We start from the raw sequence: 113,282 nt of genomic DNA, 5'->3' as shown, positions 1-113,282 counted from the left end.
GCTTGTCCGCGCCCTTATGCCGGCCAGACCGTCAATCCGGCAGGCTCAGCCCCAGCTCGGCCAGCACTTCCCGCGCGCTGCGGAAAGCCTCCACCGCCGCCGGCGCGCCGGCGTACACCGCGCTGTGCAACAGCACTTCGCGTATCTCCACCAGCGTCGCGCCGTTGTTCACCGCGCCGCGAATATGGCCTTTCAGCTCGGTGCTGCGCCCCAGCGCGGCCAGCATGGCGCAGGTGACCAGGCTGCGGGTTTTCAGATCGATGCCCTCGCGCTGCCAGGTACTGCCCCATGCGTGCTCGTTGAGCCAGTCCTGCAACGGCGCGGAAAAGCCGTCCAGATTGCCCATGGCCTTGTCCACAAAGGCCTGCCCCATCACTTGCGCGCGCCGGGCCATGCCGGCGGACTTGTCCTGCTCGCTCATGCTTTCTCCTTGCCTAATCGGCGGCGCGGGCCGCCCGTGTTGATACGACTGCTCAGGCGCGCAACAGCCCGGCCAGGGCGGTCAGCAGGCTGCCGCATTCTTCATCGGTGCCGATGCTGATGCGCAGGTACTGCTCGATGCGCGGCTGACGGAAGTGGCGCACGATGATGCCCTCGCTGCGCAATCCCGCCGCCAGCCCTGCCGCATCGCGCGCCGGATGGCGGGCGAAAACGAAGTTGGCCGCGGACGGCAGCACTTCGAAACCCAGATCCTGCAAGCCCTCGCGCAGGGTTTCGCGGCTGCGGATCACCGCCGCGCAGGTCTGGCGGAAATACTCGTCATCCTCAAAGGATGCCGTCGCGCCGGCCAGCGCCAGCCGGTCCAGCGGATAGGCGTTGAAGCTGTTCTTCACCCGCTCCAGTCCTTCCACCAGCCCGGTCTGGCCAATGGCGTAGCCCACGCGCAATCCCGCCAGCGAGCGGGACTTGGACAGTGTGTGCACCACCAGCAGGTTGGGATATTCGTTGACCAGCGTTACCGCGCTCTCACCGCCAAAATCGATATAGGCCTCATCTATCACCACCGGCTGATCAGGATGATCTTCCAGCAGGGTGCGGATGGCGCTCAGCGACAGCAGGTGGCCGGTGGGCGCGTTGGGATTTGCCAGAATCACCGCGCCGCAAGGCTGGCGGTAGTCCTCCACCCGGATGGCCAGCTCCTCGTCCAGCGGCACCTTGCGGTGCTCGATGCCAAACAGGCCACAGTACACCGGGTAAAAGCCATAGCTGATGTCCGGCATCAGCAAGGGTTGCGGCTGCTTGAGCAGGGCCTGGAACACGATGCCCAGGACCTCGTCCGAACTGTTGCCGACAAACACCTGGGCCGGGTTCATCTGATGATGGCGGGCAATGGCCTCGCGCAGGCTGGTGCAACCCGGGTCCGGATACAGGCGCAGATCGTCGCTGGCGGCGGCGCGGATGGCTTCCAGCACGCGCGGCGAAGGGCCGTAGGGGTTTTCATTGGTATTCAGCTTGATCAGGCGGTTGACCTTGGGTTGCTCGCCCGGCACATACGGGGTGAGCTGGTGGACCACCGGACTCCAGAATCGACTCATGGGTTCTCCTCAACGTCCGCCGCTGCGGGTCGACAACGCCACCCCTGCCAGGATGGCGGCGATGCCCGCCAGGTGAAAGCCCTGTACGGCCTCTCCCAGAAACAGCATGGACAGAATGGCGCCGAAGGCGGGCATCAGGTGGATGAAACTGCCGGCTCGCGCCGCCCCCACCCGGGCCACGCCCAGATTGTAAAAATAATAAGCCACCAACGAAGGCAGGCTGCCCATATACGCGAAGGTGGCCGCGCTGGCGGCGGTGAACGGCACCGTGCGGCCGGCGGCGCGCTCCAGCAGGAATAGCGGGAGGATGCCCAGCAGGCCAATGGCAATCTGCAAGGTGAGCAGTCCCAGGCGATCAAGCTCCGCCGGCAGGGCGCGCAGCAACAAGGTGTACACCGCCCACGCCACCATGGCGCAGAACACGATGGCGTCGCCGCGATTGATATCCAGCGCCAGCAGGCGGGCGGGATCGCCGTGCGACACAATGGTCAGCACGCCGCAAAAAGAAATCATCACCGCCAGCAGTTGCACCGGCTTGAGCGGCATGCGGAACAGCAAGGCGCCCAGCGCCGCGATAAGTATGGGAATAAAGGAATTCAGCAGCACGGCATTGGTGGCGCCGGTGCTTTGCAAGCCGATGTACACCAGCGAATTGAAAGCCGTGACACCCAAAAGCGCCAGCACGATGAGGCGCTTCCAGTAGGGACGCCATAGTGCGCGCTGCGCCAACAAAGACGGCAAGCCGAAAGGCAGCAGCAGGATCAGCGCAATCAACCAGCGACCAAAAGACAGCGCCATTGGCGGAATGCTGGCATGCATGGCGCGGGCCAGCACAAAGTTGCCGGACCAGAACAGCGCGGTAAGCGTTAGCAGTAAATAAGCGGAAGTGTGGGAAGAACGGGTGTCTGTCATGCATCTCACCATGCCATGAGGGCAGGCGCGCTGGCAACCGCGATTGCGGCATCGCAACAAACTTGATCAAAAAAAGAGCCGGGGATATACCCCGGCCAACGACATCCCCCACGAGATGTATTCCCATCGACCAGGCTTGCCGGTCATGCCGCCACAGTAGGACTGGCCGACCTGGTCAGGTCGGCGCAGGACCGCCAACCCGAAGGCCAGCATAAGGTTGGCTCCGGCATTTGTCGATAATTTTCTTAAACAGCGCGATGAATAAATTCACCACACGTTCAAACCGTTGCGCACTCGCTTGCGCCGCACTGCAGACAAATCCAAAGTTTGATCAAATATAGCAAGGCTTTGCGCGTTTTTGTTCGCCCTGCTTGCTGCACTGCAAGGGCGAACGACACATGTTGTCATATTTGTCTGACAAAAGCCACAGTCAGCTTGCCAAGGCGGTGATGCGCGCCAGACCCGCGACCGCATGGAAGCGTCCTTTGTCATCCCGCGCCACCCGCGCCAATGCCAGTTCTGGGTCGTGCGTGAAGAAAAGCCTGCCATGCCGCGCCGCCAGATCGCCCAACAAAGCGGCCTTCTCTTCGGTGAGCAATTCCGGATAGCGGTCGTAGCCCATGGTGATGGGCACATGCACCCAGGGCGCGCCGGGGATGAGATCCGCCACATACACCACCGGGCCTTCGGCCAACGGTAGTTCCGTCATCAGCAGGCCGGGGGTATGGCCGTCCGACAAATGAAAACGGTAATCCGCCGGCAGGCAGTCCGGCGTGTCGCCATCGGTCAGCGTCAGTCGGCCGCTGGCTTCCAGCAGGTCGAGCAGTTCCGGAATATACGAGGCGCGGTCGCGCGGATGCGGTTTGCGCGCCCGTTCCCACTGTTTGCGCCCCACCACAAAGCGGGCATTGGGAAACAGCAGGCGCATCGGGCCGCCGTCCCAAGCGGCCAGCAAACCACCGGCGTGGTCAAAATGCAGGTGCGAGAGAATCACCACATCGATATCGGCGTCGCTGCAGCCTGCGGCGGCCAACGACTCCAGCAACACGTGCCCTGCCTCCACCACGCCATAGCGCGACTTCATTTCCGGCGCGAAGAAAGCGCCGATGCCGGCTTCCAGCAGGATGCGCCGACCGTCGGACTCGCGCACCAGCAGGCAACGACAGGCCAGCGGCACCCGGTGTTGATCGTCCGGCGGCAACCAGCGGCTCCACAAGGCGCGCGGCGCGTTGCCGAACATGGCGCCGCCATCCAGTTTCTGCGTATTGCCGGCCAGAGAAGTGAGGGTGCGCATGCCGCCTCCCAAGAAATAAAAAACCAGTATCTAGCAAGTGCTTGGTTTTTGTCACTACCCGTAACGCATTTCTCGCAGCCTGCTGACGGCAGGCTGTCAGCAGGCCCCGCGCATACTGCCGTCTCCATCAACGCCATCACGGAGATCCCTCATGGCACTGCTGCCTAATCTGCAATTGCTGTATGTACGCGATGTCGCCCGCTCGCAGGCCTTTTATGAAGCGCTGTTTGATACGAAGGCCAGTTTTTCCAGCCCGCGCTATGTCGCGTTTCTCTCAGACAACGGCGCGGCTTTCGCGCTATGGAGCGGCGGGGAAGCGCCGGAGCCGGTCGCGCCTCCTCGCGGCGAACTGGGGCTGATGCTGGAAGGCGGCGACGCCGTAGACCAGCTATGGCCCCGCTGGCGGGATTTGCTGGACGTGGAAGTTGTCGAGCCGTTGCACACGGCGGTTTTCGGCCGCACCTTTCTGTTGCGCGATCCGGACGGCCATCTGATCCGTGTCTGCCAGCGGGATTAGACCCACGGACAGGGGGACAACCCCTGCCCTGAGCTGTCCGACCAGGCCCGCAAGGCGGGGCTTAGATCGACTAACAAACCCCTGACGCTACGTTGCGCCTCCTTGCCTTACTCAAGTACTGCCTGCGTCCACACGCCTTGCCTCTGCCGTGATACTGATTTTTCTTAGCCGTTCTTATGACTGATGAACAGCCAAGCGTGCGGTCGCGATCAGGATTTTCCTATCAATGGAAAGGCGGAAATCAGCGCGCGATCAGCCCAGCCCTGCCGCCCAAACTCGCATGCCATCGGGATTTATCCTATCCTCTGGCCCATCCCACTCCCGCACGACTCTTGCTCTGGACTCAACCCACAATGGCAGAACCCCTGATCCTTTTTGCTGAGGCGCCGCTCTCTGCGCGCGGCTTCAAACAATGGCTGGCATCGCCGCTGACGCAAACCGACTGCCCCGGCATCGAAGTGGCCGACTTTCTGGCGGATCTGCTGGGCAATGCCTGCGGGACGTCTGCCGGTAACTTCTTGCTCTGCCGGCATGATGCTTCCACGCGCCAGCTTCAGTTAGCCGTTTGTCTGTACGACGGCACTACCGAGTGGGCGCAAACACTGGCCGCCCAGCTGCATACCTTGTGCCGGCAAGCGGATGACTTTCGCGCCAAGCGTGAAAAACGCCCCAGCGTGGTCGGCCAGTGGGACGACATGACTGAAAACGCCCCCGCCAGCCCGCCCTGGCTGGAAACATGGCTGGCCGGGCTGGATGAACTCCCCATGCCGGAAGAACAAACCCAATGGCTGGATAGCAAGATCCTGAGCAAACTGGCCTGTCGCAACGCGATTCTCTCGGCTTCGCCGGAGCAGCCGGTTTACATAGGCTGGCTGTACACGGACGGTAAGGCGGTTTACGCCGATGTCGCCGGCAAGACCATTTACAACGATGCGCCGGACATTCCGGAAGGGCAGCGCTTCAGCTTCACCGAGCGGGTCTGCTATGTGCTTGAAGGCCTCAAGCCGGAAAGTGTGCGCCAACTGTCAGAGTGCTTTTATACCGACGGCGAGACGCTGTGGTACTGCAATGTATTCTCCGGCAATCCGCCGCAAGCCCTGGGCTGGTGCGATGGCCGGACACCGCAAATCCACCATCTGACGGATACGGTGCCGGATACGCTGGTGGTGCTGGGCGACAATGCCTGGAGCGAGGCCTTTGACGACAGCAAGGTGCCGCATGAGCGTCTGTATGTGAAACAACTGGCCGTAGAGGGTGAAACGTTCAGGCGCGAAGGAAAAAGCCCGCGCTTTCAAGACCGCCTGCGCCAATACCGCTTTTACGAACGGCTCGGCCTGTGCCCGCAGCAAGGCAATAGCGACTGAGCCGGCTTGCCCTCGGCAAGGCGCGGACGGGGGATGGGGAGTAAAAGAGAAGGCTGTGGCATCAACAAGTTAGCCGAAGGGCCCGGCTTGGCCGGGCCCCGCGCACGCTCACCCCATTACTTTGTCAGCAAGCTGCAGCGGGACAGCGTCCCGCTTTTTTCATGCCTGCTCCGCCGGGCCGCTACGTCGCCGGGTTTGCAGGATGGGTGGCGCCCAGGGCTCGCCCGGGCGCTTTTTACGCGTGGCCAGCGTGAGTTCCGACGGCGCGAAGATGTTGATGTTGTGGGTGTTGGGCGTGGTGATCAGATACTGCGCCTCGGTGGCCTTGAGGAAGCCCGCCACCCGGTCGATGTTGAAGATGTCCAGATGGGCGAAAGGCTCGTCGATGAACACAAAGCCGGAGGGGTTGGCCTCGTCCATCATCAGGCCAATCAGCAGGATCAGCGACTTCATCACCTGTTGGCCGCCGGAAGCTTCGCCGTCGTTCATGCCCATCAGGCCCTTCTGGTCGAAGTTGAAACGCAACACCAGCCCGGCTTGCGCCAACACCGCGTCGTCGTTTTCCAGCGCTGGCAGATCCACTTCCACGCCGATGCCGGCCAATTCGCCCAAACGCTTCACATTGCGACCATAGGTGCGCACGGTGGCGCGCAGTTTGCCCATGTAGGCGTCGCGCGCGTCGTCGGTCAGCGCGCGGGCGCGGTCCACTTCCACTTGCCGGCGCTGACGCTCGCGGTCTATCTGCGCCAGGTCTTCGGCCAACTTGTCGCGCAGCGCCAGCACGGACTCGTCGGTCTCCCACTCGCCGCTTTGCAATCGCTCCTGCAGGTAATTCAGCTGATGGCGCGCATCGGCGGCACTTTCGTATTCGTCCTCCAGCGCGGCCACATGCTCGGCTTGCAGGGCATCCGCCGGCAGGCGTTCCGCCCATTCGCGCAGTTCGCTGATCAGCCGGCGTAGCTGACGGCGGGCCGCGTCGGTTTCCTGCCGCTTGGCCTCAAAGCGGGACAGGCTGTCCTGCTCGCGCTGGCAAACGCGGTCGTGCTCCAGTCGCGCATCGCTGTAACGCTGATCGGCGGCATCGCGGGTGGACGAGGCTTCGGCCAACTGCGCGCCCAGCCATTGTTGCTGCTCCTGCAGGCTGACCAGCCTCGCCTCCAGCGCGGCAAACTCTTCGGCGCGGCTGTCCAGCTGGCGAATAGCGTCCATGCCGCCCAGGTACTCGGCCAGCCCGGCTGCCTCGCGGGTGGCGGCCATCAGGCTTTCCTCCTCCTTCAGGATGCGCACATTGAGCAAGCGCAGCTCTTCGCGCAAGGCTTGCAACCGCGACTGGCGCGCGCCTTCGCCAAAAGCGTATTCATGCGCCGCCACGCCGATGTGACGCGCGCCGCGCCGCTCGCGGAAATAGCCTTCGCGCGTGATCCAGTCGCCCTCCACGCCGCTGCCGGCGCGCGCGTCTTCTACGCGGCTGACGCTATTGAGCTGGCGGTACAGCCATTCCGGCCCGGCAGCGGAAAAGCGCACCACTTCCAGCAGGCTGCCCTTGCGCGCCGACGGCGCTGCGGCGCGGTCCGGCACCACAAAATGGCGGTAACGGCACTTTTCGCCGATCTGCCAGGCGGCGGCTTTCTGCTGCGGGTTTTCCAGCAGCACCACGTGGCGATACGGCCGCAGCAAGGCCTCCACCGCGCCTTGCCAGCCGGCGTCCAGCACCTCCACAATGTCGGACAACATCACATGACCGATGCCGGCTTCATCCAGCGCGGCACGAAACTGACGCACGTCTTCCGGCGAGCGGCCGCGGCCGATTTCCAGCGCTTCCACGTGCTGGCTCAGCTCGGTGCGCTGGCGCTTGAAATCGCGCAGCTGATCTTTGAGGTTGTCCGTCTCGGTACGCAAGCCGGCCAGCTTGTCGGCCAGTTGCGCGGCATCGGCGCCGTACTCCTTGCCGGCCAGCGCCTGCAGCCGGTCGCGCTCCTTGAGTTGGCCGCTGACGCCGGCGTACTCCGCCTTCACCGCCATGAACTGCTCTTGCACCGCATCGCGCGCCTGCCCGGCGGCCTGGCGTGCGCCGTCGGCGGCGATCTCCGCCTGCTTGAGGCGGGCCACCAGTTCCAGCGTGTCCTTGTGCTCGCGCTGCTGGCGATGCAACTGGCCCAAGCCGCTGCGATATTGCTGCCAGCTCTGGCCAAAACCGGCCTTGCCGTCAAGATAGGCCAGCACCGGCAGCGCTTCGTCTCGCAGGCGGCGGATGGTGTCTTGCAACTGACGCCATTCCAGATAACGGCCGGCGCGGGTCTTCATGGTTTCCACCCGCGCTTCCAGGGCTTCTTCCTGCCGGGTGAGCGCTTCCAGCTCCATCTCGGTGGCGCGCTGCTCGTCGCGGGCGCGCTGATAGTTGTCCAGCACGTCCTTATCGCCAAACACCTGAAACACCAGATCCAGCAATTGGCGCGGGCTGTATTCGGTCAGCTTGTCGGTATCGCCCTGTTCCAGCGCCAGCACCTCGGCCACCGCCGGGGTAAGGCCGGCCATTTCCAGCCGGCGACGGTATTCCTGCACACCCAGCCACTGCGCCTGGCCTTCGGCCGACTCCAGCGGTATGTCGCCATCAAGAATGGCGTAGTGGCGCACCCAGTCGCCACCTTGTTTTTTGATGCGGCACAGCAGGGTTACCGCCTCGGCGACGATGGGGAAAAACGGCGTGGGATACAGCCCGCCGGACGGACGACGCGGGTTGTCCACCACCCCGCGCAGATAGGCGAAAGGCTCGCGGTTATTGCGCACATAACGCTTGTAGTCGCGCTTGCCGGAGCATTTGATGGCCAGCAGGGTGCGCATGGCGTCCAGCAATGTGGTCTTGCCCGACCCGTTGGGGCCGATGATGGTGACAATCTGCGCGTCCAGCGGCACAGCCAGGCGCTGCCAGAAATCCCAGTGCACCATTTCCAGCGATTTGATCTGGAACATCAGCCCTTCTCCCCTTCTGCTTGTTCCGCGCCAAACAGGCCGGCGTCGGTGTCCAACACGGCCTCCGCGACGCTGTCGGTGGCGTCGGCAGGCGCGGCCTCCGCGCTCTTGTCCGCTAGTTGACCGGCCAGCAACTCACGCCGACGGCCCAGCACGTCGGTCAGCGCGCCTTCGATGATGCGCGGGGCCATCTGGCTGTAATCAATCATCAAATCCAGCATCGGGCCTTCGTCCAACCACTTGTTGCGTCGAACCACAAAGCCCAGGTTCACCAGCCTGCCCAAATTGGCGTTGAAGCGGGTGCGGCCGCCCAGCGCTTTGCCGAAATCCGCGTACAGCGCGTCTTCGGACACGCCGGTGGAGACGGCCTCGCCGGTTTCCAACGGCTTTTGCGCGCCGAACATGTCGCTCTGGTTTTCCCGGCCAGCCTCGACGCGGGCGATCTGGCGCTCGCGCTTGGGCAGAATGATCAGCGCCCACAGGATGACCAGCAGCGCGACACCGTCGCGCGGCAAGCCCAGATTATTGTTGAGCCAGGCGTCGCCGCTGCCGAACACCGGCTCGGTCATCTCCGGCGTCAGCGCCACGGCGATGTACTCGGCGTAGGGATTCTCTACCAGACGCAGGCCCACTTCGGCCAACCTCTTGTCCAGCTCCTGGCGAAACAGGTCGTCCAGCAGCGCCTTGCGCGCCAGCGGGTCGGCGCGCGGCACCACGCGATGCGCCAGCAGACGGGCGGTGAGGGTTTTCAGTTGCAGTTCCATGCTCAGTCCTGCGGATGAGGAAGCAGCCGGGCATCAGACAGGCTGGCTACTTCCGGGTGATCGGGTTCGAGTACGCCTTCGCCGCCGGCCAGCACGAAGGGCAGCTTGGCCAAAGCGGCGACAATGCCTGCGTCGTCGCGGGTTTCCGGGTCGCCGATAAGGGAGAGCAGCGACAGGCGATAGGCGGTTTCGTTGTAGGTGTCGGTCAGCACGGCGCGGGCGATGGGCAAGTCGCCGCCGCCGGTCTCGCCCAGTTGCAAGCCCAGCGTCAGCAGCTCGTCGTACAGGGCCTCGGCGGCAAACAGACGCTCCATCTCCGGCGCTTCCGCCATCGGCGCTGCCTGACCGCCCGGCAGAACGGCGTTGCCTGCCTTGGCGCGTTCGCGGGCCAGCAGCTCGAACTCCGCCATGTCCGCCAGCTCCGGCGTGGCGAGGAAGGCCGGCTCGGGGCCGATGGACAGGCTGTCGCCCAGATGGCCGGCCAATTGGCCGGCGGCCTGGCGGCGCAGCCAGTCTGCGATGTCGGTGGAGGTGAGGCCGGAGCTGCCCAGATGCACGCGCTGGGCGGCCAGTTGGGCCAGACGACGTTCGAAAGTACCGGCCAACGCCAGCATGCGGCTTTGCGCCAGCGCCACCGCTTGCGCCTGATTGAGCGAGGACAGCGTGAGGCTGTCGTCGCCGGTCAGGCCGCGAATCACCTCGGTGGATTTTTCCACCCAGCGCCATACGGCCTCCAGTCGGTGCTGGGCGGCGCGGATGCGGAACTCCGACTGCGATTCCAGCGCTTCTTCAAATTCGGCGTACAGCTCGTTGAGGCGCGCCAGCAAATGCTTGAGCGCGTCGTCGGACAGCTGCCCTACCGCCTGACCGGCGGCCACCTGGCTGGTGAGATAACCCAGTTCGATGTCGTCGCCGCTGAAATCCATCAGCGTGGCCAGTGCGGATAAAGCCACCCGCGCACCTTCGGACAACTGGTAAAAACCGCTGTCGCTCTCGTACACCAGCAAGCCGCCCTCGCGCAGGCGCAGCAGGATGGTGTTGAGCTTGGTTTCATTGAGATAGGCGAAACGCTGGGCGATTTCTTGCGGCGTCCATTGCGGCGCTTCGGCGCGGCCGCCCAGTTCATGCAGCACCAAAAGACGCATCAGCACTTCTTCGTCCCCGCCGCGAAACAGCGTGACGAATACGGCAAGATAAGGCCAGGCCTGCCGCAGGCGGCCTACCGTGGCCAGCGAATCCGGAGCGATGCCGGGCTGGAAGAATTCGTCGAGGGATTCCAATGACATTCCGGCGAAAATGGGCAAACCGGGATTGTCCAAGGCCGGGGCGGCTTCGTCAACGCAGCGCCCGCGCCAGGCATGAAAAACGGCCCGCCGGACAAGGCCGGCGGGCCGTCGATCTGAGACAGTGCAGGCGCATGGGCCTGCTTGCCAAACCTCGTAGACGCCCTGCCCGTTGTTTGCCTGGCGGGCTTACTTGAGGCTGCCGGAGAGGAAGGCCTTGAGGCGTTCGCTCTTGGTGTTGCCGAACACTTCGTCCGGATGGCCTTCTTCTTCCACCAGTCCCTTGTGCAGGAACATCACGTGGTTGGACACGTTACGGGCAAAACCCATTTCGTGGGTCACCACAATCATGGTGCGGCCCTCTTCGGCCAAGGTTTGCATCACCTTCAGCACTTCGCCCACCAGCTCAGGGTCCAGCGCGGAAGTGGGCTCGTCAAACAGCATCACTTCCGGCTCCATCGCCAGCGCGCGGGCAATGGCCACGCGCTGCTGCTGGCCGCCGGACATGTGCGCCGGGTACTTTCCCTGGGCATGCGCATCCAGACCCACCTTGCGCAGGTATTTCTCGGCGCGGGCCACCGCCTCGTCGCGGGACAGGCCCAGCACGTGAATGGGCGCTTCGATGACGTTTTCCAGCACCGTCATGTGGCCCCACAGATTGAAGTGCTGGAACACCATGGACAGGCGGGCGCGCATACGCTGCAGCTGCTTCTGGTCGGACGGCACCAGCTCGCCCTGCTTGTTCTTCTGCAAGGCGATGGCTTCGCCATTGAGACTGATCACTCCGGCGTTGGGCTTCTCGAGGAAGTTGATGCAACGCAGGAAGGTACTCTTGCCGGAGCCGGAAGAGCCGATGATGCTGATCACGTCGCCGGCCTTGGCCTTGAGGGAGATGCCCTTGAGCACTTCGTGATTGCCGTAGCTCTTGTGCAGGTCCTGAACGATTAACTTATCCATTTTCGAAATCCTTGACTGACCGGGCTTACGCCTTCATCGGGCGCAGATGCGCGAGCCACTTGCTTTCGGCCTTGCGGAACAGGCCGACCAGAATGAACGTGATGCACAGATAGATGATGGCCGCGAGACCAAAGGCATTGAACGAGTCGTACGTGGCGGCGTTGGCGTCGCGGGCTACCTTCAGGATGTCCGGCACCGTGGCGGTAAAAGCCACCGTGGTGGAGTGCAGCATTAGGATCACTTCGTTGCTGTAAGCCGGCAGGGCGCGGCGCAGCGCGGAAGGGATGATCACCCTGCGATACAGCGTGAACTTGTTCATGCCGTAAGCGCGGCCGGCCTCGATCTCGCCATAAGGCGTGGCCTTGATGGCGCCGGAGAAGATCTCGATGGTGTAGGCGCAGGTGTTCAGGCCAAAAGCCAGGATGGTGCAATAATAGCCTTCACGGAAGAAGTGGTTGAGGATTTCCGTTTCCTTCACCACGTTCAGGCTGTACACGCCGGCATAGAAGAACAGCAGTTGGATGTACAGCGGCGTGCCGCGAAACACATAGGAGTACAGCCACACCGGGAAGGACAGCCAGCGCGACTTCGACACCCGGGCGATGGACAGCGGGATGGCGGCGCAAAAACCGAAAACAATGGAAAGGGACAGCAGCCACATGGTGACGGCCAGGCCCGACAGGTGGTAGCCGTCCGACCAGAGGAAGGCTTTCCAGTATTGCTGGATGATATCGATCACAGTTCAGCCTCCCGCACGCCGGTGGAGTAGCGACGCTCCAGCCACATCAGCACCAGGCTGGACACCGTGGTCAGCAGCAGATAGATGGCGCCGGCCACAATGGTGAAGAAAAACACCTTGTAGGTGCTCTTGCCGGCGTCGATCGACGCCTTCACCACATCGGACAAACCAATGATGGACACCAGCGCGGTGGCCTTCAGCATCACCTGCCAGTTATTGGAAATGCCGGGCAAGGCAAAACGCATCACTTGCGGAAACTGGATGCGCACAAAGGTTTGCCAGTTGCTCATGCCGTAGGCGATGCCGGCCTCGATCTGCCCCTTGGGCACGGAGAGGAAAGCGCCACGGAAGGTTTCCGTGAAGTACGCGCCATAGATGAAACCGAGCGTGAACACGCCGGACACGAAGGGATCAAGATTGATCTGCTCCATGCCGAGCGACTCGGTAATGTGGTTCATGCCGATCTGCAGACTGTAGAAAATCAGCAGCATCAGCACCAGATCCGGCACACCGCGAATGAGCGTGGTGTAAACCGTGGCGATACCCTTGAAAAGCGGATTGCTGGATAACTTGGCCCCAGCGCCCCCCAGACCGATGACGAAAGACACCAGCAGCGACAAAGCCGCCAGTTCCAGCGTCACAACAGTGCCTTCAAGAATGATTGGCCCGAATCCATCCAGAAACATGGCCGTTCCCCCTGTATGTTCTTGTGACGACAGACAAAGGCTCTCCCCGGACACGACCGCAGCACGCCGCCCTTTGGCGGCATTCAGGCCGCCCTTTGGCGGCATTCAGGCCGTGCGCCTGTGGATGAACCGGATGTGAGTATCTGTCGACAGTGGGCCGGGACACGACGATGGGTAGTCGTGCATCTCCTCCCCGCCCATGATGAAAACGCGCCCCGGCCAACCGCGCCGGGGCGCTACTGCTGACTGATTACGACTTACTTGCCGTAAACGTCAAAGGAGAAGTATTTCTTCTCGATTTTCTTATAGGTGCCGTCCTTCAGCATGCCAGCGATAGCCTTGTCGATGGCTGCCTTCAGATCGGTATCTTCCTTGCGCAGGCCGATGCCGGCGCCGGTGCCCAGGATCTTCTCGTCAACCAGATCGCCGCCGGCGAAGGCAAACGCCTTGCCTTCCGGCTTCTTCAGGAAGCCTTCGTCAGCCTGTACGGCATCTTGCAGGGAAGCGTCCAGACGACCGGAAGCCAAGTCGGCCAGCACCAGGCTCTGGTTCTGGTACGGAACCACTTCCACGCCGCCCGGAGCCCAGTGCGCCTTGGCGTAGGATTCCTGGATGGTGCCTTGCTCAACACCAACGCGCTTGCCCTTCAGGGACGCGGCGGTCGGCATCAGGCCGGAGCCCTTCTTGGCGACCATGCGGGTCGGGGTGTTGAACAGTTTGGCGGAGAAGGCGATTTCCTTCATGCGGGCTTCCGTGATGGACATGGAAGACAGCACACCGTCGAATTTCTTGGCTTTCAGGGCCGGGATCATGCCGTCGAAATCGTTTTCCACCCAAACGCACTTGGCGTTCAGGCGCTTACAGATTTCGGTACCCAGGTCGATGTCGAAACCCACCAGCTTGCCATCCGGAGCCTTGGCTTCGAACGGGGCGTAGCTGGCGTCAACGCCAAAGCGCACTTCTTTCCAGTCTTTGGCGTAAGCGCCGAAGGAAGTGGCCATCAGTGCCAGGGATACGGCGGTAATCAGTTTCCTCATCAGACTTCTCCTAACTGCTTGTATTTATTAGTCCATATCGCGCAAAACGCTGGTCGCGCCCCGCACGCCGATACTCCACAAGCAACCGCGCCGTTTTGGGGCGCCGTTGACTGCATTCATGGTTATATGAATATCGCTACTTGTCCAGATGAACAGCCAAAGCCATGCAAGCCGGATACACGATAAATAACGCACAGACCCTGATGCAGGAGGACAGAGGGCAAGTTAAACGCCAGAAAACAGAAAATCAAGTCGCATTCGATTGTATTTTTGAGTACAAAAAACAACATCGATAGCGCGGCCCGGCTCTGGCCCCATGCGTCATGCTGGAAAGCAAGAAAAAAGCCAGCTCGCAAAGCGGGCTGGCTTTTATCCAGACTGAATGACGCTGCCGGTTTACTCGGCTACCGGCTCCTCGCCGGCACTTTCCACCGGTTTGAGCACAGCGGCGCGACGTGCGGCGCGGGCTTCTTCCTCGGCGCGGGCGGCAGCCTCCGCCTCGGCCTTGGCCTGGGCGCGCACCACGCTCAGATAACTGTTGATGGCGAACACCAACTCGCGCGTGCCTTCATGGTTCAGCGCGGAAATGGCGAACACGCGCGGCGCGGCGATATCAAAACCAAACTCGTCGTTGGGTTTGGCATCCGGCCAGCCGTAAGCCTGCAAAAAGGCGGACACGGTCAGCTCGCGCTCGCCTTCGGGCAACATGTCCACCTTGTTCAGCACCAACCAGCGCGGCTTGCCATACAGCTCTTCATCGTACTTTTGCAGCTCGGCCACAATGGCGCGGGCCTCGCGCACAGGGTCCACATCCGGATCGAACGGGGCAACGTCCACAAGATGCAGCAACAAGCCGGTGCGCTGCAGATGCTTGAGGAAGCGATGACCCAAGCCGGCGCCTTCCGCCGCGCCTTCAATCAGGCCCGGGATGTCGGCAATGACGAAGCTGCTGGTATCGTCCATGCGCACCACGCCCAGATTGGGGTGCAGGGTGGTAAACGGATAATCGGCCACTTTGGGACGGGCAGCGGACACCGCGCGGATGAAGGTGGACTTGCCGGCGTTGGGCATGCCCAGCAAGCCGACATCAGCCAGCACTTTCAGCTCCAGCTTGAGCGTGCGCTGCTCGCCCTCCTCGCCCGGCGTGCACTGACGCGGTGCGCGATTGGTGGACGACTTGAAATGGATATTGCCCAAGCCGCCCTTGCCGCCGCGCGCAATCATCACGCGCTGGCCATGGTGGGTGAGATCGGCCACCAGCTCGCCGGTATCGTGGTCGGTAATCACCGTGCCCACCGGCATGTGCAGCTCGATATCATCGCCGCCCTTGCCGTAGCAATCCGCGCCGCGACCGCGCTCGCCGTGCTGGGCGAGATACTTCTTCACGAAGCGGTATTCCACCAGCGTGTTGACGTTCTCGTCGGCCACCGCGTAAACGCTGCCGCCCTTGCCGCCATCGCCGCCGTCCGGGCCGCCGAAGGGAACAAATTTTTCGCGACGGAAACTGGCCGCGCCGTTGCCGCCCTTGCCCGCCATCACTTCAATACGGGCTTCATCAATGAACTTCATCAGCTCCTCCTTGAGGAATCAGGCGTCAACGTTGGCCGAAGCCAGCCCTCACGCCTCATCCCTCTTCAAACTGCCTGCCGGCAAGACGCCGGATAAAAAAAAGCCCTATCTCGCAGGATAGGGCTTTCTTGTCTGCAGAAAGCGATTATTCGCCGTCTACACCGGTGTACGGAACCACGGTAACGATCTTGCGCTGCAGAGCACCCTTAACGGTGAACTCAACGTAGCCGTCAACCTTGGCGAACAGGGTGTGATCCTTGCCCTGACCGACGTTTTCACCAGCGTGGAACTTGGTGCCGCGCTGACGAACGATAATGGAACCTGCCGGAATCAGTTCGCCGCCGTATACCTTGACGCCCAAGCGTTTGGCTTCGGAGTCACGACCGTTGCGGGAGCTACCGCCTGCTTTTTTGTGTGCCATGGCTGTATATCCTTACTTCGAAATCGCGTCGATGCGGATTTCGGTGAAGTTCTGACGATGACCCTGACGCTTCTGGTAGTGCTTGCGACGGCGCATCTTGAAGATGCGAACCTTTTCGCCGCGACCGTGAGCAACAACAGTGGCCTTGACGGAGGCGCCAGCCACCAGGGGCGCGCCAACAACAACCTGTTCACCGTCAGCAACCATCAGCACTTCTTCGAGTACGATTTGGCTGTCGATGTCTGCAGGTATCTGTTCTACTTTGAGTTTTTCACCAACGGCTACCTTGTACTGCTTGCCGCCGGTTTTTATGACCGCATACATTCGCTTAGCTCCTAGAATGGAAATCCCCGCCCATAACGAGCGAAGAACGCGAAACTATACGCGCCGCCCGCAAACATGTCAATAATTTCATCGGTTTAGCCGCAGGCCAGGTCTGGCATGGCTGGCGTCATGGCTTTTCTGGTAACATTTCGCCCTTCTGGCATCGCTATCACAATTTTTAGAAAAACTGGTCAATACCGTGTCCACCCCGCTCTTCCGAACCCTGATTGCCGACGATATGCAAGCCGTAGACCGCGTTATCCGGTCCCGGCTTCACTCAGATGTGGTACTGATCCGCCAGGTGGCGGAGTACATCATTTCCGCGGGCGGGAAGCGACTGCGCCCGGCGCTGACCCTGTTGGCCGGCCGCGCCCTGGGTTATAGCGGCGAGCATTTGTACGAACTGGCCGCCATGATCGAGTTCATCCACACGGCCACTTTGCTGCACGACGACGTGGTGGACGAATCCGACATGCGCCGCGGCCGAGAAACCGCCAACGCCCTGTTTGGCAACGCCGCCAGCGTGCTGGTGGGCGACTTCCTCTACACCCGCGCCTTCCAGATGATGGTGACCACGCGCAACATGGACATCCTTGAAGTGATGGCCGGCGCCACCAACATCATCGCCGAAGGCGAAGTGCTGCAGCTGCTCAACATCGGCAACACCGATGTCACCGAAGAGCAATACCTGCAAGTGATCCAGTACAAAACCGCCAAACTGTTTGAAGCCGCCGCCCGCGTGGGCGCGCTGATCGCAGACGGCAGCCCAGCGCAAGTGCAGGCGCTGGCCGACTACGGCATGTACTTGGGCACCGCCTTCCAGATCATCGACGACGTGCTGGACTACAGCGGCGACGCCGACACCATCGGCAAGAGCCTGGGCGACGACCTGGCCGAAGGCAAACCCACCCTGCCGCTGATTTACACCATGCGCCAGGGCGACGCCGCCGCCTCCACCGCCGTGCGCGAAGCGCTGGAACACGCCAGCCGCGATCGTTTTCACGATGTACTCGCTGCGGTACAATCCTGCGGCGCGCTGGACTACGCCCGCAACGAAGCGGTAAAAGCTGCCGAAAAAGCCGTGGCCGCCATCGCCCACCTGCCTGAAACCGAGGTCAAGCAAGCGCTGATCGAACTGGCGCGCATCTCGGTAGACCGCAACGCGTAAACCCGCCGCGCAAGCTTTGTCTGGATCGTCTCCGTAGTTAAATGGATATAACGGCCCCCTCCTAAGGGGCAGTTACAGGTTCGATTCCTGTCGGGGGCGCCACTTCCCGTTCCGACGAAGTCCTACAAAGTCCACAAAACCCGCACCAGCTAAGGCGCTGCGGGTTTTTTTACGTCCATAGCAGTCCAAAGAAATCCCGCTTAAGCCGGGGGAATCTGGGGGCATAAACGGGGTCACATGCCCCAAACGAAAAAACTGATGCCCTCAGGAAATTACAAAGGAATGCCCCCATGCCCCTGACAAAGGCGGGGCTGCCACTCATGCCATTACCGAATTGAGTCATGTTACTCATCGGAGCCGTGCCGGCCATGCTGCCCCCGATGCTAGCACTCCCAACACGGCCTTGCCGCTGGTGCTTGTTGCCAGCAGGGCCGGCGCTCCTCACTCTCGCCTGCGGCCTGTGGATAAGAGCGGCTAGCACAGCACCTGATGCTGCGTTGTACCCCCTTGCCGTACTCATGTACCGCCTGTGCCGGCGCGCCTTGCCTCGGCCGTAAAACGGTTTTTTGTTAGCCGCGATAAGTCAGGCCGTAGCGCCCCTGCGGCAATCTGTCGCATTCCGCCTCTTTTAATAGCTTTCTACAATGGCGCGTCTGCTGATCCTGCCTCCGGCAGCCCTTCGGCAACGCCGCCTCTGCCTGTGTGAATGCGCGGCGGCACAACAACAAGGCCGGTTCAAGACAGTTAACAAACCCCTGATGCGGCGTTGCGGCTCCTTGCCCTACTCCAGTGTGGCCTGTGCAGGCACGCCCTGCCGCAGCCGTGAAACCGGTTTTGTTAGCCGCTCTTGTGAGCCGCCCCTCCATTCCGTGTCCACTTGGGAAACACCATGCTATTCAGTCCGAAAACCGCCGCCTTTGCCGTGGCTTGCGCGCTTGCGCAGCACGTTTGGGCCGACACCAGCGCCAACGATGTGCAGATCATGCCGGAAGTCACCGTGAAGGCGGACAAGCCTGCCGGCGAAGCGGCCGGCGCGCAGCGAACCGGCCCGGCCCTTGCGCCGCAGAAGGCGCGCAGCAGCGATAGCGCCAGCCTGCTGGACGATATTCCCGGCCTGAGCCGCAAGGCGGCCGGCGGGGTGTCCAGCCTGCCGGTGTTGCGCGGTTTTGCGGACGACCGCCTGCAAGCGCAGGTGGACGGCATGGCCTTGCTGTCTTCCTGCCCCAATCACATGAATTCGCCGCTGTCGTATGTGGATGCCAGCAAGGTGGAAAGCGTGAAGGTGTACAACGGCGCAGCGCCGGTGAGCGCCGGCGGCGACAATATCGGCGGCGCCATTGTCGCCAAGAGCGCGCCGCCCAAGTTTGCCGAAGCCGGCCAGACGCTGACCACCGGCGAAGCGGGCGCGTTTTACCGCAGCAACGGCGAGGCCAGCGGGGCCAATCTGTCCGCCACCACCGCCAACGATCATCTGAGCTTGCGCTATAGCGGCTCCACCTCGCGTTCGGACAACTACGAAGCGGCGCAGGCTTTCAAGAAAGGCGGCAAGGCCGCCAGCGACAAAGCTTGGCTAGATGGCGATGTGGTGGGTTCTTCCGCCTACAAGACAGAAAACCATGAGCTGGCGCTGGCCTGGCGCGACGGGATTCATCTGCTGGAAGGCAGCGTTGGCATCCAGCGCGTGCCTTACGAGGGCTTTGCCAATCAGCGCATGGACATGACGGACAACCACAGCAACCAGTTCAACCTGCACTATCTGGGGCAGTACGGCTGGGGCGATCTGGATGCCCGCGTCTACAACCAGTACGTGCGCCACAGCATGCAGTTTGGAGACGACAAGCAATACGCTTACGGCAGCTATGGCGGCATGCCGATGGAAAGCCAAAGCCGCACCATTGGCGGCAATGTGGCGGCTGACATCGACCTGGCTCCGCGCCATCGCCTGAAGCTGGGCGCGGAATTCCAGCAATACCGCCTGAACGACTGGTGGCCACCAGCAGGCGCGGGCATGGGCATGATGAGCCCGAATACCTTCTGGAACATCAACGATGGCAAGCGCGATCGCGTGGATGTGTTTGCCGAATGGCAGGCGGACTGGACGCCGCAATGGCGCAGCATTCTGGGCGCGCGCGCCAGCCAGGTGACAAGCAACGCCGGCAACGTGGCGGGCTACAACAGCATGGCTTCCTACGCCAACGACGCCGCCGCCTTCAATGCGCTGGATCACAAAAAAACCGACCACAATATCGACCTGAGCGCGCTAGCGCGCTACTCCCCTTCGGCCAACCAGCAGTACGAACTGGCCTATGCGCAAAAAACGCGCTCGCCCAATCTGTATGAGCGCTACACCTGGTCCAGCATGGGCATGGCGGCGGTGATGAACAACTTTGTCGGCGACGGCAATGGCTATTTCGGCGATGTGAACCTGAAGCCGGAAACCGCCCACACCGTCAGCGCCACCGCCGGCTGGCACAGCGCCGATCAGGACAGCTGGAATCTGACGCTGTCGCCCTACTACAGCTATGTGGAAAACTATATCGACGCCAAGCGCTGCGGCACCAGTTTGTGCGGCGGCGCAGCCAACCTCACCGCCACCAACAAGTTCGTCAACCTGCAATATGTGAACCAGCGCGCCCAGTTGTACGGCGTGGAGATCAGCGGCAAGGCCAGGCTGGCCGCCAGCAACTGGGGCCGGTTGGACCTGTCCGGCCAGATCAGCTACAGCCGCGGCGAGAATCTGGACACCGGCGACAACCTCTATAACATCATGCCGCTGAACGCCAAGCTGGCGCTGACGCATACGCTGGGCGCGTGGAGCAATACCGCCGAATGGATTGCCGTGAGCGCCAAAACCGATGTGTCGCAAACGCGCAATGAAATCCAGACGCCCGGCTACAGCCTGCTGAACCTGCGCACGCGCTACGGCTGGAAGCAGCTGACGGTGGATTTCGGCATCGACAACCTGTTCAACCACTACTATGTGCAACCGCTGGGCGGCGCTTACATCGGCCAGGGCATAACCATGAGCAAGAACGGCGTGGCCTGGGGCGTGGGCGTGCCGGGGCCGGCGCGTTCGCTCTACACCGCGCTGAACTACAAGTTCTGAGCCTGAGTTAATAATTGCCCCCTCTCGCGCTTTGATCAGAATGCGAGAGGGGGCCTTCTTTAAATTGACAGGGCAAGCGCGGAGAGATTGGCCATAAGAGCAGCTAACAAAAATCCGTATCACGGCGGAGGCAAGGCGCACCAACGCCGGCAGTACTTGAGTACGGCAAGGAGACGCAACGCAGCATGAGGCTTTGCCTTAGCCGCGCCAAACCGGAAGGCTGCGCCATCTCACCCAATCACTTTGTCAGTAACCTTAGCGCCAGCGCTTGCTGGCGCTTTTTTGCGCATGTGCGCTACTGGCGCGGGCTTGGTAGTCTTCCCGATGTCTTTGGCTGTCTGTATGCGTACACTGTTTTTTTGCCCACCGGAGCGCCGCCCCATGACCACCCTCAGCCATCCGCAACAAGCCGTCGGCCCGGCATTTTCGCTGGCCAGCATGCAATACGCCCGCGACAAAACCATGGAGGCGGTACAGCGCATCGCCGCGCTGATGCGGCCGGGCATGACCAAGCTGCAGGCCAAGGAGGCGGCGCGCCAAGAGTTGGAAGCCATGGGCATGGAGCGCATCTGGCACGGCAGCATCATCCGCTTTGGCGCCTCCACCCTGAAAACCTTCAGCGAGAAGATAGACCCCGAGCACACGCTGCAAGCCGACGATATTTTCTTTGTGGATTTGGGTGTGGTGTGGAACGGCCATGAAGGCGACGCCGGTGACAGCTTTGTGCTGGGCGACGACCCGGCCAAGCAGGCCTGCGCCGCCGCCGCGCGTCAGCTGTGGCAGGAGGTGGCGGCCGCCTGGCGCAGCAAAGGCCTGAGCGGCGAGGCGCTGTACCGGTTTGCCGAACAGCGCGCCGGCGAGCTGGGCTGGCGTTTGAATCTGGACATCAAGGGGCATCGCGTGTCGGATTTTCCGCACGCCATTTACAAGGCCGGCAGCCTGGGCGACTTCGCCGCCTGCCCGGACACTGGGCTCTGGATTCTGGAAATCCAGATTGTGGAGCCGCAAGGGCGCTACGGCGCTTTTTATGAAGACCTGCTGATTCGAGAGGACGCCGCACAATGAGCGCCGACAGCCAACACCACTATCTGTTTTCTTACGGCACGCTTCAGCTGGAGCAGGTGCAACTGGCGTTGTTTGGCCGCAAACTGGAAACCCTGCCCGACCAGTTGCCGGGCTTCCGGCTGGACATGCTGGCCATTACCAACCCGGAGGTGATACGCACCAGTGGCCAGACCCATCACCCCATCATCACCCCCACCGGGCAGGACAGCGATGTGGTGAGCGGCAGCGCCCTGCGGGTGAGCGAGGCGGATTTGGCCGCCGCCGACCGCTACGAAGTGGCGGACTACCAGCGCCGGCTGGCGCGGCTGGCTTCCGGCCGCGACGCCTGGGTGTACGTGGACAGCAAGGCGCCAGCCTGAGGCGGGAAAACTTTCTGCCGTGATGCGCGGCTCAGGCCAGCTCCACCGGGCTGAGCGACTGGCGCACGGTCTGCTCGTCCAGCGCCGCCGAGCACAGCTCAATGAAATGGTAGGCGTAGCTGCGCAGATAGTGGCCGCGACGAATGGCGATGCGGGTGGTCTGGTGGCCGAACAGCGGCTCGCCTTCCACCACTTTCACGCGCCGGTCGCGCTCGGGGTTGTAAGCCATCGAGGCGATGATGCCCACGCCCAGCTCCAGCTCGACATAAGTTTTGATCACGTCGGCGTCCAGCGCGGACATCACGATGTCCGGCGAGAGGCCGGCTTCGGCAAACGTGCGGTCGATACGGGTGCGGCCGGTAAAGCCCTGGTGATAGGTCACCAGCGGGTAGTCGGCCAGCGCCTCCAGCGTCAGCGGCTGCTGGTGCAGGGGGTGCTCCGGCGGGGCGATGATGCTGTGATGCCAGCTGTAATAGGGGAAGGACACCAGCTCGGTTTCGTCGGCCACCGCCTCGGTGGCGATGCCGATGTCCGCCTCGCCTTCCAGCAGCAGCCGCACCAGCTCTTCCGGGCTGGCCTGATGCAGCACCAGATGCACTTTGGGAAAGGCTTTCTTGAAGGCGGTCACCACTTGCGGCAGCGCGTAGCGAGCCTGGGTGTGGGTAGTGGCGATGGTGAGCTGGCCTTCATCCTTCAGGCTGAACTGCTCGGCCAGCCGCTTGATGTTGCCGGCGTCCAGCAGCATGCGCTCAACGATGGTGAGCAGCTCCTTGCCGGGGTCGGTCAAGCCGAGAAAGCGCTTGCCCTTGCGCACAAACAGCTCCACGCCCAGCTCGTCTTCCAGGTCCTTGATGTGCTTGCTGACGCCGGATTGCGAAGTAAACAGCGCATTGGCCACTTCGGTGAGGTTGAAGTTTTGCCGCACCGTTTCCCGGATGATTCTCAGTTGCTGAAAGTTCATGCCGCACCCGCTTTCTCGTTTTGGGCAAACAGGCGCACGCTGCGCGGTTGCAGGCGCACCGGCTGGCCGGTTTGCAGTTGCGCCGCCAGCGGGTGGCTGGCAGGCAATTCCACATCAAAATGCTGGCCGCCCAGGCCGTCGCGGCCTTCCAGTTCCACCCGGGTCAGCGCGCCCAGCGTCAGCACGCGGCTAATGCGGGCGGGCAGGCCTTCGCCTTCGGCCAAGGGGATGATGTCCAGCTCGTGCGGGCGGACAAACGCCACCACCTCGCCCTGCGGGCCGCCGCTGGCTGGCAGCGTGGCCGCGCCGATGGCGATGCCGCCCGCGCCGTTGCTGCCTTCGAAGCGGTTGGCCGAACCCAGGAAACCATACACAAACGGCGTGGCCGGGTGGCGGTACACCTCGTCCGGGCTGCCTACTTGTTCGATGCGGCCGTGATTCATCAATACTACGCGGTCCGCCACTTCCAGCGCTTCTTCCTGATCATGCGTCACAAAGATGGAGGTGATGTGCAGCTCGTCGTGCAGGCGGCGCAACCAGCGGCGCAATTCCTTGCGCACCTTGGCGTCCAGCGCGCCGAAGGGCTCGTCCAGCAGCAACACGCGCGGCTCCACCGCCAGCGCGCGGGCCAGGGCGATGCGCTGGCGCTGGCCGCCGGACAGCTGCGCCGGATAGCGGTCCGCCAGCCAGTCCAGTTGCACCAGTTGCAGCAGTTCGTGCACGCGGCGGCGAATTTCTTCGGCCGACGGGCGCAGCTTGCGCGGCTTCATGCGCAGGCCGAAGGCCACGTTGTCGAACACCGTCATGTGGCGGAACAGCGCATAGTGCTGAAACACGAAGCCCACCTGACGCTCGCGCACATGGGTATCGGAGGCGTCTTCGCCTTCCAGCAGCACCTGGCCGCTGTCGGCCTGCTCCAGCCCGGCGATAACGCGCAGCAGCGTGGTTTTGCCGCAGCCGGACGGCCCCAGCAGAGCCACCAGTTCGCCGGAGGGGAAATCCTGCGTCAGATTGTCCAGCGCCACAAAATCGCCGAAACGCTTGTTGATGTCGCGTACCTGAATGCTCATGTCAGTGCTCCTCGCCGGCCTGACGGCCTTGGCGCCATTCCACCCAGCTCTTGACCACCAGCGTCACCAGGGCCAGCAAGGCCAACAGGGACGCCACGGCAAAGGCGGCGGTGAAGTTGTATTCGTTGTAAAGAATCTCTATATGCAGCGGCAGCGTGTTGGTTTCGCCGCGAATGTGGCCGGACACCACCGACACCGCGCCGAATTCGCCCATGGCGCGGGCGTTGCTGAGAATCACGCCGTACAGCAGCGCCCAGCGCACATTGGGCAGCGTCACATGCCAGAACACCTGCCAGCCGCGCGCGCCCAGCACCACCGCCGCCTCCTCCTCTTCACGGCCTTGCGCCTGCAACAGCGGAATCAGTTCGCGGGCGACAAAGGGCACGGTGACGAATACTGTGGCCAAGACAATGCCCGGCACGGCGAAGATGATTTTCACGCCGTGCGCTATCAACCAGGGGCCCACCCAGCCGTGGCTGCTGAATACCAGCACGTAGATCAGGCCGGCCACCACCGGCGATACGGAAAACGGCAGATCAATCAGCGTGATCAGCAGCTGCTTGCCGCGAAAATCAAAGCGCGTCACCGCCCAGGCGGCGCACACGCCAAACACCAGATTCAGCGGCACGCTGATGAGGGCGGCCAGCAAGGTAAGCTTCACCGCGGACAAGGCGTCCGGCTCCAGCAGCGCGTCGGCATACACCCGCCAGCCCTTGGCCAGCGCCTCACTAAACACCACAAACAGCGGCAGCAGCAGGAAGACAAAGAAAAAACCCAGCGCCACGGTAAGGATCAAGGCCTTCACCCACGCAGGCTCGCGCGTGGCTTGCTTGCTTTCCAGCAAGGCGGCGCGATCGTGGCTCAAGGCCAGCGCGGAAACATGACCCGCCATTACGCCCTCCTTTCATTGCGACGACCCTGACGGGCTTGCAGCAGGTTGATCGCCAGCAGCAGCAGGAATGACATCACCAGCATCACACTGGCGATGGCGGTGGCGCCGGCGTAGTCGAATTGTTCCAGTTTGCTGATGATCATCAGTGGCGTGATTTCCGACACCATGGGAATGTTGCCGGCAATGAAGATCACCGAACCGTATTCGCCCACCGCGCGGGCGAAAGCCAGCGCAAAACCAGTCATCAATGCCGGTTGCAGCACCGGACGAATCACGTGGTTGAAGGTTTGCCAGCGGTGCGCGCCCAGACTGGTGGCGGCTTCTTCCAGTTCGATTTCCAGATCTTCCAGCACCGGTTGCACCGTGCGCACCACAAAAGGCAGGCCGATGAACACCAGCGCCACCAGCACGCCCAACGGGCCGAACGCCACCTTGATACCCAGCGGTTCCAGATAGCGGCCCAGCCAGCCATTACCGGCGTAAAGCGCGGTAAGCGCAATGCCCGCTACCGCGGTAGGCAGGGCGAAAGGCAGGTCTACCAGCGCGTCCACAATCTTCTTGCCTGGAAAGCGGTAGCGCACCAACGTCCAGGCCAGCAGCAAGCCGAAGAAGGTATTGATGGCAGCGGCCAGCAGGGCCATGCCAAAGCTCAACTTGTAAGAGGCCAGCACGCGCGGCGCGGTAACGGCGCGAATGAAGTCGTCCAGCGACAGGCTGAACGAGCGGAAAAACACGGCCGAGAGCGGGATCAGCACCACCAGCGACAAATAACTGAGGGTAACGCCCAGCGTCAGGCCAAAGCCGGGCAGTACCCGGCTGCGGGAGGCGGTCTGGCTCATCGCGCGGCTCCCTGTAGGTGGGAAGGCAGCATGGCGGATTCCTGTTTGTATATAACTGCCAACAGCATATTTGCCGCAGCCTTATGCGAAAAATAATATTTATTCCGTTGCTTATTCTTTTTTAGGGAATAGAAATCCGGCTTTTTGCTTAGCACTGAATGGCATAAAACCGGCTGCTGATAGTTTCTGCATTCACAAGACGGCCGAGCGGCGCGCTTGAAGGGCGGACAGGCAACAGGCAGGCGTAACACCCCGCCAGAACCGATATGATTTACCCGCCACGCAACTTGTAACGATCCCTTGGCTGTCGCTTATTCCCGGCGCGCGACGAAGGGATAGGGGCGAGTCGGCATTGTCAGGGTACGCCGGAAATCGCCTTTCTTCGGCAAGCCGTTGCCAGACGGATGTAGTCATTCCGATGAGTTACCTTACTCTTCGGCCAACCTCGCCAAGCAGCCGCCCAGCCAAACAAAAAAGGCAGGCCCCAAGGCCTGCCCCCTTTCTGCGTCAACCCGGCAACACTCAGTGCGGCTGAATCTGGTCGAACACGCCGCCATCGGCAAAGTGAGTCTTCTGGGCGCGGGTCCAGCCGCCAAACACCTGATCCACGGTAAACAACTTCACCTTGCTGAAGCGGTCGGCATTCTTGGCCGCCACCTTGGCGTCGCGCGGACGGTAGTAATACTTGGCGGCCAGCGCTTGCGCTTCCGGGGTGTACAGGTATTTCAGATAAGCCTCGGCCTGTTTGCGAGTGCCCTTCTTGTCCACCACCTTGTCCACCACGCTTACCGGCGGCTCGGCCAGGATGGACACGGACGGGGTGACGATCTCAAACTTGTCGGCGCCAAATTCCTGCAGCGACAGATAAGCCTCGTTTTCCCAGGCCAGCAAGACATCGCCGATGCCGCGCTGGGTGAAGGTGACAGTGGAGCCACGCGCACCGGAATCCAGCACCTTGACGTGCTGATACACGGTCTTCACGAATTCACGGGCCTTGGCTTCATTGCCGCCCGGTTGCTTCAGGGCATAACCCCAGGCCGCCAGATAGTTCCAGCGCGCGCCGCCCGAGGTTTTCGGGTTGGGGGTCACCACCTCCACGCCCGGCTTGATCAGGTCTTTCCAGTCCTTGATGGCCTTGGGGTTTCCCTTGCGCACCAGGAACACAATGGTGGAGGTGTAGGGCGAGGCGTTGTTGGGCAGGCGGGTTTGCCAATTAGGCGGAATCAACTTGGCCTCGGTATTGAGCGCGTCCACGTCATACCCCAGCGCCAGGGTCACTACGTCGGCGTCCAGACCATCGATCACGGCGCGAGCCTGCTTGCCGCTGCCGCCATGCGATTGCTTGATGGTGACGGTTTCGCCGGTTTTGGCTTTCCAGTATTTGGCGAACAGCCCGTTGTACTCCTGGTAGAACTCGCGGGTGGGGTCGTAGGAGACATTGAGCAGCGCAACGTCGGCCAGGGCGTGGCCGGCGGTGGCCAACAGCAGCGCGGCGGTCACGGAGACGCGGGTGAGCAGTTTCATGGAAGGCTTTCCTCGGTGGGTGTTGTCATCACGGATGAGAGCAATCTACCGAGGCCCGCCAGACTGGCGAACCAAGAAAAAATGCGCTGCTTATCAAGGTTTTTGATATGCAGCGCAAGTGGTTTTGCACGATGCGACGGCGACCGGGGCTTACAACTCTCCCGCCATGCCGGCTTCTGCCTGCGCCAGCAGGCCGCCCCAGGCGTCGGCCAGCACTTGCCCGGCGGTGCCGTTTTCCGGCAGCAACACCAGCCGGCTGCCCAGCGCGGCGGCCAGCGCCGCCGTGTCAGCCACGCGCGGGCCGCCCCAGGCATGGGCGTGGGCCAGCACCAGACTGGGATAAGGCAAGAGGCGCGCTTGCGCGGCCTCGCCTTCGGGCAACCACAGCAAGGCACCGAGGCAGGCGTGCTCGTCGGCGCGCAAACGCCGCAGGGCTTGTGGGCCGATGCCGCCGGCCGCCAGCAGAAGGCAATCGCTGCGCGGGGCCGCCAGCCACTCGCCAAAATCGGCCGCCGAAGCCAGCACGGTGGCGCCTTCGGCCAACATGGGGTGATCCAGCGCGGCAAGCAGCGGTTCGGCGGCGCCAAAGCGCAGTATCACGCGGCGGATGCGGGAGGCGGCGCGAGACGGCATGGCGCGAACCCTGCCGGCCGCCTTAGCGCGGCCGGTCGCCCAGAATGGTGGCGCGGTGCATCACTCGGTGCGCCGGACGGTAGTCGTCCACGGCGTAATGCTGGGTGATGCGATTGTCCCAAAAGGCCACATCGCCCAGCTTCCAGCGCCAACGCACGCTGAATTCCGGCTTGGCAAAGTGGGCAAAGAGGAATTTCAACAGGGCATCGCTCTCGGCTTCGGGCAGCTCATTGATATGGCTGGTGAAGCCGTCGTTGACGAACAAGGTCTTTTCGCCGGTCACCGGATGGGTGCGCACCACCGGATGCGATACCGGCGGGGACGCGCGGCGCACCTTTTCATAATGCTCTTCGGCCTCCTCCGTTTTGGCATAGCGCGAGCGCGGGAAGGAGCGCGTGAAATCGTGGGTAGCGGTCAATCCCTCCAGCAACTGTTGCAGCTGCGGCGACAAGGCGCGCCAGGCGGCGCTGCCGCTGGCCCACAGCGTGTCGCCGCCATAGGGCGGCAGCTCGCGCGCGGCCAGCACCGAGCCCAGCGGCGGCGTTTCGATGAAAGTGACGTCGGTGTGCCAAATGGCGTTGTCGCGCAAGTCGTTCTTGTCGGTATCCAGTACCAGCACCTGCGGCACTTCCGGGATGTTGGGGAAAATGGGATGGATGTGCAAATCGCCAAACCAGGCGGCAAAATCGCGATGCTGGCGCGGCGTAAGGTGCTGCTCGCGGAAGAACAGCACTTGATGATCCAGCAGGGCCTGCGTCAGCTCGCGGTGGCCTTGCTCGGTCAGCGGCTGCGACAGGTCGATGCCCTCCACGACCGCGCCCAGCGCCGGCGACAATCTTTCCAGTTTCAGACTCATGTTCTTACCTCAATATCAATGGGCTTTGCCGTGCCAGGGCGTCAGACGGCGTTGCAGGGCGCGCAGGGCCAGTTCCATGGCGAAAGCCACCAGCGCAATGACGATGATGCCGGCCAATACCACATCGGTAGCCAGGAACTGGGCAGCGGACTGGATCATGAAACCCAAGCCCCGCGTGGCGGCCACCAGTTCGGCCGCCACCAGCGTGGACCAGCCGGCCCCAAGACCGATGCGGATGCCGGTCAGGATGTCCGGCAAGGCCCCAGGTAGAATCACATGCCACAGCAATTGCCGGCGGCTGGCACCCAGCGTCAGTGCCACCTGCTGTCGCAAGGGGCTGACGCTGGCCACGCCGTGCACGGTGGCCAACAGTACCGGGGCCAGAATGGCCAGCAGGATCAACAGCACCTTGCTGCCCTCGCCAATGCCGCACCAGATGACGATCAACGGCAGGTAGGCCAAGGGCGGCAAGGGGCGGTAAAACTCGATCAGCGGGTCCAGCAGGTGACGGGCCAGCGGGTACACGCCGATGATCACGCCCAGCGGCACGCCGATAACCACCGCAGCCGCCAGCGCGAGCGCCATGCGTTGCAGGCTGGCCAGCAAGTGCTGCTGCAGCGTGGCATCCATATAACCGCTGGTGGTGAGGGTAAGCAGCTTGCGCGCCACGTCTTGCGGCGGCGGCAGAAACAAGGCCGGCACCCAGCCGGCCGCGCCCACCAGCCACCACAAGGCCACCACGCTGGCGACGCTGATCAGCGCCCAGTGCGCCGGCTTGAGCGTCACGCTTGGCAGGCTGCGGCGGCGCGGTTTGTCTGCCGGCAGCTCGTCGCCGTCCCAGGTTTGCTCTTGCACGCTCATGCGACAGCCTCCTCTTGCCGGGCCCGCACCAGCTGCGCCAGCAGGGTTTCGCGCAGCTCGATGAACTCAGGGTCGGATTTGATGGCCCGTACCGGCTCGCCGGCCAGATGACGTTGGCCGAAGACGGGACGGATGCGCTCGATGATGCGGCCCGGCCCCGGCGACAGCACGATCAATTCCGTCGCGAGAAACAGCGCCTCTTCGATGTCGTGCGTGATCAGAAACACGCCGCGCTCGGACTGCCGCCACACTTGCAGCAGCAACTGCTGCATCTGCTCGCGGGTAAAGGCGTCCAGCGCACCGAAAGGTTCGTCCATCAGCAGCACTTGCGAACGGCTGGCCAGCGCGCGGGCAATGCCCACCCGCTGGCGCATGCCGCCGGACAGCTCCCACACCTGGCGCTGCCCGGCGTCGGCCAGCCCTACCAGTTGCAGGTTTTCCGCCACCAGCCGCTCGCGCGCCGCGCGCGGCACACCCTGCAACTTGAGGCCGAAGGCCACGTTGTCGGCCACATTGAGCCAGGGCAGCAGACCATCGTTCTGGAACACTACCGCCCGCTCCACGCCCGGCGCTTTCACCGGCTGGCCGCCAAACAGCACGTCGCCGGCGGTAGGCTTGATGAAACCAGCCAGCACGCCCAGAAGGGTGCTCTTGCCGCAACCGGACGGCCCCAGCGCCACCAGCAGGTCCTGCTTGCCCAGCGTCAGCGACACCTGATGCAGGGCAGGCATGGCCTGCCCCGGATAGCGCACGCTAAGACGGTCTACTTGCAACAGGCTCATGCTCCGCTCCTCAGTTGATGGCCGCGTTGACGAAGCGGTTGGTCACATAGGGGGTGTAATCCGCCTGCAGCGACTCCACTTTGCCTTGCGACTTCAGGAACACCGCGGTATCGGTCACGGCCTTGACGAAGGGCTTTTGCAGGATGCGGCTTTGCTCGGCCAGGGTCGGATAGGTTTCACCGCTGATGAGGTCTTTCACCTCTTCCGGCTTGGCGCCGGTCAGGCGGGCGATTTTTTCCACATTGGCGGCGTTGGCGATAAAGGCTTTCGGGTCCTTGTTGTACTGGGCGTACACATCGCCGGTCACCTTGACGAACTTCTTCAGGAAATCAGGATGGGATTCGGCGAAATCCTTGCGCACAATCCACAGGTCGTAGGTGGGCGCGCCCCACTTGCCCACTTCGGCCGAGGTGGTCAGCACCTTGCCATTGGCCTTGATCTTGCCCAGCGCCGGCTCCCAGACGTAGGCGGCGTCAATGTCGCCGCGCTGCCAGGCCGCCGCGATCTCGCTGGGGCGCAGATTGATCACGTTCACCTTGTTGGCGTCCACCTTCCAGTGCTTGAGCGCGGCCAACAGGCTGTAGTGCGTAGTGGACACATAAGGCACGGCCACTTTCTTGCCTACCAGATCGGCCGGCTTGCTGATGCCCGCGCCGTTGCGCACCACCAGCGCCTCGGCCTCGCCGATGACGCCGGTCACCAGGAAGGTCTGGATGGGCAACCCGCGACTGGCGGCGGCGGCCAGCGGGCTGGAGCCAATATTACCGATGGGCACATCGCCCGACGCCACGGCGGCGATCACTTCCGCGCCGCTTTCAAACTTGCGCCAGTTGATGGCGGCGCCGGTGGTTTTTTCGTACACGCCGTCGGCTTGCGCCACTTTGGACGGGTCCACGCCGGTCTGATAGGCGATGGTGACGGTTTCAGCAGCTTGCACCGACCAGGCGGCAAGGGAAAGGGCGACGGCGGCGGCGAACTTCACGGTTTTCTGCATGGCGAGCTCCAATTGGCTTGTGGTTTGATGCCAATCTAGAGCCCGCCCTCTGGCTTGAAAAACAAGAAAAACAGCTTTGCTTATCAAGCGGCGGCAGGATTGCTTATCACGCCCGGCAAGTGCGCAACCCGCCTCCCCGACTCGTTGGAATCGGAGACGCAACCGGCCTGCACGCATATTCCCAACGCTGATTTGCTATGCAAAATAAATTGGATTGGCGCGTTGCGGCCAGGCGATATAGTGGCTCGCATCCACTTTCCGGATGTCCGGCATGAAACGATTCAAACCCTCGCGCCACTGTCCACCCGGCTTTCCGGCAGACCTGCTGATAGAAGGCAGGCAAATGCTGGCAAGCCTGCCTTTTCCGGTGGAGCTGTCCTGGAACGACAATGAAGTATTCGGCCACTTTGACGGCTGGTGGCTCACCACGGAGTTTCATCCCGTGGCCGACGCCGGCGCGCCGGACACCCCGCCTCGCGTGGCCGCGCGCCTGAAAGTGCACGGCCAGTTCGGCCAGACCTTGTCCGCCAACTGGCTGTTCGCCATGAATTTCAACGAGCACAAGGCCATCTCGCTGCTCAAGTTGATCCGCGTACTGCATCTGATCAATCATCTGGGCCGCAATGGCCCCGACGGCGGGCTGCGCATCGATGTGGACCCGCGTCTGTGCCGCTCGCTCAGCACCCATCTGATCGACTTCACCGCCGAACTGCTAGGCAGGCTGGACCTTGCACCGCCACTGGTGCAGTTCCTGCTGTACAGCGACGACGAAACCCGCGATGTGGAACCAGAACTGGTGGCGCGCTATCGCGCCGGCGGCCATCAAGTGGGGCTGGGGCAGTTTGGCAACCACCCCGACGACCTGCTGCGCGTGTGGCGGCTGGAGCCGGACTTCATCACGCTCTCCCCCCGCCACCTGCACCGCGCCACCACTTATCCACACTGGCGCAAGCCTTTGCTGCAACTGCTGCCGGCGCTGGTGGAGCAGGGCTATGCCCTGGGCGTAGAGGAAATCAGCTGCGGCAAGGTGCTGGAGTTGGCGCAAAGCATGCAGGCGCGCTATCTGTCCGGGCCCTGGATCACCCGGCTGTTGCAGGAAACGCCGCCCGCCCCCACCGCCAGCGCGCGGCAGCCGGCCATCCTGACACAGGCGCAAGCCTGAATAGCCTGCAATGCTATGCAGTTTTTCTTGTTTCACAGCCCACGAGGGGCCGGCCTAAGATGGCTTCGTTGTCAGGCCTCCCGGCCTGGCAGCGGGGCAAGATGGTCTTGGCTGACTGTCTGAATATCCTGCTTCTGTCTCTGTAGTGTTTCTCCCAAATGATTCGGGCCGGACAATGTCCGGCCCTTTTTTTGCTGCCACTTCATCCACCTCGGTCAACGCCAACGCGCGCAATTAGCCTCCTGCATCGCATTTTTTGCCGCGTTGTAACAGGCAAAGTAGGCTTGCTCGCGATTGGCGCGCATCTGGGCCATCGCCTGCATCTGCTTCTCCTGAAAATTCTGCATGGCCTGATTCCGCTCGCGGAATGCTTCGGCTACCGAATCCCGCTGGCTCTGCTGCTCGAACTGGGACTGTAATTGCGCCAACCGCTGGCCATCGAGATGCCCCTGTGTCGGGTTGCTTTGTGCCACCTGTGTTGATGGCGCCTCAGCGGGCGCGGCTGCCGGCGCAGAGGCCGGCTTGCTGTCCGCAACGACAGCATTCCGGGCTGTATTGCCGGCGCGCTCCGCATACAGATAAACGCCACAGCCGGCCAGCACGGCCAACAGCATCCCCATCCGCCACAGACGGCCGCTGCCTTCTCCCGGCGCGTCGACATACTGGATCACCGCCGATGCGCCCTCTGTGGCTGAGGGCGCTTGCGCATGACGCGCATCATAGCCGGCGCGCTCCCGCTCGTTGCCCAGCACCTCGTAGGCCCACTGGACCAGTTTCATTTCATTGATCGATTCAGCATCAGTCAGCGGCTCGAGCTTGGCGCACCGGATGCGGTAAGCCGCCGTGATCATGTCCCCGTCCGCATCACGGCTGACGTGGAGAATCTGATAAAGGTCCCGCTTGCGTTCCATGCGGCCTCAGATATGACAATATCAAATCAAATGCTATTGAAGTTGACCGATGAAATCAAACAAGCGTGGCGAGCATGACTTGCGCTCCTTGTCTTGCCAGTAAAAAGCCCCGCCGAGCGGGGCTTTTTACTGGAGCTCGAGGTGCTCAAGCCTGCTGGTCGGCGCTGTCGCCGGCGTCCGCAGTGGGCTCGTCCTTCTTTTCCAGCATCTCTTCCAGCGCGCCCGCGCCCTTGAAGCCGGCAATGGCCGCCGCGCCCTTGGCGAGGAGACCTGCATCCGGATCCACCTTTTCCAGCGCTTCCACGGCGGCAACGGCACCAGCGATTTCACCCACGGTATCAAGAATACCCATACAGAACTCCTATAAAGTGCATCAATCGAACGCTTATTATTGCCCTGTTGTGTGACGACGGAAAGACACATCGGCAAAAGCGCGGGCGCGCTGCCCGGCCTTGAGGCGAAAACGACACAGTCATGCCACCGCACCCTCTCGCCCCCGGAGAGGCGGCAAATGTTAATGTGTCTTGCGCCGCGCGCGCCGCCCCGCCGCATGGCCTATCATCCGGCCATTGCCCCGGAGAAACCCCATGCGCTTCGCCATCACGCTGACCGACCGTTTCAAGCCTGTGCTGGATGCCTGCCTTGCGGCAGGCTGGGAGCCCGTCAAACTGTTCAGCGTGCCGCTGGAAGGCCAATTGCACGGTAACCGGCAGATAGTGGCTGACGCCGCCCGGCTGGGTCTGCCGCTGCAGCTCTCTCCCATTCAGCCGCGTGATTTGCAACAGCTGGCGGAAGACGGCTGCGAAGCCCTGCTGGCCGCCAGTTACAACTGGCGCATTCCGGACTGGCGACCCCATCTGCGCTACGGCGTCAACTTCCACCCTTCGCCGTTGCCGGTTGGCCGCGGGCCTTATCCCTTGCCGCGCGCCATTCTCGAGGGCCGTACCCAATGGGCCACCTGTTGTCACGCGCTGGACCCGGATTTCGACAGCGGCGCGGTGCTGGCGCGCGAAGACTATGCGCTGGATGTGGCGGAAACGCTGGAAACGCTGGAGTGGAAAAACCGTTTGGCGCTGGGTCGGCTAAGCCGCCGTCTGACCGCCGATCTGCCACGACTATGGCGCGATGCCGTTCCGCAGGACGAGACGCAGGCCAGCTACTGGCCGCGCTGGAGCGAAGCCGAGCGCACTTTGCCGCTGGCCGGCACGCTGGACGAGGTGAGTCTGCGCCTGCGCGCCTTCGGCGAACTCAATTGTCTGGCCCGGGTAAACCAGGTGGACATCATCGTGCACCGCGCGCAGGGATGGCGCGAAAGCCATGGCTTTGCGCCGGGTTCGCTGGTGCAGGCCATCGACCTGGAAATGCTGGTGGCGCTGCGGGACGGCTTTCTGGTGATCAGCGAATGGAGCCTGCAAGCGCCGGGCGCCCGCGACGGACGCCGGCCCTTCCAGTTCTGACCCTCCGTCTTACCACTGGCCGCCAATGGCCGAAATCAGCGACACGCTGGCCACATATTGGCGGTTCTTCAGGGTCCACAAGGCATTCTCCGCGCTGATGCGGCTGTTTTGCGCGGTCAACAGGTTCAGATACCCCACCGTGCCTGCCCGGTACTGATTGGCGGTGATGGTTTCCGCGCGGCGCGCGGCTTCCAGCGCCGCTTGCTGGTGGCCAGCCTCTTCGGCCAACAGGCCTTGCGCCGACAGATTGTCTTCCACCGACTGGAAGGCCGACAACACGGTCTGGCGATAGCTGGCGACGCTGGCGTCGTAGGCGGCGATGGCCTGCGCGGTCTGCGCGCGCCGCAGGCCGGCATCAAACAGGCTGAGCGCCAGCTGCGGCCCCACCGACCAGATGCGATTGGGCAGGCTGACCCAGTCGGCAAAACTGCTGCTCTTGTAACCGCCGCTGGCCCCCAGCGTCAGCGTGGGGAAATACGCAGCCTTGGCGATGCCGATCTGGGCATTGGCTTGCGCCACCGCGCGTTCGGCGGCGGCGATGTCAGGCCGGCGCTCCAGCAGGGTGGAGGGCAGGCCGGGCGGGATCTGCGGCAGACGCGGCAAACCGCTTGCCTGCGGCAGGCTGAAGCTGGACGGGTTCTCGCCCAGCGCCGCCGCCACCGCATGCTCAAGCTGGGCGCGGGTGAGTTGCTTGTCCACCACGGCCGCCTGTGCGGTTTTCCACTGGCTTTCCGCTTGCGCCACGCTGGCGTCGGACACGATGCCGGCGTTGAACTGATTGCGGGTGATGTCCAGCGAGGCCTTGAGCAGGGACTCGCTTTCGCGCAGCTGACGCAGCTGTTCGTCCGCCGTCACCAGTTGCAGGTAGGCGGTGGCCAGTTGCGCCTGCGCGCTCAGACGCGCAGCGGCCAGTTGCGCGGCGCTGGCCGACTGCTTGGCCTGCCCGGCTTCCACCGCGCGGCGCACGCTGCCCCACAAGTCCACTTCCCAACTGGCGGCCAGCGAGAGGTTGTACTGGTTCTCCACGGCGCCGCCGGCGCTGCTGACGCCGCGCGATTTGGCGGCGTTCAGCCCCAGCGAGGGCCAGAGGCTGGCCTCGGCCTGATCCAGCAAGGCTTGCGCCTGTCGATACTGCGCCTCGGCCTGCGCGATGCTGGGACTTTGCCGATTGAGGGTATCCATCAAGCCGTCCAGGCGGGCATCATGGTACACCTGCCACCAGGGGCCGCGCGGGTGCTCGTCTTGCGGCTGTGCGCCCTTCCAGCGCCCGTCTTCCTTGAAGGCGGCCGGCATGTCCAGCGCGGGTTTGACGTAGTCGGGGCCAATGGCGCAGCCAGTCAGGCTCAGGGCCAACAAAGCCGCCAGCAGGGCGGGCCGGAACAGGGTGTCTTGCATGGTGCTCATTCCTCGCCTCCTGCGACGGGTTCCAGATGATGGCTGCTGCGCCATTTCAGGCACCACAAGCGGAAGCGGTCCAGATAGAGATAAACGACAGGAGTGGTGTACAGGGTCAGCAACTGGCTCAGCACCAGCCCGCCGACAATGGAAATGCCCAGCGGCGTGCGCAGCTCCGCGCCGTCGCCATGCCCCAGCGCCAGCGGCAGCGCGCCGAACAGCGCGGCCATGGTGGTCATCATGATGGGGCGGAAGCGCAGCAGGCAGGCTTGCAGGATGGCGTCGTGTGGGCTCAGGCCCTGCTCGCGTTCCGCGCTGAGCGCGAAGTCGATCATCATGATGGCGTTTTTCTTCACGATGCCGATCAGCAGCAAGACGCCAATGAGGGCGATGATGTTGAACTCCCCACCGGTGCCCATCAGCGCCAGCAAGGCGCCTACGCCGGCGGACGGCAGGGTGGAAAGGATGGTGACCGGATGCACCACGCTTTCGTACAGCATGCCCAGTACGATATAGACCGCGATGATGGCCACCAGGATCAGCATGGGCTGGCTGTTGAGCGAATCCTGGAAAGACTTGGCCGTGCCCTGGAAGCTGCCGTGGATGCTGGCGGGCAGGCCGATGCCGGCCAGCGCCTGATCAATGGCGACGGTGGCGTCTGACAACGAGACGCCCGGCGGCAGATTGAAAGACACGGTAGCGGCGGCAAACTGTCCCTGGTGGTTGACCGACAAGGAGGTATTGGTGGGTTTCCAGCTGGCAAAGGCCGACAGGGGCACCGGCTGCCCGTTGCTGGTTTGCAGATAGATATTGTGCAGCGCGTCCGGGCTTTGCCAGAACTCCGGCGCCACCTCCATCACCACATGGTACTGGTTGAGCGGGTTGTAGATGGTGGATACCTGACGTTGGCCGAAGGCATCGTTGAGCACGGAGTCGGCCTGCGCCGGCGTCAGCCCCAGCCGCGCCATGGCGTCGCGGTTGAACTCCAGTGTGGTTTGCAGGCCTTTCACTTCCTGGTCGGTATTGACGTCGGCCAGCATGGGCAGCTTCATCAGCGCCTGTTGCACCTTGGGCGTCCAACGGCGCAGCTCCTCCAGATCATCTCCCTGCAGGGTGTACTGGTATTGCGCGTTGCTGGCGCGGCCGCCGATGCGGATATCCTGCACCGGCTGCAGGAAAAGTTGGGCGCCGGGCTCGCGCGCCAGCGTCTTGCGCAGCCGGGCAATCACCTGATCCGCGCTGTCCTTGCGCTCGGACAAGGGCTTGAGCGCCACAAACATATTGGCCATGTTGCGCTGGCCACCGCCGGTGAAGCCGATGGCTACATCCACCGCCGGGTCCTTGCCCACCACATCGATGAAACGTTGCAACTTCTGCTGCATGGCCTGGAAGGAGATGCTCTGGTCGGCGCGGATCATCCCCGTCAGCCGGCCGGTGTCCTGCTGCGGAAAGAAGCCCTTGGGCACCACGGTGTACAAATAAACGTTGAGGCCGATAGTGGCCGCCAGCACCAACATCATCAGCGGGCCGTGGCGCAAGGACCAGGCCAGCGTGCGGCGATAGGCGGCCAGCATGGCGTCGAAAAAGCGTTCACTGAGGGCAAACAGGCGCGACGGCGGGCGCTCGGCATGCGGCTTGAGCCAGCGGGCGCACAACATCGGCGTGGTGGTGAGCGATACCAGCAAGGACACCAGAATCGCCACCGACAAGGTGACGGCGAACTCGCGGAACAAGCGGCCGATAATGCCGCCCATCATCAGGATGGGAATGAACACCGCAATCAGCGAAATGCTCATCGACAGCACGGTAAACCCCACCTCGCGCGCGCCGCGCAGCGCCGCCTGGAAGGGTTTCATGCCGTTTTCGATGTGGCGGGAGATGTTTTCCAGCACCACGATGGTGTCGTCCACCACGAAGCCGGTGGCGATGGTCAGCGCCATCAGACTGAGGTTGTTGAGCGAAAAGCCGCACAGATACATCACGGCGAAGGTGCCCACCAGCGACACCGGCACCGTGATGGCCGGAATGGCGGTGGCGCGGCCGTTGCGCAGGAACAGGAACACCACCAGGATCACCAGCGCCACCGAAATGGTCAGCGAGCGCTCTACCTCGGACAGGGAGGCGCGAATGGTGGGGGTGCGATCCATCACCACATTCATGTCGATGGCGCCGGGAATGGAGGCCTTCAGCTGCGGCAGCAGCGCCTTCACCCGGTCCACTGTTTCAATGATGTTGGCGCCCGGCTGACGGAACACGATGATCATCACCGCCGGTTTCTTGCCCGCCAGGCCGGCATTGCGCAAATCCGCCACCGAGTCTTTCACCTCGGCCACATCGCCCAGCCGCACCGCCGCGCCATTCTTGTAGCTGACGATCAGCGGCAGATAGTCTGCCGCCTTGCCGGCCTGGTCGTTGGCCTGTACCTGCCAGTGGCGCTGGTCATCCTCGACAAAACCCTTGGGCCGGTTGGCGTTGGTGCTGGTAATGGCGGCGCGCACGGTTTCCAGCCCCACGCCGTAGTGGTTGAGCTGCATCGGGTTGAGCTCTACCCGCACCGCAGGTTGCGCCCCGCCGCCGATGTTGACGTCGCCCACGCCGGGCACCTGCGCCAGCTTCTGACCAAGGATGGTGTCGGCGGCATCGTACATCTGCCCGCGACTGAGCGTGTCCGAGGTCAGCGCGATGATCATGATGGGCGCGTCGGCCGGATTCACCTTGCGATAAGTGGGATTGGACGGCATGCCGGTGGGCAGCATGGAGCGGGCGGCGTTGATGGCCGCCTGCACATCGCGCGCGGCGCCGTTGATGTCGCGGTTAAGATCAAACTGCAGGGTGACGCGGGAGGAACCCTGCGAGCTGGACGAGGTGATTTCGCTCACCCCGGCAATACGGCCCAGCGCGCGCTCCAGCGGCGTAGCCACCGTGGCGGCCATGGTTTCCGGGCTGGCGCCGGGCAGCTTGGCGGACACCGAGATGGTGGGAAAATCCACCTGCGGCAAGGGCGATACCGGCAGCAGCTTGAACGCCAGAATACCGGCCAGCAGGATGGCCAGCGTCAGCAGCGTGGTGGCGACAGGCCGGCGGATGAAGGGTTCGGAGGGAATCATGCCTCCACCTCCTCCGCGTCATTGCCCGCGGGGCGACGGAAGCGCTGGGCCAGGCGGTCGAAGGCCAGATAAATCACCGGCGTGGTAAACAGCGTCAGCACCTGGCTCACCAGCAGGCCGCCCACCATGGTCACGCCCAGCGGCGAACGCAACTCGGACCCCATGCCGCCGCCCAGCATCAGCGGCAAGGCGCCCAGCAGCGCCGCCATGGTGGTCATCAGGATGGGGCGGAAACGCAGCAGGCAGGCCTGGTAAATGGCCTCGCGCGGCGACATGCCCTGCTCCCGCTCCGCCTCCAGTGCGAAGTCGATCATCATGATGGCGTTTTTCTTCACGATGCCGATCAGCAGAATGATGCCGATGATGGCGATGATGCTCAGGTCGTAGCCCGACACCAGCAAGGCCAGCAGCGCGCCGATGCCGGCCGAAGGCAGGGTGGACAGGATCGTCACCGGATGGATATAGCTTTCGTACAGCACGCCCAGCACGATGTACATGGTGACGATGGCGGCCAAAATCAGCCACAGCGTATTGCTGAGCGAGGCCTGGAAGGCCAGCGCAGCGCCCTGGAACCGCGTGTCTATGCTGGCCGGCATGCCCAGCTCGGTTTCTGCAGCGCGAATGGCGTCCACCGCATCGCCCAGCGACGCGCCCTTGGCCAGATTAAAGGACACCGTGGTGCTGGGGAACTGGCCCAGATGGTTCACCGCCAGCGCGGTCGGCCGCTCCTCGATGCTGGCCAGCGTATCCAGCGGCACCGGGCCGCCGGCGACGGTAGCCACATAGATGCCCTTGAGCGACAGTGGGCCGCGCTGGTGGTCCGGCGACACCTCCAGCACCACGCGGTACTGGTTGGTCTGGGTAAAGATGGTGGAAATCAGACGTTGGCCGAAGGCGTCGTACAGCGCGTTGTCCACCGCTGCGGTGGTAACGCCCAGCCGGGCCGCCGTATCGCGGTTGATGTTGACGTAAGCCTGCAGGCCTTTGTCTTGCAAGTCGCTGGCCACATCGGCCAGATGCGGAATCTTCTGCAAGCGGGCCACCAGCTTCGGCACCCACAGCGACAGGTCGTCCGCGCTGCCGGCCTGCAAGGTGAACTGGTATTGCGTGCGGCTGACGCTGGTATCGATGGTGAGATCCTGCACCGGCTGCAGGTACAAGGACATCCCCGGCATGTCGGCCGCGCTGTCCTGCAAGCGGGCGATCACGGTGCGCACGTCGTCGCGCTGGTTCTTGGGTTTGAGGTTGATCTGCATGCGGCCGTTATTGAGTGAGGCGTTGTTGCCGTCCACGCCGATGAAGGACGACACGCTTTCCACCGCCGGGTCTTTCAGCACGCGGCCGGCCAGCTCCTCCTGCATGCGCGACATGGCGGAAAACGACACCGACTGCTGCGCCTCGCTGATGGCCTGGATAGCCCCGGTGTCCTGCAGGGGGAAAAAGCCCTTGGGCACCATGACATACAGCACCACGGTCAGCGCCAGCGTCCCCACCGCCACCAGCAAGGTCAGCTTCTGCCGTTCCAGCACCCAGGACAGCAAACGGCCGTAGCGGGCAATCACGTCGTCAAAAAAACGGCCGCTGGCATGATAGAACCAGCCCTGTTTTTCTTCCGGCACATGCTTGAGCAGCCGCGCGCACATCATCGGCGTCAGTGTCAGCGATACAAAAGCGGAAATCAGGATGGACACCGCCAGCGTGATGGCGAACTCGCGGAACAGCCTGCCCACCACATCGCCCATGAACAGCAGCGGGATCAGCACCGCGATCAGTGAAAAAGTGAGCGAGATGATAGTGAAGCCGATCTGCGCCGAACCCTTCAGCGCCGCCGCCATCGGCTTTTCGCCCTCCTCGATGTAGCGGGCGATGTTTTCGATCATCACGATGGCGTCGTCCACCACAAAGCCGGTAGCGATGGTCAGCGCCATCAGGGTGAGGTTGTTGATGGAAAAGCCTGTGAGGTACATCACGCCGAAAGTGCCCACCAGCGACAGCGGCACCGCCACGGCCGGGATGAGGGTGGCCGGCACATTGCGCAAGAAGACGAAGATCACCATCACCACCAGCCCGATGGCCAGCAGCAATTCAAACTCCACATCCTCCACTGACGCGCGAATGGTCACGGTACGGTCGCTCAACAGCTTCACGTCCACCGCGCCGGGCAAGGTGGCCTGCAGCTGCGGCAACAGCGCCTTGATGCGATCGGTCACCTGAATGACGTTGGCGCCGGGCTGGCGCTGCACGTTCAGCACGATGGACGGCGTACTGCCGTTCCAGGCCGCCAGGCGCGTGTTTTCCGCGCCGTCCACTACTTGCGCCACATCGCCCAGCCGCACCGGCGCGCCGTTCTGGTACGCGATGATGACGCGCTTGTACTCTTCGGCCGACTTCAGCTGATCGTTGGCGTCGATGGTGGAAGCCTGCTTGGGCCCGTCAAAACTGCCCTTGGCCTGATTGACGTTGGCGTTGCCGATGGCCGTGCGGATGTCCGCCAGCGTCAGACCGCGCGCCGCCAGCGCCTGCGGATTGCTCTGAATGCGCACCGCCGGCCGCTGGCCGCCGCTGATGCTCACCAGACCCACGCCCGGCACTTGCGACAGTTTCTGCGCCAGTCGGGTGTCCACCAGATCCTCCAGCTTGGTCAGCGGCAGCGTCGGCGAACTGACGGCAATGGTGATGATCGGCGTGTCTGCCGGGTTCACCTTGTTGTAGACGGGCGGATTGGGCAAATCGGAAGGCAGCAGGTTGCCGGCGGCGTTGATGGCGGCCTGCACCTCCTGCTCCGCCACGTCCAGCGTCAAATCGAGGCTGAACTGCAAAGTAATCACCGAAGCGCCGCCCGAGCTGGTGGACGACATCTGGGTGAGGCCCGGCATCTGGCCGAACTGCCGCTCGAGAGGCGCGGTGATGGACGAAGTAATGACGTCCGGGCTGGCGCCCGGATACTGCGTCACTACCTGGATGGTGGGGTAGTCCACCTCCGGCAGCGCCGATACCGGCAGCAGTTTCCAGGCCACCAGGCCGGCCAGCAGAATGGCCAGCATCAGCAAAGTGGTGGCCACCGGCCGCAGGATGAACGGACGTGAAGGATTCATCAGCCGCGCTCCCGCTTATTGCGCCGAGGAGGCTGATTTGTTGCCGCTGGCGTCATGCTTGCGGCGCTTGCTCTTGCCGCCGGCATCGCCCGCCGCGTCCGGGCGGGCGGTCACCACCTTCACCTTGGCGCCGTCGCGCAGCTTGTCCAGGCCATCCACCACCACCTGCTGTCCGGGCTTCACCCCCTCCACAATGATGGTGTTCTCGCCGGATACCGGGCCGGTCTGCACCTTGTTCACACTCACCGTTTCATCGGCGTTGAGCGTGTACACAATGCTGCCGCCCTTACCCAGTTGCAGCGCCACCGTGGGCACCACGACCGCATCTTTCTGATTGCCCAGCTTCAGATGCACATTGACGAACTGATTGGGAAACAGCGCGTCGTCCTCATTGGCAAAGCGCGCCTTGAGCGCCACGGTGCCCGTACTGGCGTTGAGCTGGTTGTCGATGGCCAGCAACACGCCTTCGGCCAACTTGTTGTGGTTGTCGCGATCCCAGGCCTCCACCGCCAGCTTGCCGCCGGCCTCCTTGCTGGCCTTGAGCACCGAGGTCAGGCTGACCTCCGGCACGGAGAATTGCACATTGATCGGGCGGGTCTGGGTGATCACCACAATGCCGTTGGCGTCGCTGGCCTTGACGATATTGCCCGGATCCACCTGACGCAGGCCAACACGGCCGCTCACCGGCGCGGCGACGCGGCTGTAATCCAGTTGCAGGCGGGCGCTGGCCACCGAGCCCTGATCCAGCTTCACCGTGCCCTGGTACTGCTTCACCAGCGCATCCTGCGTATCCACCTGCTGCTTGGCAATGGAGTTTTGCGCCAACAGCTGCTTGTAGCGAGCCAGATCCTGCTGGGCATTCAGCAGCAGGGCCTGATCGCGCAGCAACTGCCCCTCGGCCTGCATCAGGCTAGCTTGGTAAGGACGCGGGTCGAGTTCAGCCAGCAACTGCCCCTGCTTCACCATCTGCCCTTCCTCGAAATGCAGCGCCTGCAGCTGACCATCCACCCGGCTATGCACCGTCACCGTATTGAGCGCGCTCACCGTGCCAAGCGCGGTCAACTGCAAGGGCGCGTCGGCCTTGCGCACCGGCGCGGCCGTCACCGCCATCACCCCGCCTTTGCGCGGATTTTTGGCGTCATCGGCGGAGCCGGGCTTTTTCATCCACCACCAACCACCTGCAACGACGGCAAGAAGGAGGACGATGATGATGTTGCGGCGGGAAGGGCTGGAGGCGGCGTCGGTCATGTCGGCGAAAAGGGGCGGAACCCGCAAATGAAAGCGTTGATCAATGCGCCCGGACCAGGCGCGACAGCATGGAATGCAGCGATGATAGGGCCGGATTGTTGCACTGCCTATGGGCAACATGTTTAGAGTTGTTAATCCTGCCAGCCTTATCCGGCAAGGCTTTCAGCCAAGCTGTCGCAAAACGGCGACAGCACTTAAAAAAAAGCCCGCCTCCATCCGGAAGCGGGCCCTTGGCAACAGCGATCAAATCTGACAATCAGAACAACAATTCCTTCACGTTCTCCACCGCATCCTTGGCGGCGGGCGCATTGTTGTCCTTCGGCGCGTTGTCGTCGGCGGGAACATCTGCGCTGTCGCTGCCCGGCACCGAGCCTCGGTTGTCGATTTTCAGTTCCGGATTGGTCTTCTGGAACTCTTCGTAGTAGTACTCGTCGCCGCCGCGCTGGCCGGCGCCCGCTTTCACCACCAAGCCTTGTGGCACCGGCAGCTCGATCTCGGGCACACCCTTGAGCGCATTGGCCATGTAGTTCATCCACACCGGCAAGGCGGCGGTACCACCGTAACCGTAACGGCCCAGCGAACGCGGCTGGTCGTAACCCACCCAGGTGGCTGCCACCAAATTGGGGTTGAAGCCGACAAACCAGGCGTCCTTCCAGTCGCTGGTGGTACCGGTCTTGCCCGCCAGGTCCATGCGGCCCAGACTCATCGCCTTGTAAGCCGTGCCGTAGCGCACCACGTCTTTCATCATCGAGGTCATGATGAAGGCATTGCGCGGATCAATGGCCTGCTGGGCGTTCTGCCCGGCGGTGGCCGGCACGGTCTTGGCCAGCACGCGGCCCGCCTGATCTTCGATGCGATCAATGAAATAACCCTTCACGCGGTAGCCGCCGTTGGCGAACACCGAGTAGCCCTCAGCCATCTGCAACGGCGTGGCCGCCCCCGCGCCCAGCGCCATGGTCAGGTACGCCGGATGCTGTTTGGCCGAGAAGCCGAAGCGGGTGATGTATTGCTGGGCGTAATCCGTGCCGATGGCCATCAGGATGCGCACAGATACCAGGTTCTTGGACTGGGTCAGCGCGCGGCGCATGCTGATCAGACCGGCGAACTTGCCGTCATCGTTCTTGGGCTCCCACGCCGCCTGGCCCGGCTGGCCCGGCACGGTCAGCGGGGCATCGTTGATCATGGTGGACGGCGTGATGCCGCGCTCCACGCCCGCCGAGTAAATGAAGGGCTTGAAGGTGGAGCCCGGCTGACGCCAAGCCTGGGTCACGTGATTGAAGCTGCGGCGGTTGAAATCAAAACCGCCCACCAGCGACTTGATGGCGCCGGTGCGGGTATCCATGGAGACGAAAGCGCCCTCCACTTCCGGCATCTGCACAATCTCCCAATAGCCTTTTTCATGTGCGCGGATGCGGATCACCGCGCCGCGGCGGATCTGTTTGTCGGCCGCCAGCTTGGCGCTCAGCCCGCGACGGGCGAAGTCCAGCCCAGCGCCCTTGATGACCGCCACCTTGCCGCCACGCATATAAGCACGCACTTCGGACGGGCTGGCGGACAGCACGATGGCGGGCAACATGTCGCCACTGTCGCGTAATTCAGACAGTGCGTCGTCCAGCAACTCCGTCTGATCCTCGCCCTCTGCCGCCGACAAGTCGACATAACTTTCCGGCGCGCGGTAGCCCTGCTTGCGATCGAAATCCACCAAGCCGGCGCGCAGCGCGTCATAGGCCCACTGCTGGTGATGACTGTCCAGCGTGGTGTACACCTTGAAGCCTTCGGTGTAGGCCGCGTCCTTATAGCGTTCGTACATCGCCTGACGCACCATTTCCGCCACGTACAGCGCCGGCTGGTTGCCGTCCACCGCATTGCCCGCCAGCTTCAACGGTTCATTCACCGCCGCCTGGTACTGCTCTTGGGTGATGAAGTTCAGCTCGCGCATGCGGCGCAACACATACTGCTGACGCAGCTTGGCGCGATCCGGATTGACGATGGGGTTGTAAGCGGAAGGCGCCTTCGGCAAACCAGCCAGCATGGCCATTTCCGCGACGCTCAGGTCATTGATCTGCTTACCGAAATAGGCTTGGGCCGCAGCCGAAAAACCATAGGCGCGTTGTCCCAGATAGATCTGGTTGAAGTACAGCTCCAGAATCTGATCCTTGGACAGCGTGTGTTCGATCTTGAAAGCCAGCAATGCTTCATTAAACTTCCGGGTGAAAGTCTTTTCACTGGACAGGAAAAAGTTTTTCGCCACTTGCATGGTGATGGTGCTTGCCCCGGAACGGGCGTGCCCGGATACAATATTGCCCACCGCGGCGCGCAGCACACCAACATAATCCACGCCGCTGTGCTGATAGAAACGCTCGTCTTCGGCAGCCAGCAGCGCCTGCTTCATCAGCTGCGGCACCTCATGGATGCGAGCGAAAGATCGCCGCTCCTCGCCGAATTCTCCGATCAATTGGTTATCAGCGGAGTAGACCCTGAGCGGAATTTTCGGACGGTAATCCGTCAGCACATCAAGACTTGGCAAACGCGGGTAGGTTATGATGATCGCAATGGCAGCGGCACCCGCTACCAGAACGGCCCCACCAATGACCAAGCCGGCCAGAATCGCAAGCAGTCGTTTGAACATAATTAGAATAGGCTTTCGGAAGAAAGCGGATTATAACGTCTTGTGAATGGATGCAAGACTAAACATTGACCGCGGCAGAAGGAAATCTGCCGCACTAGACCTAATTCGGGGCCTTCACTGATGCTATCCGACAAACTAGGGATCGGGACCAACTGGCTGGACAATCTTGGATTGGGGAAGTCCAAGAATGTTCCCTTGCTCGGTCTCGACATCAGCAGCACCTCCGTCAAACTGGTGGAGCTATCCCGCTCCGGCAAGAACTACCAGATTGAACGCTACGTTATTGAACATCTCCCCAAGGATGCCTTGTCTGAAGGCAACTTGGTAGACATCGAGGGCATCGCCGACGCCATCCGCAAGGCATGGAAGCGTCTGGGCAGCTCCACCAAGAATGTCGCCATCGCCATTCCCACAGCCATGGCCATCTACAAGAAGCTGCTGGTGCCGGTGACGCAATCGGACGACATGGAAGGCATGATCGAATCCGAAGCCAACCAGATCATCCCCTTCCCGCTCGACGAAGTGAATCTGGATTATCAAGTGCTCGGTCCCTCGCCGGGCAGCGTTGACGATCTGGAAGTGCTGCTGTGCGCAGCCCGCAAGGAAAAGGTGGAAGAGCGCGTCGCCGTGGTGGAAATGGCTGGCCTGAAAGCCCATCTGGTGGATGTGGAATCCTTCGCCATGATGACCGCCTTCGAGCAGATCCAGCAGCAATTGCCTGATCACGGCATGAATCAGACTTTCGCCCTGTTCGACATCGGCGCCACAAAAATCCACTGCAACGTCATCCGCAACGGCCAGCAAATCTATTATCGGGAACAGGCTTTCGGCGGACAACAGCTCACGCGCGATATCCAGCGCCGCTACGGCATCAGCTTTGAAGAGGCGGAGAACGGCAAGCGCAGCATGGCGATGCCCGACGGTTACGAATCCGAACTGCTGCACCCCTTCGTTGACTCGTTGGCTCAGGAAATCCAGCGTGCGCTGCAATTCTTCTACACCACCGTCAGCGTGTCGCAATACCTGCGCGTCGACTACATCCTGCTGGCAGGCGGCTGCAGCATGCTGCCGGGCCTGGACGACGCAGTCGCTTCTCGCACCCAGATCAGCACCATGATCGCCAACCCATTCACCACCATGGTCCAATCCAGCGGCATCCGCCTCAAGGACCTGCTGCTCGACGCACCGGCGCTGCTGGTTGCCTGCGGGCTGGCCATGAGGAGGTTCGACTGATGATCCGCATCAACCTCCTGCCTCACCGTGAACAGAAGAAAGCCGCCCACAGGCTGCGCTTCCAGATTTTCATGGGCGCGTCCATTGCTGCGGCACTGCTGCTGGTAGCGCTGACCTATCTGATCTACGACAGCCGCATTTCGCGGCAAGAAGCGCGCAACCAGTTCCTACAAGGCGAAATCAGCAAGCTTGATCAGCAGATCAAGGACATCGGCACGTTGAAAAAGCAACGCGACGACCTCTTGAACCGCAAGCAGCTGGTGGAGCGTCTTGAGCAGGGTCGCAACCAGAGCGTTTACGTTTTCGACCAGTTGATCCGGCAAACCCCGGACGGCGTCTACCTGAAAACCTTCAAACAAACCGGCAATGATTTTGCGTTGTCCGGTTACGCGCTCTCTGGTGCCCGCGTGTCCAACTACATGCGCACGCTGGCGCAATCTTCCATCTTCACCAATCCGGTGCTGGTGGAAGTGAAGGCCAGCATCGTCAACAACCAGCGCGTCAGCGAGTTCAGCCTCGTCACTTCGCTGAAGCCGGCTCAATCCGCTGCCAGCGCGCCCGCAGCCCAAGTCCCGCCGCAAGGACCGAAGCCATGACCCTAGACGAATTCCGCAATCTCGATCCAAAGGACATGCCCAACTGGCCCTTGCCGGCCCAGGCTATCGTCATGGTCCTTATCGCCATCTTGCTGATGGCCGCCGGGTACTTTCTGGTGCTCAGCGATGAAATGGACAAGCTCGAAAGCGCCAAGCAACAGGAAGAACAGCTCAAACAGACCTTTGTCGACAAAAAGCGCCAAGCCGTCAATCTGGAAGCCCTGCAACAGCAACTGAAAGAAATCCAGGTTTCCTTCGGAGCCCTGCTCAAGCAGTTGCCCACCAAGTCAGACATGGACTCGCTGCTGACTGAGATCAACCAGGCCGGTATTGGACGCGGTCTGCAATTCGAGCTGTTCAAGCCGGGCAACGAAATCAAGACCAGCGAAATGGCGCAAGTGCCGATCCAGATCAAGCTGACTGGCAGCTACTCCGACCTGGCGGCATTCGTCAGCGATGTGGCCCAGTTGTCACGCATCGTCACCATCAGCGACATCGGCCTGACTCCGGGTCAGGGCAAGGATGCGGCCAGACTGACAATGGACGCCACCGCCATGACGTTCCGCGCGCTCGAACCCGAAGAACGCCTGGCGGCCGCCGGCAGCCTGCCGCCGAAGAAGTGAGCGTGAGACAGACACCATGAAAAGAACTCTCGCACTGCTTTGCCCCCTGCTGTTGGCCGCCTGCGGCGCCAGCGACACGGAAGACCTGCGCGAATGGACCATCCAGAAAAGCCAGGGCCTGCGCGGTCAGATCGAACCCTTGCCGCAAGCCCAGGTGTATCAGCCATTCGCCTACAACGCCTTTGATCTGCCCGACCCCTTCAACGCCGCCAAGCTGCAGATGGGCAAGAAACAGAACATGGCCAATGCGCCCGACTTCAAGAGGCCGCGCGAAGCGCTGGAAAACTACGACCTCGACAAATTGAAGATGGTGGGCCTGCTCAAGCGCAACGGTGTCACCTACGCGCTGATCCGCACCCCGGAGAGCAGCGTCTACCGCGTTCAGCCCGGCAATTTCATCGGGCCGAATTTCGGCCAGGTCAAACGCATCACCGAGACTGAACTCACGCTTTCCGAAACCGTGGAAGATCTGAACGGAGAATGGGTACAACGCGAAACCAGCATGTACCTGGATGAACAAGGGCAGAAATAATGAAGAACTCCATCAAACTGTTGTCGGGACTTGGCCTGTCCTTCGCATTCACCCTTGCCCAGGCTGGCGCCGCCATCACTGCGATCGATATCGCCCAGACTGACGGCGACGCCCAATTGCTGCAGGTTACTTTCGACGGCCCGGCGGTCAAGCCCAACAGCTTCGCCATCGCCAACCCATCGCGCGTAGCCTTCGACTTTGCCGACACCAAGGTGAAGTTGCCCAAGAGCTTCATTGATCTGGGCAATCCGGTGGTGAAGTCCGCGGTGGCGGTGGAAGCCAATGGTCGTTCTCGCCTGGTGCTGAATCTCTCCCGCAATGTCACTTACACTTCCAGCGTCAACGGCAACAAGCTGCTGGTAAAGCTGGGCAATACCGCAGTCGACGCCAAACAAAGCGCGACGCCGGTGGAGCGCCCGGCAGCTGAAACCGCTCAAGCCGTTGCAGCAACCGCCGGCACGCCGCTGGGCCTCGACTTCCGTCGCGGCAAAACCGGCGAAGGTCGTGTTGAAATCGCCCTGCCATCCGACTCCACACCAGTGGACATTCGCCGTGAGGGCAAGAATCTGGTGGTCGACATCACAGGGGCCAACCTGCCGCGCTCATTGGAGCGCCGCATGGACGTCACCGACTTCGCCACGCCGGTAGACAAGGTGATAGGCCTGAATCAGGGACGCAACAGCCGCATTCTGATCCAGCCTAACGGCGACTGGGATTTCTCTTCCTATCAGACCGAGCGCAAGCTGGTCGTGGAAGTGCGCAAACCCACCGTCGAGGCTTCGGCCAACGGCAATGGCAACAACAATGCCAATCCGCTCAATGTCAAACCGCAGTACAAGGGCGACAAGCTCTCGCTGAACTTCCAGAACATCGAAGTGCGCACCGTGCTGCAGGTCATCGCGGAATTCACCGGCCTCAATATCGTCACTAGCGACTCGGTCGCCGGCAACATCACCTTGCGCCTCAAGGATGTGCCGTGGGATCAGGCACTGGATCTGATTCTGCAAACCAAGGGCCTGGATCAGCGCCGCAACGGCAATATCATCAATATCGCGCCGCGTGATGAATTGCTGGCGCGCGACAAGCAAGTGCTGGAGGCCCGCCAGCAATTGTCGGCGCTGGAACCGGTCCGTTCTGAAACCTTCGTGCTCCGCTATCGCTCCGCTGAGGATTTCAAGAAGATTCTCGAAGGCGACAACAGCACCGGCAAGAAGGACACCATCCTGTCCGAGCGCGGCAGCGCTTTGATCGACCCCAAAACCAATACGCTGATCATCAACGATACCCAAACCACCATCGACAAGATCCGCGACCTGATCACCAAGACCGACATCCCCGTCAAGCAGGTACTGATCGAAGCCCGCATCGTAGAGGCCAATGAAAACTGGAGCCGCAACCTGGGCGTCAAGCTGGCGGTGGCGCGCGTCTCCGGCGGCACTGCTCTCGGCGGTACGCTGTCAGACGCTACTACGGCATTCAATGTCGGTCGCGGCTTATCAACAGATAAAGTACCGCTGAATACCGGCGTTAACCTGCCGCTCTCCGGCGCCTACAACTCGATTGCCGCCGTCTTCGGCGCTGGCAGCCGCGCCGCCATTGGTCTGGAAATCGACGCCCTGCAAACCGAAGACGCCGGCAAGGTGATTGCCAGTCCGCGCATCATGACCGCCGACCGCATCGCCGCCAGCATCGAACAGGGCACGGAAATTCCTTACCAGGAAGCCAGCTCCAGCGGCGCCACCACCGTTTCCTTCAAAAAAGCGGTGCTCAGCCTGAAGGTCACCCCGCAGATCACCCCGGACAACCGCGTGGTGATGCAGGTTGAAATCAACAAGGACACGCCCAACACCACGTTGCTGGTGGGCGGCACGCCTTCCATCGATTCCAAAAACGTGAAGACGCAGGTACTGGTGGAAAACGGCGGCACGGTGGTCATTGGCGGCATCTATCAGCAAACCGTGGACACCACCGTCAACAAGGTACCAGTGCTGGGCGATGTCCCCTTCCTTGGCGCGCTGTTCCGCAGCAAAGCCGAGAAGAACAATCGCTCCGAACTGATCGTTTTCCTCACTCCGCGCGTGGTGGAAGATCTCAACCTCAGCAACCGCTGACAGCGCAGACAGATACCATCCGCATCAGCTACAATGCCTGCCATGGAAAACATGGCAGGCAATTTTTTTCTGGTGGGTCTGATGGGTGCCGGCAAGACCACCGTCGGGCGCGCACTGGCCCGAAAAACCGGAAAAACCTTTTACGATTCCGATCATGAGATCGAGGCGCGCACCGGCGTTCGCGTCGCCACCATCTTCGACATTGAAGGCGAATTGCGCTTTCGCGATCGGGAGTCCTCCGTGATTGCCGATCTGGTCCGCATGGACAATATTGTGCTCGCCACGGGCGGCGGCGCCGTGTTGCGCGAAGAAAACCGGCAAAATCTGGCCAGCCATGGCACCGTTATTTATTTGCGCGCCGGCATCGACGATCTGCTGGCCCGCACCCAGCACGACAAGAACCGCCCGCTGCTGCAAATCGCCAATCCCCGCGCCAAGCTGGAAAGCCTGTTCCAAGAACGCGACCCGCTTTACCGCGAAGTTGCGGACATCGTCATCGATACCAGCCAGCAAAACGTGAACCTGCTGGTATGCCGCTTGCTGGACCAGTTGCAACCGCCCTCCTCCGGAAACCGCCCCTGACATGATTACCCTCGATCTGACCCTGCCCGACACCCGCTACCCCATTCATATCGGCCACGGATTGCTGGACCAGATCGAACTGCTGCTGCCGGCCCTGCCCATTCCACAAGCGGCCATCATCACCAATGCCACCGTTGCCCCGCTCTATCTGGCGCGCTTGCAGGGGGCGCTGGAGGCCAAGGGCGTGCAAGTGATGCCGGTCGTGCTGCCCGATGGCGAAGCGCACAAGGACTGGCAAACGCTCAATCTGATTTTCGACGCGCTGCTGGGTGCCAATGCCGAGCGCAAGACCACCCTGATCGCCTTGGGCGGCGGCGTTATCGGCGACATGACCGGCTTTGCCGCCGCCTGCTACCAACGCGGCGCACCGTTCATCCAGATTCCCACCACCCTGCTGGCGCAAGTGGACTCCTCGGTAGGCGGCAAGACCGCCATCAACCATCCTCTCGGCAAGAACATGATTGGTGCGTTTTATCAGCCCAGACTGGTGCTGGCCGATATGGCGCTGCTGAGCACGTTGCCGGACCGCGAGCTGTCGGCGGGGTTGGCCGAAGTGATCAAGTACGGTCTGCTCGGCGACGAGCATTTCCTCGGCTGGCTGGAAGACAATATGGCCGCGCTACGCGCTCGCGACCCTGACGCGCTGCAATACGCCGTGCGCCGTTCCTGCGAAATGAAAGCAGAGATCGTCGGCCAGGATGAAAAGGAAAACGGCGTTCGCGCGCTGTTGAATCTGGGTCATACCTTTGGTCACGCGATCGAGACCGGGCTGGGCTATGGCAAGTGGCTGCACGGTGAAGCCGTAGGCGCCGGCATGGTGCTGGCGGCGGAAGCCTCCCGCCTGCAGGGTTGGCTGGGCCAGGCGGAGGTGGCGCGCGCCACGCGCCTTATTGCCGCCGCCGGCTTGCCCACCCTTTCGCCGGATCTGGGTTTCGAACAATGGCTGGCCTATATGGGTCATGACAAAAAAGTACAATCCGGTGTAATTCGCTTCGTGCTGCTGAAGTCCCTTGGCCAGGCTGTCATTCAAGCCGGTCTGTCTGACGATTTGCTGCGCGAACTCCTGTCCGGTCCCTTCATCCAGCGCTGAGCCGTTCCCCTCCAGGAAGCCTCCGCAAGCGGGGGCTTCTGTCGTATTCTCACAAACCGCTTGTCCTAATTATTTTGTTAAGGATTTCTACGGATTGCCGCAATAATCAACCCGCCGAATAATCGATGGATAACACCAAGCAAACAACATCGAGAGTCCTGGAGGGAAGCGCAGTGGAAATACTCACGGCAATGACGGCAAGTTTTGGCTTGATGGCGGGCTACTACGGGTTGCGTAGTGCCTGGCGGAAAGCGACATACAAGAAGCCGCGCGCTCGCGGCATTGATCCGGTAGGGGAAGCGGAAGTATTTCTGGCCTATGGCCGAAACCGGGACGCCGTGCGCGTACTGAAAGACGCGCTGCGCGACGAACCGGACAATCTGGCTGCCAAGGTGGCTCTGCTGCGCGCCTATTCGTCCAGCAGCGACAGCAAGGCCTACTGCTCATTGGCACGCGATGTGCAGCATCAAGTGAAAGACCAGCCGGTCTGGCACACCATTCAGGAGAACGGTCGACGCCTGGCCCCGCAGGATCCCCTGTTCGCCGCCAAGGCCTGAACCTCGCCGGATACCCATGAAAAACGGCCGCCTGCCAAAGCAGCGCGGCCGTTTTTCTTTGTCTGAACGCCTTGTTCCGCTCAGCCTTCCGCCGCTTCGGCAAACTGCAGGCTGTGCAAGCGCGCATACAGGCCGTTTTGCTCGATCAACTGGCGATGGGTTCCCGCCTCCGCGATCTCCCCCTGATGCATCACGATGATGCGATCCGCGTTCTCGATAGTGGAAAGCCGGTGCGCAATCACAATCGTGGTGCGATCTTTCATCAGGTTTTCCAGCGCCGCCTGCACCAGCCGCTCGGACTGCGTATCCAGCGCAGACGTAGCCTCGTCCAGAATCAACAGCGGCGCGTTCTTCAGCAAGGCGCGGGCGATGGCCAGGCGCTGGCGCTGGCCACCGGACAGACGTACGCCGTTTTCGCCGATCAGGGTATCGAAACCTTGCGGCATCGCCTCAATGAACTCCAGCGCATTGGCGGCGCGAGCCGCTTCCACCACCTGCTCGCGCGACACGCCGCGTTGCAGGCCGTAAGCGATATTCGCAGCCACGCTATCGTTGAACAGCACCACGTCCTGACTCACCAGCGCGATGTGCCGACGCAGATCGCGCAGGGGGATGTCCGCCAGCGGCACGTCGTCCAGGGTGATAAGACCGGCCTGCGGCTCGTAGAAGCGCGGGATGAGGCTGACCAGTGTCGTCTTGCCGCTGCCGGAGGAGCCTACCAGCGCGACGGTTTCGCCGGGGGCGACCGCCAGATTGATATTGTTGAGAATCTGTCGCTCGGCCTGAGGGTAGCGGAAGCTGACCGCATTGAACGCCAGGCGGCCCGAGGTGGCCGGCATGGCGCGGGCGCCCGTGTCGGGCTCGCCCGGTTCATCCAGAAACTGGAACACGCTTTCCGCCGCCGCCAGACCCCGCTGCATGGCTTGCGAGATGCCGGTGATGCGCTTCACCGGTGCAAACAGCAGCATCATGGCCGTGAGGAAGGACATGAAATCACCGGCGGTAAACGCGCCATGCTGGGCGCGCATGGCGGCAAAGTACAGGATGGCGGCCAGCGCACAGGCAATCATCAATTGGGTGACGCCGGTGTTAGCCGAACTGGCGGCGCTTTGCTTGACCGCATTGCGGCGAATGGACAGCGCTGCCTCATTGAAGCGCTGCTCTTCGTAGGATTCGCCGCCGTAAACCTTGATCACCTTCTGACAATCAACGGCCTCGCCCAGAATTTGCGTCAGGTCCGCCATATGCTGCTGGTTCTCCAGCGCCAGACTGCGCAAGCGCTTGGCCACGATACGCATGCAAACCGTCACAATGGGCAGCACCAGCAGACAGATCAGCGTCAACTGCCAGTCTATCCACAGCAACCAGGCCAGGAGACTGATAGCGGTGACGCCATCCTTGACGGTAACGGTAATGATATTGAAGCCGGCCTCGGTCACCTGGTTCACATCGAAGGAAATACGCGACACCAGGCGGCCGGACTGATTGTCGGCGTAATAATGCACCGGTAAGCGCAGCATCTTGGCAAACATCTCCCGCCGCAATTGCTGCACCAGATGCCCGGCCAGCCAGCTTGACGTGTATTCATTGATGAAGCTGGAAATGCCGCGCGCGACAAACACGCCCACAATGGCCAGCGGCACCCAGACAATCACTTTGGGGTCTTTATCGACAAAGCCGCCGTCTATCAGCGGTTTCATCAGGCGGGCAAAGGCCGGTTCGGTCAGCGCGGCGATGGTCATGGAAACCAGCGACAGCAGGAAAACCTTCCAGTACTGCCACAGATAGCCAAGCAGACGGCGGTAGATGCGCCAATTATGTTGGTTCATGAGGTATTCCGTTAAACGTTGGCCGAAGCGTCGGGCCGCATGGCGGGACAAAGATCGGTCCAGTCTGCGCCTTGCTCCAGCGCGGCGGCCAGATGCTCGCACAATTCCGACTTCTTCTGGAAGGTATTGTTGTAGCTGATGCCGCCGATGTGGAACCAGCTGCCATCCACCATTTCCACAGTGGCGGCTTCCCCGGTGACGGGGTCGGTAACCGGGACAAACTCATGCGCGGCCATGCGCAGCGACCCGGGCTGGAAATGACGGTACACCGATGGCCAGTTGCGGCCGCCGGTATCCAGATCGTTGCCAAAGTCGTACATGAAATTGATGCGGCGGCCCTGCGCGAAATCAAAACGGAAGGCGCAATAGCCGGCCCAGAACTGCCAGGACCAGGGTTTGGCCGAATTGTAACGCCCATAGATGGGCTGCTCCGCCACCTGTGCGGGATAGGGATTGGGCAGCACCGGAATCATGTCGTGATCGATGAACATGAAGCTATCCGGCTGCAGGCGCAACACCACATTACGGTAAATCCAGTTCATGGCCAGCCCATGCGAGCGGTTAACGTGCCGGGTCTTGCCCGGCGGCAGGCTCAGATAGGCCACGCCATGGCTTCGGCAAACCTCGGCAATGCGCTCGCGCATCGCGGCTTCGCGCGAGTTGTCGAACACCAGCATTTGCAGCCCAGGCACATTTTTCGCCGCCAGCGACAATTGCCAGTTGAGCGCCCAGGGTTGCTCGAAAGCCACCACCAGACCCAGATGACGCCCAGTCGCCTGTGCGAGGAAAGCCTCCAGCCCCTGCGCCGGCTTGCCATTGTAAAAAGCCTGCCAGACATCATTGCGTGTTTGCTTCCAGGCGTCCGACAAGGGCAAAGCCTGCAGCCACTCGGGCAGGGTGTATTTGGCCAGATCACGCATCGCGCTTGACCTCGCTCGCTTCGCCGCGCAATGCCAGTTCGGCCAGCACCGCGCCGGCGGTAAACAGGAAAATGTGCAACATATGGTCCTTATTGATGCTTTCCATCATCATCCGCCCCAGATAGCCGGCAGTGACCAGCATCAGCGCCAGACCCAACGCATCCTTGCGGCTGCGGAAGGCGCGAAAGCCGCGGTAAATGAACACCAGGCACAGCGCCGCCCACAACAGGACGCCGATCAGTCCGAGACCAATGCCGAAATCGATGAAACCGCTATGGCTGTGCGCCACGGTATTGGGATGGTAGCCCTTGTATTGCAGTGCCAAACCGAAGGTATTGCGGGCAAAACCGTAACCCAGCGGATTGTCGCGAATCAGATCCAGCCCGCTATGAATCCAGGCCACGCGCTCGTAGGCGGAGCCGTCCACCGGCTGACCATTGCTCATGTTCGGCAAAGGGGCAATGCGCAACCACGCTTCAGTCCGCTGGTAGTGCCAGCCGGCGTCGACGGATTCGAAAAACGCCTTGTTGCGGCTGTCCTGATGAATGGCGAAAGCGATAACGCCGACAATACCAACCAAGAGCAAGGAAGCGATGGTCAAGGTCCGCTTCCAGCCAAAGCGAAAACCTTCGAACACCGTATAGATAATGAAGATCGACAACACCAGATACACCATGCCGATCATCCCGTTGCGCGCGCCCGCTCTCACGCTGGCAAGCAAAATGATCAGCGCACCCAGTATCAGCAGCCACTTGGGCAGCCGGCTGAAACGCGGCCCCCCCGCATTGCCGAAGCAGAATACCGCTGCAATAAAACCCAGCACAAAATTCATGAAAAAGGTGAATTCCAGCTTGGTATCCGTGGTGAAAGTCTCCGCAAACGGCCATACGCCTGTCGTCACCAGTGAAACCAGACCATGCGCCAGCTCTACGCTGGCCAGCATAACGCCAGCCAGAATCACCATGTCCGCCACTGAAAGGCCCCGCCAACGGCGGAACAGGATCAGGCCGGCGGTAAACCATAAACCACCTACCAGCAGCTGATTGTAGAACTCGCCAATAGAGCGATTGAACCAGTGCGACAAGAGAAATGTGTGCAGCAAGGCATAGGCAAGAAAGCCCCACACGGCCAGCAGAGGAGCCTGCTGCTCGCGCCACAGGCGTTGAACACTGTGGCGCTCCAGCGCTGCAAACCCCAGCAACAGCACCAGAATCGTATAGCGCAAAGCGATGGTGTGCGACACGCTGGCCAGCGTCAGGAATACCAGACTCAGCGCCGCCACCAGGTAATCATTCCAGCGCAACGCCGGTTTGCCGAAGTCAGGCAGACTCATTCAGCAACTCCTCCAATACGTTCATGACATCGTCAGGCCTTGTCACCGCCATGCACTGCGGCTTGCGGCACTGTCCTTCCCCGGCGCCCACAGTGCGATAGCAGCGCATTGCCCAGTCGGTCTGACGGTAATGCATATCGCGCTGGATGCGGCAGGGAAACCAGGCCGGGCCTACGCCCAGACAGGGGGTGGCGCTGAAAAAACGGCTGGCGCCGAACAGGGTTTCACTGCCCGGGCCGAACAGCATCACTTGCGGCGCAGCGGCAATCTTGGCCAGGTGCGCTACGCCGGTGTCCGGGCAAACCGCGGCGCGCGCGCCGTGCAGCAATGCACGCAATTGCACCAGACTGAGACAGCCCGCCATTGTCGCGTCCTCCGGCTCAGGACCGATCTCGTCCACCAAGCGCTCTTCGCCGGGCCCGCAGGACCAGACTAGGGTCAGTCCCCTGGCGCGAATGCGGGTGGCCAGCGCCCGCCAGTTGTCGGCAGGCCAGTAACGGGTAGGCGAACTCGCGCCGACATGCAGCACGACATAAGGTTGGCCGAAGACCGGGAGGCTGACTTCATCCAGCGGCCAGTCGGCAAGACTGAAGGGCTTGGGATCCGGCCCCGCTACCAGGCTGGAGGCGGTATCAGTCCAGGATTCAGGCACCGGGCTGTACGGGATGGCTTCGTCCAACAGCCAGTTCTTGTAGGCCGGTGCTTCGTCGGCAAAGCCGATGATCCAGCGCGCGCCGATGGCCCGCGCCAGAAAGGACAAGCGGTTCTCTCCGCTCAGAAAGGCGAGGTCAAAACGCGGCATGGCGAACAAGCGGCGCACCGAGGCGAAATCGCGGGGATGCCAGCCGATGGCCTCAACACCATAGGGCCGGCTGCGGTACAGGCTCACCTGCCCCTGCGGGCAGGCCAGCACGATCTGGGCGGCAGGGTAACGCTCGCGCAGTTTGGCCAACAGGCTGGTGGCCATCAAGGCGTCGCCCAGCAAAAACTGATGCAGCACCAGAATACGCCGTACTGTCTCTTCCGCGGGACGCCGCCGCAGCCACTGCCAGGGCAAGCGGCACAACAGCGCGGCGAAAATCAGCAAACGACCGGGCAAGCGACGCTGCTTCTTCATGCGCTCTCCTCCCACACCGCGTCCACCGCTTGCCACACCTGATCCACGCCGATGCGCTCAATGCATTCGCTGCGCCAACCACCGCCGCAACCGGCGTTGCCACACGGCCGGCAGGGCATGGTCAGCGATACCACGCGGTGCGGCACCCGCCACGGTCCCCATTCGATATCGCCGGACGGGCCGAACAGCGCCACGCAGGGGGTTTTCATTGCCGAGGCGATGTGCATGGGCACCGAGTCCACGCCGATGTAGAGCCGCGCCTGGTCAATGGCGGCAGCCAGCTCTTTCAGGCTTAGCTCGCCGGCCAGACTGGCCACCGGCCGCGTCAGGCGCGACTGGATGTCCGCCAGCATGGCCATTTCCTCCGGGCTGGGCGCGGCGGTGAGCAGCACTTTGCGTCCGGCGGCAGTCAGCCTGTCCACCAATTGGGCCATATTGGCGGCCGGCCAGCTCTTGAATAGCCAACGGGACGTGGGATGCACCAGCACGTACTCGCCGGCGCGCAAACCCAGCTTGTCGAGCTTGGCGGCGAAAGTGGCTTCGGCATTGTGGCCAGGCACCAACGTCAGCTCGCGCTCGGCTTCCGCCGGATGCGCGCCGATGCGACGCAGCGCATCCAGATGGATCTCGATGGTGTGGCGGCGGTTGCCCGGCACTTGCAGGTAGCGATGGGTGAAACTCTTGCGGAAGAAACGGCCATAGCCGCCGTCCGGCCCCACGCGCCAGCGCGCGCCCAAGAGGCGCGCATACCAGGCGCCGCGATTGTGTTCGGTGAGCGTGATCACCAGATCGTAATCGCGCGCGCGCAACCGGGACAACAGCGCCCACTCGGCGCGAAGTTGGCCGAAGGGGCCCAATTTCTTCCAGTGGCGGTCGATGGTGTGCACCTCACGGATGGCGGGGTGCAGCGTGAGCATTTCCTGCGTGTCGCGGTATACCAGCGCGTCGACCTCCATAGCCGGCGCTTGCGCCTTGAGCGCGGAGAACACCGGCGAGGTCAGCAGAACATCGCCGTGGTGGCGCAGTTTGATGATCAGCGCGCGCCGGACTTGGGAAAGGTCGATCTGGTCTTGACTCATGTTTCTGTCGGCCAAAGCCGTTCATTCAGTAGGCCTGCGTTGCCTGACGCGGGGTCATCACAGCAAGGCCTGATAATGTCGGAGCATCAGCGCGGCCATGGCGCTGAGCGTCAGCGGCTCGGCCGCCTCCCGGGCGGCGGCCCGCCAGGCGGGCCAGCGCTCGCGGTCGGCCAGCCAGGCTTGCAAGCCCAGTTGCCATTTGTCCGGCTCGGCGACGCTCGCCACCCAGCCGTTGACGCCGTCCGCGACAAACTCGGCAGCGCCGCAGGTATCACTGGTGAAAACCGGCAAACCGGCGGCCATCGCCTCGACGCACACATTGGGAAAGGGATCATACAGCGTAGGCAGGATAAAGGCATCCGCCATGCCATAGAAGGGTTTGACATCCTTCTGCGCGCCGACAAAACGCACCCGTTGCGCCACGCCCAGCGCTTCGGCCAACCGTTGGTAACGCCCGGCGCGCTTGTCGTGCCCCACCACTACCAGGTGCAGCTCGGGCAAGCGCCGCAACTGCTCCAGCGCGCGGGCCACGCCCTTGCGCTCAAAGCCGGAACCGACATACACCAGCAGCGGCGCGGCTTCCGACACATGCCACTGGGCGCGCATGGCGGCGCGATGGCGGCTGAGATCGGGATGGAAAGCGCTAGTGTCCACGCCGTTGTACACCACGGCGAAACGTTCGTCCGGCAGACCAAAGTCCTGCTGGATTTCCCGTTTCACCATCTCGGAATTGCAAATCACCAGCCGCATGCGCGGATGGCGGAACATGGCGGCCTCGGCGCGCTGCACATAGTGGTGGTAAGGGTTGCACCACAAGGCGAAACGGCCCCAGGCGGAGAGATGACGACGGCGCAGCTGCAACCAGCGGCGGTGCACGCCATCGCCGGCGCGGAAGATGTCGCAGCCGGGAATGCGCTCGTGCGATTGCACCAGATCGAAACCCTCGCGCGTCCACAGCCGGCGCGCAGCGCGGGCAAAACTCCAGTCCCGCCACAGGCTGCCCAGGTAAAAGGGGCTGATCAGCAAAGCGCGAATGCCGTCCACCTGCTCCCATTTGCGGGCAATCAGCGACACCTCCAGCCCGCCCTGCTCGCGCAGCGCAGTCAGTGCGCGGCTGACGAAGCGCTCCGCGCCCCCTGCGGGATTGTATTTCTGTCTGACGATGGCGAGACGGGTCATGCGAAAACGACGCTCCTGACGGATGTGATGCTGCGGGGGCGATAGAACGCCAAACGGCAGACTGCAAGGCAGCTGCCGTTTGGGAAGGCCGGGAAAGCCAGCGGATCAGTCACCCGGACCGGCATTCAGCAATTGCAAAAGATCGGCGATTTTATCAGGGTCTTCCGAACGCAGCATGCGTCCCGCAATCGGGGCGATGTCGTCCAGATGGGTATTGAGCACCACCTGCTTCACCGACAGCAGGCTGGACGGGTGCATGGAAAACTTGCGCAAGCCCATGGCCAGCAGCAGTCGCGTCAGGCGCGGGTCACCGGCCATTTCGCCGCAGACGGACACCGGCACATTGCCTTTGATGCCGGTGCGGATGGTGTGCAGGATGAGCTTGAGCACCGCCGGGTGCACTGGATCGTACAGATGGCTGACCGAATCGTCGTTGCGGTCGATGGCCAGTGTGTACTGAATCAGGTCGTTGGTGCCGATGGAAAGAAAATCCACATGCTTGAGGAAGCTGCCCACCACTAGCGCGGCGGAGGGGATTTCGATCATGGCGCCCACTTCCACGTCTTCGGCAAACCTCTGGCCTTCCTCCTTCAGCTCTTGCTTGGCGTACTCCACCTGGGCGATGGCCTGCTTCAATTCGCCCAGAGAGTTCACCATCGGGAACAGGATCTTGATCTTGCCGAACACCGAGGCCCGCAACAACGCGCGCAGTTGGGCGCGGAACATCAGCGGCTCGGCCAGGCACAGCCGGATGCCGGTCAGGCCCAGCGCCGGATTGTCGGCCACATCGTGGTTCAGCCACTTGGGGTTCTTGTCCGCGCCCAAATCCATGGTGCGGATGGTGACCGGCTGGCCTTTGAGCGCCTCGGCCACCGTGCGGTAGGACTCGAACTGCTCATCTTCGGTGGGCAGGGTGTCGCGGCCGAGGAAGAGAAACTCGCTGCGAAACAGGCCCACGCCCACCGCGCCGGAATCGCGCACGTCGTCGACGTCCTTTGGCAGTTCGATGTTGGCCAGCAGCTCCACCGGCGTGCCGTCCTTGGTCTGGGCGCTGGACTTGCGGATGGAGGACAATTTGCGGCGAGCGTCGCGCCAGGCGCGCTGGCGGCGGCGGTACTCATTGAGCACCAGCTCGTCGGGATTGACGATCAGCACGCCCTGCTGGCCGTCGACGATGATCTGTTCGTCCTCACGAACCAGCTCCCGCGCCTGGTGCAGGGCGATGACCGACGGCAGGTCGAGGCTGCGGCCCAGAATCGCGGTGTGCGAAGTGGTGCCGCCCACATCGGTGACAAAGGCGGCGAAGTTGGAATCCTTGAAATAGGCCATGTCGGCCGGCGACAGGTCGTGCGCCACCAGAATGGTATCTTCCAGCAAATCGCCCGGCGCCGGCAGTTGCGGCGCGTGACCATCCAGATTCTTGAAGATGCGCTCCACCACTTGCAGCACGTCGTTCTTGCGCTCGCGCAGGTAGTCTTCTTCGATGGCGTCGAACTGCTCCACCAGCTGGTCGCATTGTAGCTTCAGCGCCCACTCGGCGTTGCAGGCCTGCTTTTCGATGATGTCGCGCGGTTCGCGCGAGATGGTGACGTCGCCCAGCAGCATGATGTGCAGGGACAAAAACGCGCCCAGTTCGGCGGGCGCGTTTTCCGGAATACTGCCCCAGAGCATTTCCAGCTCTTTGCGGGTGGCGCGCACCGCGTCGTCGAAACGGGTGACTTCGGCCGCGATCTCGTGATCTTCCAGCGAGTAGTGGGCCACATCGTCCATGCTGTGGGAGATGAGATGGGCGCGGCCGATGGCGATGCCGCCGCCGATGGCGACTCCATGCAGGATGATGTTCATCGCGCCTATCCTCCCTTGCCGGCCGCGCTTATTCGGCTTCGTCGAACCGGTTGTTGATCAGCGCCGTCAGCGCCGCCATGGCTTGTTCTTCGTCCGCGCCGCTCACGTCCAGCTCCACCGTGGCGCCCTTGGCGGCCGCCAGCATCATGACGCCCATGATGCTCTTGCCGTTGACGCGGCGGCCGTTGCGGGCAATGCCGATATCGCTCTTGAACTGGCTGGCCAGTTGGGTGAATTTGCTGGACGCCCGCGCATGCAGGCCGAGCTTATTGATGATCTGTATTTCAACGCGCAACATTGCCGTCCCCTGGGATGATGTAAAGCACGCCTTCCAGGCCGCCGGTGATGGCCTTGCTGACCACAATCTCAAGCGGCTGGCTGCTGTAACTGAGCGCGCGCACCAGCATGGGCAGGCTGACGCCGGCAACGGCCTCCACCTTGCCCGGGTTGATGAGTCGGCTGGCAATATTGGAGGGCGTGCCGCCGTACATGTCGGTCAGCACCACCACGCCGTCTCCCTGTTCCAGACCGGCCACCAAACGGGCTGCTTCAGCCAGCTTGAGGTCCGGGTCCTCGGCCTTGTCCACGCTCATCACGGCCAGATTTTCCGGGTCGCGGCCCAGAATGTGTCTGGCGCAGTCGCGCAAGGCGTCGCCCAGGTTGTAATGAGAAATCAGTAATACGCCAACCATGCCTCTGTCTTCTTGTTGTCCGTTCTTGTTTATTTACACCCTACCCTGATTCCCGGTCGGTGCGGAAGCCGCGTCCGGGACCGCTATTGTAACAGGCTCGTTTTCAATGCGCCGGTACCAGCTGAGTTTGCCGGCCAGCGACACCACGCTGCCGATGATGATCAATGCGGGTGAAGCCACATCATAAGCGGAAATCAGTGCCGGCAAGGTGCTCAGTGTGCCCACCACGGTACGTTGGCGCGCCGTGGTCGCCCATTCCACCACCGCCGCCGGCGTATCGGCTGGCTTGCCGTTGTGAATGAAGGCCTCGCACAACTCGCCGGCCATGGTCAGCCCCATGTACACCACCACGGTCTGGTCGGGCCGGGTCAGCGCAGGCCAGTCCAGGCTGATGCTGCCGTCTTTTTTGTGGCCGGTGACAAAGGTGACCGACTGGGCGTGATCACGATGGGTGAGCGGAATGCCGGCATAACTGGCCGCGCCGTTGGCCGACGTGATGCCCGGCACCACTTCGAAAGGCACGCCGTGTTCCGCCAGGGTTTCAATTTCCTCCCCACCGCGCCCGAAGGTGAACGGGTCGCCGCCCTTCAGCCGCAGCACCCGGCGGCCCTCCTTGGCCAGCCGCACCATCAGCAAATTGATGTCTTCCTGCGGCAGGGTATGGTTGGCGCGGGATTTACCCACATGAATGCGCTCGGCGTCGCGCCGTACCAACTCCAGAAGCTCCGGCGCCACAAGGTTGTCGAACAACACCGCATCGGCCTGTTGCATCAGCCGCAGGGCGCGAAAGGTCAGCAAGTCGGGATTGCCCGGCCCCGCGCCCACCAGATACACCGCGCCGGACGGACGATCGTCCGCTTCGGCCAACCTGCGCTCCATGTCCTGGCGCGCCATGCTCTCGTCGCCGTTCATCACGGCTTCGGCCAACGGGCCTTCCAGCACCGACTCCCAGAACGCGCGGCGGGCTTCCACCTCGCCAAACCGCGCCTTGACCCGGTCGCGGAAACCGGCGGCGAAACGCGCCAGTTGGCCGAAACCGGCGGGAATCAGGCTTTCCAGCCTCGCCCGCACCAGACGCGCCAGCACCGGCACACCGCCGCCGGTGGAAACGGCGATCACCAGCGGCGAGCGGTCGACAATGGCGGGCGTGATGTAGGTGGACAGCTCGGGATCATCAACCACATTTACCGGGATGCCCAGCGCCTGCGCGGCGTCGGACACCGCCCGGTTGACCTCGCGCTGGTTGGTGGCGGCCACCACCAGCCTCTGCCCGGCCGCCATATCAGCCTCGAATACGCCTTCACGCCACGTCAGCGCGCCCGCGTCGGCCATGCCGGCCAGTTCGGGCGCCAGCTGCGGCGCGACCACGGTCAGGCGCGCGCCGGCAGCCTGCAGCAAACGCACTTTGCGCAAGGCGACTTCGCCGCCGCCGACAACCAGACAGGGGGCTTCCTGCAGCTTCAGGAAGATGGGAAAGAAATCCATGAGGCACTCCGCGACAATCGCGTCAGCATACTGGAAATGTTGCGCAAATACGACGTCAAAGCCGCGCCGCTTGTGATTTTCATCAGTACAAACGCCCGACAAAATGCCATGATGATCTGAGAACCTGTGCAAAGCCGACCACGGCGCAGAAGCGGGGCCGTGCCTTGCGCACAGCCGGTTCTCCTGCCGTTTCGCCCTTGTCGGCGCGGCATTGAACAGCGTTCGGAAGAGCCTCCGCAAAACAGGAACGGAGGCCGCAACATCAATAGCGGGTGCGCGGGTGAAACAATACGGATACACAAGCAGGGGGATGGCATGCCTGACCGGGCTGCTGTCCGCGCCGCTGGCGCTGGCAACCGATAACGGCCACCTGCCCGGCGACTGGCAGGCAGCGGCCCTCTCGACAATGGCGGCCGGCATCTGGCTTGGTGCGACGCTGATGCGCCGTCATTACCATAAGCGCAAGACAGCGTCCTTGTGCTTCAGCGCGCGACAAACCGATGCCGCGCTGATCGTAGTGGCCGAGGACGGACAGATTCTGGCGCACGGCAAGGGTTGTCTGCAGCTATGGGATACCCTGCCCGAACATCTGAAAGACACAGGCCTGCCGGCTGCCTTGTGCGCAGACATCCTGCATCGCCGCATCGCCATGGGCAACGCCATCGACAGCCCGATGAGCACGCCCACCCGTCCCCATGCAGTGATCAACCTCATCTTGCTGCCGGGCAGCAGCCGGGTCATGCTGTTGCTGTTGCGCGATGTCTCCGCCAGCCGCCGTCAACTGCTGGATTACCAGCATCTGCAGGGGACGCTGCAGGGCGCGCGCCTGGGCCTCGTGCGCTTCGATCTGGACAAACGCGTGGTGCGCTGCTCGCCGCAAGCGCTGCACAATCTGCTCGGACTGCCTTCAGATTGCGACGAGATGCCGCTGGCCGACTGGATGGCGCTGCTGCATCCCGATGATCGGCCCATCCTGGAAAACGCGCTCATCGCCCCGCAAGCAGCGGCGGAGCGGCAGGTATGCCTGGAATACCGTCTGCGTCACCAACAGGAGCACTGGGAGTGGATCGAGCAACGCCTGCGGCTGCCTGAGCGCGGCGATGATGCGATGGAAGTCGTGTCCTTGTGCCAGGCCATCACCTCGCGCAAGTTGGCCGAAGCGGCAATGCGCAAGCGCGAACAGGAATTCCGCACGCTGGTGGACAACTCCACCGATATCATCGCCCGCTACGATCTGGACCTGCGGTGCCAGTTCATCAACCGCAGCATTGGCCGTTACTCGCCGCTGGTGCGGGACGAGCATATTGGCAAGCACATCAGTGAAAAAGGCTGGCCGGACAGCACGGTCGCGCACTTCATCGACGAATGCCGCCAGCTGATGCAAACCTGGGAGCCGCGCAGCTTCGAGCTGGAAGTGGCGCTGCCCAGCCGGCGCTTCATTTTCGAAACACGGCTGTTTCCGGAGTTCGACGTCAACGGCACCCTGACCAGCATTTTGACGGTAGACCGGGAAATCACCGATACCCTGCTGGCGCGCCGCCTGCTCAGCGAGGAAAATGCCGTGATGGAAATGATTGTGGCCAACCAGCCGCTGGCTGACGTGCTGGCGCAAATCTGCGCCATGATAGAGACACAGTTGGCCGACGGTATGTGTTCGGTGATGTTGCTGGACGACAGCGGACAGCATCTGCGCGTAGCCTCCGGCAAACAGCTGCCGCCCGGCTATCTGGCCTTGATAGAAGGTATCGGTATCGGCCCCGAGGTGGGCTCTTGCGGCACCGCCGCCTGGTGGAAGCGCACCATCATCGTGGAGGACATCGCCACCAGCCCGCTATGGAAAAACTACGCCGACGTGGTGCTGCCCTTCGGCTTGCGCGCCTGCTGGTCCACGCCCATCTTCAATACCGACCGCAAATTGCTCGGCACTTTCGCCATTTACTACCCGACGCCGCGCACCCCCAGCCCGGACGAAATGCGTCTGGTGTACCGCAGCTCGCACATCACGTCCATTGCCCTGCAACGCGACACGCACGAGCGACAACTCTATCGCTTGGCCACGCAGGACAGCCTGACCGGCATGCACAATCGCCGCCAATTCCTGGAACTGGCAGAACACGAACTGCGCCGCAGCCAGCGTTATCAGCAGCCGCTGGCGGTGCTGATGATGGATCTGGACCGCTTCAAGGGCATCAACGACCGTTACGGCCATGCCGCCGGCGACACGGTGATCGCCCGCTTTGCCGCCGTGTGCCGCGAAGTGCTGCGCGGCTCGGATCTTGCCGGCCGGCTGGGCGGTGAGGAGTTTGCCGCCGTGCTGGTCAACACGCGACCGGAACAGGCGGTACAAGTGGCCGAACGGCTGCGGGAAGCGGTAGGGGAAACACCGGTGGAAAACAGTGGCCAGCAAATCCGCTTCACCGTCAGCGTGGGATTGACCATGCTCACCGGCGAGGGGGACAGCATCGAAGACGCGCTCAAACGCGCCGACAAATTGCTGTACCAGGCCAAGGACAGCGGCCGCAACCGGGTGTGCCACGACGACAGCCTCGCCCTGCAGTAAAATGGCGGCTTTCATGCCGCCACTTCCCTCCCGCCCTCATGCAAGCCGACTGGCACAACCGCTATCTGACGCACCCGCTCTATCACCCCCTGCGGGGCCTGTTCGACCCCGCTACGCTGCCGGACTGGCCCGATCAGGCCGCCTACGACCGCTTGTTGGCCGAAGCACGCGCCGCCGGGCTTGGTCCGCTGCCCGACAAGCTGCGTTTTTGCTGCGACCTCGAACCGGACGCCTATTACGAGATGCACATCGGCGGCACCGGCGAAGTGCCCACCCGCTACGCCAACTGGCACGACTGGTTCAACGCGCTGGCCTGGCTGGCCTGGCCGCGCAGCAAGTCGGCGCTGAACGCGCGCCATGTGCGGGCCATTGAGCGAGGCGAGGTCAAACGCGGCCCGCGACGCGACGCCGCCACCTTGCTGGATGAGTGCGGCCTGATCGTCGCTGTCTGCGACCCGGCTCTCACGCAGGCACTGGACGATATGCAATGGCACACGCTGTTTTTGCGCCACAGAGCGGACTGGGGACGACGCATCCAGCCGTTTGCACTGGGACATGCGCTGTGGGAAGTGGGTCTTGCGCCGCACATTGGCTGGTGCGGCAAAGCGCTGGCGCTGGCGGTGGAAGACAGTTTCTTCGCACTGGATGCCGGTGCCAGGTTGGCCGAACTCGACCGGCGACTGGCGACGCTGCTGGACGACGACGCCTGGCTGGCGTCGCCGCGTGAATTATGGCCACTGCCCTTGCTGGGCATTCCGGGCTGGTGGCCGGACAACGAAGACCCGGCCTTTTACGACAATACCGACTACTTCCGCCCGACTCGGCGGGCAAAGTCGTCCAGCGTGACATCCTGAAGCCGCTCGGTCACCGGGCCGAGCAGCTCTTCCACGCCCTGCCCGATATCGTCGTCGCGGCCCAGATCGGCCCGGTAGACAAACAGCTGGAACAGCTCGGACAAGGTGACCGCCGGCAGCTTCTTCATCAGCACCCAGCCATCGCGCGGGCCTTTTTGCACATAGCCCTGTCGCGCAAGGCGATCCAGTACCAGGCCCAGCTCGTCATAGCCTATCTTCACCTGCTGGCGCATCTGCACCGGCGACAGCGGCCGGCCTTCTTCCTGCGCCGCATCCAGCATCAGCATCACTTCCACCGCGTCCAGAAAACGACGGCGCGGCTCCATCCGCCGACGCCAGGCATCGCCCTCCCAATAGGAAAGGCAAGCAGTGAACACAGCACCGGCCAGCACCACCATCCACAGGCAGTACACCCAGAGCAGGAAAATCGGAATGCTGGCGAAAGCGCCGTACACCAGCTGGTAATTGGCCACCTGACCAATGTAGTAACCGAAGCCCAGCTTGGTGGCTTCCAGCAGCAACGCCGTTACCAGCGCGCCCCACAAGGCATGTTTGATGGGCACGAAACGGTTGGGCACGATGCGGTACAGCAGGGACAGCACCATGCCGGTGAGAATGACCGCGCCCCCCGCTTCCACCATGTCCGCCAACAACGGCATGGTTTTCTCGAAGCGAGCCAGCTTGATCAGCCAGCGCCAGGCCAGCAGGCCGCCGCCCAGCACCAGCGGTCCCAGCGTCAGCACGGTCCAGTACACCATGCTTTGCTGCACCCAGGGCCGGCCGCGCCGCACGCTCCAGATGCTGTTGAAGGTGCGCTCGATGGTGGCCATCAGCATCAGCGAGGTGACGCCCAGCATCACAATGCCGGCGGCGGTGAGCTTTTCGGCGTTGTCGGCAAACTGGCGCATGTAAACGGAAATCACCTTGCCGGCGAACTCCGGCACCAGCGTGGACAGCAGCATCACCTTGAAGCGTGTGCTGTAATCGGAAAACACCGGAAACGCGGAAATCACCGTCAGCGCGATGGTGAACAGCGGCACCAGCGCCAGCAACGTGGTGAAGGTAAGGCTGCCGGACACCTGCATCAGGCGGTGCGAGCCCATGCGCCGCATCACGAAGCCGGCGAAACCGAGGGGATTGTTGAAGCGTTGTGGCAGATTCATCTGGCGCAAGGTAAAGGCAAACGCGGCTTGAGGCAAGCCGGCGGGGCCGCCGCCGCGCCAGCCGGGCGGAAGTGATTTATCATGCCGACAGTTTCCTGCATCCGGATGAATCATGCGCGACATTCTTGTTCTCTATTACAGCCAGCACGGTGCCACCGCCGAACTGGCCCGCCTCATCGCTCGCGGCATTGAAAGCGTGGCGGGCTGTCAGGCCCGTTTGCGCACCGTGCCCAAGGTGTCCACGGTGTGCGAAGCCGTGGCGGCCGACATTCCCGCCGAGGGCGCGCCGTATGTGGAAAAACAGGATCTGGCCGAATGCATTGGCCTGGCGCTGGGCAGCCCTACCCGCTTCGGCAATATGGCCGCGGCGCTGAAATACTTCATCGACGGCACCAGCGGCGAATGGATGGCCGGCGCACTCAGCGGCAAGCCCGCCTGCGTGTTCACCAGCTCCGCCTCGCTGCACGGCGGGCAGGAATCCACGCTGCTGTCGATGATGATTCCCTTGCTGCATCACGGCATGCTGATTGTCGGTCTACCCTATTCCGAGCCGCAGCTGGCCGCCACACAGACCGGCGGCACGCCTTATGGCGTCAGCCATGTGGCCGGCGTGCAGAACGACAGGCCGCTGTCCGAGGACGAACGCAAACTGGCCATCGCCCAGGGCAAGCGTCTGGCCGAAGCGGCCCTCAAACTGGCAGCCGAGCGCGCCTGAGCCGCGTTTGACAGGCGGCAGGCCCCAACAGATACTGCCGCCGCTTCGCCTTACCGAATCTGAACCGGGCCAAACGCCCGCCGTGGAACGAACATCATGTGTGGAATCGCCGGCTTTTTCTCGCAAACCCCTGTTGCCGCCAGCACCGCCGACGCCATGTTGGCCGAACTGGCCCGGCGCGGTCCTGACGCCTCCAACCAGCTGCGGCTGGACCGCGAAGGCCGTCCGGCCGGCGAAGACGCCATCCACAACGCCCTGTTGCACGCCCGCCTGTCCATCATCGACTTGCGCGCCTGCGCCAATCAGCCCATGGGCAACGCCGACGGCTCGGTGTGGATCTGTTACAACGGCGAGGTCTACGACTGGGAAGCCGACAAGCAAGCGCTGGAAGCCGGGGGCGCGGTCTTCAATACCCATTCCGACACCGAATTCATCCTGCGCGCCTATGAAGCCTGGGGCATCGACACGCTCCTGCAACGGCTGCGCGGCATGTTCGCCTTCGCCATCCTCGACCTGAACAGCCAGAAAGTGCATCTGGCGCGCGACCGCATGGGCGAGAAGCCGCTGGTCTACGCCCTGCAAGACGGCAATCTGGCCTTTGGCTCGCTGGTGCGCGCCGTGCTGCCCTTCCTGCCCGCCAGTCAGCGCGACTTCCTGCCGGAAGCGCTGGACGCCTACCTTGCCCATCGCTACATCCCCTCGCCGCAGACGGTATTCCGCCACATCCAGCGATTGGAAAACGGCCACTGCCTGGAGTTTGATCTGGCTACCCGTCGCCTGAGCAAGCGCCGCTACTGGCAACCCGCGCCGCTGCAACAGGACTGGCAAGCGGAACTGGATCGCGCCATCGCCATGCGCACGGTGGCGGACCGTCCGCTGGGCGTACTGCTGTCCGGCGGCATTGACTCCACTCTGGTGGCCAGCAGGTTGGCCGAACAGGGCTACACCGGCTTTACCACCTTTACCGCCGCCTTTCCCGGCTCCCCCATGGACGAAGCCGGCGACGCCGCCGACTCCGCCCGCCGCATGGGGCTGGGCAATCAGCCTGTGACCATGCCGGCAGACCTGTCCGTCGACTTCGAACGCATCGTCGCCGATCTGGACCAGCCCTTTGCCGACCCCTCCAGCTTCCCCACTTGGTATCTGGCGCGCCAGGTCAGCCAGGCGGTGAAAGTGGTGCTGGTGGGCGATGGCGGCGATGAACTGCTGGGCGGCTACAAGCGCATCGGCAAGCATCTGCGCACCCGCTGGCGCAAGGGCCTGCGTTTGCCGCTGGGCATCCGCCCCTCGCTGGACGGCAAACAGGGCAAGCTGGCCGCGGAACTGGCCATGCGCTGGGAAGAGGCCTACGCGCTGCGCTTTTCCGGCCTCACCCCGGGCCAGCGCCGCTATCTGCAGGGCGACAAGCCGCTGGCGCGACTGAGCTACTGGCGCGACGCCGACCCCAACGGCGCAGCGCCGCATGACGGCCCTGCCGGTCTGCAAACCCTGCTGGCGATCGATTTCGCCAACTATCTGCCGGATTACATCCTGACTAAATCCGACCTGTGCACCATGGCGCACGGCCTGGAAGGGCGAGCGCCCTTGCTGGATCACCAGCTGTACCAAGCCCTGCTGGCCGCGCCGCCGGCCCTGCGCTACACCCGGCCCGCCAAGCAAATTTTCCGGCCTTTGATGCACAAGGCGCTGCCCGCCGACTTTTTCGAACGCAAGAAACGCGGCTTCAATCCGCCGCTCAACGGCTGGCTGCAAGGCGGCCTCGCGCCGCGCATTGCCGGCCTTGGCGCGCGCCTGTCCGGCCTGAGCGATGGCCTGCTGGATGCGGCGGCAGTGGACAGGTTTGCCGAAGCCTACCAGCAAGGCGCCAAACAACTGGCCGAGCAGTTGCTGCAGCTGCTGATTCTCGACGAGAGCCTCAGCCAGCTGGACCGTTTGCGCCGCCAGTTGCCCTGAAAACCGGCCAAGCACTGGCTGCGCCATGCCGATAAGGCGCTGAAAGCGGCGAGAGAACGCACATGTCCCTTGCGCCATGCCGCTTTGTCCGCCACCTTCGCCTTTGCTTGCAAATCCGTCAACACCCTCAGGGGCCGCCGCTGCGCATCTACTCCCGCACCACCGGATAGTCCATCGGCTCCGGCACGGCAAAGAAGCTGCTGGGCGAGGCGCCCAGCTCGCGCTTGAACATGGTGGCGAAGGCGCTGGGGCTGGCGTAGCCCAGATCCAGCGCCACCTCCAGTACGCTGCGCCCGGCCGCCAGCCTCTCCAGCGCGCCGATCAGCCGCGCCTGCCGCCGCCACTGCCCGAAAGACAAACCCGTTTCCCGCTGGAAGCGCCGCTGCAGCGTGCGGGCATCCATGGCCAGCTGCCGCGCCCAGCCGTCCAGCGACGTATCGTCGTCCAGCCGGCTCAACATGGCGTCGCACAGGTTTTGCAGGGGCGCGGAACTGGGCCGTGGCAAGGACAGCGCCAGCGAGGGCAGTGTGCGGATTTCGTCCAGCAACAGCCGCATCAGGCGGTCATCGCGGGAATCGGCGTCATACGGCACGGGCACGCTCATGGCGGCCAGGATCAGCTCGCGCATCAGTGGCGTAATGGCCAATACCCGACACTGCTCCGGCAAACCGTCCAGACTGTCGGCGCGCACATACACGGTGCGCATGCGCACCGGCGTTACCATGCGCACCTGATGCCAGGTACGGATCGGCAACCAGATGCCGCGCGTGGGCGGCACGATCCACTGCCCCCACTCGGTCGTCACCACCATCACCCCCTCTACCGCGTACAACAGCTGGGCAGTGGGATGGGCATGCCGCGGAGACTCCTCGCCGGCCGGATAATCGCGGGCCTTGGCCACTACCGGCGCAATGCCGGTGTCAAACTCATGCAGGTGAGTGAAGCGGTCCACAACGCCCCTTTCACAAAGATGATTGCCGCATTATCGCAGGAAAGACAAAAACGAGCTTGTTAGCATTGAGAACCGTTAACAACATCCCACCTTGCCCTCGCGCACCGATGCAGACGATACAGGCGCAATGCGGAGCGGGATGGGTGCCGGCGCGCCTTGTTTCCCACCACTCAGGAATCCACACACCATGACCAGCGCCACACAAGCGGCCACAGCGCCGCAAGACACCCGCTTCCGGGTGCTGGGTGCGATCAGCTTCACCCATTTTCTCAACGACATGCTGCAATCGCTGATTCTGGCTATCTACCCCCTGCTCAAGGGCGGCTTTCATCTCAGTTTCGCCCAGATCGGCCTGATGACCCTGACCTACCAGTGCACGGCCTCGCTGCTGCAACCGCTGGTGGGCCTGTATACCGACAAGCACCCGCTGCCGTATTCGCTGGTATTCGGCATGGGCTCCACCCTGTGCGGCCTGTTGCTGCTGTCGCAAGCGGGCAGTTACCCCATGTTGCTGGCAGCGGCGGCGCTGGTGGGCACCGGCTCGTCGATTTTCCATCCGGAATCGTCCCGCGTGGCGCGCATGGCCTCGGGCGGGCGGCACGGGCTGGCGCAGTCGCTGTTCCAGGTGGGCGGCAACGCCGGCTCCGCCACCGGCCCGCTGCTGGCGGCGCTGGTGGTCTATCCCTTCGGCCAACCCAGCCTGGCCTGGTTTTCGCTGGCCGCGCTGCTGGGCATGGCAGTGCTGTGGCGCGTGGGCGCCTGGTACAGTCATCAACAGCGCAGCGCCAAGGCCGCCAAGCCTATCGTGCCGCCGGATCTCAGCCGAGGCCGGGTAGCGCTGACCCTGGGGGTGCTGGTGCTGCTGGTGTTCTCCAAATATTTCTACATGACCAGCATCACCAGTTATTTCACCTTCTACCTGATGCAGCATTTCGGGCTGGGCGTGCAGGCGGCGCAGCTGCATTTGTTCATTTTCCTGTTTGCCGTGGCGGCGGGGACGGTGCTGGGCGGACCCATCGGCGACGCCATCGGCCGCAAGCGGGTGATCTGGTTCTCCATTCTCGGCGTGGCGCCGTTCACGCTGGCGCTGCCCTATGCCGATCTGTTCTGGACCAGCGTGCTGTCCTTCGTCATCGGCTTCATTCTGGCTTCCGCCTTCTCCGCGATTCTGGTGTATGCGCAGGAGCTGGTGCCGGGCAAGGTGGGCATGGTGTCCGGGCTGTTCTTCGGCTTTGCCTTCGGCATTGGCGGCATCGGCGCGGCGGTACTGGGCCAACTGGCCGACCACTACGGTATCGAAACCGTGTACCGAATCTGCGCCTGGCTGCCCTTGCTGGGGGTGATCACGGTGCTATTGCCGGACTTGCATCAGGGCAAGCACCGCAAGGCCTGAGCCCTTGCTTGCCATTGGCTGTTGTCAAAACAAACGGGAACCCGCAGGTTCCCGTTTGTTTTGGCTAGTTTGCCCGGCCAAGCTTGGCCGAAGCCCCCAACAAAATCGCGTGGAAAGCTTGAGCCGATGCCGGCTCTGCGGCGTGCTTGGCGGATATTATTCCGCCGCCTCCGCACGACACTCCCGCACCAGCACCCTCCCGCCGCGCGTGGTCAGCGTGGCCTCATCGCCCTTGCGCCACCACACCAGTTGCTGGCTGACGTAACGGTCGCCGGTCACCCGCGCCAGACGATAACCCACACCCTTCCAGTGCACACGGATGGGCACCACATCCGACACGCCGTCTTCCGGGTACTCCACCACCAGCGTTCGCTTGCCGGCGCACTGATAATGCTTGGCCAGCAGCACCGGTCCACTGGCGGCGGCATCGCTGGCCACCGACGCATCGGCCATCGCCAGAGCCGGCAGCAACGCCATCATTAGCATCAATCTCTTCACGAGTGACTCCCTTGCTGTCCACTCTCGCCCCACGGCGCCACCTTAAACAGCAGCAGCATGCCCGGCAAGGCCAGCAATGTGCAAATGAGGAAAAAGTCCATCCATCCCACCGCCGCCACGATGTAACCCGTACCGGCGTTGGCCAGTGTGCGCGGCACGGCGGACAGGCTGGTGAACAGCGCAAACTGGGTGGCGGTATAGGCCGGATGCGTGGTGCGGGCAATATAGGCGACGAAGGCCGCCGTACCCAAGCCCACGCCCAGCGCTTCAAAACCAATGACCAGCGCCAGCCGTGCCAGCTCGGTCTGGCCGATAACGGCAAAGCGGCCGTAACTCGCCAGCCAGGCAAAGCCCAGAATCGACAATACCTGCACCACGCCAAACAGCCAGAGCGAGCGGTTGATGCCGAGACGGATCATCCATACCCCGCCCACCAGCCCGCCGATGACCGCCGGCCACAGCCCGGCGTTCTTGGCCACCAGACCGATCTCCGACTTGGCGAAGCCCATATCCAGATAGAAAGGCGTGGCCAGCGCGGTGGCCATGCTGTCGCCCAGCTTGTAGAGAAAGATGAAACCCAGAATCAGGGCGGCGCTGCGCCAGCCCTGGCGAGTGAGAAATTCGTGGAAAGGCTCCACTACCGCCTCGCGCAAGGTGCGCGGCGGCGCGGCGGCCAGCGCCGGCTCGCTGACGCACAGCGTCAGCAACACGCCCGGCAGCATGAACAAGGCGGTAATGAGAAACACCGACGACCAGCTCATGTGGTCGGCCAGAATCAGCGACAACGATCCCGGCACCAGCCCGGCCAGACGGTAGGCGTTGATGTGGATGGTATTGCCCAAGCCCAGCTCCACATCGCTGAGAATCTCGCGCCGGTACGCGTCCAGCACAATGTCCTGGCTAGCGGAAAAGAAGGCCACCACCGCCGCCAGCGCGGCAATGCCCTGCAAGCTCAACCTGGGATCGAAGCGGCTGAACAGCGCCAGTCCGCCCAGCAGCGCCAGCTGGGTCAGCAGCATCCAGCCGCGCCGGCGTCCCAACAGCGGGGGCACGAAGCGGTCCATCAGCGGCGACCAGAGGAATTTCCAGGTGTAAGGCAGGCCTATCAGGGCAAACAGACCGATGGATTTGAGATCTACGCCTTCGCTGCGCAGCCAGGCCGGCAGCAGATTGATGAGGGTGTATAGCGGCAGGCCGGAGGCGAACCCGGTAAACACGCAGATAAGCATGTTGCGGGAGAAAATGGCCTCGCGCCAGGAAACGGCTTGCTGATCGGTCATGAGAATAATGAGTTGGCCGAAGAAAAAACGGCGACAGGGGGCATGGTGCCACCTGCCGCCGCTTGCTGTACAGCGAAGGTCAGCGGCGCGCCACCCGGTAAAAGGCCAGACTGCCGCGCAGATTGGGGAAGAGATGCACGCGCCGGCCTTCGTTCATCACCACCCGCTCCAGCACGCTGATGCCGTTCTTGGCGCACAGCGCCTCGAAGTCGCCCAGCATGCACCAGTGGATATTGGGCGTGTTGTACCACTGGTAGGGGATAGTTTCCGACACCGGCATGTGGCCTTGCAGTATCTGCAAACGGTTTTCCCAAAAACCGAAGTTGGGGAAGGTGACAATGGCCTCGCGCCCTACGCGCAGCATCTCCAGCAAGATCTGCTCGGTGTTGTGCATGGCCTGGATGGTTTGCGACAGCACCACGTGATCAAAACGCAGGTCGTTGAATTCGGCCAGACCGGTTTCCAGGTTGCCCTGCACGGCGTTGACGCCGTTTTCCACGCAGCGCACCACATTGGCCACGTCCAGGTCCACGCCGTAGCCGCGCACCGATTTGTGACGCGCCAGCCAGGCCAGCAAGGCGCCGTCGCCGCAACCCAGGTCCAGCACCCGGCTGTCGGGAGCCACCCAGTCGGCGATCAGCCGCAGATCTTCGCGCAGAGAAAGGGTGGAACTCATGCCCCCACCTCCTCTGCCACACGCTTGAGATAGGCTCGCATCAAGTCCACATAAGGTTGATCGGTCATGAGGAAGGCGTCGTGACCATGTACGGACTCGATCTCGGCGTACACCACGTCGCGATCGGCCTCCACCAGCGCCTTGACGATTTCCTGCGAGCGATCCGGCGCGAAGCGCCAGTCGGAAGTAAAGCTGGCCACCATGAAGCGGGCGCTGGCCTGCCTCAACGCGACGGCGAGATCATCGTCGAAATCACGGGCCGGGTCGAAATAATCCAGCGCCTTGGTCATCAACAGATAGGTGTTGGCGTCGAAGTAATCGGAGAACTTGTCGCCCTGATAACGCAGATAGGACTCGATCTCGAACTCCACTTCGTAACCGAACTGATACTCGCCGCTGCGCAGCATACGGCCGAATTTCTCGCCCATGCCGTCATCGGACAGATAGGTGATGTGCCCCAGCATGCGCGCCAGGCGCAGGCCGCGACGGGGAATGGCTTCCACGGCATAAAAATCGCCGCCGTGGAAATCCGGGTCGGTGATGATGGCCTGACGGGCCACATCGTTGAAAGCGATGTTCTGCGCCGACAGCTTGGGCGCAGAGGCGATCACCAGCGCATGGGCCAGCCGCTCGGGATAGTCGATGCTCCACTGCATGGCCTGCATGCCGCCGAGGCTGCCGCCGATCACCGCCGCCCAGCGGCGGATGCCCAAGCGCTCGGCCAGCCGCGCCTGCGCGTTTACCCAATCGGGCACCGTCACTACCGGAAAGGCCGAGCCCCAGGGTTTGCCGGTATCGGGGTTGATGGAGGAAGGCCCGGTGCTGCCGTGGCAGCCGCCGAGGTTGTTCACGCCCACCACGAAAAAGCGGTTGGTATCGATGGGCTTGCCGGGGCCCACCATGTTGTCCCACCAGCCAGGTGCCTTGTCGTCCGCATGATAGCGGCCGGCCACGTGGTGGTGGCCGGACAGAGCGTGGCAGATGAGGATGGCGTTACTGGCGCGGGCATTGAGCGTGCCGTAGGTTTCGTAGCGCAACTCGTACGAAGACAGCACGGTGCCGCTGGCCAGCGTCAGCGGGGTATCGAAGACGGCAGTCTGCGCCGCCACGATGCCGACCGATTGTTGGTTGTCGGACATGGGCATTAAGGCCTCTATTGATTTCACTCCGCCGGGGACGGTGACCGCCCTTCTCGCTGCGGAGCCTCCTATAGGCTGCAAGGGGTCTATCATCGCTTGTCTGCCGCATTTTATCCAGAGCCGGCCTTGCCTTGCGCGCGCGCGGGGCCGGATAATCGCGGCTCCTTCCCTTGCCCTGCTCCGCCATGATTGGTCGCCTGTTCCGCCTCTTGCTGCTGTTCGCCCTATTCTACGCCCTGGTGCGCTGGGTGCTGGATCGCGGCCAGAAGCGCGCGCTGCGCGAATTCATCAGCACCTTGGCGCTGGCGCTGATACTGGCCTCGGCGCTGTTTGTCGGCCTGTTTCTGCTGGGCTTCGACATCCTCTGAATGTCTGGCCTTCGGCCAACCCTTGACGTGTCGCAAGCAGGCCGCCTGCTCAGGCCGCTAGACTGGCCGTTTTCCTGCCGACCCGGCTGTTTCCGATGGACCTCACGCGCTACCTGCACACCTTCAGCCACTACCTGCGCCGCCGTTTCGGCGAGCCGGTGCACAAACTCTCGCTGGCCGGCGACTTCACTTGCCCCAATCGCGACGGCACGCTGGGGCGCGGCGGCTGCACTTTTTGCAATGTGCGCAGCTTTGGCCGGGAGCCCGCCGCGCTGGGCATTGCCGCACAGATTCAGCGCGAAAAGGCCCGCACCGATCGCGCCCGCCGCTATCTCGCCTATTTTCAGGCCTACACCAGCACTTACGCCGAAGTGGACACCCTGCGCCGACTGTACGACGAAGCGCTGGCCGCCGCCGACGTGGTGGGCCTGTGCGTCGGCACCCGTCCGGACTGCGTGCCGGATGCCGCGCTGGATCTGCTGCAGGGCTATCAGGACCTGGGCAGCGAGGTGTGGCTGGAGCTGGGCCTGCAAACCGCGCACGATTTCACACAACGCCGCATCCACCGCGGGCACACGCTGGCCGATTACCGCGACGCAGTGCGGCGCGCGCGCCAGCGCGGCCTGAAAGTGTGTACGCACCTGATTGCCGGCTTGCCGGGCGAAACCGCCGGCGACATGATGGCCACACTGGATACGGTGCTGGAAATGGGGGTGGACGGCCTCAAGCTACACCCCTTGATGATTGTGCGCGGCAGCCGCATGGCGGCCCAGCATCAGCGCGGCGAGGTGATGCCCATGACGCTGGATGAGTATGCCGGGCTAGCGGCGCGCATGATTCGCCACACCCCTACCGAGGTGGTATTCCACCGCATTTCCGCCACCGCGCAGACGCCCACGCTCATCGCGCCGGACTGGTGCGGGCCGCGCTGGCAAGCGCTGCAGGCCATCGGCCAGAGGTTGGCCGAAGAAGGCGGCCAGGGCAGCGCGCTGGGCCAACCCTGGCTCAGCGCCGCTGCATAGCGTTTTTCAATGGAAAAATAGAGAACGATCAGCAATATTGAGTGTCAGATCGCCGCTGCTTTGCCGACAAAACAGGAAAGCCCCCGGAGAAACGACCATGCTGATCAAGAAGCCCGCCGACATCCTCCCGTCGGAAATCACCTCGGAATCGGTCTATTTCAATCGCCGCGCCTTCATGCTGGGCGCGGCCGGTTTGTTGCTGTCGCAGGAAACGCTGGCCGCCCTGTCCGGCCGCAAGAGCCCGCTGTCCACGCTGGCGCCCAACGACAAGGCCAACAGCCTGAAAGAGATCACCAGCTACAACAATTTCTACGAATTCGGCACGGACAAATCCGAGCCTGCGCTGTACGCCGGCGCGCTGAAAACCCGACCGTGGACAGTGGCCGTGGACGGCGAAGCCGGCAAGCCGCGCAGCTTCGGCATTGAAGAGCTGCTGCGTCAGCCGCTGGAAGAGCGCATCTACCGTCTGCGCTGCGTGGAGGGCTGGAGCATGGTGATTCCCTGGATAGGCTTTCCGCTCTCCAGCCTGCTCAAGCAAGTGCAACCCAACTCTCGCGCCAAGTACGTGGCCTTTGAAACCCTGCAGCGCCCCTCTGAAATGACGGGTCAGCGCAGCCGCGTGCTGGACTGGCCCTACCGCGAAGGCCTGCGCATGGATGAGGCCATGCACCCGCTCACCATTCTGGCGGTGGGCCTCTACAACGATGTGCTGCCCAACCAGAACGGCGCACCGCTGCGACTGGTGGTGCCATGGAAATACGGCTTCAAGAGCATCAAATCCATCGTGCGCATCCATCTGCAGGAAACCATGCCGGCCACCAGCTGGAACATGGCCAATGCGCGCGAGTATGGCTTCTACTCCAATGTGAACCCGGAGGTGGATCACCCGCGCTGGAGCCAGGCCAGTGAACGGCGCATCGGCGAACTCTTCAAACGCAAGACCCAGATGTTCAACGGCTATGGCGAACAGGTGGCCACGCTGTATCGCGGCATGGATCTGCGCAAGAACTACTGACATGACCACACTCGCCATGAAAAACGCCAGCGCGCCGCGCCGCGATCTCAAACTGGCTGCCCTGAAAACGGTGGTCTTCCTGCTCGCGCTGGTCCCGCTCGCCCGCGCATCGTGGATCGTCTACGTCGGCGACGCGGTCAATCCGGTGGAGTTCATCACCCGCTCCACCGGCACCTGGGCACTGAGCTTCCTGCTGATCACGCTGTGCGCCACCCCGCTGCGCCGGCTCAGTGGCTGGGGCTGGCCGCTGCGGCTGCGTCGCATGCTGGGCCTGTACGCCTTTTTCTACGGCAGCCTGCATCTGGCCACGTATCTGTGGCTGGACCAGATGTTCGACTGGGGCGGCATTGTCCACGACATCGCCAAGCGCCCCTTCGTCACCGTCGGCTTTGCCGCCATGTTACTGATGACGCCTTTGGCCATCACCTCCACCCAAGGCTGGATGCGCCGGCTCAAGCGCCACTGGGGACAACTGCACAAACTGGTTTACCTGGTAGCACTGCTCGGCGTGTTGCACTACTGGTGGCTGGTAAAACGCGACCTCACCCAACCGGCGATGTTTGCCCTTGCGCTGGCGCTGCTGCTGGGCATGCGGCTCATGCATTGGCGGCAAAACCGCCGCACGCCAACGTGAAATGCTCGACCAGCGGAAACGGCTGATAGAAGTGATGCAGCAGCCGTTTCCACTCCTGATACGCCGGCGAGCGGCGAAAGCCCTCCTCGTGATCGGCAACGCTGTCCCAGCGCACCAGCAAGAGATAGCGGCCCGGCGTTTCCAGGCAACGTTGCAACTCATGCCCTCGATATCCGGGCATCCCGGCGATCAGGGTTTGCGCCTCGGCAAAGGCGGCTTCGAATTCGGCGACGCGCGCCGGAATGACGGGCAAGACTGCGGCTTCAAGAATCATGGCGGCTCCGGTCCGGGCAAAGCCCCAGTGTGGCATGCTGCTTCGGCCAACGTGGCACAATCGCGCTAGCCGCCGCCCCGGGCTTGACGAGGCGAGCACAAGGCGGGTACACCAGCTTACCCACCCCGCCATGCGTTTCCCATGCTCCAATCCCCGCTGCTGTTTTACCTGTCGCTGACCTTAGCCCGCTTGGCCGACCAGATGCTGCTGTTTCTGGTGCCGCTGGAGGTGTTTCGGCAAACCGGCAGCGTGGTCTGGTCCGGTGCGGCGTTCTTTGCCGAATCCCTCCCTCGTTATCTGGCGTTTCCCGTGTGCGGGCTGTGGTGCGACCGACGCTCGGCGCTGACCTTGCTGCAGTCCAGTCAGGCATGGCGGGCCGCGCTGGCCGGGTTGTGTCTGGCAGCTTGCTGGTACTGGCCGCATATTGTTTGGTTGTTGCTGCTGTCCGCCGGCTGCGGCGCACTCTCCTCGCTGGGGCAACTGGCCCGGGAGGTGATTCTGGCGCAGGTGTTTCGCCGGCATCGGCTGGAAAAAACCCTGGCCCACGCGCAACTGGGCGATCAGAGCGGCATGATCCTCGGCCCACTGCTGGCAGCCTCCCTGTTGAGCCGGCTGCCCTAGCAGGGCGTGGTTTTGAGTGCCGTGCTTCTTTTCCTGGCGGCGGATGCCTGCTTTTTGCTGTGGCGGCGTTTCAACCGCCCGACGCTGCTTGCGCCGCCACTCCCCGGGGCCACGCTAACCGCTGATTTGCGCCAGGGCCTGCGGCACATTCTCACGCTGCCCGGCCTGGGGCGACTGGTGCTGCTGGCCAGCGCCATCAACGGCGTACTGGGCGTCACGCTGGCCACCACGGCCGCCATGACAACCGGCGTGCATCATCAGTCCGGCGCGGCGCTGGCCTGCCTGCAGGCGGCTGGGGCGGCTGCCACCATCGTGGTGTTGCTGATCGTTGCCCGCATCCGGGCGCAATCCTTGCCGGTCGGGCTGCTGGCGGTAAGCCTGATCATGGCGGGCGGCCTGCTGAGCTGGGCAGCCAGCAGCTTTGGCGGCTATGTTGCCGGCTATCTGCTGATCATCGGCGCGGACAAGATTTTCAATGTCTTCATCCGCAGCCGCCGCATGCGGCTGATTCCCGCGCAGGACATGGGCAAGACCTCCGGGCTGATCGTGATGCTGAACAACCTCTCCCAACCGTTAGCCGGGTTGGCGGTATCCTTGGGCGGCGCAACGCTGCCCACCGGCGTCATCATCCTGCTGATTTCGCTGATGATGTCTGCGCTGGCGCTGGCGTCCGCGCGGGGGCTGGTGCGCAACCATCGGCAAACAGGCATTGCAGGCCAGCCGCCAAGCTCCTAAAGTGACCGTTTTGCCGTTTCAGCCCAGTCGATCATGTCCAAGGAAAAATCCCCCGTTACCCAGGCCATCCGTGTCTTGCGCGAGCACAAGGTGGACTACACCGAGCATCTCTACAAATACGAGGAACGCGGCGGCACCGCCGTTTCCGCCCGCGAGTTGGGCGTGGACGAGCACTGCGTAGTGAAGACGTTGATCATGGAAGACGAGAACAAGAAACCCCTGATCGTGCTGATGCACGGCGACTGCGAGGTGGGCACCGGCATGCTGGCCAAGCAGGTGGGTGCAAAAAAAATCACCCCCTGCGACCCGAAAACCGCCGACAAGCACAGCGGCTACCAGGTTGGCGGCACCAGCCCCTTCGGCACTCGCCATCCGATGCCGGTTTACATGGAAGCCGGCATAGCCGAATTGCCGCGCATCTATATCAATGGCGGCAAACGCGGCTTCCTTATCGGCGTTGCCCCGGCCGATGTCATGCGCGTGCTCAAGCCGCAGCTGGTCAACGCCGCAGCCTGAGCCGGCGACCTGCATAGGAAAAACGCGACGGTTTCCCGTCGCGTTTTTCATTGTATCCCCAGCAGCCCGCCTGGCTTACCACCACCAGAACATGAAGCCCCAGCTGGCATCCACCGCCGCCAGCGCCAGCATCAGCCCCGGCAAGGCCAGCAGACGACGCCAACCACCAGTCCAGCGGCCGACAATACGCCAGCCCAGCCACAGCGACCAGCCATTGGCCAGCGCCAGCAGGCACAGTCGCACATCATTGGCCCAGTGGGTGCCCACGCCCTCCTCCTTCAACAGGGTGATGGTCAGCGCCGACAGGCCGAGGAACACGCCCACACCCGCCAGCGGAATCAGGCTTTGCGCCAGATGATGCAGGCGCTGCATGCGCCACTTGCCCGCCGCCAGCACCGACAAGCCCAGGGACATCAAAAGCATCGACCCCATCGCCAGCGCGGTGGCCAGCACATAGGCGATCAGCGCCAAGCCGTCCAGCCAGGAAAACACATCGTTGTGCTCGGGGTAGTGCGTGAGCAGCCACCACGGCGCTTCGGTATCCAGCAAGGCCAGCATGTCATGATCCACCAGCCACTCTGCCGCGCCCTGCTTGAGCGCCACGAACCAGGGGCTGACCGTCCAGTGGAAGGCGCCCAGCGCCACGCCCAGCAGGCCGAATACAATCAACAGGGTTTGCCAGCCGTCCGCTTCGCGCTCCGCCACCCGCACCACTTCGTCCGCGGGAGAGCGCAGGCTCAAGCTGATGGCGTCGCGATGACCGCTACAACGACCGCACATATGGCAGCCGCTGCCGCCCTGCATGTGCCGCAGGGGTTGCAAAGGCGCGCAATCCACCGCCTGAATGCGGATGGTTTGCCGCTGAGAAGCCTGCCAGCGCGCCTCATCCACCCGGTAGTGCATGGGGGCCAGCTTAGACAAGAGGCCGAACACGCCATTGACCGGACACAAATGCCGGCACCAGGCGCGCTTGCCGCGCGTGTACACCGCGCCCACCGCCACCGCCGCCACCGTCGAGCCGCCCAGCACCAACAAGGCCGCCTTGGGATACTGGTATACGCTGACCAACTGGCCGTAGACCGTGGTCAGTACAAAAGCGACGAAGGGCCAGCCGCCCCAACGCATCCAGCGCGGAATCGGTCGGCCCATGCCCTTGCGCGCCGCCCACTCGGTCAGCGCGCCCTCCGGACAAAGCACGCCGCACCACAACCGGCCGAACAACAGCATGGACAGCAACACGAAGGGCCACCAGATGCCCCAGAAGGCAAACTGCGCCAGGATGGTGAGATTGTTGAAAGCCCGCGCCGCGTCATCCGGCAAAGGCAAACAGGCCGGCACGATCAGCAAGAAGGCATAGACCACCACCACCACCCACTGCAAGCCGCGAATCAAGCCGCCATGACGGCGCAGCCAGTCGCCCGCGCGAGCAAGACGACCACCGCCAGGGTTGGCCGAAGCACAGGAAGCGGGAGCAGGCCACGACCTGACGGTCGCGGCCTCGGGGGAAGACGCGCTGCGACTCATGCCATCACTCGGCGCTGACGCCAGCGGAACAACATGGCCACGCCCGACCAGAACACAGCGTAAGCCAGCAGGCTCATCAGCGCGGGGTGCGCACGATAGCCCGTGAGCGAGGCCACCACGCCGCCTGCCGGCGACATGTCGTCAAGCAGAAAAGAGCTGTCCCACACCGGGTCCACCAAGGCCGGCAAAATCTCCATGGAGATCAGTTTTTCCACGCCGGACAAAAACAGCGAAGCGCCCAGCAACAGCAGCATGATTTCGGTGACGCGGAAGAACAAACGCCAGGACAACACCTTGCCACCCAATTGCAGGATGTAGAAAGTAAGACCGGCCAGCGCCAAACCCATCGCCGCCGCGCCGCTCATGCGCCACAGCGTGTCGCCGTCGGCGCTGCCCAGCATGCCGTAGAGGAAGATCACGGTTTCACTGCCCTCGCGGGCAATGGCGATGGCGGCCAGAATGGTCACTCCCCACCAGTTGGCCTGCCGGGCGTTATCGGCAAGGCCGGCTTCCAGTTCCTTTTTCAGCGTGCGGCCGTGTTCGCGCATCCACAGCACCATCTGCACGATCAGGCCGGAGGCCATGAATTCCATCACTACCTGAAATACGTCCTGCGAACCGGCCATCAGGCTGCTGGCGGAAAACAGCGCCATCGCCAGACCCACGGCCAGCGCCAGCCCCAAACCCACCCCGGCCCACAGCCAGGGCTTGCCGGCGCGCCCTTCCGGATTCTGGTTCATCCAGGCATTGAGAATGCCCACCACGAGCAGCGCTTCCACGCTCTCGCGCCAGACGATGAAGAGTACCTGTCCCATCTCGAGCCTCTGCGCTTACTTGGCGACGATCACGCCCTTGGCGGTCGCCATGTGAAATTCGTCGTAAAACTTGTATTCGCCGGCATCCAGCGGCTGGATCACCACGGACGACACAGCGCCCGGCGCCAGCACCTTTTCTTTGCGCAGCTGCGTGCTTTCAAACTCCACCGGCGTCTTGCCGGTGTTGCGCACTTCCAGGCGGAACTTGGTCTTGGCCGGCACCTGGATGCGGGCCGGATTGAGCGTGCCGTCCTTCAGTTCAAGCTTGAAGGTGGGCATGTCGTCGGCGAAGGCGACGGCGGAAAACAGCGACAACAGCAGCACTATCATTTTCATTTGCGATTCCCCGATGAAAGACAGCGCCTCCTGCGGGAGCGCTGTTTCATCATATTACACAAGAATGACTTGCGTTCGCATTCTCATTTGCCGAACAAGCCCGAGCCGCAGGAGCAAACAGGGCCCGCTCTGACTGCACTTGAGCGGGACCCGCTGGCGCGACGCAGGATCAGCATTTTCCCCTGCGCTTAGTAGCCGCCCTTCTTGCCGATGCCGGCGTAGGTAAAGTCGTAATTCACTTCAAAGGTCTTGAACCACGGACCCACGCCGGTTTCCTTGTCCACATGGCGACCGAAATGCGCGTGCGGGTTTTCGCTCGGCGGCAGAATGGTGAGCTTGAGCTTGTACTTGCCCGGGCCTTGCAGCTTCACGTTATCGCCGTAGTGCGGGCCGTCGTTGGCCACCATCGGCATCATGTCGCCCTTGATGCTGCCCTTGCCGCCCACCTTGGTGATTTCATACTTCACCATCAGGTAAGGCATCCAGGCGCCCTCTTCAAAACCATTGGGGTTGTTCTTTACCGCATGAATGTCGGCTTCCAGATGCACGTCGGACTCTTCCGCCTTGCGCATCATGCCTTCCGGTTCCATCTTGGTGGGCTGCAAGTAAACCGCGCCGATTTCCATGCCGTTCTTCAGCGCGGGTTTGCCGATCGGGTATTCCTTGGCGGACACGGCGGCGGCGGCGGACAGGGCAAGCATGCCCAGCAGGATGTTGCTCAGAGTGGAACGCATCTCACAGACCTTTCAGTAGAGGGCGTAAAGCCCGGCAAGCGAATGATAATTTTTCTCGATTGTATTTGAGAATCATTACCATTCGCAAGAGAAAGATCGTCGTGAAAAGGTAAATATCCGCAAGCAAGCGCTGACAGAAAGCAAGCCGACGCCGGCCGCGCCAGGGCTTCGGCGCTGTGGTGGCAAGCAAGGCCGCGAGCGCTATCTTGCGGCATTTCCAGCCCAAACCGCATTACCCCGGAAGGCATGGACAGCGCCAATCAAGCCATGGCGGCCCAGCCTCAAGCCAGCCGGCTTATCCGGCGGCGATAGGCCATGCGGAAGAGGAAACCCACCACCAGAAAAGCCATCATGCACAAGGACAGGCTCAGCGTGCTGCCCCACACCAGCGGGGCCACCACGCCCGCCACGATGCTGGACATCATGGTCTGCAGAAAACCTTGCAGCGAGGATACCGTGCCGCGCAGGGCCGGGAATTGATCCATCAGATTGAGCGTGATGGACGGCGCCGCCAGCGACATGCCGGTGGTGTAAAGGGCCAGAGGCAACACCGCCCAGGGCATGACCGCCTGCGGTTGCAGCCAGTTGTAAAGCAGGTTGGCCGAAGCGGCGATGAACATCAGCACGTAACCCAGCGACACCGTTTCACGCGGGCCACGCCGGCCGGCCATCTTGCCGGAGAGGAAAGCGCCGAACATGATGCCGGACACCGCTGGGCCGAACATCCACAAGAACTGGTCCGGACGCAGATGCAAGTGCTGGATCAGAAACACCGGCGCGGAGGGGATGTAGAGAAAGAAGCCGGCAAAATTGAAGGACACCGCCGCCGCCAGCAATTGGAATTCACGCTTTCGGCCAACCTGCAGATAGTTGCGCATCAATTGGCCGAAATGCAGCGGCGTGCGATGCGGCTCATGATGGGTTTCCGCCAGCGCAAACCAGCTCATGACAAACAACAACATGCCCACCAGTGCCATGAACACAAAAATCGACTGCCAGCCGAAAGCGCCGAACAACCAGCCGCCCACCACCGGCGCGATGGCCGGCGACAGCGAAAACAGCATGGTCACTTGCGACATCAGCCGTTGCGCCGCCGCGCCGTCCAGCTTGTCGCGGATGATGGCGCGCCCCACCACCAGCCCCGCTCCGCCGCACAAACCCTGCAAGGCGCGGAACAGCAGCAACCCGCCCAGCGAGGTGGAAAAGGCACAGCCGATGGAAGCCAGTGAAAACAGCAGCGTGGTTACCAGCACGACCGGCCGTCGGCCCACCGCATCGGAAATGGAACCGTGCCACAGCATCATCACCGCATAGGACAGCAAATACACCGTCAGCGCCTGCTGCATCTGGATGGGCGAGGCCGACAGCGACTGACCAATCGCCTGCATCGCTGGCAGGAAGGTATCGATGGAGAACGGCCCCAGCGTGGAGAGGGCGGCCAGCAGGATGGCGAGGCCGAAATGGTTGTTATTGGTGCGCGACATGGCAATGACTAAGGCAGTGGGCCTTGCATGGTAGCCCAGATGAGAGCCGCTCACAAAACCCGCTTCCGGCTTACACCACCCGCTTGGCTTGCCCCGCGCTTTGCCGCAGAATGCGCGCGCGCCACAGCCTGCCCCGCGCAAGACCTGTGCAACTACACAAGAAAAAGATTTTCTGCCTAAGATGGATACACCCCCGCGTCGCCAGCCCAAGGCGCGATGGCGTGGCATCCCCTGCTGAACCACATAATCAAAAAGGGAGCGCTCCCATGATCCGCCTGTACCACAACCCGCGCTGTTCCAAATCTCGCGAAGCCCTCGCCCTGCTGCAGGACGCCGGCGCCGAAGTGGAAGTGATCGAATACCTCAAGCATCCGCCCACCACGGAGGAGCTCGATCACATCCTCACCCTGCTCAACCTTGATCCGCGCGACATCTTGCGCACCAAGGAAGAGGAATACGAAACACTGTGCCTTGACGACATCACGCTGGAACGCGAGAACCTGATCGAGGCCATGGTGGAAAATCCGAACCTGATAGAGCGCCCCATCGCCGTTGCCGGCGATCGCGCCGTGGTGGGCCGCCCGCCCGAGAATGTACTCGGCCTGCTCAACCAGTAAGCCCTCCCTGACCACCGGCGGCCTCCGGTCGCCTGCGGTCAGGCTTCTTCAGGCCCGGCCGCGCTGGGCCTTGTCATGCTTACAGCCTGCTTCGGCGCGTTCTCAGCGCCGACAAGCCCCCTTCCCCGTCATCCGCGCCGCATCGGCCCTCCATCCCTCCGCCGGAAAATATTTTTCCCCGGCGCACAATATTTCGTCGCCAGCACCGTCATCACAGGCATGGCAACGACAAATTCCTCCTCTACGATGAGCCGCGCCGACCGCGACATCGCCGATACCGTCACCCGTGAACAGGGCCGGCTGCGGCAATTCATCCGCAAGCGCATCGGCGATGTGGCCGAGGCGGAGGATATCTTGCAAGACGTGTTCTACGAATTCGTGCAGGCCTACCGTCTGCCCTCGCCCATCGAACAAGCCACCGCCTGGCTGTATCAGGTGGCGCGCAACCGCATCGTCGACCGCTTCCGCAAGAAACGCGAGACGCCGCTGGCGGAACTGGGCCCGAGCGAAGACGACGACGACCTGTGGCTGAATTTGGCTTTGCCCGCGGACGACAACGACCCCGCCGCGCTCTATGCGCGACAGGTGGCGTTGACCGAATTGCAGGCGGCGCTGGACGCGCTGCCGGCGTCCCAGCGCGAGGTATTTGTCGCCCATGAACTGGAAGGCCGCTCATTTCGCGAGTTGGCCGAAGACGCCGGACTGCCGATCAACACGCTGCTGTCGCGCAAGCGTTACGCCGTACTCAGCCTGCGCGAGCGTCTGCAGACGCTTTATGAAGACATGGACTTATAAGGAGCCCCTCATGACCAAATCTTTCCGTTGCGCCGCCAAAATCCTGCTGGCGCTGGCCGCTGTCGCCGCTATCGGCGGCGTAGTGATGTTGCTGTGGAACTGGGTGATGCCCGCCCTCTTCGCCAGCGCCCTGCCGCTGGACTACCCCCACGCGCTGGGCCTGCTCTTGCTGTCGCGCATCTTGTTTGGCGGCTTTCGCGGCCACGGCGGCTGGCATGGCCGCCACCACTGGCGCAAATGGGCTGCCATGTCGCCGGAAGAGCGCGAAAAACTACGCGAGCAATGGCACGGCCATCATCATCGTCAGGGATAACCTTGTCGCCAGCCTGTGATTTGCTTGCCACACGCAACTAATTGCAGGCATATAATTTCTTGCAAAATAGTCACTCAAGTTACTATTATTGCCGGATGAACAAGTCCTTCCATCAGCTGGAACAGGCGGTTGACCGCATCGAGCAGCGCTTTCCCGGTGTCCCGCGCCAGGAAGTGATCATCACCCGCCTGTATTTCCACATCCTGCCGCGCCTGACTTCCTACCTGAACGAAACGCTCAAGGAATACGGCCTGAACGAAACGCTGTGGATGGCGTTGCTGGCCATGTACGCCTGTCCCAATCAGGCCCTGTATCCCTCGGACATCAGCGATACGCTGGATTCCTCACGCACCAACGCCACCCGCATCGCCGACGAGCTGGTGCGCAATAGCTGGGCCACCCGCCTGCCCTGCGAGGAAGACCGTCGCAAGGTGCGGCTGGAACTGACGGCTGAAGGCTTGGCGCTGGTGGAAAAACTGCTGCCGCCCACTCGTGATTGCCATCGCGAACTGTGGAAGGGCTTTGACGAGGAAGAGAAAGTCCTGATGGAAAAACTGCTGCGCAAACTGCTGGTAAAGCTGGGCGGGTAAGGCCGTGGTCCACCCCCGCATTGTTGCGCCCTGATAATAACGCTAGTGACTATCATCACACCATCTATCATCGAGATGGACTCTGGAGACCCACAAGGTGAATAAACCCCATTGGCAGCAGGCCGCGGGCCTGCTGATGCTCACCACGCTGCTGGGGGGCTGCGCCAGTTTCGGCCAGGACAGCGAGCCGGCCAAACCACTGACGGCCGAGGCGCTCAAGCTGCCGGCCGGCGGACGAGCCGCCGTCGCCGCCGACTGGTGGCGTCAACTGGATGATGCCGCCCTCAACCAGCTGATCCAGACCGCGCTGGCGCAATCGCCGTCGCTGAAGCTGGCCGACGCCCGCCTGCGCGAAGCGCGCGCCGCCGTCGGTCTGACCGAAAGCCGCGAGGGCCCGCAGGTATCCGCCAACGCCAGCATGGACAGAGAGCGCTACTCGCTGTACGGCCTGTTTCCGCCCCCCATTGGCGGCAACTTCTACAATGTCTACACGCTGTCGCTGGGCGGCAGCTGGGAAATCGACTTCTGGGGCAAGCACCGGGCTGAAGTGAAGGCCGCGCTGGGCAATCAGCAAGCCATCGCGCTGGAAGCCAGCCAGGCCCGCCTGACCATCACCCAGGCCGTCATCGCGCAATACACCAGCCTGCAACGCATTCAAGCGCAACAGGACGTGCTCAAGGCGCGCCAACAGTTGGCTGAAAGCCGCGTTGCGCTGGTGCGCGCCCGCGTCAACGCCGGCCTGCTGTCCGCCGATGCGCTCAATCAGGCGGAAATCCAGACTCGCCGCCTGAGCCAGCAACAAAGCGCACTGGCCGCCGACCTCGATCATGCCCGCCACGCCCTGGCCGCGCTGAGCGGCCAGACGCCGGACGCGCTCAAGGGCCTGCAGGCCGCCGCCATGAAACCGGCCCCGCAACTGCAGGACGCCGCCTTGACGCTGGACTTGCTGGGCCGCCGCCCGGACATCGTCGCCCAGCGCATGCGGGTTGAAGCCATGAACGAATCGATCAAGGCCGCCAAGGCGGAGTTCTACCCCAATGTCAGCCTGACCGGCTTCATCGGCCAGTCGGCGCTGGAAAGCGGCAATCTGCTGAAAAACCAGTCCCGCGTGCTGGGCATCACCCCGGCCATCAGCCTGCCCATCTTCACTTCCGGCGCCTTGCAATCCAATCTTGCTGCCACCCGCGCCCGTTACGATATGGCGGTGGAGAGCTACAACCAGACCGTACTGGACGCCCTGCGCGACGCCGCCGATAGCCTGTCCACCTGGCAGAAGACTGCCAGCCAGCTGTCCGACTCGCGCCAGGCCACTCGCCTCAGCCGTAAGGATTCGGACTCCACCACCGCCCGCTTCAAGGCCGGCCTGGTGAACAAGCTGGCGGTGCTGGACGCACAAGAAGCCGACCTCAACCAGCAATCCGGACACATCGACGCCCTGGCCGCCAACCGTCTGGCCTGGTCCGCACTGAACACCGCTCTGGGCGGCGGCTTTAGCACCAGCGAAGCCAGCCAGCCGACCCGATAAGGACACGCACATCATGGACAAGAAACTCGAGACGGCAAAAAGCCGCAAACGCAACCTCTTTGTCGCCACCGGCCTGATCGCCGCGCTGGCGGTGGGCTACGGCGCTTACTGGGCTCTGGTGCTGAGCCATCAGGAAAGCACCGACGACGCCTATGTGGCCGGCCACATGGTGCAACTGACGCCGGAAGTGGGCGGCACCGTGGTGAAGATCGCCTCGGAGGACACCGATCGCGTCAATGCAGGCCAGACGGTAGTGACACTGGACAACAGCGACGCGAAGCTCGCGTTTGAGCGCGCCCGCAACGAGTTCGTGCAGACCGTGCGCGAAACCCGTCAGCTGATGACCAGCACCCAGCAACTGGCTGCGCAAGTCGCCCTGCGCGAAGCGGAACTCACCCGCGCCCAGGCCGACCTGCAACGCCGTGAAAAACTGGCCGGCACCGAAGCCATGTCGGCCGAAGAGCTGGGCCACGCCCGCGACGCCGTGGCCACCGCCAAGGCGGCGCTCGATGCCGCCCGCGAACAGGCCAAGGCCACCGACGCGCTGGTGGGCAAGGACACGCTGGCCAAGCATCCCAATGTGCAACGCGCCGCCAGCCGCCTGAAGGAAGCCTGGCTCGCGCTCAAGCGCACCGAAGTCAAGGCCCCGGTATCCGGTTATGTCGCCCGCCGCAATGTGCAAGTGGGCCAGCGCATCGCCGCCGGCAGCCCGCTGATGGTGGTGGTGCCGCTGGATAGCGTATGGGTGGACGCCAACTTCAAGGAAGTGCAACTGGCCAAGATCCGCATCGGCCAGGAGGTTGAGCTCAAAGCCGACCTGTACGGCAGCAAGGTGAGCTACCACGGCAAGGTGCTGGGCCTGTCCGCAGGCACCGGCAGCGCCTTCTCGCTGTTGCCGGCGCAAAACGCCACCGGCAACTGGATCAAGGTAGTGCAACGCGTGCCGGTGCGCATTCAGCTGGACCCGAAAGAGCTGAAAGAGCATCCCTTGCGCGTGGGTCTGTCGGTAGACGCCGTGGTGGACACCTCCAAACAGGATGGTCCTACCTTGGCCGAGGCGCCGCGCGCCGCCGCGGCGCAGGAAAGCCGCGTGCTGACGCCGGACCTCAAGGAAGCCGACGATCTGGTAGCCAGCCTGCTGGCCGCCAACGCGCAATAAGCGCTAGCGCCGCCGATGCCTCGGCGGTCATTTTCCCCGTTCCCGCGCTGACGCTGTCGGTGCGGCCGGGGGCGCCAACAATCCGCGGGCGCGCCTGACGCGCGCCCCACTGGGGATAGTCCGATCATGAATCCTCCTCCACTTTCAGGCTCCCGCCTGGTGTGGATCACCCTGGCCCTGTCGATGTCGGTGTTCATGCAAGTGCTGGACACCACCATCGCCAACGTGGCCCTGCCCACCATTTCGGGCAACCTTGGCGCAGCCACCAGCCAGGGCACCTGGGTGATCACCTCCTTCGGCGTCGCCAACGCCATCGCCGTACCGCTGACCGGCTGGCTGGCCAAGCAGATGGGCGAAGTGAAGCTGTTCACCATCTCCACCCTGCTGTTTGTGCTGACGTCGTGGATGTGCGGCATGTCCACCAGTCTGGAAATGCTGATTCTGTTCCGCGTGCTGCAAGGCGCGGTGGCCGGCCCGATGATTCCGCTATCGCAAAGCTTGCTGATGTCCTGCTACCCGCCGGAGAAAAAGGGCCTGGCGCTGGCGCTATGGGCCATGACCGTGATCGTGGCGCCGGTATTCGGCCCCATCCTCGGCGGCGTCATCAGCGACAACTGGCACTGGGGCTGGATCTTCTTCATCAACGTGCCTGTGGGTCTGGCCGCCGCCTTCATCAGCTGGCGCATCCTCAAGGAACGCGAAACCGCCATCGTCAACCTGCCCATCGACAAGATCGGCCTCGCTTTGCTGGTGGTGGGCGTGGGTGCGCTGCAGATGATGCTGGACCGCGGCAAGGAGCTGGACTGGTTCAACTCCACTGAAATCGTGGTGCTGAGCATTGTGGCCGTGGTGTCGCTGCTGTATCTGGTGATCTGGGAACTGGGCGAAGAACACCCCATTGTCGACCTCAGCCTGTTCAAGCGCCGCAACTTCACGGTGGGCGCGGTGGCCATCAGCCTAGGCTTCATGCTGTATTTCGGCGCGGTGGTGCTGATTCCGCTGATGTTGCAAACGCAGATGGGCTACACCGCCACCTGGGCTGGCCTCGCCGCCGCGCCCATCGGCATCCTGCCGGTGTTTCTCTCGCCCGTCATCGGCAAGAACGCCCACCGGCTGGACATGCGCTGGCTGGTCACCCTCAGCTTTACCGTGTATGCGGCCTGCTTCTTCTGGCGCAGCACCTTCAACGCAGACATGGACTTCGCCTATGTCGTGTGGCCGCAGTTCATTCAGGGCATCGGCGTAGCCTGCTTCTTCATGCCGCTGACCACCATCACCTTGTCCGGCCTGCCGCCCAGCCAGATTGCCAGCGCATCCAGCCTGTCCAACTTCCTGCGCATTCTGGCAGGCAGCATCGGCACCTCCATCACCACCACACTGTGGGACCGGCGCGAAGCCTTGCACCACGCGCAGCTGACCGAGCATGTGACGCTGTACGATCAGGCCTCGGTAATGTGGTTCCGCCTGATGGGCGATATGGGCCTGTCCGCCCAGCAGCAAAATGCCGTCACCGCCATGCAAATTACCAAGCAGGGCTCGCTGATTGGCGCCAATGAGGTGTTCTGGTTGTTCGGCATGATGTTTCTGGCGCTGATCGCGCTGGTCTGGTTCGCCAAGCCACCGTTCACCGCCAGCGGCGGCGCGGACGGCGCGCACTGAGCACGCTCACCGTCCGGCATCCGCCACGACCGCCAAAAGGCAGACCGCATGGTCTGCCTTTTGCGTTGCCAGGCGGGCATGCATGACGATACAGCCCGCCCCAGGCGATTCCGGCCATGCGCCAAGGCGCCGTGCCGATGCGTTCACGCCAGCCGGCAGCGCACCAGCCGGTCGCCCTCCCGCTCGCACTGTTTCAGATTGCCGTCCTGATTCAGCTCCAGCACCGTCGTGCCGCTCCCCCGCTTTGGCACCGCGCGCAGCAGGAACTTGCCGGCATCGGTATTGGCGGCCCCCGCGCCAAACACGATGTCGAAATGCGACGTCGCCGCCACAGGCAAGCGCGGCCAGCGCGTGGAGGTATCGGTGTAACGACCGTATTGCGCACGCCAACGCTCCAGAAAACGACCGCACTCCAGCAGCAGCGCCCGCGCTTCGGCCAACCTGGCCTTATCCGTCTGCGCCTGCCAGGCCGGCAGCGCCAACGCCGCCAGCAGGCTGATCATGGTCAGCACCGTCAGCAACTCGAGCAGGGTGACGCCCCGTAACGTACGGTATGGCCTGCGGCGCGCTTTCAGTACTCCGGCAGGGTTTGCCATGCCAGCCGCCTTCCCGCCGCGCCATGCGGCGTCCAGTACACACTCTGCAGCGTGGCCACGCTTTCTGGCTGCCGCCCCCAGCCGCGCGCAGTAATCCGGTACACCCTCCCTGTCGCCTCGTCCTGCCGATGCGCCGTTACCAGCAACTCGATCACATAATGCGGGTTGGCCCAGGCCAGTTCGCCCGACATCACCTTCGGGCAACGGCCCTGCGCCATCGCCGCCTGCCAGATATGCTGTCTGGCCGCACCGCAGGGGTGCAGCACCGCTTGCCGTCCTTCGGCCAACCTTGCCTGCACCGGTAGGCCCAAGCTGCACAAGCCTGTCCGCCAGCCCGCCGGATTCGCCTCCCTGCCGCAGCTGGCGGTAAACCAGCTTTCGGGCGCAGCATGGCCCTCCAGTTCGGCATCCAGCCGCAATGCTGCCGCTTCCCCGCCGCGCAACCCCAGCTCGGCCAGATGAAACGCCAGACCCGCATCGGCCAGTTGTCCCGCACCCCGCGCCTCCTCTTTGAGCTGGCGCGACAGACTCAGGGCAATAATGCCCATTGCCAGCAGCATCAGCATCGCCAACGGCAGCACGCTACCCCGCGCCCTCATGCGCCCTCCGCCACACAGCGCGTCCCCAGGCGCGGCGCCACCTGCAACGTTCGCTCGCCGTCGCGACTGGTCAGGCTCAGCGCCAGCAATACCGGCAGCTGATGCGTGGTCCCGGCTGACCAGCGGCAAGGGCGATGGGACAATACTTGCCAGCGCCCATCCCTCAAGCCTTCGGCCAACACCGTCTCCTCCAGCTGCTCACCGCGCCATTCGCTCGCCACCAGCTGCACAACCCCCGCCGCACCATTCAGCCGGTAATTTCTGAGCGCCACGCTCTGCAACATCCAGCCGCTCTCTGCAGCGGGCGGTATCAGTGAAGCGGGCACCACTAGCAGCCCGTCCGCATCCGGCTTGATGTCTCGCCCCCAACGCAGCAAGCCTCCCCCGCCGCAATGCCCCAACCACAGCCATTGGCCTTCGCGCACTGCCGGCAGCGGAGCCAGCGCCTGGAAGCGCACGCCGGGAGGCACAGGGCGCACGTCCCAAGCCTCGCCGCCATGCCAGAGCGCCAGCTGCCCATCGTTCAGACTCAGGGGAAGGCGCTGCGCGGCCAGCTCGGCCCACGGCGCGGGCAGGCCGACGGCAGGAGACGGCAGCTGACCGCAATGAAAAGCGCCGGCCATGCGGATGTCCGCCTGCAGTTGCTGCAGGGCCAGCCGCGCGTCCTGTGCTGCCTCTCGGCGCGTCATGATGTCGCGCGCGGTCGTGGCCAACTGCGCCAGCAAACCTGCCAAAACAGCCAGCAAGAGCAAGCCCAGCCCCATTCCCACCAGCAGTTCGCTCAGCGTGAAGCCGCGCTCAGGGTGGGTCCTGATCTGGCCACGGTAGTACATGCGCCCCCTCCTCTGTCGAGCCGCTACCACGCAAGCGCCAGCCGATGCGGAGCATTGACGCGCCGCTCTCGCTGCAAGCAGTTCCATCCACACCCAGCTGGCACAGACTCACAATAAAGCGGCCATGGCTTCGGCCAACACCGGGCACCACACCCGACACTCGCCTCTCCAGCAGCTCATCCGCCAGCCACGCTGCCTGCTCCCGCCCTTCGCTGTCGGCCACTTCGCGCCAGGCTTGCACGCCAATGGCCGCCGTACTCAACCCGCCCAAGCTCAGCAACAGCAAGACGCACACAGCGTCCAGCAAGCTGAAACCCGCCGCCACAGCCCGCCTAAGCACAGCAGCCCTCGCTCTCGCAAATACGATGACGGCCATAGCGGTTGAGACGCAGACTGACGCAGCCACCATCCGGCGCGCGCAATTCGAAACGCGGCAAAGCGTCCTCGCGCAGACGGCCTTCGCCATTGAAGGCAAAGATCGCCAGATTGGCGCTCACCGTGATGCCGTCTTCGGCAAACAGCGCGTGATTGCTTCGCTCGCCGCTGTCATAGCGCCCAGCGTTGCCGCCGACCCTGTCGGCGAATACCAGCACGCCGCGACTCCAGTCCGCACCCTCACGGCGCGCCGATTGGCAACCCTGGATATCCAGATTGCGCTTGCTGTTGAGCGAGCAGACCCACACCACGCCCTGACTGCGCAGCGCTTCACCACGCGCCGCCTGCAAGCTGCTGGCCAACAGCCTGACGCGCGAGGCCAATTGATGGGAGCTGGAAAAGTCACGCAGGGCCGGCACCGCCAGCGCCGCCAGAATAGCGATCACCGCGAGCACGGTGAGCAACTCGGGCAAGGTATGGCCGCAATAAAGCGAACTCGGCGGCGTACGGGCTGGCAAAGTCGGCATGACGGCAAGTCGGGTGAAGAGAGAGCGCTCATTCTGCCCGGCAGGCCTGACAGGCAAAACGGCGCGTCTCGGAATAGCCGGACGGCTTTTTCTGATTCAGGCACGGGCGATGACCCCATGCCGGCCCGTAGCCCTCTGGGCATGGGCGGCATCCGCAGCGGACGGAGCGGATCACCCGGTAAGCCTGTGCCGGCCAGGCTCTGCTAATTGCAGCCACTCTCGCTTGCCCGCGGGAAAGCGAGGCTCCCTTCCAGGGAAAAGGCAGGGGAAGGGGAATAAACGGCAAGGGGACGGCATGAGCAAGTGCGTTGCCGGATCCGGCACCCTCTCACCCCATGACTTTGCCGGCCGACGGAGCCCAGCGGCTACGCTGGCCGAGCTGTCGGGTCGGGCCTTCCCAGGCGGCCGGCAAAGGCTAGGCCGTGCAGGAGCAGAGCCTCAGTGCGCCGCTTCCCAGCTGGCACCGGCCCCCACTTCGGCCAACAGCGGCACCTTGAGACTGGCGACGCCGGCCATGATTTCCGGCAGGCGTTGCTTTACCACAGCCAGCTCCGCTTCCGGCACCTCCAGCACCAGTTCGTCATGCACCTGCATGATGAGCTTGCTGGCCATGCCATCGTTGCTCAGCCACTGCTGCACGGCGATCATCGCCAGTTTGATCAGGTCCGCCGCCGTGCCCTGCATGGGCGCGTTGATGGCCGCGCGTTCGGCCCCGGCGCGCCGCGCCGGGTTGGAGAGGCGGATTTCCGGCAGATAGAGACGTCGGCCGAAAACCGTTTCCACATAGCCTTGCTCCCGCGCCGTTTCACGCGTGGTTTGCATGTATTCGGCCACACCGGGATAGCGCATGAAATAGCGGTCGATGTACTGCTGGGCCGCGCTGCGTTCTATGTCCAGCTGGGCCGCCAGCCCAAAGGCGCTCATGCCGTAGATCAGGCCGAAGTTGATGGCCTTGGCGGCGCGGCGCTGGTCGGACGTCACCTGCTCCAGCGTCACGCCGAACACTTCGGCCGCCGTGGCGCGGTGGATGTCCTCGCCGCTGGCGAAAGCGGCCAGCATGCCCTCGTCGCCGGACAGGTGCGCCATGATGCGCAGCTCGATCTGCGAATAGTCGGCGCTGACGATCTGGCAACCAGGAGGCGCGATAAAGGCTTCGCGCACTCGACGACCTTCCACCGTCCGCACGGGAATGTTCTGCAAATTGGGATCGGAACTGGCCAGGCGGCCGGTAATCGCTACCGCCTGCGCGTAATTGGTATGCACACGGCCGGTATCCGGATTGATCAGCGTGGGCAGCTTGTCGGTATAGGTGGACTTGAGCTTGGCGAGACTGCGGTATTCCAGGATGCACTTGGGCAGCGGATGGTCCAGCGCCAGGGTTTCCAGCACCGACTCATCCGTGGAGTAACCGCCGGACGGCGTTTTCTTCACGCCCTTGGTGGGAATGCCCAGTTTGCCGAAGAGGATTTCCTGCAATTGCTTGGGCGAGTTGAGATTGAAGGGCTGGCCGGCCAGCTCGTACGCCTGCGCCTCCAGCCGCAGCATTTCACTGCCCAGCTGGTGGCTCTGGCTGGCCAGCTGCTCGCGGTCGATCAGCACGCCATGCCGCTCCATGGTGAACAGTACCTCGGCCACCGGCAGTTCGATATCGCGGTACACCTCGGCCAGCCGGCCTTGCAACTGGCCGGCAAAATAGTGGTTCAGCCGCAGCGTGATATCGGCGTCTTCCGCCGCGTAATTGGCGGCGATGGCGACGTCCACCTCGCCAAAGCCGATCTGCTTGGCGCCTTTGCCGCAGATGTCCTCATAGCTGACCGTGGTTTCGCCCAGATGGCGGGCGGCCAGATCATCCATATTGTGGCGTTGATGGCTTTCCAGCACGTAGGAAGCCAACATGGAGTCATCGCGCACGCCGGCAAGCCGGATGCCGTGATTGGCGAACACGTGCCGGTCGTACTTGAGGTTCTGGCCGCATTTAGCGCTGTTGCCGTCCTCAAGCCAGGGCTTGAGCAGTGCCAGCGCGGTATCCAGCGATAATTGATCCGGCGCGCCGGCGTAATGGTGCGCCAGCGGCAGATAGGCGGCCTCGCCCTCTTCCACGGAAAAGCTGATGCCCACCAGCCGGGCCAGCATCGGGTCCAGGCTGGTGGTTTCGGTATCCAGCGACACCAGCCTGGCCGTGCGCAGCTTGTCCAGCCAAGCGCTCAGCCGCGCTTCGTCAAACAGCGTTTCATAGCGGCGCTCGCGCTGTGGGCGCGGCGCGGCCTCGGGCGCAGCCTGCGGCGCTGGCGCGGGATTGGCGAACAGATCGTCCATGCCGCCTTGCGGCGCCAGAGGTGCCTGCGGCGCAGGGGCCGGCGCGGCCGGCGTCTCCTCGCCTTCCGTCATTTCCCGATAGAAGGTGCGGAAACCGTGATCCTTGAACAAAGCCGCCAGGCGCGGCTTGTCCTTTTGGCCGTGGGCCAGACTGTCCAGACCCTGCGGCATGTCGGCAGCCAGATCCACATCGCACTTGATGGTGATCAGCTCGCGGCCGCGCGGCAGCCAGTCCAGCGCGGCGCGCAGATTTTCGCCCACCTTGCCGCCCACCTTGTCGGCCGAAGCGATGACCGCAGCCAGATCGCCGTACTCCTCCAGCCATTTGACGGCGGTTTTGGGACCGCACTTGTCAACGCCGGGCACATTGTCCACCTTGTCGCCGATCAGCGTGAGGTAGTCGATAATGAGGCGCGGCGGCACGCCGAATTTTTCTTTCACCCCGGCCTCGTCCAGCGTTTCGTTGGTCATGGTGTTGACCAGCGTGACATCCGGGTCCACCAGCTGCGCCATGTCCTTGTCGCCGGTGGAAATGATCACCTTCATGCCCGCGGCGGCGGCGCGGCGCGCCAGCGTGCCGATGACGTCGTCGGCCTCCACGCCCGGCACGATCAGCATCGGCCAGCCCGAGGCCTGCACCACTTCATGCACCGGCGCGATCTGCTGCGCCAGCTCTTCCGGCATGGACGGACGGTTGGCTTTGTATTCGGGGTAAAGGTCGTCGCGGAAGGTCTTGCCTTTAGCGTCGAAAACGCAGGCGCTATAATCGAACCGTACCTCTTTCTCCAGGCGGCGCAGCATGTTGACCATGCCGTATACCGCGCCGGTGGGCCTTCCATCCGGCGAGCGCAGATCGGGCATCGCGTGAAAGGCGCGGTACAGATAAGAAGAGCCGTCAATCAATAACAGTGTTTTCATAGAAAAAAGAGGCGAAAAAATGAGCTTGTCCGATAAGTTGCCGCAGACCAGCGACCGCTACGCCATGATGCAGCGCTTCCGTTCGCGCGAGGCGTGGCATGTAATGAAGATTCTGTCGGAGTTTGTCGAGTCGGCCGAAGAACTGCAAGGCATTACGCCGGCCGTGAGCATCTTCGGCAGCGCGCGCACCCCGCGCGACCATGCGTATTATAAGCTGACCGAGGAGGTTGCCCGCCTGCTTTCCGACTCCGGCTTTTCAGTTATTTCCGGCGGCGGCCCCGGCATCATGGAAGCCGCCAACAAGGGTGCCTATTACGGCAAGAGCCCGTCGGTGGCGCTCAACATCGTGCTGCCCCACGAGCAGAAGCCCAACGAATACCAGGATCTCTCGGTCAAGTTCAATCACTTCTTCAGTCGCAAGGTGATGTTCGTCAAGCACGCCATCGCCTATGTGGTGATGCCGGGCGGCTTCGGCACGCTGGACGAAATGTTCGAAGCGCTCACCCTGATCCAGACCGGCAAAAGCCGCCGCATCCCCATTATCCTGTGTTGCAGCGAATTCTGGGGCGGTTTGCTGGACTGGGTGAAAAACCATCTGGTAAAAGAGAAGATGATCAACCCGGAAGATCTGGACCTCATCCAGCTGATCGACGATCCGCAAACCATCGTCGACACCATCTTCAAGCATTACGAGACCCGCGGTTTCGAGGCCCTGCCCGAAGAACGCGAGAAACTCCTCAACCTGTAAGCCTTTTCCCAAAGGACCGTTTATGCGTCGTCTTCTCCTTGCCCTGGCCGTTCTGCCGATGGCCGCCGTCTGGGCGGCCACCCCGCCCGCTCCGGCCGTGGTGCCTCCGCCCCCCACCATCACCGAGGACGCCGCCGGCGCCGTCGCCGAGCCGGAAGTGCGCATCATCCAGCGCGGCGACGACAAGGTGGAAGAGTACCGCCTCAACGGTCACCTCTATATGGTGAAGGTGACGCCCAGCATCGGCTTTCCCTACTACCTGATGGACGACGACGGCAGCGGCAGTCTCAAGCAGATTGATCCGAATCGCCGCATCATCATCCCGCAATGGGTCCTGAAGCGCTTCTAAGGGAACACGATGTCGGTCTATACCACGGTCAGCGATGACATGATGCGCGACTGGCTGTCCCGTTACGCGCTGGGACAGCTGGTGGAGCTCAAAGGCATCGCCGCTGGCGTCACCAATACCAACTACTTCGTCACCACCACGCACGGCCGTTACGTGCTGACGCTGTTTGAAACCCTGCAGCTGACGGAGCTGCCCTACTACCTGACACTGATGAGCCATCTGGCCCGTCACGGCGTGGCCTGCCCGGCCCCGGTGGCGGATCACACCGACCAGTTTGCCTCGCTGCTGGCCGGCAAGCCGGCCTGCCTGGTGTCCTGCCTGTCCGGCGCCGACGTTTCCGCACCGTCGCCGGCTCAGTGCCGCGCGGTGGGCGAGATGCTGGCGCAGATGCATGTGGCGGGCAACACCTTCCCGCGGCACATGAAGAACCCGCGCGGCCCGCGCTGGTGGAGCGACACCGCCGCGCAACTGTACGAGTTCATGGACGCCGCCGACGCCGCCAGCCTGCGCGAAGAGGTGCTGTATCAGGACAGCCACCGCTTCGACCACCTGCCGGTGGGCGTGATCCACGCAGACCTGTTCCGCGACAATGTGCTGATGGACGGCGACCACATCGCCGGCTTCATCGACTTCTACTACGCCTGCAACGATGTGCTGCTGTACGACCTGGCCATCGCTGTCAACGACTGGGCGCGGCAGGAGGACGGCGAGATCGGCGCCGAACACGCGCGCGCCCTGCTGGCCGGCTACCAGTCGGTGCGTCCGCTGACCCAGGGCGAACGGGACGCCTGGCCGGTGATGCTGCGCGGCGCGGGATTGCGCTTCTGGACCTCGCGGCTGCTGGATCTCTACAAGCCGATGGCGGGCGAGCTCACCTACACCAAGGACCCGAAAGTGTTCCAGCGCCTGGTGGAAGCGCACCGCGCCCGGCAAGAGTTCTGGCTGGACTGATCCTCGCTCTTTGGCAAAAAACAGCCGGTCATGCCCGGCTGTTTTTTTGCCCGCCGGCGGTACGCACCGTCGACACAAGCTTGGCCGAAGCGGCTGTTCAGCCGACCGGCTCGTCCGGAGGATTGTCCTCTGCAAACCTGACCATGCCGCGCCCCATGACTTTGTCCTTGTGCCGCACGCGAAACAGGGTACGGTAGAGGGTCGGCAGCGGGCTGCGCAACTCCACCAGCCGGCCATCGGCCAGCCATTCCGCCACCACATGCGCGGACAGGCAGCTGATGCCCATGCCGGCCGCCACCAGCTGTTTGATCGCCTCCGACTGCCCCAGCTCCATCACCTGTCCCAGGCTGCCCAGATGGGGCAGCAGCAGGCGCTCCACCTCCTCGCGCGTGCCGGAGCCGGCCTCCCGCAGCACCCACTCCGCGCCGCCCAATTGCGCCAGCGTCGCCTCGCCTTTTGCCAACGGATGGCCCGCCGCGGCGAAGACGCACATGCGGTCTTGCCGCCAGGGTTCCACCACCAGCTCCGGATGATGGCATGGGCCCTCGATGAAACCGGCGTCCACGCGAAAGGTGGCCACCGCATCCACTACATCGGCGGTATTGGCCACCATCAACTCCACAACTGCCGCCGGATGCCGCAAGCGGAAATCCGCTAATCGCGCCGGCAACAGATAGTTGCCAATGGTGGTGCTGGCCCCCAGCCGCAAATGCATGCCGGCGTCGCCGGTGAACATCTGCTGCATCTCCTGTGCGCTGTCCAGCATGGCGCGGGCGCGCGGCAACAGCAGCCGGCCCTGTTCGTTGAGCAGCAGCTTTCGGCCCACCCGGTCAAAGACGGTAGCTGATAGTCCCCCCTCCAGTGAAGCCAGCGCCTGGCTGGCGGCGGACTGGGTCAGACCAATACCATCCGCCGCCGCCGTCACGGTGCCGTGATCGGCAATGGCGACGAAGACTTCCAACTCGCGCAGGCTGATACGTAGTGCCATGTGATCTCTCTTTGAGTGGACTGCACCGCCATATAATAAATTTTTCTAATTATATATAGAAAAATTATCCGTTTTTTTGCTGAATGGCAACGGCGTATCGTTGGGACTGTCCCGGCGCTTCCTGGCAAGCGCCTCACAGCACAAGCAGGTAGCCATCATGAATACTTTATCGCAACGACTTCCCGGCATCGCGCTGGCCCTGGTCCTGGCGCTTGCCGCCATCTGGCTGGCCTCGCTGCCGGCTTTCAGCCAACTTGGCCTGTCGGCTCTCACCATCGCCATTGTTGGCGGCATGCTGCTGGGCAATACGCTCTACCCGGCGCTGGCGCAGTCCTGTCACCACGGCGTGGCGTTTTCCAAAGCGCAATTGCTGCGCCTTGGCATCATTCTTTACGGCTTCAAGCTCACCTTTCAGGACATCGCCACAGTGGGCGTGGCCGGCATCGCCATCGACGCGCTGGTGTTGTCTTCCACTTTCCTGCTGGCTTTCTGGGTTGGCCGAAAGAAACTCGGTCTGGATGAACAAAGCGTGATCCTGATTGGCGCAGGCAGCTCCATCTGTGGTGCGGCCGCAGTACTGGCCACCGAGCCGGTAGTGAAGGCGCATGCAGAAAAAGTGGCGGTGGCCGTGGCCACGGTGGTGGTGTTCGGCACGCTGGCCATGTTCCTCTACCCGGTAATGTACGCCGCCATCGAGCACCTTGGCGTATCCGAATTCGCTTACGGCGTATTCACTGGCTCCACCGTGCATGAAGTGGCGCAAGCCGTGGCCGCCGGCCGCGCGGTCAGCGAAACCGCCGCCACCAGCGCCGTCATCACCAAGATGATCCGCGTGATGATGCTGGCCCCCTTCCTGGTGATCCTGTCGGCCTGGCTGTCCCGCCGCCACAGCGGCGGCCAGCAGGAAAAACGCAGCATCACCATTCCCTGGTTCGCCGTGCTCTTCCTCGGCATGGCCGGCTTCAACTCGCTGCACCTGTTGCCGGTCCATGTAGTGGATCAACTGATTGCGCTGGACAATCTAGTGCTGGCCATGGCCATGGGCGCGCTGGGTCTTACCACCCACGTCTCCGCCATCCGTCAGGCCGGTGCCCGCCCCTTGGTGCTCGCCACCATCCTGTTTGCCTGGTTGCTGGTGGGCGGCACGCTGATCAATAGCGGCATCATGCATCTGCTGCACTGAGCCGCACGATCTCCGACCTCCGCCGTCGACGGCCAAAAACAAAACCGCCCGCAAACATGCGGGCGGTTTTCCTTATGGTCCGGTATACGGTCAGCAAGGACACTTTTTCATGGACTTGCCGCCGTAGCGTTCTTCCTGGCAGAAGCGGAAGAACTCTTCGCGCGTCATCACCGGCGCGTCAGGGCTGAAGCGACGGCGGGAAGCGACGTAACGGTCATAGTCCTTCACCCCCACCATCAGCCTGGCGGTACTGTTCAGCGCGCGCCACCATTCACGCATTGGCGCCTCCTTCACGATAGGCCGCCGGCACTTCGCGCGTGGTCACCCACTTCACCGCCAGCGCCTTGCGGACAACGTTGATCGAGAACAACAACATGGCCAGCACCACCGCCATGAACATGGCGGTCAGGGTGGCGTCCACATAGTCATTGAAGATGATCTGGTGCATCTGCGCCAGATTCTTCGCCGGGGCCAGCGACTCGCCCTTAGCGGCGGCGGCGGAGAACTTGTCGGCGTGGGCAAGGAAGCTGATCTTGGGGCTGCTGTGGAACAGCTTTTGCCAGCCGGCTACCAGCGTCACGGTCAGCAGCCACACCGTCGGCACGGCAGTCACCCAGACATAGCGCAGCTTCTGCATCTTGATCAGCACCACGGTGGCGAGGATCAAGGCAATGCCGGCCAGCATCTGGTTGGCAATACCAAACAGCGGCCACAGCGTATTGATGCCGCCCAGCGGATCCACCACGCCCTGATACAGGAAGTAGCCCCAGCCTGCCACGGCAAGGCCGGTGGCCACCAGGTTGGCCACCCAGGATTCGGTATTGGCCATCGGTTTTACCAGCAGGCCCAGCAGATCCTGGATCATGAAACGCAGCACGCGGGTACCCGCATCGATGGTAGTGAGGATGAACAGCGCTTCAAACAGGATGGCGAAGTGATACCAGAAGGCCATCATGGCCTTGCCGCCGATGACGTTGGACAGGATGTGAGCCATCCCCACCGCCAGTGTCGGCGCACCGCCGGCACGGGACAGGATGGTGCTTTCGCCCACGTCCTTGGCCATCTGGGTCAGCATGTCCGGCGTGATGACAAAGCCCCAGCCGGAGATCACTTGCGCCGCTTCGGCCGCAGTCTTGCCGATGACGGCGGCTGGGCTGTTCATGGCGAAGTAGACGCCCGGGTCCAGCACGCAGGCGGCAATCAGCGCCATGATGGCGACGAAGCTTTCCATCAGCATGGCGCCGTAGCCCACCATGCGCACATGCGCTTCGTTTTCCACCAGCTTGGGCGTGGTGCCGGAAGATACCAGCGCATGGAAACCGGACACCGCGCCGCAGGCGATGGTGATGAACAGGAAGGGGAACAGGTTGCCGGCGAACACCGGGCCGGAACCATCAATGAAGCGGGTCAGCGCCGGCATGTGCAGACTCGGCGCGACAAACAGGATGCCGATGGCCAGGCCGACAATGGTGCCGATCTTGAGGAAAGTGGACAGATAGTCGCGCGGGGCCAGCAGCAGCCATACCGGCAGCACGGAAGCGATGAAGCCGTAGCCAATCAGGATCCACGCCAGCGTGGTGCCCTGGAAGGTGAACAGCGGGGCCAGAGTAGGACTGTGGGCCACATCGCCGCCGTACAGGATGGCCAGCATCAGCAGCACGAAACCGATGACGGAAATTTCACCGATGCGTCCCGGCCGGATGTAACGCGTGTACACGCCCATGAACAGCGCAATCGGAATGGTGGCAGCAATGGTGAAGGTGCCCCACGGGCTGCCGGCCAGCGCCTTGACCACCACCAGCGCCAGCACGGCCAGCAGGATGATCATGATCATCAGGATGCCGATGGAAGCGATGACGCCCGGAATGGGACCCAGCTCCATGCGGATCATTTCACCCAGCGATTTGCCATCGCGGCGGATGGAAAGGAACAGAATCAGGAAGTCCTGCACCGCGCCGGCCAGCATCACGCCAACCAGAATCCACAGCGTGCCGGGCAGGTAACCCATCTGCGCGGCCAGCACCGGGCCCACCAACGGGCCGGCGCCGGCGATGGCGGCGAAATGATGGCCGAAGACCACCCACTTGTTGGTGGGCACGTAGTCCAGACCGTCGTTGTGACGTTCAGCCGGCGTCAGGCGGCGTTCGTCCAACTCCATCACGGTATTGGCGATGAAGCGGCTGTAGAAGCGGTATGCGATGGAATACACCGACACCGCCGCTACGATGAGCCAGATCGCATTGACGGGCTCGCCCCGATTGAGTGCTACGGTGGCGAAAGCGACGGCTCCCGCCAAGGCAACGGCAATCCAGATTGCCCATTCCTTTAAGCGTTGCATGTGATCTCTGTCCTTTTATGATGTTGAGCCCCGTTATCCGGTCTGGATGGGGCTCTTGTACGGTCGATTCTGTGCGGATAAGCCATGAAATACAAGCCCATGCCTGTTAGGGCTTTCCCGGTGGTACTATTTCGCCATCTCTGAGTAAACGGATCCGGCATGGCCCCGCACATCCTCATCGTTGAAGATGACATTCATTTGTCCGAACTCATCGCCGCCTACCTGACCAAGCACGGTTATCAAGTCAGCCGCCACACGCGCGGCGACACCGCCGGCGACGTCATCCTGCAAACCCGTCCCGACCTCGTCATCCTCGACGTGATGCTGCCGGGCAAGGAGGGATTTGATGTCTGCCGCGAAGTGCGGCTGGCCTACAAGGGGCGGATTCTCATCATGACCGCGCGCGATGAAGACGTGGACGAAATCCTCGGTCTGGAACTGGGCGCGGACGACTACCTGGCCAAGCCAGTGGAGCCGCGCCGCCTGCTGGCGCGCATCCGCGCCTTGCTGCGCCGCGGAACCGGCGAAGACGCGCCTGCAGAGGTGATGGACAGCGATCAGCTCTCCTTCGGGCAGTTCACCATCAGCCAGGGCACGCGCTCGGCCCACTTGTCCGGAGAGGAAATGGAGCTCACCACTGCCGAGTTCGATCTTTTGTGGCTGCTGGCCTCGCACGCCGGACAAGTGCTGTCGCGCGACGACATCATGAACGAGCTGCGCGGCATCGGTTTTGACGGCCTGGATCGCTCCATCGACGCCCGTATCTCCCGCCTGCGCAAGAAGCTGGGCGACAGCCCGGACGCGCCTACCCGCATCAAGACCGTACGCGGCAAGGGTTATCTGTTCTCGCGCAGCGATTGGGAATGACCATGTGGCCCTTGAAGCCCCTGCACCGCCGCGGTCGCAAACCCTCGCTGGCCAATCTGTTTGCGCGCTACTTCCTCATTGCCATGGCGGCGGAGCTGGCCATCATCATCGGCTTCGCCTTCATGCTGGGCAAGCTGTACCAGAACAGCGACAACGAAAGCGCGCGCCGCACGCTGGACGGCCCGGTAACGCTGATCGTGCGCGAACTGCAACGCCATCCGCATGCGCAATGGGAGCATGAGCTGGCAGCCATCAGCCGGGACTTCAGCTACCCGGTGAGGCTGATCGCCCATCCGCCCGCCGACCTCGACCCTGACAGCCGCAGTTATTTCGCCCGCCACAAAACCTATCTCGACTTCGACAACAACCTCTTGTACGCCCCTCTGCCCGGTGACAGCCGCCTGCTGTTGCTGGGCCCGCTGGATTCGAGCAACAACGGCAGCGACAGTACCTGGATCAGCGAAGACATCGAAGTGCTGCTGCTGTGGATCCTGTTCACCGGCACTACGCTCAGCCTGCTGATCTACTTCTATCTGCGGCCGATGTGGCGCGACCTGGTGTCGGTGCGCGAAGCCGCGGAAGTATTCGCCAACGGCGACTTTCACGTCCGCACCCCACAAGCCCGCAGCCGCCTGTTTGCCCCTTTGTCGGTAGCGCTCAACAGCATGGCGGCGCGGCTAGAGCGCCTGCTGGACATCCATCAGGCCATGTCGCACGCGGTGGCGCATGAGATCCGCACCCCCATCGCCCGTTTGCGCTTCGGCCTCACCATGCTGGATGAGGAAGACGACCCGAACGAAAGACAGCGCTACAGCGAAGGTATGGAGCGCGACATGCAAGAGCTGGAGGAACTGATCACCGCCAGCCTGGAATACGCCAAGCTCACGCGCGGCGAATCCATCCTCAACCGGGAACAAGTGGATCTGTACGACTGGTTCGACGACCTGCTGCAACTGGTGGAGCCGCTGAAACCGCCGCATATCGAACTGGGCATGGACTGCGTCAAGGGCATGGGCCGCTTTGATCGCAAACTCATCTATGTGGCCAGCCGCAATCTGCTGCTCAATGCCTTCAAGTACGCTCAGCAACAGGTTCGATTGTCGGTCAGCCGGCAGGACGGCATGCTGGTTATCGTGGTGGAAGACGATGGCCACGGCATCCCGGAAGCGGACCGCGAGCGAGTGTTCGAACCCTTTCGCCGGCTGGATCGCAGCCGGGACCGCAGCTCCGGCGGCTACGGGTTGGGGCTGTCCTATGTGCGGCTGATCGCCGAGCACCACGGCGGCAGCGCCCATGTGGAATCCAGCCCACTGGGCGGCGCGCGCTTTGTACTGGCGGTGGCGGAGAACTGAGCTTGCGTCACAGCCTGTCACAATCCGGCGACACGACAGCGACAGCGTGACAGTTGGCCGAAGGCGATAATCTGGCCATAACCTGTCATCTCCGGTACCCATCATGCGTTCAACCCGCCCCGCCGCTTTGCTGATTCATGGCCTTGGAGGCACTGTTTACGACCTCGGCTCGCTGGGACGCACGCTGGAAGACGCCGACATCGTCACCCACTCCCCAACCTTGCCCGGCCACGGAACAGAACCGGAAGACCTGCTGGGCATCCGCTGGCAGGAATGGGTTGATGCCATGCGCCACGAGTACCGCGAGCTGAAAAAACGTCATCAGGTGGTGCACTTGGCCGGCGTCTGCCTGGGCGCGCTGGTGGCGCTGGAAGTGGCGCGTGAAGAAAATCATCAGGACCGTCTGGCCCTGTACGCTCCGCCGATGTTCCTCGACGGCTGGGCCTTGCCTCGCCTGACCTGGCTCAGGCCGCTGGCCTACGCCATCCCGGGCCTCGCCGCCCGCATGCGCGTGCCAGAAGTCGATCCCTTCGGCATCAAGAATCAACGCATCCGCAAGCTGATCCAGCAACGCTTCGAGCGCGGCGAACGCTTCCACTACGCTTATATCCCGCTGGCCTGCATCCGCGAAGTTGACGGCCTGCGCCGCCAGCTCAAGCCGCGCCTGAGCGAAATCACTTGCCCGACGCTGATCGTGCATGCCGAGGAAGACGACATCACCAGCCCGCGCTCCGCCCTCTTCCTGCAGTCCCGCCTGGGCGGCAAGGTAGACTACATGCCGCTTAACGACAGCTATCACATGATTTTGGTGGACAACGAGCGCATGTCGGTGCTGGCGCGCAGCCTGGACTTTTTCACTGCTCGCCCCGCACCCCGCGCCGATGTCGTCAGCGAGGAAGAGTGGGAAACAGAAGCCGCCATGGCCTGAGCGGTTCGTCAATATTCTGGAAGCCGGCGACCTGTCGCCGGCTTTTTTCATGCCCGGACGCCTGCCTTACCCCTGACAAGTTCCGGATTTTAATCTTTGGAAACACTTGCCGTTGCTTTGTCACCAAGCGTCATACAGCCGCCACAGCAGGCATACAGGCTGCGAACGCGGCCGCCACACAGCCGATGCGGCGCTGCGGCACACTGTGAACCAGCAAGAACGCCGTGCGGCTGAATCCCCCGAGCCGGTCGCCGGTTCCCTGCTGTGTGTATCTGCGGAGTCTGCAATAGACTCCGACTCCTCTGTCCTTTGTGTGACTTTGTGTAGCCCGCCATCCCCCTGGCGGGTTTTTTTTGCCTATTCGCCGGACGGAGTAGCCCGCTGCGATGGCAAAGCGCTCTGCTACAATGTGCGCCCCACTCTCCATCAGGACTGCCGTCATGAGCCACCCCCACGCCGATCAGGTGAAATCCTTCCTGATATCCCTGCAGGACGACATTTGCAATGCGCTGGCGCTGGCAGATGGCGGCAAGGGCTTTGTCGAAGACGCCTGGACGCGTCCGGCCGGCGGCGGCGGTCGCAGCCGCGTGCTGACTGGCGGCAAAGTGTTTGAACAGGCCGGAGTGAATTTCTCGCATGTCAGCGGCGACACGCTGCCGGCCTCCGCCACGGCGCATCGTCCGGAACTGGCGGGCCGTCGTTTTGAAGCCATGGGTGTATCGCTGGTGATCCATCCGGAAAACCCGCACGTGCCCACCAGTCACGCCAATGTGCGTTTTTTCATTGCGGAAAAAGACGGCGAAGCGCCGGTATGGTGGTTTGGCGGCGGTTTCGACCTGACGCCCTACTACCCGCACGAAGAAGACGTGGTGCATTGGCACACGGTGGCGCGCGATTTGTGCGAGCCCTTCGGCCAACAGGTATACGCCGATTACAAGCGCTGGTGCGACGAGTATTTCTTCCTCAAGCACCGCAATGAAGCGCGCGGCGTGGGCGGTTTGTTCTTTGATGATCTGAACGCCTGGGGCTTCGAGCGGAGCTTTGCCTTCATGCAGGCGGTGGGCCGTGGTTACACCGAGGCATATCTGCCCATCGTAGCCCGTCGCAAGGCGACACCGTGGACCGAGGCAGAGCGTCAGTTCCAGCTGTATCGCCGCGGCCGTTATGTGGAATTCAATCTGGTGTGGGACCGCGGCACGCTGTTCGGCCTGCAAACGGGCGGACGAACCGAGTCCATCCTGATGTCGATGCCGCCGCTGGTGCGCTGGGAATACGGCTACCAGCCGCAGCCGGGCAGCCCGGAGGCGGCGCTGTACGAGCGCTTCCTGCCGCCGCGCGACTGGGTGTGAACAAAAACACAGACCAGCGTGCCTGCGCCATGCCGGCCCACCTCCGGCTTTGGCGCCGCTAACAAAACGCCGGCTGCTGCATTGCGCCTCCTTGCCGTACTCAAGCCCTGCCCGCGCCGGCGGGCCTCGCCTCGTCCGTGATACGGATTTTTGTTAGCCGCCCTTAACGCCGAACCGGGTCTTCCGCCGTCATCAGGTCGGCGCACACTCGATTGCGGCCTTCCTGTTTGGCGCGGTACATGGCGTCGTCCGCCCGTTTGAGCACGTTCTCACCGCACCGATCCCCGGGCAGCACGGTGGCGCAGCCCATACTGGCCGTTACCCGTCCGGGAATGCCGATGCGCGCCCAGTCCAGTCGCTCCAGTTGCAGGCGCAAGCGCACCGCCGCCTTGAGCGCCTCTCGCATTGAGGTGTCCGGCAGAATCAGCACAAACTCCTCGCCGCCCAGCCGGGCCACGCCATCTTCCAGCCGCAAAGAACGCTTGGCCAGTTTCACCAGCACCTTGAGCACCTGATCGCCCTTGGCGTGGCCCAGGGTATCGTTGATGCGCTTGAAGTGATCCAGATCGCACATCACCAGCGAGAACGGCCGCTCTTCAAGTTGATAACGATCGAACAGCTCGGACAAGCGGGTCTGGAAAGCACGATGGTTCATGGCGCCGGTCAGCGGGTCCTGCTCGGACAGCCGGTGCAGATTGTGATTGAGCTCCCAGGTTTTCAGCAGCATGCCCAGCACCAGCCACAGCAGCAGGCCGCTGAACAAGGCCGGCAGGGAGCGCTGGAACACGTCGATGGCCAGCGCCTGCGTTGGCAGATAGTGCACCAGCCGCAAGCCGGCCCCGTTGATCGGGTACACC

At 63.0% G+C, this 113,282-nt stretch carries 106 protein-coding genes and 1 tRNA gene (1 of these 107 only partly in view); 44 read left to right on the top strand and 63 right to left on the bottom strand.

Annotated features, from left to right (window positions below; all coding sequences use genetic code 11):
• Nucleotides 1–31: 31 nt before the first annotated feature.
• The 4 genes from Q0P52_RS10915 to Q0P52_RS10900 form a co-directional block, all read right to left on the bottom strand.
• Nucleotides 32–421, bottom strand: a complete 390-nt coding sequence (locus tag Q0P52_RS10915; RefSeq protein ID WP_293761809.1) for a carboxymuconolactone decarboxylase family protein — start codon at nt 419–421, stop codon at nt 32–34.
• Between the two features lie 52 nt (nt 422–473).
• Nucleotides 474–1,535, bottom strand: coding sequence for a histidinol-phosphate transaminase (hisC, locus tag Q0P52_RS10910; RefSeq protein ID WP_293761807.1), 1,062 nt, complete (start codon nt 1,533–1,535; stop codon nt 474–476).
• Between the two features lie 9 nt (nt 1,536–1,544).
• Complete coding sequence (locus Q0P52_RS10905; protein ID WP_293761805.1) at nt 1,545–2,447, bottom strand: DMT family transporter; 903 nt, start codon at nt 2,445–2,447, stop codon at nt 1,545–1,547.
• A gap of 430 nt (nt 2,448–2,877) precedes the next feature.
• Nucleotides 2,878–3,741 carry an MBL fold metallo-hydrolase gene (locus Q0P52_RS10900; RefSeq protein ID WP_293761804.1) on the bottom strand — a complete coding sequence of 288 codons (864 nt, stop codon included), beginning with the start codon at nt 3,739–3,741 and terminating at the stop codon, nt 2,878–2,880.
• Between the two features lie 151 nt (nt 3,742–3,892).
• Between Q0P52_RS10900 and Q0P52_RS10895 the strand changes: the two genes are divergently transcribed.
• Together Q0P52_RS10895 and Q0P52_RS10890 are read left to right on the top strand one after the other, a co-directional pair.
• A complete protein-coding gene (locus Q0P52_RS10895; protein ID WP_293761802.1) occupies nt 3,893–4,258 on the top strand; it encodes a VOC family protein in 366 nt (121 codons plus the stop codon).
• Nucleotides 4,259–4,611: 353 nt separating this feature from the next.
• Nucleotides 4,612–5,622 carry a hypothetical protein gene (locus Q0P52_RS10890; RefSeq protein WP_293761800.1) on the top strand — a complete coding sequence of 337 codons (1,011 nt, stop codon included), beginning with the start codon at nt 4,612–4,614 and terminating at the stop codon, nt 5,620–5,622.
• Between the two features lie 159 nt (nt 5,623–5,781).
• Here the strand turns inward: Q0P52_RS10890 and Q0P52_RS10885 are convergent, their stop codons facing one another.
• The 10 genes from Q0P52_RS10885 to rplU all read right to left on the bottom strand — a co-directional run bounded on the left by Q0P52_RS10885 (nt 5,782) and on the right by rplU (nt 16,372).
• Nucleotides 5,782–8,592 carry an ATP-binding protein gene (locus Q0P52_RS10885; RefSeq protein WP_293761798.1) on the bottom strand — a complete coding sequence of 937 codons (2,811 nt, stop codon included), beginning with the start codon at nt 8,590–8,592 and terminating at the stop codon, nt 5,782–5,784.
• The gene (locus tag Q0P52_RS10880; RefSeq protein ID WP_293761796.1) at nt 8,592–9,356 is read right to left on the bottom strand and encodes a hypothetical protein; all 765 of its coding nucleotides are present in this window, start codon (nt 9,354–9,356) and stop codon (nt 8,592–8,594) included. Before Q0P52_RS10880 ends, Q0P52_RS10885 begins: the two co-directional genes overlap by 1 nt.
• Before the next feature lie 2 nt (nt 9,357–9,358).
• The gene (locus Q0P52_RS10875; RefSeq protein WP_293761794.1) at nt 9,359–10,642 is read right to left on the bottom strand and encodes a hypothetical protein; all 1,284 of its coding nucleotides are present in this window, start codon (nt 10,640–10,642) and stop codon (nt 9,359–9,361) included.
• A 186-nt stretch (nt 10,643–10,828) separates the two neighbouring features.
• On the bottom strand, nt 10,829–11,596 hold the full coding sequence (locus Q0P52_RS10870; protein WP_293761792.1) for an ATP-binding cassette domain-containing protein: 768 nt from the start codon (nt 11,594–11,596) through the stop codon (nt 10,829–10,831).
• A 25-nt stretch (nt 11,597–11,621) separates the two neighbouring features.
• A complete protein-coding gene (locus Q0P52_RS10865; RefSeq protein ID WP_293761790.1) occupies nt 11,622–12,335 on the bottom strand; it encodes an ABC transporter permease in 714 nt (237 codons plus the stop codon).
• Complete coding sequence (hisQ, locus tag Q0P52_RS10860) at nt 12,332–13,021, bottom strand: histidine ABC transporter permease HisQ (protein WP_293761788.1); 690 nt, start codon at nt 13,019–13,021, stop codon at nt 12,332–12,334. Before hisQ ends, Q0P52_RS10865 begins: the two co-directional genes overlap by 4 nt.
• Nucleotides 13,022–13,278: 257 nt before the next feature.
• Nucleotides 13,279–14,058, bottom strand: coding sequence for an ABC transporter substrate-binding protein (locus Q0P52_RS10855; protein WP_293761786.1), 780 nt, complete (start codon nt 14,056–14,058; stop codon nt 13,279–13,281).
• A gap of 396 nt (nt 14,059–14,454) precedes the next feature.
• A complete protein-coding gene (obgE, locus tag Q0P52_RS10850; RefSeq protein WP_293761784.1) occupies nt 14,455–15,627 on the bottom strand; it encodes a GTPase ObgE in 1,173 nt (390 codons plus the stop codon).
• Nucleotides 15,628–15,772: 145 nt separating this feature from the next.
• The gene (rpmA, locus tag Q0P52_RS10845) at nt 15,773–16,048 is read right to left on the bottom strand and encodes a 50S ribosomal protein L27 (RefSeq protein ID WP_293761782.1); all 276 of its coding nucleotides are present in this window, start codon (nt 16,046–16,048) and stop codon (nt 15,773–15,775) included.
• A gap of 12 nt (nt 16,049–16,060) precedes the next feature.
• The gene (rplU, locus tag Q0P52_RS10840) at nt 16,061–16,372 is read right to left on the bottom strand and encodes a 50S ribosomal protein L21 (protein ID WP_293761780.1); all 312 of its coding nucleotides are present in this window, start codon (nt 16,370–16,372) and stop codon (nt 16,061–16,063) included.
• A 199-nt stretch (nt 16,373–16,571) separates the two neighbouring features.
• Between rplU and ispB the strand changes: the two genes are divergently transcribed.
• From ispB to Q0P52_RS10815, 5 genes are all read left to right on the top strand, one after another.
• Nucleotides 16,572–17,540 carry an octaprenyl diphosphate synthase gene (gene ispB / locus Q0P52_RS10835; RefSeq protein ID WP_293761778.1) on the top strand — a complete coding sequence of 323 codons (969 nt, stop codon included), beginning with the start codon at nt 16,572–16,574 and terminating at the stop codon, nt 17,538–17,540.
• A 27-nt stretch (nt 17,541–17,567) separates the two neighbouring features.
• Nucleotides 17,568–17,642, top strand: a tRNA-Arg gene (locus tag Q0P52_RS10830).
• A gap of 787 nt (nt 17,643–18,429) precedes the next feature.
• Entirely contained in the window at nt 18,430–20,646 is a 2,217-nt protein-coding gene (locus tag Q0P52_RS10825) for a TonB-dependent receptor (RefSeq protein ID WP_293761776.1), read from the top strand.
• A 381-nt stretch (nt 20,647–21,027) separates the two neighbouring features.
• The gene (locus Q0P52_RS10820) at nt 21,028–21,711 is read left to right on the top strand and encodes a M24 family metallopeptidase (RefSeq protein ID WP_293761774.1); all 684 of its coding nucleotides are present in this window, start codon (nt 21,028–21,030) and stop codon (nt 21,709–21,711) included.
• Nucleotides 21,708–22,070: a gamma-glutamylcyclotransferase family protein gene (locus Q0P52_RS10815; protein WP_293761772.1), complete on the top strand. Its 363-nt coding sequence runs from the start codon at nt 21,708–21,710 to the stop codon at nt 22,068–22,070. The genes Q0P52_RS10820 and Q0P52_RS10815 overlap by 4 nt, the downstream gene beginning before the upstream one ends.
• Nucleotides 22,071–22,101: 31 nt before the next feature.
• Here the strand turns inward: Q0P52_RS10815 and Q0P52_RS10810 are convergent, their stop codons facing one another.
• The 10 genes from Q0P52_RS10810 to tauA all read right to left on the bottom strand — a co-directional run bounded on the left by Q0P52_RS10810 (nt 22,102) and on the right by tauA (nt 31,482).
• Nucleotides 22,102–23,031, bottom strand: coding sequence for a CysB family HTH-type transcriptional regulator (locus Q0P52_RS10810; RefSeq protein ID WP_293761770.1), 930 nt, complete (start codon nt 23,029–23,031; stop codon nt 22,102–22,104).
• Nucleotides 23,028–24,101, bottom strand: a complete 1,074-nt coding sequence (locus Q0P52_RS10805; protein WP_293761769.1) for a sulfate ABC transporter ATP-binding protein — start codon at nt 24,099–24,101, stop codon at nt 23,028–23,030. The genes Q0P52_RS10810 and Q0P52_RS10805 overlap by 4 nt, the downstream gene beginning before the upstream one ends.
• Nucleotide 24,102: 1 nt before the next feature.
• On the bottom strand, nt 24,103–24,993 hold the full coding sequence (gene cysW / locus Q0P52_RS10800) for a sulfate ABC transporter permease subunit CysW (protein ID WP_293761767.1): 891 nt from the start codon (nt 24,991–24,993) through the stop codon (nt 24,103–24,105).
• Entirely contained in the window at nt 24,993–25,832 is an 840-nt protein-coding gene (cysT, locus tag Q0P52_RS10795; protein ID WP_293761765.1) for a sulfate ABC transporter permease subunit CysT, read from the bottom strand. The genes cysW and cysT overlap by 1 nt, the downstream gene beginning before the upstream one ends.
• Before the next feature lie 522 nt (nt 25,833–26,354).
• Nucleotides 26,355–27,356: a sulfate ABC transporter substrate-binding protein gene (locus tag Q0P52_RS10790; protein ID WP_293761763.1), complete on the bottom strand. Its 1,002-nt coding sequence runs from the start codon at nt 27,354–27,356 to the stop codon at nt 26,355–26,357.
• Nucleotides 27,357–27,506: 150 nt separating this feature from the next.
• Complete coding sequence (locus Q0P52_RS10785; RefSeq protein WP_293761761.1) at nt 27,507–27,989, bottom strand: hypothetical protein; 483 nt, start codon at nt 27,987–27,989, stop codon at nt 27,507–27,509.
• A gap of 22 nt (nt 27,990–28,011) precedes the next feature.
• Nucleotides 28,012–28,845 (bottom strand): taurine dioxygenase, encoded by an 834-nt coding sequence (tauD, locus tag Q0P52_RS10780; protein WP_293761759.1) that lies wholly within the window; start codon nt 28,843–28,845, stop codon nt 28,012–28,014.
• Between the two features lie 15 nt (nt 28,846–28,860).
• Nucleotides 28,861–29,706: a taurine ABC transporter permease TauC gene (tauC, locus tag Q0P52_RS10775; RefSeq protein WP_293761757.1), complete on the bottom strand. Its 846-nt coding sequence runs from the start codon at nt 29,704–29,706 to the stop codon at nt 28,861–28,863.
• The gene (gene tauB, locus Q0P52_RS10770; protein ID WP_366062212.1) at nt 29,703–30,488 is read right to left on the bottom strand and encodes a taurine ABC transporter ATP-binding subunit; all 786 of its coding nucleotides are present in this window, start codon (nt 30,486–30,488) and stop codon (nt 29,703–29,705) included. Before tauB ends, tauC begins: the two co-directional genes overlap by 4 nt.
• Nucleotides 30,489–30,498: 10 nt before the next feature.
• Nucleotides 30,499–31,482 carry a taurine ABC transporter substrate-binding protein gene (gene tauA / locus Q0P52_RS10765; RefSeq protein WP_293761755.1) on the bottom strand — a complete coding sequence of 328 codons (984 nt, stop codon included), beginning with the start codon at nt 31,480–31,482 and terminating at the stop codon, nt 30,499–30,501.
• Nucleotides 31,483–31,753: 271 nt separating this feature from the next.
• Here tauA and Q0P52_RS10760 point away from each other — a divergent pair, with 271 nt between their 5' ends.
• A complete protein-coding gene (locus Q0P52_RS10760) occupies nt 31,754–32,644 on the top strand; it encodes an EAL domain-containing protein (RefSeq protein WP_293761753.1) in 891 nt (296 codons plus the stop codon).
• A 215-nt stretch (nt 32,645–32,859) separates the two neighbouring features.
• On the opposite strand, the gene Q0P52_RS10755 is transcribed toward Q0P52_RS10760, so the two are convergent.
• On the bottom strand, nt 32,860–33,555 hold the full coding sequence (locus tag Q0P52_RS10755; protein ID WP_293761751.1) for a DnaJ domain-containing protein: 696 nt from the start codon (nt 33,553–33,555) through the stop codon (nt 32,860–32,862).
• Nucleotides 33,556–33,700: 145 nt separating this feature from the next.
• Nucleotides 33,701–33,907, bottom strand: coding sequence for a hypothetical protein (locus Q0P52_RS10750; protein WP_293761749.1), 207 nt, complete (start codon nt 33,905–33,907; stop codon nt 33,701–33,703).
• A gap of 235 nt (nt 33,908–34,142) precedes the next feature.
• Between Q0P52_RS10750 and Q0P52_RS10745 the strand changes: the two genes are divergently transcribed.
• Nucleotides 34,143–35,012, top strand: a complete 870-nt coding sequence (locus Q0P52_RS10745; RefSeq protein WP_293761748.1) for a formyltransferase family protein — start codon at nt 34,143–34,145, stop codon at nt 35,010–35,012.
• A 9-nt stretch (nt 35,013–35,021) separates the two neighbouring features.
• On the opposite strand, the gene Q0P52_RS10740 is transcribed toward Q0P52_RS10745, so the two are convergent.
• The 5 genes from Q0P52_RS10740 to Q0P52_RS10720 form a co-directional block, all read right to left on the bottom strand.
• Entirely contained in the window at nt 35,022–36,416 is a 1,395-nt protein-coding gene (locus Q0P52_RS10740; protein ID WP_293761746.1) for an efflux transporter outer membrane subunit, read from the bottom strand.
• Nucleotides 36,413–39,514 (bottom strand): multidrug efflux RND transporter permease subunit, encoded by a 3,102-nt coding sequence (locus Q0P52_RS10735; RefSeq protein ID WP_293761744.1) that lies wholly within the window; start codon nt 39,512–39,514, stop codon nt 36,413–36,415. The genes Q0P52_RS10740 and Q0P52_RS10735 overlap by 4 nt, the downstream gene beginning before the upstream one ends.
• Complete coding sequence (locus Q0P52_RS10730) at nt 39,511–42,609, bottom strand: MdtB/MuxB family multidrug efflux RND transporter permease subunit (protein ID WP_293761742.1); 3,099 nt, start codon at nt 42,607–42,609, stop codon at nt 39,511–39,513. The genes Q0P52_RS10735 and Q0P52_RS10730 overlap by 4 nt, the downstream gene beginning before the upstream one ends.
• A gap of 15 nt (nt 42,610–42,624) precedes the next feature.
• Nucleotides 42,625–43,857 (bottom strand): MdtA/MuxA family multidrug efflux RND transporter periplasmic adaptor subunit, encoded by a 1,233-nt coding sequence (locus Q0P52_RS10725; RefSeq protein ID WP_293761740.1) that lies wholly within the window; start codon nt 43,855–43,857, stop codon nt 42,625–42,627.
• A gap of 256 nt (nt 43,858–44,113) precedes the next feature.
• Nucleotides 44,114–46,312 (bottom strand): penicillin-binding protein 1A, encoded by a 2,199-nt coding sequence (locus Q0P52_RS10720; RefSeq protein WP_293813710.1) that lies wholly within the window; start codon nt 46,310–46,312, stop codon nt 44,114–44,116.
• A 369-nt stretch (nt 46,313–46,681) separates the two neighbouring features.
• Here Q0P52_RS10720 and Q0P52_RS10715 point away from each other — a divergent pair, with 369 nt between their 5' ends.
• The 8 genes from Q0P52_RS10715 (at nt 46,682) to Q0P52_RS10680 (ending at nt 53,810) form a co-directional block, all read left to right on the top strand.
• Complete coding sequence (locus Q0P52_RS10715) at nt 46,682–47,719, top strand: pilus assembly protein PilM (protein ID WP_293761736.1); 1,038 nt, start codon at nt 46,682–46,684, stop codon at nt 47,717–47,719.
• The gene (locus Q0P52_RS10710; protein ID WP_293761734.1) at nt 47,719–48,315 is read left to right on the top strand and encodes a PilN domain-containing protein; all 597 of its coding nucleotides are present in this window, start codon (nt 47,719–47,721) and stop codon (nt 48,313–48,315) included. Before Q0P52_RS10715 ends, Q0P52_RS10710 begins: the two co-directional genes overlap by 1 nt.
• Nucleotides 48,312–48,938 carry a type 4a pilus biogenesis protein PilO gene (pilO, locus tag Q0P52_RS10705; protein ID WP_293761732.1) on the top strand — a complete coding sequence of 209 codons (627 nt, stop codon included), beginning with the start codon at nt 48,312–48,314 and terminating at the stop codon, nt 48,936–48,938. The genes Q0P52_RS10710 and pilO overlap by 4 nt, the downstream gene beginning before the upstream one ends.
• 16 nt (nt 48,939–48,954) lie before the next feature.
• Nucleotides 48,955–49,470: a pilus assembly protein PilP gene (locus tag Q0P52_RS10700; protein ID WP_293761730.1), complete on the top strand. Its 516-nt coding sequence runs from the start codon at nt 48,955–48,957 to the stop codon at nt 49,468–49,470.
• Nucleotides 49,470–51,581, top strand: coding sequence for a type IV pilus secretin PilQ (locus Q0P52_RS10695; protein WP_293761728.1), 2,112 nt, complete (start codon nt 49,470–49,472; stop codon nt 51,579–51,581). The genes Q0P52_RS10700 and Q0P52_RS10695 overlap by 1 nt, the downstream gene beginning before the upstream one ends.
• A gap of 33 nt (nt 51,582–51,614) precedes the next feature.
• Nucleotides 51,615–52,163, top strand: a complete 549-nt coding sequence (gene aroK / locus Q0P52_RS10690; protein WP_293761726.1) for a shikimate kinase AroK — start codon at nt 51,615–51,617, stop codon at nt 52,161–52,163.
• A gap of 1 nt (nt 52,164) precedes the next feature.
• Nucleotides 52,165–53,253, top strand: a complete 1,089-nt coding sequence (gene aroB, locus Q0P52_RS10685) for a 3-dehydroquinate synthase (protein WP_293761724.1) — start codon at nt 52,165–52,167, stop codon at nt 53,251–53,253.
• A gap of 125 nt (nt 53,254–53,378) precedes the next feature.
• Nucleotides 53,379–53,810: a pilus assembly protein FimV gene (locus Q0P52_RS10680; RefSeq protein WP_293761722.1), complete on the top strand. Its 432-nt coding sequence runs from the start codon at nt 53,379–53,381 to the stop codon at nt 53,808–53,810.
• 80 nt (nt 53,811–53,890) lie between these two features.
• Here Q0P52_RS10680 and msbA read toward each other — a convergent pair whose 3' ends face one another.
• From msbA to cysG, 10 genes are all read right to left on the bottom strand, one after another.
• Nucleotides 53,891–55,639, bottom strand: a complete 1,749-nt coding sequence (msbA, locus tag Q0P52_RS10675; RefSeq protein WP_293761720.1) for a lipid A export permease/ATP-binding protein MsbA — start codon at nt 55,637–55,639, stop codon at nt 53,891–53,893.
• An 11-nt stretch (nt 55,640–55,650) separates the two neighbouring features.
• Nucleotides 55,651–56,559, bottom strand: a complete 909-nt coding sequence (locus Q0P52_RS10670) for a hypothetical protein (RefSeq protein WP_293761718.1) — start codon at nt 56,557–56,559, stop codon at nt 55,651–55,653.
• Entirely contained in the window at nt 56,552–57,892 is a 1,341-nt protein-coding gene (locus tag Q0P52_RS10665) for an O-antigen ligase family protein (RefSeq protein WP_293761716.1), read from the bottom strand. Before Q0P52_RS10665 ends, Q0P52_RS10670 begins: the two co-directional genes overlap by 8 nt.
• On the bottom strand, nt 57,879–59,009 hold the full coding sequence (locus Q0P52_RS10660; protein ID WP_293761714.1) for a glycosyltransferase family 9 protein: 1,131 nt from the start codon (nt 59,007–59,009) through the stop codon (nt 57,879–57,881). The genes Q0P52_RS10665 and Q0P52_RS10660 overlap by 14 nt, the downstream gene beginning before the upstream one ends.
• Nucleotides 59,006–60,088 carry a putative lipopolysaccharide heptosyltransferase III gene (gene rfaQ / locus Q0P52_RS10655; protein WP_293761712.1) on the bottom strand — a complete coding sequence of 361 codons (1,083 nt, stop codon included), beginning with the start codon at nt 60,086–60,088 and terminating at the stop codon, nt 59,006–59,008. Before rfaQ ends, Q0P52_RS10660 begins: the two co-directional genes overlap by 4 nt.
• A gap of 57 nt (nt 60,089–60,145) precedes the next feature.
• Nucleotides 60,146–61,267, bottom strand: coding sequence for a glycosyltransferase family 4 protein (locus Q0P52_RS10650; protein WP_293761710.1), 1,122 nt, complete (start codon nt 61,265–61,267; stop codon nt 60,146–60,148).
• A 105-nt stretch (nt 61,268–61,372) separates the two neighbouring features.
• A complete protein-coding gene (gene ptsP, locus Q0P52_RS10645; protein WP_293761708.1) occupies nt 61,373–63,112 on the bottom strand; it encodes a phosphoenolpyruvate--protein phosphotransferase in 1,740 nt (579 codons plus the stop codon).
• A 28-nt stretch (nt 63,113–63,140) separates the two neighbouring features.
• Nucleotides 63,141–63,410: an HPr family phosphocarrier protein gene (locus Q0P52_RS10640; RefSeq protein ID WP_293761706.1), complete on the bottom strand. Its 270-nt coding sequence runs from the start codon at nt 63,408–63,410 to the stop codon at nt 63,141–63,143.
• Complete coding sequence (locus tag Q0P52_RS10635; protein WP_293761704.1) at nt 63,397–63,804, bottom strand: PTS fructose transporter subunit IIA; 408 nt, start codon at nt 63,802–63,804, stop codon at nt 63,397–63,399. Before Q0P52_RS10635 ends, Q0P52_RS10640 begins: the two co-directional genes overlap by 14 nt.
• A gap of 33 nt (nt 63,805–63,837) precedes the next feature.
• Nucleotides 63,838–65,289: a siroheme synthase CysG gene (gene cysG, locus Q0P52_RS10630; protein ID WP_293761702.1), complete on the bottom strand. Its 1,452-nt coding sequence runs from the start codon at nt 65,287–65,289 to the stop codon at nt 63,838–63,840.
• Between the two features lie 310 nt (nt 65,290–65,599).
• Between cysG and Q0P52_RS10625 the strand changes: the two genes are divergently transcribed.
• Together Q0P52_RS10625 and Q0P52_RS10620 are read left to right on the top strand one after the other, a co-directional pair.
• Nucleotides 65,600–67,849, top strand: coding sequence for a diguanylate cyclase (locus tag Q0P52_RS10625; protein ID WP_293761700.1), 2,250 nt, complete (start codon nt 65,600–65,602; stop codon nt 67,847–67,849).
• A 38-nt stretch (nt 67,850–67,887) separates the two neighbouring features.
• Nucleotides 67,888–68,703, top strand: a complete 816-nt coding sequence (locus Q0P52_RS10620; protein ID WP_293761698.1) for a DUF3025 domain-containing protein — start codon at nt 67,888–67,890, stop codon at nt 68,701–68,703.
• Here the strand turns inward: Q0P52_RS10620 and Q0P52_RS10615 are convergent.
• The gene (locus tag Q0P52_RS10615) at nt 68,655–69,989 is read right to left on the bottom strand and encodes a YihY family inner membrane protein (protein ID WP_293813709.1); all 1,335 of its coding nucleotides are present in this window, start codon (nt 69,987–69,989) and stop codon (nt 68,655–68,657) included. The two genes, Q0P52_RS10620 and Q0P52_RS10615, sit on opposite strands and share 49 nt — an antisense overlap.
• On the opposite strand from Q0P52_RS10615, the gene wrbA reads away from it, so the two are divergent.
• The gene (wrbA, locus tag Q0P52_RS10610; RefSeq protein WP_293761694.1) at nt 69,979–70,581 is read left to right on the top strand and encodes an NAD(P)H:quinone oxidoreductase; all 603 of its coding nucleotides are present in this window, start codon (nt 69,979–69,981) and stop codon (nt 70,579–70,581) included. The two genes, Q0P52_RS10615 and wrbA, sit on opposite strands and share 11 nt — an antisense overlap.
• A gap of 96 nt (nt 70,582–70,677) precedes the next feature.
• On the top strand, nt 70,678–72,534 hold the full coding sequence (asnB, locus tag Q0P52_RS10605) for an asparagine synthase (glutamine-hydrolyzing) (RefSeq protein ID WP_293761692.1): 1,857 nt from the start codon (nt 70,678–70,680) through the stop codon (nt 72,532–72,534).
• Between the two features lie 148 nt (nt 72,535–72,682).
• On the opposite strand, the gene Q0P52_RS10600 is transcribed toward asnB, so the two are convergent.
• Nucleotides 72,683–73,486 (bottom strand): helix-turn-helix transcriptional regulator, encoded by an 804-nt coding sequence (locus tag Q0P52_RS10600; RefSeq protein ID WP_293761690.1) that lies wholly within the window; start codon nt 73,484–73,486, stop codon nt 72,683–72,685.
• Between the two features lie 187 nt (nt 73,487–73,673).
• Between Q0P52_RS10600 and Q0P52_RS10595 the strand changes: the two genes are divergently transcribed.
• Entirely contained in the window at nt 73,674–74,879 is a 1,206-nt protein-coding gene (locus Q0P52_RS10595; RefSeq protein WP_293761688.1) for an MFS transporter, read from the top strand.
• Nucleotides 74,880–75,035: 156 nt separating this feature from the next.
• Here the strand turns inward: Q0P52_RS10595 and Q0P52_RS10590 are convergent, their stop codons facing one another.
• The 4 genes from Q0P52_RS10590 to Q0P52_RS10575 all read right to left on the bottom strand — a co-directional run bounded on the left by Q0P52_RS10590 (nt 75,036) and on the right by Q0P52_RS10575 (nt 78,472).
• Nucleotides 75,036–75,377, bottom strand: coding sequence for an MliC family protein (locus Q0P52_RS10590; protein WP_293761686.1), 342 nt, complete (start codon nt 75,375–75,377; stop codon nt 75,036–75,038).
• The gene (locus Q0P52_RS10585; RefSeq protein WP_293761684.1) at nt 75,374–76,657 is read right to left on the bottom strand and encodes an AmpG family muropeptide MFS transporter; all 1,284 of its coding nucleotides are present in this window, start codon (nt 76,655–76,657) and stop codon (nt 75,374–75,376) included. Before Q0P52_RS10585 ends, Q0P52_RS10590 begins: the two co-directional genes overlap by 4 nt.
• Before the next feature lie 79 nt (nt 76,658–76,736).
• Nucleotides 76,737–77,333 (bottom strand): methionine biosynthesis protein MetW, encoded by a 597-nt coding sequence (metW, locus tag Q0P52_RS10580; protein WP_293761682.1) that lies wholly within the window; start codon nt 77,331–77,333, stop codon nt 76,737–76,739.
• Nucleotides 77,330–78,472 (bottom strand): homoserine O-acetyltransferase, encoded by a 1,143-nt coding sequence (locus tag Q0P52_RS10575; protein ID WP_293761680.1) that lies wholly within the window; start codon nt 78,470–78,472, stop codon nt 77,330–77,332. The genes metW and Q0P52_RS10575 overlap by 4 nt, the downstream gene beginning before the upstream one ends.
• Before the next feature lie 185 nt (nt 78,473–78,657).
• On the opposite strand from Q0P52_RS10575, the gene Q0P52_RS10570 reads away from it, so the two are divergent.
• From Q0P52_RS10570 to Q0P52_RS10555, 4 genes are all read left to right on the top strand, one after another.
• Nucleotides 78,658–78,840: a hypothetical protein gene (locus tag Q0P52_RS10570; protein ID WP_293761678.1), complete on the top strand. Its 183-nt coding sequence runs from the start codon at nt 78,658–78,660 to the stop codon at nt 78,838–78,840.
• A 95-nt stretch (nt 78,841–78,935) separates the two neighbouring features.
• A complete protein-coding gene (locus tag Q0P52_RS10565; RefSeq protein ID WP_293761676.1) occupies nt 78,936–79,862 on the top strand; it encodes a TIGR01212 family radical SAM protein in 927 nt (308 codons plus the stop codon).
• A gap of 97 nt (nt 79,863–79,959) precedes the next feature.
• Nucleotides 79,960–80,877 (top strand): protein-methionine-sulfoxide reductase catalytic subunit MsrP, encoded by a 918-nt coding sequence (gene msrP, locus Q0P52_RS10560; protein WP_293761674.1) that lies wholly within the window; start codon nt 79,960–79,962, stop codon nt 80,875–80,877.
• Between the two features lies 1 nt (nt 80,878).
• Entirely contained in the window at nt 80,879–81,511 is a 633-nt protein-coding gene (locus Q0P52_RS10555; RefSeq protein ID WP_293761672.1) for a protein-methionine-sulfoxide reductase heme-binding subunit MsrQ, read from the top strand.
• Here Q0P52_RS10555 and Q0P52_RS10550 read toward each other — a convergent pair.
• Entirely contained in the window at nt 81,474–81,785 is a 312-nt protein-coding gene (locus Q0P52_RS10550; protein WP_293761670.1) for an antibiotic biosynthesis monooxygenase, read from the bottom strand. The genes Q0P52_RS10555 and Q0P52_RS10550 overlap by 38 nt on opposite strands.
• A 141-nt stretch (nt 81,786–81,926) precedes the next feature.
• On the opposite strand from Q0P52_RS10550, the gene Q0P52_RS10545 reads away from it, so the two are divergent.
• The 3 genes from Q0P52_RS10545 to ybaK are packed head-to-tail and all read left to right on the top strand — an operon-like array spanning nt 81,927 to nt 83,657.
• A complete protein-coding gene (locus Q0P52_RS10545; RefSeq protein ID WP_293761668.1) occupies nt 81,927–82,406 on the top strand; it encodes an MFS transporter in 480 nt (159 codons plus the stop codon).
• 21 nt (nt 82,407–82,427) lie between these two features.
• Complete coding sequence (locus tag Q0P52_RS10540) at nt 82,428–83,141, top strand: hypothetical protein (RefSeq protein WP_293761666.1); 714 nt, start codon at nt 82,428–82,430, stop codon at nt 83,139–83,141.
• A 33-nt stretch (nt 83,142–83,174) separates the two neighbouring features.
• Nucleotides 83,175–83,657: a Cys-tRNA(Pro) deacylase gene (gene ybaK, locus Q0P52_RS10535; protein WP_293761664.1), complete on the top strand. Its 483-nt coding sequence runs from the start codon at nt 83,175–83,177 to the stop codon at nt 83,655–83,657.
• Nucleotides 83,658–83,732: 75 nt separating this feature from the next.
• Here the strand turns inward: ybaK and Q0P52_RS10530 are convergent, their stop codons facing one another.
• The 5 genes from Q0P52_RS10530 to Q0P52_RS10510 all read right to left on the bottom strand — a co-directional run bounded on the left by Q0P52_RS10530 (nt 83,733) and on the right by Q0P52_RS10510 (nt 88,550).
• Nucleotides 83,733–85,181, bottom strand: a complete 1,449-nt coding sequence (locus Q0P52_RS10530; protein WP_293761662.1) for a 4Fe-4S binding protein — start codon at nt 85,179–85,181, stop codon at nt 83,733–83,735.
• Entirely contained in the window at nt 85,178–85,996 is an 819-nt protein-coding gene (locus tag Q0P52_RS10525) for an FTR1 family protein (RefSeq protein WP_293761660.1), read from the bottom strand. Before Q0P52_RS10525 ends, Q0P52_RS10530 begins: the two co-directional genes overlap by 4 nt.
• Nucleotides 85,997–86,011: 15 nt before the next feature.
• Entirely contained in the window at nt 86,012–86,332 is a 321-nt protein-coding gene (locus Q0P52_RS10520) for a cupredoxin domain-containing protein (protein ID WP_293761658.1), read from the bottom strand.
• 188 nt (nt 86,333–86,520) lie between these two features.
• Complete coding sequence (locus Q0P52_RS10515) at nt 86,521–87,033, bottom strand: iron transporter (protein ID WP_366062228.1); 513 nt, start codon at nt 87,031–87,033, stop codon at nt 86,521–86,523.
• Nucleotides 87,034–87,347: 314 nt separating this feature from the next.
• Entirely contained in the window at nt 87,348–88,550 is a 1,203-nt protein-coding gene (locus Q0P52_RS10510; protein ID WP_293761654.1) for a multidrug effflux MFS transporter, read from the bottom strand.
• A gap of 266 nt (nt 88,551–88,816) precedes the next feature.
• Between Q0P52_RS10510 and arsC the strand changes: the two genes are divergently transcribed.
• The 7 genes from arsC (at nt 88,817) to Q0P52_RS10475 (ending at nt 95,208) form a co-directional block, all read left to right on the top strand.
• Complete coding sequence (gene arsC / locus Q0P52_RS10505) at nt 88,817–89,167, top strand: arsenate reductase (glutaredoxin) (protein ID WP_293761652.1); 351 nt, start codon at nt 88,817–88,819, stop codon at nt 89,165–89,167.
• A gap of 219 nt (nt 89,168–89,386) precedes the next feature.
• Nucleotides 89,387–89,962: an RNA polymerase sigma factor gene (locus Q0P52_RS10500; RefSeq protein ID WP_293761650.1), complete on the top strand. Its 576-nt coding sequence runs from the start codon at nt 89,387–89,389 to the stop codon at nt 89,960–89,962.
• A 10-nt stretch (nt 89,963–89,972) separates the two neighbouring features.
• Nucleotides 89,973–90,275, top strand: a complete 303-nt coding sequence (locus tag Q0P52_RS10495) for a hypothetical protein (RefSeq protein WP_293761648.1) — start codon at nt 89,973–89,975, stop codon at nt 90,273–90,275.
• A 95-nt stretch (nt 90,276–90,370) separates the two neighbouring features.
• Nucleotides 90,371–90,865 (top strand): MarR family transcriptional regulator, encoded by a 495-nt coding sequence (locus Q0P52_RS10490; protein ID WP_293761646.1) that lies wholly within the window; start codon nt 90,371–90,373, stop codon nt 90,863–90,865.
• Nucleotides 90,866–90,962: 97 nt separating this feature from the next.
• Nucleotides 90,963–92,390, top strand: a complete 1,428-nt coding sequence (locus Q0P52_RS10485) for an efflux transporter outer membrane subunit (protein ID WP_293761644.1) — start codon at nt 90,963–90,965, stop codon at nt 92,388–92,390.
• 13 nt (nt 92,391–92,403) lie between these two features.
• A complete protein-coding gene (locus Q0P52_RS10480) occupies nt 92,404–93,549 on the top strand; it encodes an HlyD family efflux transporter periplasmic adaptor subunit (RefSeq protein ID WP_293761642.1) in 1,146 nt (381 codons plus the stop codon).
• A gap of 126 nt (nt 93,550–93,675) precedes the next feature.
• Nucleotides 93,676–95,208 carry a DHA2 family efflux MFS transporter permease subunit gene (locus Q0P52_RS10475; RefSeq protein WP_293761640.1) on the top strand — a complete coding sequence of 511 codons (1,533 nt, stop codon included), beginning with the start codon at nt 93,676–93,678 and terminating at the stop codon, nt 95,206–95,208.
• A gap of 143 nt (nt 95,209–95,351) precedes the next feature.
• On the opposite strand, the gene Q0P52_RS10470 is transcribed toward Q0P52_RS10475, so the two are convergent.
• From Q0P52_RS10470 to polA, 6 genes are all read right to left on the bottom strand, one after another.
• On the bottom strand, nt 95,352–95,804 hold the full coding sequence (locus Q0P52_RS10470; RefSeq protein ID WP_293761638.1) for a type IV pilin protein: 453 nt from the start codon (nt 95,802–95,804) through the stop codon (nt 95,352–95,354).
• The gene (locus tag Q0P52_RS10465; RefSeq protein ID WP_293761636.1) at nt 95,780–96,403 is read right to left on the bottom strand and encodes a hypothetical protein; all 624 of its coding nucleotides are present in this window, start codon (nt 96,401–96,403) and stop codon (nt 95,780–95,782) included. Before Q0P52_RS10465 ends, Q0P52_RS10470 begins: the two co-directional genes overlap by 25 nt.
• Nucleotides 96,400–97,236 carry a prepilin-type N-terminal cleavage/methylation domain-containing protein gene (locus Q0P52_RS10460; RefSeq protein ID WP_293761634.1) on the bottom strand — a complete coding sequence of 279 codons (837 nt, stop codon included), beginning with the start codon at nt 97,234–97,236 and terminating at the stop codon, nt 96,400–96,402. Before Q0P52_RS10460 ends, Q0P52_RS10465 begins: the two co-directional genes overlap by 4 nt.
• Entirely contained in the window at nt 97,202–97,576 is a 375-nt protein-coding gene (locus tag Q0P52_RS10455; protein WP_293761632.1) for a hypothetical protein, read from the bottom strand. Before Q0P52_RS10455 ends, Q0P52_RS10460 begins: the two co-directional genes overlap by 35 nt.
• Complete coding sequence (locus Q0P52_RS10450; protein WP_293761630.1) at nt 97,569–98,138, bottom strand: GspH/FimT family pseudopilin; 570 nt, start codon at nt 98,136–98,138, stop codon at nt 97,569–97,571. The genes Q0P52_RS10455 and Q0P52_RS10450 overlap by 8 nt, the downstream gene beginning before the upstream one ends.
• A 438-nt stretch (nt 98,139–98,576) precedes the next feature.
• The gene (polA, locus tag Q0P52_RS10445) at nt 98,577–101,372 is read right to left on the bottom strand and encodes a DNA polymerase I (protein WP_293761628.1); all 2,796 of its coding nucleotides are present in this window, start codon (nt 101,370–101,372) and stop codon (nt 98,577–98,579) included.
• A gap of 19 nt (nt 101,373–101,391) precedes the next feature.
• Between polA and Q0P52_RS10440 the strand changes: the two genes are divergently transcribed.
• The 3 genes from Q0P52_RS10440 to thrB are packed head-to-tail and all read left to right on the top strand — an operon-like array spanning nt 101,392 to nt 103,420.
• Nucleotides 101,392–102,120, top strand: coding sequence for a TIGR00730 family Rossman fold protein (locus Q0P52_RS10440; protein WP_293761626.1), 729 nt, complete (start codon nt 101,392–101,394; stop codon nt 102,118–102,120).
• 22 nt (nt 102,121–102,142) lie between these two features.
• Nucleotides 102,143–102,469 carry a DUF2782 domain-containing protein gene (locus tag Q0P52_RS10435; protein ID WP_293761624.1) on the top strand — a complete coding sequence of 109 codons (327 nt, stop codon included), beginning with the start codon at nt 102,143–102,145 and terminating at the stop codon, nt 102,467–102,469.
• A 9-nt stretch (nt 102,470–102,478) separates the two neighbouring features.
• Entirely contained in the window at nt 102,479–103,420 is a 942-nt protein-coding gene (thrB, locus tag Q0P52_RS10430) for a homoserine kinase (RefSeq protein ID WP_293761622.1), read from the top strand.
• Between the two features lie 97 nt (nt 103,421–103,517).
• Here thrB and Q0P52_RS10425 read toward each other — a convergent pair whose 3' ends face one another.
• The gene (locus Q0P52_RS10425; protein WP_293761620.1) at nt 103,518–104,408 is read right to left on the bottom strand and encodes a LysR family transcriptional regulator; all 891 of its coding nucleotides are present in this window, start codon (nt 104,406–104,408) and stop codon (nt 103,518–103,520) included.
• A gap of 157 nt (nt 104,409–104,565) precedes the next feature.
• Here Q0P52_RS10425 and Q0P52_RS10420 point away from each other — a divergent pair, with 157 nt between their 5' ends.
• On the top strand, nt 104,566–105,591 hold the full coding sequence (locus Q0P52_RS10420; protein WP_293761618.1) for a YeiH family putative sulfate export transporter: 1,026 nt from the start codon (nt 104,566–104,568) through the stop codon (nt 105,589–105,591).
• Nucleotides 105,592–105,681: 90 nt separating this feature from the next.
• Here Q0P52_RS10420 and Q0P52_RS10415 read toward each other — a convergent pair whose 3' ends face one another.
• Nucleotides 105,682–105,870 carry a CstA-like transporter-associated (seleno)protein gene (locus Q0P52_RS10415; RefSeq protein ID WP_293761616.1) on the bottom strand — a complete coding sequence of 63 codons (189 nt, stop codon included), beginning with the start codon at nt 105,868–105,870 and terminating at the stop codon, nt 105,682–105,684.
• On the bottom strand, nt 105,863–107,929 hold the full coding sequence (locus tag Q0P52_RS10410; RefSeq protein ID WP_293761614.1) for a carbon starvation CstA family protein: 2,067 nt from the start codon (nt 107,927–107,929) through the stop codon (nt 105,863–105,865). The genes Q0P52_RS10415 and Q0P52_RS10410 overlap by 8 nt, the downstream gene beginning before the upstream one ends.
• Before the next feature lie 159 nt (nt 107,930–108,088).
• Between Q0P52_RS10410 and Q0P52_RS10405 the strand changes: the two genes are divergently transcribed.
• From Q0P52_RS10405 to hemF, 4 genes are all read left to right on the top strand, one after another.
• Nucleotides 108,089–108,796, top strand: a complete 708-nt coding sequence (locus Q0P52_RS10405) for a winged helix-turn-helix domain-containing protein (protein ID WP_293761612.1) — start codon at nt 108,089–108,091, stop codon at nt 108,794–108,796.
• A gap of 2 nt (nt 108,797–108,798) precedes the next feature.
• Nucleotides 108,799–110,148 carry an ATP-binding protein gene (locus Q0P52_RS10400; RefSeq protein WP_293761610.1) on the top strand — a complete coding sequence of 450 codons (1,350 nt, stop codon included), beginning with the start codon at nt 108,799–108,801 and terminating at the stop codon, nt 110,146–110,148.
• Between the two features lie 103 nt (nt 110,149–110,251).
• Entirely contained in the window at nt 110,252–111,076 is an 825-nt protein-coding gene (locus Q0P52_RS10395) for an alpha/beta fold hydrolase (protein ID WP_293761608.1), read from the top strand.
• A 440-nt stretch (nt 111,077–111,516) separates the two neighbouring features.
• Complete coding sequence (hemF, locus tag Q0P52_RS10390) at nt 111,517–112,425, top strand: oxygen-dependent coproporphyrinogen oxidase (protein WP_293761606.1); 909 nt, start codon at nt 111,517–111,519, stop codon at nt 112,423–112,425.
• Nucleotides 112,426–112,588: 163 nt separating this feature from the next.
• Here hemF and Q0P52_RS10385 read toward each other — a convergent pair whose 3' ends face one another.
• A protein-coding gene (locus Q0P52_RS10385; protein WP_293761604.1) for a sensor domain-containing diguanylate cyclase crosses the window boundary here: on the bottom strand, nt 112,589–113,282 show its 3' portion. It continues 905 nt past the right edge of the window; only the last 694 of its 1,599 coding nucleotides appear in the window; its start codon lies beyond the right edge, outside the window; its stop codon occupies nt 112,589–112,591.

Origin of the sequence: uncultured Aquitalea sp., assembly GCF_945957525.1 — a bacterium.
GTDB lineage: Bacteria > Pseudomonadota > Gammaproteobacteria > Burkholderiales > Chromobacteriaceae > Aquitalea.
This window is presented reverse-complemented; position numbering and strand designations above follow the sequence as displayed.

Coding starts and splice junctions, on each gene's coding strand:
- Q0P52_RS10915 (WP_293761809.1), bottom strand. CDS start 421: ATGAGCGAGCAGGACAAGTCCGCCGGCATGGCCCGGCGCGCGCAAGTG.
- hisC (WP_293761807.1), bottom strand. CDS start 1,535: ATGAGTCGATTCTGGAGTCCGGTGGTCCACCAGCTCACCCCGTATGTG.
- Q0P52_RS10905 (WP_293761805.1), bottom strand. CDS start 2,447: ATGACAGACACCCGTTCTTCCCACACTTCCGCTTATTTACTGCTAACG.
- Q0P52_RS10900 (WP_293761804.1), bottom strand. CDS start 3,741: ATGCGCACCCTCACTTCTCTGGCCGGCAATACGCAGAAACTGGATGGC.
- Q0P52_RS10895 (WP_293761802.1), top strand. CDS start 3,893: ATGGCACTGCTGCCTAATCTGCAATTGCTGTATGTACGCGATGTCGCC.
- Q0P52_RS10890 (WP_293761800.1), top strand. CDS start 4,612: ATGGCAGAACCCCTGATCCTTTTTGCTGAGGCGCCGCTCTCTGCGCGC.
- Q0P52_RS10885 (WP_293761798.1), bottom strand. CDS start 8,592: ATGTTCCAGATCAAATCGCTGGAAATGGTGCACTGGGATTTCTGGCAG.
- Q0P52_RS10880 (WP_293761796.1), bottom strand. CDS start 9,356: ATGGAACTGCAACTGAAAACCCTCACCGCCCGTCTGCTGGCGCATCGC.
- Q0P52_RS10875 (WP_293761794.1), bottom strand. CDS start 10,642: ATGTCATTGGAATCCCTCGACGAATTCTTCCAGCCCGGCATCGCTCCG.
- Q0P52_RS10870 (WP_293761792.1), bottom strand. CDS start 11,596: ATGGATAAGTTAATCGTTCAGGACCTGCACAAGAGCTACGGCAATCAC.
- hisQ (WP_293761788.1), bottom strand. CDS start 13,021: ATGTTTCTGGATGGATTCGGGCCAATCATTCTTGAAGGCACTGTTGTG.
- Q0P52_RS10855 (WP_293761786.1), bottom strand. CDS start 14,058: ATGAGGAAACTGATTACCGCCGTATCCCTGGCACTGATGGCCACTTCC.
- obgE (WP_293761784.1), bottom strand. CDS start 15,627: ATGAAGTTCATTGATGAAGCCCGTATTGAAGTGATGGCGGGCAAGGGC.
- rpmA (WP_293761782.1), bottom strand. CDS start 16,048: ATGGCACACAAAAAAGCAGGCGGTAGCTCCCGCAACGGTCGTGACTCC.
- rplU (WP_293761780.1), bottom strand. CDS start 16,372: ATGTATGCGGTCATAAAAACCGGCGGCAAGCAGTACAAGGTAGCCGTT.
- Q0P52_RS10825 (WP_293761776.1), top strand. CDS start 18,430: ATGCTATTCAGTCCGAAAACCGCCGCCTTTGCCGTGGCTTGCGCGCTT.
- Q0P52_RS10820 (WP_293761774.1), top strand. CDS start 21,028: ATGACCACCCTCAGCCATCCGCAACAAGCCGTCGGCCCGGCATTTTCG.
- Q0P52_RS10815 (WP_293761772.1), top strand. CDS start 21,708: ATGAGCGCCGACAGCCAACACCACTATCTGTTTTCTTACGGCACGCTT.
- Q0P52_RS10810 (WP_293761770.1), bottom strand. CDS start 23,031: ATGAACTTTCAGCAACTGAGAATCATCCGGGAAACGGTGCGGCAAAAC.
- Q0P52_RS10805 (WP_293761769.1), bottom strand. CDS start 24,101: ATGAGCATTCAGGTACGCGACATCAACAAGCGTTTCGGCGATTTTGTG.
- cysW (WP_293761767.1), bottom strand. CDS start 24,993: ATGGCGGGTCATGTTTCCGCGCTGGCCTTGAGCCACGATCGCGCCGCC.
- cysT (WP_293761765.1), bottom strand. CDS start 25,832: ATGAGCCAGACCGCCTCCCGCAGCCGGGTACTGCCCGGCTTTGGCCTG.
- Q0P52_RS10790 (WP_293761763.1), bottom strand. CDS start 27,356: ATGAAACTGCTCACCCGCGTCTCCGTGACCGCCGCGCTGCTGTTGGCC.
- Q0P52_RS10785 (WP_293761761.1), bottom strand. CDS start 27,989: ATGCCGTCTCGCGCCGCCTCCCGCATCCGCCGCGTGATACTGCGCTTT.
- tauD (WP_293761759.1), bottom strand. CDS start 28,845: ATGAGTCTGAAACTGGAAAGATTGTCGCCGGCGCTGGGCGCGGTCGTG.
- tauC (WP_293761757.1), bottom strand. CDS start 29,706: ATGAGCGTGCAAGAGCAAACCTGGGACGGCGACGAGCTGCCGGCAGAC.
- tauB (WP_366062212.1), bottom strand. CDS start 30,488: ATGAGCCTGTTGCAAGTAGACCGTCTTAGCGTGCGCTATCCGGGGCAG.
- tauA (WP_293761755.1), bottom strand. CDS start 31,482: ATGCAGAAAACCGTGAAGTTCGCCGCCGCCGTCGCCCTTTCCCTTGCC.
- Q0P52_RS10760 (WP_293761753.1), top strand. CDS start 31,754: ATGAAACGATTCAAACCCTCGCGCCACTGTCCACCCGGCTTTCCGGCA.
- Q0P52_RS10755 (WP_293761751.1), bottom strand. CDS start 33,555: ATGGAACGCAAGCGGGACCTTTATCAGATTCTCCACGTCAGCCGTGAT.
- Q0P52_RS10750 (WP_293761749.1), bottom strand. CDS start 33,907: ATGGGTATTCTTGATACCGTGGGTGAAATCGCTGGTGCCGTTGCCGCC.
- Q0P52_RS10745 (WP_293761748.1), top strand. CDS start 34,143: ATGCGCTTCGCCATCACGCTGACCGACCGTTTCAAGCCTGTGCTGGAT.
- Q0P52_RS10740 (WP_293761746.1), bottom strand. CDS start 36,416: ATGAGCACCATGCAAGACACCCTGTTCCGGCCCGCCCTGCTGGCGGCT.
- Q0P52_RS10735 (WP_293761744.1), bottom strand. CDS start 39,514: ATGATTCCCTCCGAACCCTTCATCCGCCGGCCTGTCGCCACCACGCTG.
- Q0P52_RS10730 (WP_293761742.1), bottom strand. CDS start 42,609: ATGAATCCTTCACGTCCGTTCATCCTGCGGCCGGTGGCCACCACTTTG.
- Q0P52_RS10725 (WP_293761740.1), bottom strand. CDS start 43,857: ATGACCGACGCCGCCTCCAGCCCTTCCCGCCGCAACATCATCATCGTC.
- Q0P52_RS10710 (WP_293761734.1), top strand. CDS start 47,719: ATGATCCGCATCAACCTCCTGCCTCACCGTGAACAGAAGAAAGCCGCC.
- pilO (WP_293761732.1), top strand. CDS start 48,312: ATGACCCTAGACGAATTCCGCAATCTCGATCCAAAGGACATGCCCAAC.
- Q0P52_RS10700 (WP_293761730.1), top strand. CDS start 48,955: ATGAAAAGAACTCTCGCACTGCTTTGCCCCCTGCTGTTGGCCGCCTGC.
- Q0P52_RS10695 (WP_293761728.1), top strand. CDS start 49,470: ATGAAGAACTCCATCAAACTGTTGTCGGGACTTGGCCTGTCCTTCGCA.
- aroK (WP_293761726.1), top strand. CDS start 51,615: ATGCCTGCCATGGAAAACATGGCAGGCAATTTTTTTCTGGTGGGTCTG.
- aroB (WP_293761724.1), top strand. CDS start 52,165: ATGATTACCCTCGATCTGACCCTGCCCGACACCCGCTACCCCATTCAT.
- Q0P52_RS10680 (WP_293761722.1), top strand. CDS start 53,379: ATGGATAACACCAAGCAAACAACATCGAGAGTCCTGGAGGGAAGCGCA.
- msbA (WP_293761720.1), bottom strand. CDS start 55,639: ATGAACCAACATAATTGGCGCATCTACCGCCGTCTGCTTGGCTATCTG.
- Q0P52_RS10670 (WP_293761718.1), bottom strand. CDS start 56,559: ATGCGTGATCTGGCCAAATACACCCTGCCCGAGTGGCTGCAGGCTTTG.
- Q0P52_RS10665 (WP_293761716.1), bottom strand. CDS start 57,892: ATGAGTCTGCCTGACTTCGGCAAACCGGCGTTGCGCTGGAATGATTAC.
- Q0P52_RS10660 (WP_293761714.1), bottom strand. CDS start 59,009: ATGAAGAAGCAGCGTCGCTTGCCCGGTCGTTTGCTGATTTTCGCCGCG.
- rfaQ (WP_293761712.1), bottom strand. CDS start 60,088: ATGAGTCAAGACCAGATCGACCTTTCCCAAGTCCGGCGCGCGCTGATC.
- Q0P52_RS10650 (WP_293761710.1), bottom strand. CDS start 61,267: ATGACCCGTCTCGCCATCGTCAGACAGAAATACAATCCCGCAGGGGGC.
- ptsP (WP_293761708.1), bottom strand. CDS start 63,112: ATGAACATCATCCTGCATGGAGTCGCCATCGGCGGCGGCATCGCCATC.
- Q0P52_RS10640 (WP_293761706.1), bottom strand. CDS start 63,410: ATGTTGCGCGTTGAAATACAGATCATCAATAAGCTCGGCCTGCATGCG.
- Q0P52_RS10635 (WP_293761704.1), bottom strand. CDS start 63,804: ATGGTTGGCGTATTACTGATTTCTCATTACAACCTGGGCGACGCCTTG.
- cysG (WP_293761702.1), bottom strand. CDS start 65,289: ATGGATTTCTTTCCCATCTTCCTGAAGCTGCAGGAAGCCCCCTGTCTG.
- Q0P52_RS10625 (WP_293761700.1), top strand. CDS start 65,600: ATGGCATGCCTGACCGGGCTGCTGTCCGCGCCGCTGGCGCTGGCAACC.
- Q0P52_RS10620 (WP_293761698.1), top strand. CDS start 67,888: ATGCAAGCCGACTGGCACAACCGCTATCTGACGCACCCGCTCTATCAC.
- wrbA (WP_293761694.1), top strand. CDS start 69,979: ATGCGCGACATTCTTGTTCTCTATTACAGCCAGCACGGTGCCACCGCC.
- Q0P52_RS10615 (WP_293813709.1), bottom strand. CDS start 69,989: ATGTCGCGCATGATTCATCCGGATGCAGGAAACTGTCGGCATGATAAA.
- asnB (WP_293761692.1), top strand. CDS start 70,678: ATGTGTGGAATCGCCGGCTTTTTCTCGCAAACCCCTGTTGCCGCCAGC.
- Q0P52_RS10595 (WP_293761688.1), top strand. CDS start 73,674: ATGACCAGCGCCACACAAGCGGCCACAGCGCCGCAAGACACCCGCTTC.
- Q0P52_RS10585 (WP_293761684.1), bottom strand. CDS start 76,657: ATGACCGATCAGCAAGCCGTTTCCTGGCGCGAGGCCATTTTCTCCCGC.
- metW (WP_293761682.1), bottom strand. CDS start 77,333: ATGAGTTCCACCCTTTCTCTGCGCGAAGATCTGCGGCTGATCGCCGAC.
- Q0P52_RS10575 (WP_293761680.1), bottom strand. CDS start 78,472: ATGTCCGACAACCAACAATCGGTCGGCATCGTGGCGGCGCAGACTGCC.
- Q0P52_RS10570 (WP_293761678.1), top strand. CDS start 78,658: ATGATTGGTCGCCTGTTCCGCCTCTTGCTGCTGTTCGCCCTATTCTAC.
- Q0P52_RS10565 (WP_293761676.1), top strand. CDS start 78,936: ATGGACCTCACGCGCTACCTGCACACCTTCAGCCACTACCTGCGCCGC.
- msrP (WP_293761674.1), top strand. CDS start 79,960: ATGCTGATCAAGAAGCCCGCCGACATCCTCCCGTCGGAAATCACCTCG.
- Q0P52_RS10555 (WP_293761672.1), top strand. CDS start 80,879: ATGACCACACTCGCCATGAAAAACGCCAGCGCGCCGCGCCGCGATCTC.
- Q0P52_RS10550 (WP_293761670.1), bottom strand. CDS start 81,785: ATGATTCTTGAAGCCGCAGTCTTGCCCGTCATTCCGGCGCGCGTCGCC.
- Q0P52_RS10545 (WP_293761668.1), top strand. CDS start 81,927: ATGCTCCAATCCCCGCTGCTGTTTTACCTGTCGCTGACCTTAGCCCGC.
- ybaK (WP_293761664.1), top strand. CDS start 83,175: ATGTCCAAGGAAAAATCCCCCGTTACCCAGGCCATCCGTGTCTTGCGC.
- Q0P52_RS10530 (WP_293761662.1), bottom strand. CDS start 85,181: ATGAGTCGCAGCGCGTCTTCCCCCGAGGCCGCGACCGTCAGGTCGTGG.
- Q0P52_RS10525 (WP_293761660.1), bottom strand. CDS start 85,996: ATGGGACAGGTACTCTTCATCGTCTGGCGCGAGAGCGTGGAAGCGCTG.
- Q0P52_RS10520 (WP_293761658.1), bottom strand. CDS start 86,332: ATGAAAATGATAGTGCTGCTGTTGTCGCTGTTTTCCGCCGTCGCCTTC.
- Q0P52_RS10515 (WP_366062228.1), bottom strand. CDS start 87,033: ATGCTTGCCCTGTCCGCCGCCGCCGCCGTGTCCGCCAAGGAATACCCG.
- Q0P52_RS10510 (WP_293761654.1), bottom strand. CDS start 88,550: ATGTCGCGCACCAATAACAACCATTTCGGCCTCGCCATCCTGCTGGCC.
- arsC (WP_293761652.1), top strand. CDS start 88,817: ATGATCCGCCTGTACCACAACCCGCGCTGTTCCAAATCTCGCGAAGCC.
- Q0P52_RS10500 (WP_293761650.1), top strand. CDS start 89,387: ATGGCAACGACAAATTCCTCCTCTACGATGAGCCGCGCCGACCGCGAC.
- Q0P52_RS10495 (WP_293761648.1), top strand. CDS start 89,973: ATGACCAAATCTTTCCGTTGCGCCGCCAAAATCCTGCTGGCGCTGGCC.
- Q0P52_RS10490 (WP_293761646.1), top strand. CDS start 90,371: ATGAACAAGTCCTTCCATCAGCTGGAACAGGCGGTTGACCGCATCGAG.
- Q0P52_RS10480 (WP_293761642.1), top strand. CDS start 92,404: ATGGACAAGAAACTCGAGACGGCAAAAAGCCGCAAACGCAACCTCTTT.
- Q0P52_RS10475 (WP_293761640.1), top strand. CDS start 93,676: ATGAATCCTCCTCCACTTTCAGGCTCCCGCCTGGTGTGGATCACCCTG.
- Q0P52_RS10470 (WP_293761638.1), bottom strand. CDS start 95,804: ATGGCAAACCCTGCCGGAGTACTGAAAGCGCGCCGCAGGCCATACCGT.
- Q0P52_RS10465 (WP_293761636.1), bottom strand. CDS start 96,403: ATGAGGGCGCGGGGTAGCGTGCTGCCGTTGGCGATGCTGATGCTGCTG.
- Q0P52_RS10460 (WP_293761634.1), bottom strand. CDS start 97,236: ATGTACTACCGTGGCCAGATCAGGACCCACCCTGAGCGCGGCTTCACG.
- Q0P52_RS10450 (WP_293761630.1), bottom strand. CDS start 98,138: ATGCCGACTTTGCCAGCCCGTACGCCGCCGAGTTCGCTTTATTGCGGC.
- polA (WP_293761628.1), bottom strand. CDS start 101,372: ATGAAAACACTGTTATTGATTGACGGCTCTTCTTATCTGTACCGCGCC.
- Q0P52_RS10440 (WP_293761626.1), top strand. CDS start 101,392: ATGAGCTTGTCCGATAAGTTGCCGCAGACCAGCGACCGCTACGCCATG.
- Q0P52_RS10435 (WP_293761624.1), top strand. CDS start 102,143: ATGCGTCGTCTTCTCCTTGCCCTGGCCGTTCTGCCGATGGCCGCCGTC.
- thrB (WP_293761622.1), top strand. CDS start 102,479: ATGTCGGTCTATACCACGGTCAGCGATGACATGATGCGCGACTGGCTG.
- Q0P52_RS10425 (WP_293761620.1), bottom strand. CDS start 104,408: ATGGCACTACGTATCAGCCTGCGCGAGTTGGAAGTCTTCGTCGCCATT.
- Q0P52_RS10420 (WP_293761618.1), top strand. CDS start 104,566: ATGAATACTTTATCGCAACGACTTCCCGGCATCGCGCTGGCCCTGGTC.
- Q0P52_RS10415 (WP_293761616.1), bottom strand. CDS start 105,870: ATGCGTGAATGGTGGCGCGCGCTGAACAGTACCGCCAGGCTGATGGTG.
- Q0P52_RS10410 (WP_293761614.1), bottom strand. CDS start 107,929: ATGCAACGCTTAAAGGAATGGGCAATCTGGATTGCCGTTGCCTTGGCG.
- Q0P52_RS10405 (WP_293761612.1), top strand. CDS start 108,089: ATGGCCCCGCACATCCTCATCGTTGAAGATGACATTCATTTGTCCGAA.
- Q0P52_RS10400 (WP_293761610.1), top strand. CDS start 108,799: ATGTGGCCCTTGAAGCCCCTGCACCGCCGCGGTCGCAAACCCTCGCTG.
- Q0P52_RS10395 (WP_293761608.1), top strand. CDS start 110,252: ATGCGTTCAACCCGCCCCGCCGCTTTGCTGATTCATGGCCTTGGAGGC.
- hemF (WP_293761606.1), top strand. CDS start 111,517: ATGAGCCACCCCCACGCCGATCAGGTGAAATCCTTCCTGATATCCCTG.